The sequence below is a fragment of the Aureibaculum luteum genome, assembly GCF_003449015.1.
GTDB classification, from domain to species: Bacteria; Bacteroidota; Bacteroidia; order Flavobacteriales; family Flavobacteriaceae; genus Aureibaculum; species Aureibaculum luteum.
The window spans coordinates 230,686-324,049 of record NZ_QRGD01000007.1 but is presented as its reverse complement, the minus strand read 5'-3'; the positions used below and the strand labels follow the sequence as shown (position 1 = coordinate 324,049).

General features: G+C 34.3%; 60 protein-coding genes (1 of these 60 cut by a window edge). 34 read left to right on the top strand and 26 right to left on the bottom strand.

Annotated elements, in window-relative coordinates:
• The 6 genes from D3P13_RS16525 to D3P13_RS16500 all read right to left on the bottom strand — a co-directional run.
• Positions 1–2,359 (bottom strand): beta strand repeat-containing protein (locus tag D3P13_RS16525; protein ID WP_394336472.1); only part of this gene is annotated, 2,359 nt, incomplete at its 3' end.
• On the bottom strand, positions 2,325–7,463 hold the full coding sequence (locus D3P13_RS16520; RefSeq protein WP_157972948.1) for a DUF11 domain-containing protein: 5,139 nt from the start codon (positions 7,461–7,463) through the stop codon (positions 2,325–2,327). The genes D3P13_RS16525 and D3P13_RS16520, both read right to left, overlap by 35 nt.
• Before the next feature lie 10 nt (positions 7,464–7,473).
• On the bottom strand, positions 7,474–14,919 hold the full coding sequence (locus D3P13_RS16515; RefSeq protein ID WP_117883976.1) for an FG-GAP-like repeat-containing protein: 7,446 nt from the start codon (positions 14,917–14,919) through the stop codon (positions 7,474–7,476).
• Between the two features lie 455 nt (positions 14,920–15,374).
• Entirely contained in the window at positions 15,375–22,685 is a 7,311-nt protein-coding gene (locus tag D3P13_RS16510) for an Ig-like domain-containing protein (protein ID WP_232829222.1), read from the bottom strand.
• A 713-nt stretch (positions 22,686–23,398) separates the two neighbouring features.
• The gene (locus D3P13_RS16505; RefSeq protein WP_117883974.1) at positions 23,399–27,385 is read right to left on the bottom strand and encodes a lamin tail domain-containing protein; all 3,987 of its coding nucleotides are present in this window, start codon (positions 27,383–27,385) and stop codon (positions 23,399–23,401) included.
• 484 nt (positions 27,386–27,869) lie between these two features.
• On the bottom strand, positions 27,870–36,035 hold the full coding sequence (locus D3P13_RS16500; protein WP_117883973.1) for an Ig-like domain-containing protein: 8,166 nt from the start codon (positions 36,033–36,035) through the stop codon (positions 27,870–27,872).
• A 442-nt stretch (positions 36,036–36,477) separates the two neighbouring features.
• Between D3P13_RS16500 and D3P13_RS16495 the strand changes: the two genes are divergently transcribed.
• From D3P13_RS16495 to sufD, 5 genes are read left to right on the top strand one after another with little or no spacing between them, the layout of a single operon-like run.
• The gene (locus D3P13_RS16495; protein ID WP_117883972.1) at positions 36,478–36,807 is read left to right on the top strand and encodes a HesB/IscA family protein; all 330 of its coding nucleotides are present in this window, start codon (positions 36,478–36,480) and stop codon (positions 36,805–36,807) included.
• Positions 36,808–36,816: 9 nt separating this feature from the next.
• Positions 36,817–38,265 (top strand): Fe-S cluster assembly protein SufB, encoded by a 1,449-nt coding sequence (gene sufB / locus D3P13_RS16490; protein WP_117883971.1) that lies wholly within the window; start codon positions 36,817–36,819, stop codon positions 38,263–38,265.
• Positions 38,266–38,271: 6 nt separating this feature from the next.
• The gene (locus tag D3P13_RS16485) at positions 38,272–38,703 is read left to right on the top strand and encodes a hypothetical protein (protein WP_117883970.1); all 432 of its coding nucleotides are present in this window, start codon (positions 38,272–38,274) and stop codon (positions 38,701–38,703) included.
• Positions 38,704–38,722: 19 nt separating this feature from the next.
• Positions 38,723–39,460 carry a Fe-S cluster assembly ATPase SufC gene (sufC, locus tag D3P13_RS16480; RefSeq protein ID WP_117883969.1) on the top strand — a complete coding sequence of 246 codons (738 nt, stop codon included), beginning with the start codon at positions 38,723–38,725 and terminating at the stop codon, positions 39,458–39,460.
• A 9-nt stretch (positions 39,461–39,469) separates the two neighbouring features.
• Entirely contained in the window at positions 39,470–40,792 is a 1,323-nt protein-coding gene (sufD, locus tag D3P13_RS16475) for a Fe-S cluster assembly protein SufD (protein WP_117883968.1), read from the top strand.
• A 75-nt stretch (positions 40,793–40,867) separates the two neighbouring features.
• Here the strand turns inward: sufD and D3P13_RS16470 are convergent, their stop codons facing one another.
• Positions 40,868–42,208 carry a serine hydrolase domain-containing protein gene (locus D3P13_RS16470; protein WP_117883967.1) on the bottom strand — a complete coding sequence of 447 codons (1,341 nt, stop codon included), beginning with the start codon at positions 42,206–42,208 and terminating at the stop codon, positions 40,868–40,870.
• Between the two features lie 101 nt (positions 42,209–42,309).
• On the opposite strand from D3P13_RS16470, the gene D3P13_RS16465 reads away from it, so the two are divergent.
• The 10 genes from D3P13_RS16465 (at position 42,310) to D3P13_RS16420 (ending at position 51,188) form a co-directional block, all read left to right on the top strand.
• Entirely contained in the window at positions 42,310–42,927 is a 618-nt protein-coding gene (locus D3P13_RS16465; protein ID WP_117883966.1) for a TetR/AcrR family transcriptional regulator, read from the top strand.
• Complete coding sequence (locus D3P13_RS16460) at positions 42,927–44,183, top strand: TolC family protein (RefSeq protein ID WP_117883965.1); 1,257 nt, start codon at positions 42,927–42,929, stop codon at positions 44,181–44,183. The genes D3P13_RS16465 and D3P13_RS16460 overlap by 1 nt, the downstream gene beginning before the upstream one ends.
• Positions 44,184–44,213: 30 nt before the next feature.
• A complete protein-coding gene (locus D3P13_RS16455; protein WP_117883964.1) occupies positions 44,214–45,104 on the top strand; it encodes an HlyD family secretion protein in 891 nt (296 codons plus the stop codon).
• 53 nt (positions 45,105–45,157) lie between these two features.
• Entirely contained in the window at positions 45,158–45,634 is a 477-nt protein-coding gene (locus D3P13_RS16450; RefSeq protein WP_117883963.1) for a hypothetical protein, read from the top strand.
• Positions 45,635–45,643: 9 nt separating this feature from the next.
• Positions 45,644–46,033, top strand: coding sequence for a hypothetical protein (locus D3P13_RS16445; protein WP_117883962.1), 390 nt, complete (start codon positions 45,644–45,646; stop codon positions 46,031–46,033).
• On the top strand, positions 46,023–46,925 hold the full coding sequence (locus D3P13_RS16440) for an ABC transporter ATP-binding protein (protein WP_117883961.1): 903 nt from the start codon (positions 46,023–46,025) through the stop codon (positions 46,923–46,925). Before D3P13_RS16445 ends, D3P13_RS16440 begins: the two co-directional genes overlap by 11 nt.
• Positions 46,925–47,653 (top strand): ABC transporter ATP-binding protein, encoded by a 729-nt coding sequence (locus tag D3P13_RS16435; protein WP_117883991.1) that lies wholly within the window; start codon positions 46,925–46,927, stop codon positions 47,651–47,653. Before D3P13_RS16440 ends, D3P13_RS16435 begins: the two co-directional genes overlap by 1 nt.
• Positions 47,650–48,756: an ABC transporter permease gene (locus D3P13_RS16430; RefSeq protein ID WP_117883960.1), complete on the top strand. Its 1,107-nt coding sequence runs from the start codon at positions 47,650–47,652 to the stop codon at positions 48,754–48,756. The genes D3P13_RS16435 and D3P13_RS16430 overlap by 4 nt, the downstream gene beginning before the upstream one ends.
• Positions 48,756–49,880 carry an ABC transporter permease gene (locus D3P13_RS16425; RefSeq protein ID WP_117883959.1) on the top strand — a complete coding sequence of 375 codons (1,125 nt, stop codon included), beginning with the start codon at positions 48,756–48,758 and terminating at the stop codon, positions 49,878–49,880. Before D3P13_RS16430 ends, D3P13_RS16425 begins: the two co-directional genes overlap by 1 nt.
• An 87-nt stretch (positions 49,881–49,967) precedes the next feature.
• Positions 49,968–51,188, top strand: coding sequence for an aminotransferase class V-fold PLP-dependent enzyme (locus D3P13_RS16420; RefSeq protein ID WP_117883958.1), 1,221 nt, complete (start codon positions 49,968–49,970; stop codon positions 51,186–51,188).
• On the opposite strand, the gene D3P13_RS16415 is transcribed toward D3P13_RS16420, so the two are convergent.
• Together D3P13_RS16415 and purN are read right to left on the bottom strand one after the other, a co-directional pair.
• Positions 51,189–51,821, bottom strand: a complete 633-nt coding sequence (locus tag D3P13_RS16415; RefSeq protein WP_117883957.1) for a ribonuclease H1 domain-containing protein — start codon at positions 51,819–51,821, stop codon at positions 51,189–51,191. It lies immediately after the preceding gene.
• 128 nt (positions 51,822–51,949) lie between these two features.
• On the bottom strand, positions 51,950–52,540 hold the full coding sequence (gene purN, locus D3P13_RS16410; protein ID WP_117883956.1) for a phosphoribosylglycinamide formyltransferase: 591 nt from the start codon (positions 52,538–52,540) through the stop codon (positions 51,950–51,952).
• A gap of 177 nt (positions 52,541–52,717) precedes the next feature.
• On the opposite strand from purN, the gene D3P13_RS16405 reads away from it, so the two are divergent.
• The 6 genes from D3P13_RS16405 to D3P13_RS16380 all read left to right on the top strand — a co-directional run bounded on the left by D3P13_RS16405 (position 52,718) and on the right by D3P13_RS16380 (position 57,767).
• Positions 52,718–52,954, top strand: a complete 237-nt coding sequence (locus D3P13_RS16405) for an acyl carrier protein (RefSeq protein WP_117883955.1) — start codon at positions 52,718–52,720, stop codon at positions 52,952–52,954.
• A gap of 90 nt (positions 52,955–53,044) precedes the next feature.
• Complete coding sequence (gene fabF / locus D3P13_RS16400) at positions 53,045–54,298, top strand: beta-ketoacyl-ACP synthase II (RefSeq protein WP_117883954.1); 1,254 nt, start codon at positions 53,045–53,047, stop codon at positions 54,296–54,298.
• Between the two features lie 7 nt (positions 54,299–54,305).
• Positions 54,306–55,040 (top strand): ribonuclease III, encoded by a 735-nt coding sequence (rnc, locus tag D3P13_RS16395; protein WP_117883953.1) that lies wholly within the window; start codon positions 54,306–54,308, stop codon positions 55,038–55,040.
• Between the two features lie 91 nt (positions 55,041–55,131).
• Positions 55,132–55,593, top strand: coding sequence for an IPExxxVDY family protein (locus D3P13_RS16390; RefSeq protein ID WP_117883952.1), 462 nt, complete (start codon positions 55,132–55,134; stop codon positions 55,591–55,593).
• Positions 55,594–55,596: 3 nt separating this feature from the next.
• Positions 55,597–57,024, top strand: coding sequence for a pyruvate kinase (pyk, locus tag D3P13_RS16385; protein WP_117883951.1), 1,428 nt, complete (start codon positions 55,597–55,599; stop codon positions 57,022–57,024).
• A 128-nt stretch (positions 57,025–57,152) separates the two neighbouring features.
• Complete coding sequence (locus tag D3P13_RS16380; RefSeq protein ID WP_117883950.1) at positions 57,153–57,767, top strand: DUF4230 domain-containing protein; 615 nt, start codon at positions 57,153–57,155, stop codon at positions 57,765–57,767.
• 60 nt (positions 57,768–57,827) lie between these two features.
• On the opposite strand, the gene D3P13_RS16375 is transcribed toward D3P13_RS16380, so the two are convergent.
• A complete protein-coding gene (locus tag D3P13_RS16375) occupies positions 57,828–59,585 on the bottom strand; it encodes an aromatic amino acid hydroxylase (protein ID WP_117883949.1) in 1,758 nt (585 codons plus the stop codon).
• Positions 59,586–59,687: 102 nt separating this feature from the next.
• Between D3P13_RS16375 and D3P13_RS16370 the strand changes: the two genes are divergently transcribed.
• A complete protein-coding gene (locus tag D3P13_RS16370; protein ID WP_117883948.1) occupies positions 59,688–60,461 on the top strand; it encodes a M48 family metalloprotease in 774 nt (257 codons plus the stop codon).
• A gap of 524 nt (positions 60,462–60,985) precedes the next feature.
• Here D3P13_RS16370 and D3P13_RS16360 read toward each other — a convergent pair.
• Positions 60,986–61,438 (bottom strand): ankyrin repeat domain-containing protein, encoded by a 453-nt coding sequence (locus D3P13_RS16360; RefSeq protein WP_232829220.1) that lies wholly within the window; start codon positions 61,436–61,438, stop codon positions 60,986–60,988.
• A 355-nt stretch (positions 61,439–61,793) separates the two neighbouring features.
• On the opposite strand from D3P13_RS16360, the gene gpmI reads away from it, so the two are divergent.
• The 6 genes from gpmI to D3P13_RS16330 all read left to right on the top strand — a co-directional run bounded on the left by gpmI (position 61,794) and on the right by D3P13_RS16330 (position 66,603).
• Entirely contained in the window at positions 61,794–63,308 is a 1,515-nt protein-coding gene (gene gpmI / locus D3P13_RS16355) for a 2,3-bisphosphoglycerate-independent phosphoglycerate mutase (RefSeq protein ID WP_117883946.1), read from the top strand.
• Positions 63,309–63,335: 27 nt separating this feature from the next.
• The gene (locus D3P13_RS16350; RefSeq protein WP_117883945.1) at positions 63,336–63,863 is read left to right on the top strand and encodes a thioredoxin family protein; all 528 of its coding nucleotides are present in this window, start codon (positions 63,336–63,338) and stop codon (positions 63,861–63,863) included.
• Between the two features lie 95 nt (positions 63,864–63,958).
• Positions 63,959–64,363, top strand: a complete 405-nt coding sequence (locus tag D3P13_RS16345) for a BT0820 family HAD-type phosphatase (RefSeq protein WP_117883944.1) — start codon at positions 63,959–63,961, stop codon at positions 64,361–64,363.
• Between the two features lie 186 nt (positions 64,364–64,549).
• Positions 64,550–65,362, top strand: a complete 813-nt coding sequence (gene map / locus D3P13_RS16340; protein WP_117883943.1) for a type I methionyl aminopeptidase — start codon at positions 64,550–64,552, stop codon at positions 65,360–65,362.
• A 69-nt stretch (positions 65,363–65,431) separates the two neighbouring features.
• Complete coding sequence (locus tag D3P13_RS16335) at positions 65,432–65,806, top strand: GxxExxY protein (protein WP_117883942.1); 375 nt, start codon at positions 65,432–65,434, stop codon at positions 65,804–65,806.
• A gap of 29 nt (positions 65,807–65,835) precedes the next feature.
• Positions 65,836–66,603 carry a class I SAM-dependent methyltransferase gene (locus D3P13_RS16330; RefSeq protein WP_117883941.1) on the top strand — a complete coding sequence of 256 codons (768 nt, stop codon included), beginning with the start codon at positions 65,836–65,838 and terminating at the stop codon, positions 66,601–66,603.
• Between the two features lie 18 nt (positions 66,604–66,621).
• On the opposite strand, the gene D3P13_RS16325 is transcribed toward D3P13_RS16330, so the two are convergent.
• The 9 genes from D3P13_RS16325 to panB all read right to left on the bottom strand — a co-directional run bounded on the left by D3P13_RS16325 (position 66,622) and on the right by panB (position 76,682).
• Positions 66,622–67,374, bottom strand: a complete 753-nt coding sequence (locus D3P13_RS16325) for a tetratricopeptide repeat protein (RefSeq protein ID WP_117883940.1) — start codon at positions 67,372–67,374, stop codon at positions 66,622–66,624.
• Positions 67,375–69,141: a BatD family protein gene (locus D3P13_RS16320; RefSeq protein ID WP_117883939.1), complete on the bottom strand. Its 1,767-nt coding sequence runs from the start codon at positions 69,139–69,141 to the stop codon at positions 67,375–67,377.
• 67 nt (positions 69,142–69,208) lie between these two features.
• On the bottom strand, positions 69,209–70,045 hold the full coding sequence (locus D3P13_RS16315; protein ID WP_117883938.1) for a tetratricopeptide repeat protein: 837 nt from the start codon (positions 70,043–70,045) through the stop codon (positions 69,209–69,211).
• Positions 70,029–71,069 carry a vWA domain-containing protein gene (locus D3P13_RS16310; protein WP_117883937.1) on the bottom strand — a complete coding sequence of 347 codons (1,041 nt, stop codon included), beginning with the start codon at positions 71,067–71,069 and terminating at the stop codon, positions 70,029–70,031. Before D3P13_RS16310 ends, D3P13_RS16315 begins: the two co-directional genes overlap by 17 nt.
• Before the next feature lie 37 nt (positions 71,070–71,106).
• Positions 71,107–72,111, bottom strand: a complete 1,005-nt coding sequence (locus D3P13_RS16305; protein WP_117883936.1) for a vWA domain-containing protein — start codon at positions 72,109–72,111, stop codon at positions 71,107–71,109.
• Positions 72,095–73,684, bottom strand: a complete 1,590-nt coding sequence (locus tag D3P13_RS16300; RefSeq protein WP_157972947.1) for a hypothetical protein — start codon at positions 73,682–73,684, stop codon at positions 72,095–72,097. Before D3P13_RS16300 ends, D3P13_RS16305 begins: the two co-directional genes overlap by 17 nt.
• The gene (locus tag D3P13_RS16295; RefSeq protein ID WP_117883989.1) at positions 73,684–74,553 is read right to left on the bottom strand and encodes a DUF58 domain-containing protein; all 870 of its coding nucleotides are present in this window, start codon (positions 74,551–74,553) and stop codon (positions 73,684–73,686) included. Before D3P13_RS16295 ends, D3P13_RS16300 begins: the two co-directional genes overlap by 1 nt.
• 104 nt (positions 74,554–74,657) lie before the next feature.
• Complete coding sequence (locus D3P13_RS16290) at positions 74,658–75,662, bottom strand: AAA family ATPase (protein ID WP_117883934.1); 1,005 nt, start codon at positions 75,660–75,662, stop codon at positions 74,658–74,660.
• 204 nt (positions 75,663–75,866) lie between these two features.
• Complete coding sequence (panB, locus tag D3P13_RS16285; protein WP_117883933.1) at positions 75,867–76,682, bottom strand: 3-methyl-2-oxobutanoate hydroxymethyltransferase; 816 nt, start codon at positions 76,680–76,682, stop codon at positions 75,867–75,869.
• 434 nt (positions 76,683–77,116) lie between these two features.
• Here panB and D3P13_RS16280 point away from each other — a divergent pair, with 434 nt between their 5' ends.
• The 5 genes from D3P13_RS16280 to D3P13_RS16260 all read left to right on the top strand — a co-directional run bounded on the left by D3P13_RS16280 (position 77,117) and on the right by D3P13_RS16260 (position 85,121).
• A complete protein-coding gene (locus D3P13_RS16280) occupies positions 77,117–79,495 on the top strand; it encodes a TonB-dependent receptor (protein WP_117883932.1) in 2,379 nt (792 codons plus the stop codon).
• A 34-nt stretch (positions 79,496–79,529) separates the two neighbouring features.
• A complete protein-coding gene (locus D3P13_RS16275) occupies positions 79,530–80,801 on the top strand; it encodes a hypothetical protein (RefSeq protein ID WP_117883931.1) in 1,272 nt (423 codons plus the stop codon).
• Between the two features lie 57 nt (positions 80,802–80,858).
• The gene (locus D3P13_RS16270; protein ID WP_117883930.1) at positions 80,859–82,343 is read left to right on the top strand and encodes an ankyrin repeat domain-containing protein; all 1,485 of its coding nucleotides are present in this window, start codon (positions 80,859–80,861) and stop codon (positions 82,341–82,343) included.
• Positions 82,344–82,423: 80 nt separating this feature from the next.
• Positions 82,424–82,909, top strand: coding sequence for a DUF2271 domain-containing protein (locus D3P13_RS16265; protein WP_117883988.1), 486 nt, complete (start codon positions 82,424–82,426; stop codon positions 82,907–82,909).
• 7 nt (positions 82,910–82,916) lie between these two features.
• Positions 82,917–85,121, top strand: coding sequence for a PepSY domain-containing protein (locus D3P13_RS16260; protein WP_117883929.1), 2,205 nt, complete (start codon positions 82,917–82,919; stop codon positions 85,119–85,121).
• Here the strand turns inward: D3P13_RS16260 and D3P13_RS16255 are convergent.
• The 6 genes from D3P13_RS16255 to D3P13_RS16235 form a co-directional block, all read right to left on the bottom strand.
• A complete protein-coding gene (locus tag D3P13_RS16255; protein WP_117883928.1) occupies positions 85,118–85,627 on the bottom strand; it encodes a CvpA family protein in 510 nt (169 codons plus the stop codon). The genes D3P13_RS16260 and D3P13_RS16255 overlap by 4 nt on opposite strands.
• Positions 85,628–85,696: 69 nt before the next feature.
• Positions 85,697–88,858 (bottom strand): UvrD-helicase domain-containing protein, encoded by a 3,162-nt coding sequence (locus D3P13_RS16250; protein ID WP_117883987.1) that lies wholly within the window; start codon positions 88,856–88,858, stop codon positions 85,697–85,699.
• 28 nt (positions 88,859–88,886) lie between these two features.
• On the bottom strand, positions 88,887–90,302 hold the full coding sequence (locus D3P13_RS22470; RefSeq protein ID WP_394336471.1) for a nucleoside recognition domain-containing protein: 1,416 nt from the start codon (positions 90,300–90,302) through the stop codon (positions 88,887–88,889).
• 9 nt (positions 90,303–90,311) lie between these two features.
• Positions 90,312–91,076, bottom strand: coding sequence for a FeoB small GTPase domain-containing protein (locus tag D3P13_RS22465; protein ID WP_394336470.1), 765 nt, complete (start codon positions 91,074–91,076; stop codon positions 90,312–90,314).
• The gene (locus tag D3P13_RS16240) at positions 91,066–92,100 is read right to left on the bottom strand and encodes a metal-dependent transcriptional regulator (RefSeq protein ID WP_117883927.1); all 1,035 of its coding nucleotides are present in this window, start codon (positions 92,098–92,100) and stop codon (positions 91,066–91,068) included. Before D3P13_RS16240 ends, D3P13_RS22465 begins: the two co-directional genes overlap by 11 nt.
• Positions 92,097–92,753: a metal-dependent transcriptional regulator gene (locus D3P13_RS16235; RefSeq protein ID WP_117883926.1), complete on the bottom strand. Its 657-nt coding sequence runs from the start codon at positions 92,751–92,753 to the stop codon at positions 92,097–92,099. The genes D3P13_RS16240 and D3P13_RS16235 overlap by 4 nt, the downstream gene beginning before the upstream one ends.
• A gap of 111 nt (positions 92,754–92,864) precedes the next feature.
• Here D3P13_RS16235 and D3P13_RS16230 point away from each other — a divergent pair, with 111 nt between their 5' ends.
• Positions 92,865–93,364 carry the 5' portion of a TonB-dependent receptor gene (locus D3P13_RS16230; protein ID WP_117883925.1) on the top strand. The gene runs 1,753 nt beyond the window's last position, so the window shows 500 of its 2,253 coding nt (coding positions 1–500); its start codon is at positions 92,865–92,867; its stop codon lies beyond the right edge, outside the window.

The window sequence follows — 93,364 nt, the reverse complement described above, 5'->3', positions numbered from 1 at the left end:
ATACATAACTTACCGTATAACTTGTACTAATCGCTAAGCCTGATAATACAATACTACCGTCTGTTCCTGAACATACGGTTGGATCATTTGAACTGTCTAAGACAATGACTGCCGTAGCTGGATCGCTTAAACTTGTACTTAAACTATTACTGGTACAACCTGCACTTTCTACATTGATTGCCGTATATGCTCCTTGTCCTAAACTTCCGATGGTCAACTCACCTGAAGCATCACTACTAAGTGTTGCTGTTGTGGCTGCTGCTCCATTCAATACATAACTTACCGTATAACTTGTACTAATCGCTAAGCCTGATAATACAATACTACCGTCTGTTCCTGAACATACGGTTGGATCATTTGAACTGTCTACCGCAATCGTCGCTGTTGGTAATATAACATCATTGGTAAAACTTGCCGTTGTAGATGTACAATCTGTATTTCCTGCTGATACCGTATAAGCTGTACCTGCTGTGGCTCCTGTTACTTCTCCACTTGCATTTACACTTGGTCCTGCTGGACTAAAGGTATACGTTAAACTTGCATTGTAATTTGTTATCGTAGTCAACTCTGCTGCTGAACAACTTGCTGCTGTACTACTTAATGTTGGTACCGCTGGGGTAATCAACATTACATCATTGGTAAAGCTTGCCGTTGAAGATGTACAATCCGTATTTCCTGCTGATACCGTATAAGCTGTACCTGCTGTAGCTCCTGTTACTTCTCCACTTGCATTTACACTTGGTCCTGCTGGACTAAAGGTATACGTTAAACTTGCATTGTAATTTGTTATCGTAGTCAACTCTGCTGCTGAACAACTTGCTGCTGTACTACTTAATGTTGGTACCGCTGGGGTAATCAACATTACATCATTGGTAAAGCTTGCCGTTGAAGATGTACAATCCGTATTTCCTGCTGATACCGTATAAGCTGTACCTGCTGTAGCTCCTGTTACTTCTCCACTTGCATTTACACTTGGTCCTGCTGGACTAAAGGTATACGTTAAACTTGCATTGTAATTTGTTATCGTAGTCAACTCTGCTGCTGAACAACTTGCTGCTGTACTACTTAATGTTGGTACCGCTGGGGTAGCATTAATCGTTACACTTTGAGCTGAACTATTTGAACAAGTTCCCGGCGTAGTATAAGTAATTGTATATGTATTAGCTGAAGAAGTACTTAAATCGATAGCACCTGTACTTGCATTTAATGACAACCCAGCTGGGCTACTTGTAAAGGTTCCTCCTGAAACACCTGTAATAGTCGGTGTTGGATCTACATCATCTTGACAATATGGTGAACCTGCATAGCTAAAAGTAGCATTTTCTAATGGGTCAATTCTTACACTAGTTGTTGTTGTATCACTACAAGTACCATCACTAAAACCATAAGTTACGGTGTAGGTTCCTTGAGCACTTGTCTCTAAATTAATTTGACCTGTACTACTATCAATAACAAGTCCTGTAGTTGAACTATACGTTCCTCCAGTTTGACCTGTCTGAGTTACATTAGCCGAACCGTTAGCACAATAAGGGCTTCCTCCATAAGAAATAGTTGCTGTTGGCAATGCATTTATTGTTAACGTAACTGGTGTTCTCGTCGCACTAGCACAACTTGAAGTTGGGTCAATTCTTTCTGCATAATAAGTTGAACTACCTGCACCTGTTTGGGTGGGACTAGCAACGCTACTTCCACCTGCTATTGCATCAAACCAAGTAACATTAGTTGTGGACACTAATGCATCATTAGCATCCAATGTTTGACCTGAATTACACTCCGCTATATCTCCGTTACTTACCGGAGCAACTACCGTACTTTTTACCGTTATCGTAACCTCATCATAATCATCTTCTGCAATATTAATTGTTCTAAGGCTTAAATAAGTTGTAGCTCCTGTTTCTGAATATTGTATACGGAATTGATTTTGTAAAAGAGCGGGAGGACTTGAAATATCTCCAGCTGTAATCGTATAACTAGATGTAAAAACCCATGTTTCTCCCACTTCAAGTATACCATTTGTTACTCCGCTTTCCGATGGACCAGTCAAAGCCAAGGTTCCAGCATGAGGAAACATAACACTGCTATACGTGGTAGGGTTCAAATCAGTATCTCCATTATTGAAAACTTCAGCCCTAAAATTTAGGACAGTACCTGCTTCGGAGACTGATGTATTTCCAGACGTTTCCACAACACTAATAGCAGTAGAATAAGTTTGAGCATTAACACTAAACGCAAAAAGCCCCATTAAAAATAATAAGGATATAGATTTTTTGAATCTATTCATTTTGGTTATGGTTACTTGATTAAAATTTTTCATGGTCATTTCTTTAATTACCATTGTTTGGGGTTGAATCGGGGTCATTTAACGAACTATTTGTTATTTCTGCCTGGTTAATAAACTCACCGCAATTGTCTACGATAACACTATAAGTCAAGCTAATTGAATCTCCTATTGGTAATGCAAATCCACCTAAATCCCAAACAAACTCACGTAAAGCACTGAAAGTAGCTGAACCTTGGGTTGTTGTATAATTTGGATGGTTATATGTAAAATCCGTTGGAATAATATCCTTAACCACAATGTTTGTTGGTACCGAAGTACCATTATTGGTAACGGTTAAGGTAAATATAATATTGTCCCCTTGATTTGGGTTTGAATTATTTGTAACTTTTGAGAGATTTAAATCTGAATTACAGACCGTAGCTATTTCGGCAATATCACAAATACAATTGTTGTTGGATGTATTAACTACCAGCAACACATTACAACCTCTTGCAATGGCCACTGAAAAATCAATAGTATCATTAATTGTATTACCAGCGGCAATAGCCATGGCTACCGTTTTGGATCCTAATAGTACGTCAGAAGCATCATATGAGCCATTGTTATTTACATCATCATATGCCGAAACGACAGTACCTGAAGCTAAATCAATCAATGAAGTGTTTTCCAAACTAAAGCCAGCAGTAATGTCTAAATTACCACCATTAACTGTAGAATTTACTGTGGTTGATGAGATCGACAAGGTGCTTTTTTCAACTGTAAGTGGCTCGTCTTCTTGCGAAGTAATACTATTAATTGCTGGACAAGTTGCCCCTCCAGTTGCTGAACAGTCAATAGATTGTTGAACTCTAGTTGATACATTTAAATCATAATTGGTACAAGACACATCACCTGGAGAAACCACCTCAACTTCAAAAGAAAAAGAAATTGAAGAGCCTGAAGCAATTCCATTTGGCATAGTCCAAATTAATTCACGTTTGCCTGTAACAACATTAACTGTTACTGCTGGTGCTCCTGCAGGGCTGTTAATTCCTGCGACAAATGAACCCGAAACATAATTAAAAGCTTCATCAATAGTGGCTACAATAGATTCAATGCTACCATCAGTTGTTACCCCTTGATTTATTATTTCAACATCAATTACTTCTGTTTGACTACATGCTTGTAAGGTATTATCATCAGAAGTTACCGTCATTGCATATTGAATGTTTGAAGGAACTTGTGTTACATTTACTGGATTTGTTTTTATTTCGCTCTGACCTTGAGAAGGGTCAATTGGATCTCCACATGAAGACTCTCCGTTCATTTGAGTTCCTATTTTACTACCTGAAACATAATCACAATCAAAACTAGTGTCAAAAGTCAATTCAAACTCGTTTGATGCAACTGCAGATACTCCTGGTAGTCCATTCGTTCCGCTAATTGGTGATGTTATTCCAGAAATATCAACTGTATACGTATTTGTTGCTACATTATGACTTACTTGAGCAGGGTCTACTGTATATGCAGTTCCATTATAATTTAATATTCCAGTAGTATTATCTAAAGTCATCCCTATAGGGAATCTAATTTCAGCTGATAATGCATAAGCATACCCATTAGCTGCATTATTTACTGACACCTCGTAAGGTACAACGCTACAAAAATCATATGTAGCTGGCGGAATACCCAATGTTGTACTTACATTTATTGATGGTTCTTGCGTTGTTAATGTTAATGGAATTGTTTCTGTATTACAAATATAATTACCTGACCCACCAGTTACCGGATATCCTGTATCAGGATCTGTAGGGTAGTTGGCACAATTTTGACCTACAGTAACATCAAACGTATCCGTATCACACACTGTAAAATTATCAGATCTTATTTCTAAATTAAGACCTACAGCGGAAACAAAACCTATTTGAGCCCAATATTTTCCAGTACCATAACCCGTCAAAGGGATTTGCGTAGCACCGATCCATAATGTTGGTACTATATTATTATTTGGCACATCGATGGCCAACCAAGTATTATTTAAAATACCTCCACCTGAACTTGTATTGTTTATATGAACATCCCAAATTGCAGCATTTGTTTCTGTGGAAACCGTAGGAGTCGCTGAACTTAAAGTATAACTTAATGGAATATATTGAGTTGGTCTAGGTATATCTTTTCGAGTAGGATTTACTATTCTACCTGGATTGGTTACATTTCTAAAATATTCCATTTCAGAAGTTGGTAATATTGATATCCCAAACCTTTCTCCAGAATACGACCAATTGCTTACATTACAATTTGGCACTACCTGAAACTTAACTTCTTTGATTCCCCAACTTACCGTAGCTTTTCCTCTTGTCCAGGTACCTGGATTAATCCATGAATATTTATTAAAACCTGGTTCAAAGTTATACGTGATAATCGGGTCGGTTATGGGTTGATTTGTTTGATTAGGATACGTATTTTGAAGAGAACTACCAGGAACATAATCTACACCAACAGGCACCAAAATATCTACTTGTTTTAAATGAGCAATATTTCTAAACTCATTTGGGAATAAATCGCCAATTTTCGAAAATCTAGCAACAGAAAAGCGTGCTCCAGTATCAATAACATCACAACCGTCAAAAGTAGTACTCTGTTGTCTTAAATCTGTTCTTAAGGTATCATAGTATTCTAACATTCCTAATTCTTCCGTCAAAAAATTACAGGTATGCTCTGTTGTATTTCCTAGAGAAATTACAGGTGAAGATGCTAAAATACCAGTTAATGATTCAAATGATGTATCAGTAAATGACGCATCTTCAGAAACTTTTAAATCTACGTCAATAATATATCTAGCTCCAATACTTGGATTTGTTAAAATAAAGTCACCTCCACGTAAGTCTATCTCGTGATTGGTTTTACCTCCGTTATCTTCCGTATAACTGTACTGACTCAAATTGGTTGAAACGATAGACGCACCGCCACCCGCTGGCTGATATTCTATACTTAACGCCTTAATACCTCCATCTCCTTGGGTACCAAACCAATCATTAGTATCATATTCTAATAATGCCTTTAAAGAAGTTAAGTTATTTTCACTTACATCTACTTCTAAATGCCAACGTACCATATCTCCTTCTAAAATATGATCCGTTCTTATTCCGGCAGTTGCTGCAGTTACAGAAGTAGTCTCTGTATTATCTGTAAATCCAAAAGTAGTTCTATCTAAAGAAAAATTTGACACACAAACTGAAGGCCCAGGAGACCCACAACTTACTGTAAATGTTGGTCCGGCACCACATAAATCTATTGGTTCATAAGTAGCGTCACCTTTTAAATGGTACTCATAATCGATACTACCTATAAAACTTCCAGCACAAGCAGGATCAACTAGTAAGGGTATTATTGGATCATAGGCTAGGTTATTTCGATAATTAGTGGGAGCTGAATTTGAAGCATAAATAGCTAATCCTGTACCCACATTAAAACTTACTAAATTAAATGGTTGTCCACCCCATGTTCCATTTCCATTTGGAATAATTCCCACAGGTATCGTATAATGTACTTCCCAATATAATCCTGCAATATTTAAAGTAGATATACTTGCATTACTCCGTTGCTCTATTTGAAAGTCGAAAGTACTTCCTGCAACTAAATTTGAGCTTCCAGTTGATGAGTTCTCAATTAGCGATGAATGCTGCATATTATAAAAACTCCATGGTCTCCAACTTTCACTATTATTCATTGGCACGTCCAACGTGGTCGTTTCACCACATTGATCTTGATATTCATGAGCCCATCTTACAATAGCGTAACCTCTGTACATTGGATCACAAGCAGTATCGTTAGCTGTGTCAACCAAATAATTATAAGTCAGCTCATTGGTTAAAGTGAATGAATTACCAACAGGTAAATCATCAAAAACCCCATCACCATCTAAATCTTCCAACCCTACTCCTGCTCCATCGGGATCTGTTGCAAACTGAAAACTGGTTTCACTCCCTTGTGCACCACTATTTGCAACCGTATTGCCATTAACACTAAAATTTGACCATGAATAACTTGTAAAATCTGACGGCGTATAAACAGCACCACCGTTAGAGAACCCTAAGTCTAATGATAAATTATAAATATCTCCAGAACCTGTACCATCATTTCTCAATAAGAATTCCGCAGTATCTGAATTACTTGGGCTTGGCCATGCTCTTTTAACAACCTCTGTATACAACTCAGGTGCACCAGATGCTAAGGCAATACCCGAAGTAGATGTGTTTCCTGTTAAACAAGGACTGCTAGCAGCAATACATGCACCATAACCCGCTCGATAGGAAATTGTTTCTCCACCACCAGTTGGACAACCTAATAATTTGGCCGCAATTGTAATATCAATACTCTCATTTTTTTCAAACTTATTATCATTATCTCCAACGGTTGCTATATCAGCAGTAGTTAATGCAATAATATTAGTTACCATTCCCCCCGAAGGACTTCCCGAAATAAAAGTTCCTGTACCCGTATAGGTAATCTCCACATTGGTACTATGTGTTATATATGCATAGATATTACTACTATAAGCATTAGCACTTACAGGATCATTACCAATGGTAAATGTAAAATTTTGTGTATCGTTAACGTTAAGTGAGGCCGAGGATGGAACAATGTTAGAATTTACTTCAAGAACAGAATACTGAACAGTTGGATAATCAACCGTTTTATTTATTGCTGGATTACTAACCAAAGTATGTGTAAGTTCAGGATCTAATACAACCGTACAGCCTGTTAGAACTGAATATTCAATATCTATAAAATTTGAAGGGCTTGCTAAAGCAGATACAATATTAAATATTGGCTTTTTTAAATCAGTATCATCAACACTTACTCCAGATGCTGGAGATACTAGCGATATATATTCAGACTCGGATGGTAACTGAACTGCAATTTTTTCGTCTGCAACAGTGGGGCCATAAACTCTAAACTTAAAGATCTCTTGATCTCCACAAGCAATAACTTCTGTTGGTAAATCAGTTCCAGGGGTTACTTGAATACTTTGTGCAAAACTTTTGCCAAATGCTAACAATAACATTGTCACAAATATTATTCTAAACTTCTTCATTTTGAATACACTTTCGGTTTGGGGTACGGTAGTAACACCCATTAACGCATAGTTTTGACTATAAGTATGAAACAACTGAATAATATTTATTACTACTTCTTTCAATATTATTTTTTTATTTATTATTATTTGGTGTTGAATCTGGATCTAAAACATCACTATTAATAATTTCTGCCTGATTCTTAAATTCACCACAAACATCAACCGTTAGCGTATAAGTTAACGTTATTGAACTGCCTGAATTTAACACGTAAGCTCCTGCATTCCAATTTATTACCCTCGTACCTGGATTATATGTTACCGTTCCTTGAGTTACTGTATAATTAGCAGGAATATGAGTGTATGTAAAATCTACGGGAATTATATCCTGCACTTCAATGGCTGTTGCTGATAATGGACCGTCATTTGTAATAGTAATTGAGAAAGTGATGTCATCTCCTTGATCAGGATTGCTGTTATTGACCGTTTTAGTTAATTCTAAATCTGCTTGATTTAAAGTAGGAGTATCAGTTGTATTTGAATCCTCAGTTTGTGTTGTAGTAACACCTCCATTTACAGTTGGGTATGTTATGGTAGCGGTATTTGAAATAAATGCTGGCAATAAAATATTATTGTCTACAATCACTCTAAAGACCACAGTAGCTGTTCCCCCGTTGCCAAGAACTACTCCACTTGGTTGTGACGCTGAATTAATTGTATTTACAGTCTCAAAGGGCATATCTCCACCAATATCTGTAAGGGCATTTCCGTTTAAGGTTGTAGAGTTTGCCACATAAGTTGTTGCTGTGGGAATTGCATCAACTAATGTAGCATTGTTGGTCGTAAAATTTCCAGAGTTGGTTACTACGATAGTGTATTCTAAAACATCTCCAGCCCTTACTAAGGTGGCCGGATTCTGACTTCGTGTAATATTTTCAACCGATTTAACCGCTGCTAAATCAGGATTAAACATTGGTGAAGCACAAGAACCTAAATCATATACACTCGGACTCACGGTACCTAAATTTGTTCCAGCTAATGAAGGAGAAGAAAAATCAATAGAATATACAACTGTACCATTACTTGCCGTTGTAATTAAGTTTCCAGTCGTATCAAAGGCTACTCCAACTGCTCCATTTGGGCCTAAATTTCCTAAATTTTTAGCTGTTAAGGTAGAGGTGTCGATTACGTATAAATATGAAGCTCCTGATCCTCCAACTGATGAATATAAAAGCAAACGTCCGTTACCGTCAAAGGCCATATCTCCATATTGCAGTGATGGACCAATAGTATCACCGCCGTCAAATACTAGCACACCTAAATCGGCAGCAGGTCCAGGAACTCCGACATTTACACGACGTAAATGACTAGAGCTATCAACATAATATACATTTCCAGCAGGATCGGCAGCAGTTCCAACGATTAATCCAGGTAACGTTGCCCCTGTATTAGTTTGTGTTGCCCCGTTAAAACTATATAATGGTGCTGAACCAAATGTAGCATTATCATAATAAACATTCCCATTAGCACTCACCGCTAAGGCTCCTGCGTTTTGCGGGGTAGTAAATACAGAGGTCATTGTGGTACCAGATAGCGTATAAAGTTGATTTCTACCCGATGAAAATGCTGTAGCATAAACATCTGTACAATCACTATTAAATGAATCTCTAAAATCAACATCACCCCCAGTGGCCGCGTCACCATCTTCATCTGGTAAGATTACAGGTGCAGTTAGCGGGTTATCAATTGTTCCTCCTGGATCAGAATAATCAGCTGTTGCATCTGTTGCATCGTCTAAACCATCTCCATCTGCATCATTATTCGCTAGCGTAATTCCAGCTTCAGTTGTATCATTTGCACCTTCATTATCTGAATCTAAGTCTAAATAATCAGGATTATCTGTACCGTCTGTATTTGTTGGAGTGAGCCCCCCGGGTAAATAGGCAGAATTTAGTCCGTTATTTGTTGAATATGTAGCTGGACTATCTGGATTAGGAGGTATATATCCTAAAGTTGTTTGTGCCTCAACATTATCAGGTATGCCGTCATTGTCGGCATCTAAATCTAGGTGATTAAATATACCATCTAAATCAGTATCGCATCTATAGAAAATACCTAATCCTACTGCTTGGTCACCTGAGAGAGATGATGAAACTTTATATGTAATTTCTGAAGCATTGTTAGATACAAGAACATCAGTTCCGTTGACACTATTAAACCAATTTACTGTTGCAGTGCCTAAACCTGCAATATTAGGAGATCCTAAACGCTCTATAGATTCCCAAACAGTTCCATTAGTTGTAGCTGAAATATTTTCATCTGGATTGAGTGTTGCTTCTGCATCAATACCAATTAAATTCAAAGGAACACTATTCCCTAAGGCATCAACAGCTGTTGCTGTAAGCTTAAATTCTACCGTATCTGGAAGATCTATAAAGTGCAGTGCTTCGTTTGAACCTGGCGTATTATATAATTGATGAAATTTATTACCCGTCCAAGTAACATAATCTTTTGGCCTCATTGTGGAAGCAGAAACTTGATTAACAATATCCGAAACAGTTACTGTAACAATTAAATTTGAATGTACAGTAAATTGCATAGTATCGCCATTGTCTAGACCATCACTAAAATCTGGACCTGAAAAATCAAATAGGTAAATTTGGTCTTGATAAGCACCAGAACCTGATGTAGCATTACCAACAATAGGCATATCACAATTAAATTCTTCCGTATCTAAAATACCGTCATTATCATCGTCAATATCAACAGCGTCAACAACCCCATCACCATCTGTATCTATTCTATTATCATCGGCATCTCTAAAATCAACATCACCCGTAGTGGATGCATCATTATCAAGGTCAGGTAAGGTCAATGGAAAACTTAACGGATTATCTATAGTTCCTCCTGGATCTGCATACCCGTTTGTTGCGTCAGTTGCATTGTCTAAACCATCACCATCTACATCAAGGTTCTCAATTGTAATTCCTGCCTCTAACGTGTCAGTCCCTCCTTCATTATCAGAATCTAGATCTAAATAATCGGGATTGTCAGTTCCATCAGTATTGGTAGGGGTTAAACCATTGGTATAATTTGTAAATACACCATTTGCATCAACTGTGCCACTTGGAGCTGTATAACCTATAGTAGTTTGTGCCTCTACATTATCTGGAATGCCATCTCCATCACTATCTAAATCTAAATAATTTGGTATGGTATCAGAATCATCCGTGCTTTCTGCAATGGTATAATTGATACGTTCATCATAAGGATCATTTTGTACTGAATCAGGTAACCCATCTACTCCTACGGGCCCATTAACCTCACCATTGGTATGTGGTTGATTATGTCCTGCTTCAACAGCATCAAAAATTCCATCATTATCTGAGTCTAGATCAAAAGCATCAATAATACCATCGCCATCTGTATCTTGACAGGCACCATTTTTAACCAATTGAACATTGTCTAAGGATGCACCTGCACTTGTATTTGGTGCTGGTGGAGTTGCCTGAAACGACACTGTGGTAGCAGTAGTTGTAGCCACAAAAGATACTTGATAATAGTACCAATTCTTTGGGCCGATTATGCCATCTATTTCACCTTGTGCAATAGTGGTTAGGGTTTGACTTTCCAAACTATTTGCACCTGAATCGGTGACATCAACATCTAGTGTTACTGTACCGCCCACTGGGTGACCTACATCTTCTCCCCAATAAAAAGAAAGGTTATACGATTGACCAACTTCAGTGGCTACAGTTTGTGAAATAGTGTTGTTAACTCCGCTTGAATGCTGATTATTTCCTAATACATCAATATATTGACTTCCGTCATAAGAATCTGCAAAATCATCTGAAGTCCAAGAAAAACTTCCACCACTAACCCAACCATCTAAATTATGGTCTTGATTCCATCCATATAAACTATATGAATTAATAGTTTGACCGATAAAAGTCCCTCCTGACTCTGTATTTGGTCCAGGAAATTCTGTAGTACTAGAAAAATCTTGGGCATCAAAACTTCCGTTAATTAATAAATTGCCACAACCTTCATCAGTATCTAAAATACCATCATTATCATCGTCAACATCGTCAACATCAGCGATGCCGTCTCCATCATTATCTGGACGATTATCAATTGCATCTCTAAAATCAAGATCCCCTCCTGAATTCGCATCGCCATCAGAATCCGTAAGAATTACGGGAGCATTTAAAGGATTGTCTATCGTTCCTCCTGGATCTGAATACCCATTTGTTGCGTCAGTTCTATCATCTAGTCCATCTCCATCTGCATCAACATATCCTAGGGTAATTCCTGCTTCTGTAGTATCACTCCCACCTTCGTTATCTGAATCTAAATCTAAATAATCCGGATTATCTGTTCCGTCAGTATTTTCTGGCGTAAGCCCTTCTCCAGAACCTGCTGAAATTTCATATGCATCATCTAAACCATTACCATCAGTATCATTTCCACTTGGAGGTGTATAACTCAAAGTGGTTTGTGCTTCTACGTTATCAGGGATACCGTCGTTATCTGAGTCAAGATCAATAGAATTTGAGAGTCCGTCTCCATCACTATCTAAACTCGTGCAACCCGACAAAAAGCTTTTATCATTTATGGCAATAAAACTTGGATCTGCATTTGAAGAAACTTCGTAATGCAACACCGCTGCACTTGTTATTTCGGCAGCTGTCAATCCAAAATCCGACAAATCAACTCCTGAAAATCGAATACCCTTCTTCTCGTTTGTCCCGTTTTGATTGTCCCCAACACTATATTGGTCAACAACATAATTACCCATTGAAGAAACGGTGTTCCAATTAACATTTACCCCATTTCCTAAATAGTTTCCATTAACATCTAATACATAAAGTCGATTATAAGTTGAACCACCGGGTTGAGCTACTTGAGTTACTAGAATATCAATTTCACCATCATTATACGCTGTAGGTTCTACTCCTTGTAAATTAAAAAACCAAGTGTTTCCAATATTCGCCAGGGCATAAGCCATATTTAAACCTCTAGTTCCTGCCGATAAGTAAGGGTTAAAAGGTGCTCCTCCACTTGTCAATAATGGACCAGCCGCGGAACTTGCATTTCCGTCAACCAATGCTGCTTCCAATCGAACCCCATTATCTATAGATGTAAAAGGTGATATCGCAGTAAATGTAGTTTCTTCAATTGCAACGTCTCCAGACCCATTTCCATCAGTATCAAGTTGATCATAGAATCCATTTGAATTTGTATCGAGTAATCTAGCATTAGGAACGCCTGTTGGATAAATCTTACCTCCTATTTCAAATGCTAATAAATGAAAATCATTATCAGGTTCTATTGGGTTAATTGATCCAACTGCAGAAGTCCAATACGAACCATAGTCCGTATATAAGGAAGTTCCATGGGCCGTAACATCAGTCGTTGACGGAAGAGTTCCGGGGCTTAAAGAAATTTCACATTGATCTTCAATAACATCCAAAATCCCATCGTTATCATCGTCTATATCACAGACATCATTGATACCATCCCCATCAGTATCTAAACCAGACGGATCTGCACATGGCTCATAAACCGTAACGGTAGCAGTATCACTTTTACCAGAACCTGGACAAACTGTTACTGTTGCATCTGAAATGGTATATGTAAACGTTGTACCCGGAAACGCTGTTGCAGCACTATAAGTATAGGTAACTAATCCAGTGGCAGCGTTATCTATTACAACAGATCCTATCGTAGGCTGGGTTATACTTTCAATTGCAAAACTATCCCCATCCGGTTCAGAATCATTATCAAACAAACTGATTTGAACAGAAACGGTGTTTCCATACGCTACAGCTTCAACATCATCGTTTGCTATTGGAGCATTTGGATTTTGTAAAGTTTCTGCATCAGTGGTGGTTATTGAGTAATGATTTGTACCTACAATTGTACTCGGTTGTGCTACTGCCGTGGCTATTAATCTTGTAATTGCACCAGCTGCATTATTATAAAGGTTTGGATAATGTACTTCAATTAAATAGGGTTGACCCTCTCCAAGTGGTAACCCAAAATGAACTAATGGAGATTGTTGGGTTCCATGTCCAAAAACACCATTAACTTGGCGTAATCCACTAATAATATTTCCATCACAATCCTTAATTAAAACATTTGTACCGATAGCTGTTCTTCCAGAAAACCCACCCGTTGTACCATCAGGATTTCTATCTTCAGTGACATCAACAATAAGATGATTATTTCTATTTGTTGCAGCAAGGTTATTTATGTATAATTGATTGGCACCTCCATTGATATTTATATAAATATCTAAATCTCCATCATCATCAACATCAACCATTGTAGTGCCCTCACCATCGGCACTGGAATTAAAAGTTGCAGCATCGAGATTAAAGTTCATGGCACTACCACTACCAATTGTTCCGGGTACAGGGGTAGGACTATTTAATTGATTGATATATAAATAACTTCTAGAATTACCAACCAATATGATATCAATATCTCCATCATTGTCAATATCTCCACCTGCTAAGGCATCTATACGAGCAGATGAAGATGATGCATTGGTATTAGCAGGTTGTGGTAATCCTGGAAAAACTGCTGCACCTAAAGGTATAAAGACACCACCATCATTTCTAAAAATTTGAGTTGTACCGTTTTCTGTCCAAACCGCATCTAAATCACCATCGTTATCTAAATCCCATAAGCCATTTCCTCCTTTATTTGCATTTTCAGCTTGAGCTAAATCAGCACCATTATTAAAAGTTCCACCTTGATTTAAAAAGAAGTCATTTTCACCCCGCTTACGCATAAAAATATCTACCCAACCGTCATCATTCACATCCGCAGCCGTTCCATAATCACCGTCTGTTGCAAATTGATTAAGTCCGAATTCAGTTACACCAGCTCCATTACCTGTTGTAATATGAGTGAACAAGGATGCCGGAGCAGGATTTACTGTAGTATGCGTAGTATGATTGATATAATTATTTCTAAGCAATTCAATTCCAAAACTATGATTATCAAAAAAGATATCTAAGTCACCATCGCCTTCAAAATCAAAAACACCAACACCTTCTGAATTTATAGGATCAATTTGTATTGTAGCGTCTGTAGTTCTGCCTACAGTAATAGGGGCTGTTCCTCCAATACCATCTCCAAAGGTTCCGGATGGGTTTTGAATAAATATCTGTAACGCTTTTAAAGTTCCTGTACTAGCATCTGTATTCATTATAAAATCTGGCCGTCCATCATTATTTAAGTCGCCCCATACAGCCTGTCTTTCTGCTTTTTGACTTAACATTCCAGGAGCAAGTGTGTTTTGAACATTTGTAAAATCGGGCGTGCCTGTACCAATACGATTGTTACGCATTAAATAATTACGCTGTGAGGTGCTATTTATTAAAACAAGAACATCTAAATCGCCGTCACCATCATAATCGGCCCAGGCATGACCTCCATCCTTGGCTCCATTAATATTTAAATTGTACGAGTTAGCACTCTCACTAAAAGTAGTTTGTGCTACTAACGGATATGACACTAATAACACAAAGGCTATTAAAAGTGCATTCAATTCTTTTTTTAGCTTGGTCAAAATTGATTTATTTATTATTAACGTAATTTTTATTTACATAAACAACGAACTTTAAATGATTAAAACCATACTCATAGAAAAACCTTACTCCACTTATTAGTTCCGGTAAGTTCACAAGTAATTTTAACATTTAAAGCGTGCTACTTAAATAAATTTGCTAAAAAAAAGATTACTCCAATAAACCCTTTCAATTCTCCACTTATTACTAAAGCAAATATAGATAGCTAGTTTCGTAATGTTAATAAAATGTTAATAACCTTAATTAATTGTTAATAACTTCACTTGTGATTGTTAACAACATAAACGTACCTAACTGATTATTATTGCGTTAACGCCATTATTGAAAATTACTTTTTATCAACAAAACAGTTGATATGAATACATTATTAACTTCTTTAACTATTGAATTGAAAACTATCGAATTAAACGAAACCATTTTATCATAAAAGAATCAATTAACCTCCATTGCTTGGCGTAGAATCTGTATCTGATTGCGAACTACTAACCACTTCCACTTTATTTACAAACTCGCCACACACATTAACTGTAACTGTGTAAACTAATGTTAAACTACCACCACTTGACAAAACATAAGATCCTAAATCCCAAGTTAAAGCACCAGTACCTGAATTGAAAGTTACCGTACCTTGACTAGTTGAAAAATTAGGATGTGTATAATTAAAATCACTTGGTATTATATCTCTAATAATAATAGCATTTGCAGCAGACGGCCCGTCGTTTCTTAACGTTATGCTGAAGGAAATATCATCACCAACTGCGGGAATTGAATTGTCAACTGTCTTTTTTAAACTTAAGTCAGCATCACAATCTTCAATAGTTAAAGCAACTACCGTTCTTGAAGCACTTTCACAATTGGTAGTACTGTCCGTACTACCTGCGTAATATATTATTGTTCCAACTGTATTTAATGTCGGACTAGCTACAACATTACCACCATTTGCTGCGTCATACCAAACAAGATTTGATCCCGTTGGAGTGGTTGCTGTTGCCGTAAGTGTTTGTATTGGAAAAGTAGCACATTCAGTTTGATTTCCTCCACTTACAGGAGCAGCAGGGAGTGGGTTTTCAGTAAGTGTTATTAGTGTCCTTGAAGTACTTGTACATCCATTAACAATTAATCTAGCTTCTGCATAAAATGTCCCTGACCCAGAAGGAATATAGGATGTATTACCAGATAACAATGGTATTCCAACAGTAGATCCAGCATACCAATCTACAGTTTCTCCAAGACCAACATTTGCTGTTAAAGTCGGAATAGATTCTCCAGCACAATAATTGTCATCTCCTCCACTTGATGGAGCTGCAACCACTGGACAACTACAATTTGGTGCAGTAACAACCAAAGAATTTGTGCACGTATCTGTAACTGTTAGCGTTACATTTGTACCAGTATTTATACCAGAAATAGTCCAATTATTTCCTGAGGTGCTTGTGACCGTACCTTCCGTACTTGTAACTAATCCACCACTCACAGTAACCTCAACACTATATGTTAATAAATCTAAGGAACAAATAGGCCCATTTGATATTGCTATTGTTGGTGCAACATAATTAACCGTTACAGTTGATGTATCCTCTGTTGAACATGGTGACGTTGCTGCTACCGTATACGCATATGTTGTTACGTTTGGTGACAACGCTGGACTCCATGTTCCACCTGCATCTTCGCCAGTAATAGCTGCTTGTAATTGTGCTATAGTTGCAGTACCATCTACACATAGATCTAGAGTACCATGGTTTCCTGCATTCGGTTGTGCTTGATATGTTACCAATACTATTGATGCATCATCTGTTGTACATGGTGATGTTGCCGCAACCGTATACGTATATGTTGTTACGTTTGGTGCCAACGCTGGACTCCATATTCCGCCTGCGTCTTCGCTTGTAATCGCTGCTTGTAATTGTGCTAAAGTAGCAATATCATCCTCACACAAATGTAAAGCACCATTATTCCCCGCATTCGGCTGTACTTGTACTGTTAAAACTGCAGTTTCTGATATTACAGAACCACAACTAAAAGCACTATCTGAAATAGTTACACGGTATTGATAATTGTGAAAAGATTGTACTGGAGTAATAACATTTAAAACCGCCGCCGTTGCTCCATTATACACTGAACTATTACTAATATCGGCAAAAGTAAAACCTCCGTCAGTGCTCACTTGCCACTGATATATTAAATTTGAGCCTGTAACCACAACTTCAAATCTAGCATTGTCACCATAACAAATAGAATCATCCGTAGGTTGATCAGTAATTACTGGAATTGCTCCTGCTTCTTGAAAATCATAAGTGTTGTTTGTATTCAAGTCATCTGGAGTAGTATAACCATCTGATCCACTAGTTACAACCCCATTCAAATTCACTGTCAGTCCAGAACCAAAAGTTCCAGAACCTAAAAGACCATTAGAATCACCATCCGTAAATCCAGCTTCATCAACATCATTACAGCTATCGTTGTCAGCATCTAATTCATAAGCATCATATACTGAGTCACTATCTGAATCGCTAATTGAATAGGTTATTGAAGCTCCTGAAGTATCATTATTTTCAATTAACGTAAATAATCCGTTGTCTCCAAAAGAAGATGCTGGTCCATCAATTACACCATCGTTATTACTATCATTTACTCCTGAGACGTTTAAAGCACCACTTTCTTCCAAGTCATATATACCATCATTGTCCGAATCTAAATCTAAGGAATCAGGTATACCATCAAAATCAGAATCGACATCAACACAGTTAGATAAAAAACTTGCATCATTTACCACAAAAAATGCTGGGTCAGCATCAGAAGATATCTCCAATCGCAAAGCGACTGCATTTGCTATTTCTGCAGGTGTTAAATTAAACTCAGAAAGCTCAATTGCTGCAAAACGTATGCCTTTAGATTGATTGCTACCACTTACTGAATCATTCGTATTGTATTGATCTACCAAATGATTACCCATTGAACTCACCGTATTCCAATTTACAGTAACTCCATTACCAATAAAATTACCTGAATTATCAATAAGATGCAATGTATTGAAGGTCGATCCTCCCGGCTGAGCTACTTGGGTTACAAGAATATCTTGAATTCCATCACCATAAGCACTCGACAATATCCCTTGGATATTAAAATACCAAACATCTCCAATATTGGCAATTGAATATGCCAAATTTAAACCTCTAACTCCTTGATTTAAATAGGGGTTAAAAGGTGCACCTCCAGATGTTAAAAGTGGGCCAACAGCAGCCGCGGTATTTCCATCTAAGGCAGATCCTTCTAAGCGAATACCCGTATTAATATCTCTAACTGGTGTAAGTGCCGTCCACGATGTTTCTACTAGAGTTACATCTCCTATTCCATTACCATCAGTATCTAAGGCATCGAACAATCCGTCATTGTCACTATCAATTAACCTACTATTTACTACCCCAGTAGCGTATGTTTGACTCCCTATTTCAAAAGCTAATAAATTTGAAGTATTATCAGGTTTCAATGGATTAATAGCACCAACTGCTGAAGTCCAATAACTATTAAAATCTGTGTACAATCTTGAACCTAAACTAAGAGCAGCATTTGAACTAGGAGGAACTCCAGGAGATATACTAACTTCACATTGACTCTCTTCTAAATCAGGTATACCATCATTGTCATCATCTAAATCAATTCTATTAAAAATACCATCGCCGTCAGTATCTATATCTACTAAAACAGTTATTGTAGCTACTGTTGAGGTAATAGAACCACAAGCATAGGTTACATTATTAATTATAACTCGGTATTTATTATTATCAATAGAAGTGGTAACTCCTGTAATTACAAGATTTGCTGTATGGGCACCAGAATAAATACCCGTATCACTTAAGTTATTAAAAGTAACCCCATCGTCTGTACTCTCTTGCCATTGATACGTTAGATTAGAACCAGAAGTGACAACACTAAAACTAGCAGATTCAGTTTCATAAACACTTATATCTAACGGTTGACTAGTTATGGTTGGTAAAGAACCTGCTTCAGTATAATCATAAATGGTATTACTATTTGCATCTGCAGGTGTTGTATACCCGTCTGAACCACTAGTTACTACCCCATTTGAATTCACCGCTAACCCTGAACCAAAAGTCCCTGAACCTAAAAGTCCATTAGCATCTCCATCTGTAAAACCTGCTTCATTTACATCATTACAACCATCATCATCTGCGTCTAATTCTTGGGCGTCAATGGTAATATCACCGTCAGAATCAGCCACTGTATAATTTATAGTTTCTCTATCTGGATCATCTTGTACAGCATTTGGAACACCATCTACTCCAACAGCACCATTTACCTCCCCATTTGTATGTGGTTGATTGTGACCCGCCTCAACAGCATCATAAATACCATCATTATCACTATCTAAATCAAAAGCATCGATGACTCCATCATTATCAGAATCTTGACAACCTCCTGTATTTACAACACTCACATAATCGATATCTGCTCCTGCTGATGAAGAACCTGCCGGTGGTGTCGCTCTAAATTGTATCCTTGTTTCTGTAGTAGTTGCCGTGAATGTTTGACTATAATAATACCAAATTCTTGGTCCAATTACTCCAGCTATTGGACCTTGAGCTGTGGCTGTAATGGTCTCATTAATTAATGGATTATTAGCTGCGTCTAACACATCTACATCTAAAGTTATAATGGCACCATTGCCATGACCTACATCTTCTCCCCAATGAAATGAAAATGTATATGAATTACCGGGTATTGTATTAATAACTTGTGATAAGATACCGTTAACACCACCTGTTACGTTGTTACTACCTACAACGTCTATGTATTGATTTCCACTATATGCAGTTGCAAAACTACTTGATGACCATGATGGACTTTGACCACCAATCCAACCATCTATATTCTGAGTATAGTTCCATCCATATAAAGTATTCGAATTATATGTTGCACCTATAAATGTGCCTGAAGTATCGGTAAATCCGTCTGGAAATACAATAGGATCTGAAAAATCTTGAGCTTCAAAACTACCGTTAATCACCAAGTTTCCGCAGCCTTCATCAGTATCTAAAATACCATCGTTATCATCATCAAAATCTTCAGCATCTACAATTCCATCATTGTCATTATCGGGCCTATTATCTAGTGTATCTCTAAAATCTACATCTCCACCAGAATTGGCGTCATTATCTGAATCAAGCAATGCTAATGGACCTGTTATTGGATCATCAATGGTTCCACCTGGATCTGTATAACCACTTGTATTTGCATCAGTGCCATCATCTAATCCATCATTATCTGTATCAACACCACTAAGGGCAATTCCAGCCTCGGCCGTATCGTTTAAACTGTCATTATCTGCATTTGTATCTAAATAATCAGGAGTATCTGCTCCGTCCGTATTTTCTGGTGATAAACCACCTATATAGGCAGAATTTAGACCATTATTTGTAATATAATCTGATGCTGTATCTGTATTTGGGGCAGTGTAATTGGTTGTTAATTGTGCCTCGATATTGTCTGGAATTCCATCACCATCACTATCAAGGTCCATGTGATTTGGAATACCGTCGTTATCAATATCCAAGTTGGCACAGATAGAATCCGCATTAAGCGTGCAGAAATTGGCGTCTAAATAATTAGGAACACCATCTGAATCTGAATCTGCATTTGGGTCACTACCATTAGACTCGGTAGTATCTAAAATTCCGTCATTGTCATCATCCAAATCATATTGATCTGCTACCCCATCATCGTCTATATCACGTAAAATTGAAAAGTCAACTGATGGAACCTCGGTAGTGTTATTACTATCTGTCTGATCTTGACTATTTGATGCAGTATTCGTGCGATCCAAACGCTGTTCGAGACCCAATATTTCATTAGCCACTGCCTCTATGGTTATCGTTTCTATTTGACCACTAGTTAGCGTTCCAACAGTCCAGTTCGGTGCTGACCAAGAGCCAGTACTTACATTAATAGTAGAGATACTCAATCCAGCAGGTAATACATCATTCACATTTACATTTGTAACGTCATAAAGCCCTCTACTTTCAACCGTGATTACAAATGTGATCATATCTCCCACAAGTACCTCCGTTTTATCAGCGGTTTTATTTAGAACGATATCAGGAGTACAGTAATATGCTGAAATTGGTTGCGAATCATAGGTACACCCTCCTTTGGTTACACGTACAAAATAATCTCCAGAATCTGTTGGATCATAGGTTGGGTTTGTTGCACCAGGCACCAATACTCCATCATCAAACCACTGGTAAGTTTCGAAATCTTTATCTACAACTTCTACCGTTGCTCCAGGAAGACACCCTCCTCCTACAACTTCCAAATCAATAACAGGAACGGTATCAAATCCTGAAAAATAACCCGCAATTCCACGTGCACCATTAAAGCCTAAAAACCCAACCGCGACTGGACCTGTAGAAACTACAGAAACATTGCCCGTGAGGCCTGATAGATAAAACGTTTTCCAATCTGGTGAGCCAGCCACAGTTTGTTCTGCAGGTAATGTAACCACACCTGTCCCATCCGTAACAGTAATATCGGCGTTAGCTGTAGTGGTTGATGCTATAATGAATAAACCTCCTGCAGCTGTAATACCTGAAATATCTTCAATATCATGAATGAAATCCATGGTATCAGGCATTAAACAATTTACAGGAGCTACAAAATTCAAACTTACCGTATGAATTCCGGTGTCACCAGAAATTACTTGATATGCATATACATCTTTAGTAGAAGACACAAACATATTATGTCCTACAGTAGTGCCTGAATAAAAGCTAGAAGGTATTTCTACATAATCTCCGACCCCAATGTTAGCATACGCCGTAGCACTGCCATTAACATAAATGTTAGTATTTGCTTGCGTTCCTATAATAACAACAAACTCATTTGTTACACCTCCATTACCACGAACAAAAACATATTCCTTTCCCAACTTATCTTCTGGTACGGGTTGATCTGCACCAGCATCTCTACTTCCACTACTAGGATTTACACCAAAATTCAGCATTCCATTACTTATAGCAATATCTTTATCTGAAACTATTGAAGCACCAATCCAGCCATCAATATTGGCTGTAGTTGCATCTTTTGAAGCTTCTAATACATACGACTCCCCTGCTTCTAAAATAAAAGTTAACGAATTTGCTGTTATGCCATCAATTGTGCCTCCCAATCGAAATTCACAATTTGGATTATATCCACTTATAGTTACTTCCGTATTATCTTCAGTAGCCATAATACCCAAAGTGGCACTCATTGAAGGATGATTCGCCTCTATGGGTGCACCTCCCCATTTAAAAATCTGCCCCAACGCAGCCCTTCCTTTAGAAGTAATTGAGGCGGCTTGCGAACCTGATCTCCCTCTATAATTAACATAAAATTTTTGCCCGCCAGGAGCCTCAAACTTTAAACCACTAGAGGTTAATACAGACCCTGTATTACCATTATTCACCAAAGTTATGTTGTTATCTCCATTGCCCAGACCATAAGCAATTGGAGAAGATTTGGACAGTGATAAAGAAGCTATTGCTGTAGGATTGGTTCCTTGGAATACATTTACTGTAAAGGTTGTAACTTCGGGAGTTGACAAATAAATGGTTTGTTGCTGTATGGCTACGTTATTGCTATCCTGTTTTAAAGGAGGTAAATAATGTAAATCACTTAATTGAGTATACCCAATTTGGGTAAAAACGAATGCGATTACTAAAACAAATAGCTTCTGAAATTTTGGGTCCACTTTTTTCAAGAATTCTTATTTTTAAACAGTAATATTCAATTATAACCACCTCATTCTGAAAATTCCCAGCATGATTTGTTATTTTTTTTATAAAACTTCATAAGTTCAAGGTTATAGAACACAACCTTTAAATACCCAAATAAATAGGGCACACTGAAAAATGGTAAAGCTACCAACTCAACATCAAAATTAACGCATACAGACAACCACCATTGGTATAATCAAACCAAACGTGAGATACATCTTTACAATCAGTAAAATTTACTTTAAAGGAACGGCCTCTTTAGAAAGTATACAGTTTCAGCCGATTGGAACTAGAATATGAATAACACCTATATGTATAGCCAGTGCTTTAATTCTATTTTAGATTGGTTAAAACAGACATAATTATATAAAATAAGCCACAGTACGGTTACAGGTTATTTCACAATTCAAATCAAAAAATAATTATTGATTTATATTACAAAATTGATTAACATCAGTAACTCCTTTTTATTTTTCCACTTATTACTAGAACGAATATATACACCTTATTTTAAATTGTTAACAATATGTTGATAACCCTAAATAATTGTTAATAACTCTAAAAAACCCATGCAACAGATAAAGATAAACACCTGTTTTATAGCATTTAAAAAATAAACAGACTGAACCTAAATCTACAGGAATGAAATGAGACACTTTTAGATTAATACTACTTATAAAAAACGGTATTATCGTCCGTTATTTGGTGTAGAATCAGGATCCGTAGCTGCATTATTTATAATTTCAGCTTGATTCTTAAATTCACCACATACATTAACCGTAATAGTATAGGTTAAAGAAATTGAACTGCCTGAAGCTAAAACGTAAGCTCCAACATTCCAATTCATAGTTCTAGTACTTGTGTTATAAGCAACTGTCCCTTGAGTTACTGTATAATTGGCAGGAATATGAGTGTATGTAAAATCTGCTGGAATAATATCTTGTACTTCTATAGCTGTTGCTGATGAAGGGCCATCATTTGCAATTACAATTGTAAATGTAATACTATCTCCTACATCTGGGTTGCTAGCATCAACCGTTTTTCTTAAACTTAAATCTGCTTCGCCAATTACATCTCTAAAATCAACATCTCCCCCTGTGGTTGCATCACCATTAGTATCAGGTAAAATTACGGGGTTTGTTAATGGATTGTCAATTGTTCCGCCTGGGTCTGCATATCCGTTGGTTGCATCTGTAGCATCATCTAAACCATCACCATCTGAATCACTATTTGCTAATGTAATACCCGCTTCAGAAGTGTCATTTGCACCTTCATTATCAGAATCTAAATCTAGAAAATCAGGATTATCAGTACCGTCCGTATTGGTAGGTGTTAAACCACCTAAGTAGGCGGAATTCAAACCATTATTTGCAATGTAAGTAGCAGGACTATCAGCATTCGGAGCAATATATCCAATAGTGGTTTGTGCTTCTACATTATCTGGAATACCATCATTGTCACTATCTAAATCTAACGCATCAACAACACCGTCTCCATCGGAATCTATACAAGTACCTGCAATAAAATCAGAATTCACAACCTCATAAGGTTGAGAACCTTGTCTAATTTCTGCCGTAAAAGTATAAGCACCTCCCTGATCCCAATACACAAAATCAATAGGATAAAATCCGCTTGCAGCAATAGTGAAATTACTATGAGTTCTTGTAGTTGGACCTTGATTTGCGTCATAAATAGCAACAATATTTCCATCAATTATTACTCGATACCCGTCATCTGAACGAACTCGCATATTATAAGTGCCCGCCGCTAAATAAATAGAACCATTCATCAATATGACACCTCGACTGGTATTACCTGGATCATTACTTAATGAAGCAGCATCACCTGCCAAGAAATTTTGCAAGTTAGTACCATTACCTATTCCTCCACTAAATTGAGGATAATCTATATTCGTTGCTATAAAAGTAGCATCTGGCGTTCCAGAAGTAGCTGCTAATGCAGACGCCACATTGTTTACTGTTCCATTTGTTCCATAAAATTCTCCATTTAACCCACCACAACCTTCTACAATATCCAAAATCCCATCATTATCATCATCTAAGTCTACTTCATCAACTATTCCATCATTATCTGTATCCGGTCTATCATCTACAGCATCACGATAATTTACGTCACCACCTGTTAAAGCATCTGAATCAACATCAGGCAATACTTGGACGCCACTTAAAGGATTGTCAATAACCCCTCCAGGATCTGAATAACCCGTTGAAGCATCAGTGGCATCATCTAACCCATCACTATCTGAATCGCTATTTACAAGAGTTATTCCTGCTTCAACAGTATCATCCGCCCCTTCATTATCTGAATCTGTATCTATATAATCAGGATTGTCAGTGCCATCCGTATTTTCTGGTGTTAAACCACCTAAATAAGCAGAGTTAACTCCATTATTCGTGATATAATCTGATGCTGTATCTGTATTTGGAGAATTATAGTTAGCTGTTAACTGTGCCTCTACATTATCTGGGATACCATCACCATCACTATCTAAATCTAATCGGTTTGGGATTAAATCTCCATCTGGATCTGTATCACCTTCAATTGTATCTAGAATTCCATCATTATCATCATCTAAATCTACAGAATCAACAACGCCATCTACATCACTATCTGGATCATTATTGTTATTTCCAGGACTAGCTATTCTAGCTGAAGCATCGCTATCAAATGTTGGTAAATAACCCGTACATCTACCTGAAGCTTGGGCACTTGTTGTAGGCTCCCAACAACCAGACACATTACCATCTATACCATTTGAACTTAAACTAATTGACTGTCCGTTACCGGCATTATCCAATGTGTTTTGAACACTATCATCCCAAAAAACAGCTAATGGTGGTTGGTTTATTCCATTATTTACTCCATAAGCTACATAATCAACCAAAGTAGTATTGGTATCATAAAGCCAAATATCGTCACCATTATTATTAAGTTTTGTACTATTTCCCAACCAAGCCTGAAAGGAAGCATTAGGTGCGTTTTTGGACGCATTCTGTTGACCTATCCAAACTACGGCATAGTCGCCTGGCTGCAAAATAGTAGAACCTAAGCACACTTGCGAACCTGAACAACTAAAAGTAAATGGATTGGCACTATTGGTAATACTTCCACTAAAATCAGTTTCATTATAGATTAATAAATTACCATCAATCAATTGCCACCCCGCTAAATCTACAGCTGTAGACCCCGCATTATAGAGCTCTATAAATTCATCATTATCGGTAGCACCCCCTGCAGTTTCATCAAACAATACCTCATTTATTACAATATTGCCTTGTTTATTTGCAGCATCTAAACACAAAGTAAATGTACCTGCCGAACCGGAATTTGTAACATCAACCGAAATATAATAGGTACTGCCAGCGATTAAGCCAGGCACTCTCAAAGTTACATCAGCTGTTCCACTTGAATATCTTGTACTACTGACTTCCGTAGTGCCATCAGACTCCCAGATAGCAAGTTGTGTATTGCGTTGATTGCCTTTGACCCCTCCTATATCTACCGTTATATTCAATTGATCATTTGAAGGAGCTATAAGTTTAAACCATCGGTTTTGTCTTGGCCCACTATTATTCCAATGAGTTCCTGCATTTTTATCTGGTGTAGCACCACGAGTATCATAAATAGCATCTGCCGAACAACTGTTTATAAGGGTTGTTACATCTATTGCACCTTCGTAAAAATCATAATCAACAGCATCTTGTATACACAATGTAAAAGTTCCATCAGTATTTGTATTATAACTATCTACCGAAATATAGTATGTTTCGCCTACCGTTAGACCGACATAGCCCACATCAATATCACTATCTGACGCTGTAGAAAAATATCGCTCACTATTGAGCTCAGTTATACCATCATCTTCCCAAAGTGCTAATTGTGAATAACGCTGACTACCTTTAACTCCACCAATATCAACAGTAATATTTATCTGATCTGTAGTGGCTACAAAGCTAAACCAACGATTAAAATTTGGGCCACTATTATTCCAATTACTTCCAGCATTTTTATCTGGTGTAGCACCGCGAGTATCATAAATAGCATCTGTTGAACAAGTGTTTATAAGGGTTGTTACATCTATTGCACCTTCGTAAAAATCATAGTCAACAGCATCTTGTAAACATAGTGTAAAAGTTCCATCAGTATTTGTATTATAACTATCTACCGAAATATAGTAGGTCTCACCTATGGTTAATCCGACGTAGCCCACATCAATATCATTATCTGAGGCCGTAGAGAAATAACGTTCACTATTGAGCTCAGTTATACCATCATCTTCCCAAAGTGCTAATTGTGAATAACGCTGACTACCTTTAACTCCACCAATATCAACAGTAATATTTATCTGATCTGTAGTGGCTACAAAGCTAAACCAAACATTAAATAATGGACCACCATTGTTCCAATTTGAACCAGCATTCCCATCAGCAGTTGCATTTATTGTTGTATATGTTGCATCTGCAGAACAACTATTTATTATTGAAGAAACATCAATAGCATTGGCATAGTCATCATTTGCTGGTTGAGCATTAGCCATAATTGTCAGCAAAAAAAACAGACTAGTTAAAATTACATTTTTTATAGCTACTTCACTTTCCATTAAAAGGTTATACATACGAGCGTTTCCGTTCTGTGTTGCATTTTTAAATTCCAAATTGCATTGATTTTAAAACAACATCAAAACAGCACTTGCAAATTTTAGAAATTTACAAATACACTTACTGATTATCAGTTTGTTAAAATTTTGTCAGTAACAACTGTTGGCTGTTAATAACGTTTTCCACTTTATTACAAGGGTTTTAACGCCATCACCAATATGTTATTGTGTTTTAACAATGAAATTTTGATTTCTAGAACCTCTTTTATTTTAAGAAAGTATACTCTTTTGAATAGCTAATTCTATCCAGAAATTTTTCACAAACGTAACGAGTATTTCAAAAGCATTAGATACGTTAAAAAATAAGATTACTAAAAAAATTAATGTAATGGATTTAATATTGGAAAGAATTACATAAATAATGATGACTAATTAGTCATCTCTATAGATTTTAGGTAAGAAAGTGATTCAAGTCATTTTTAATAGTTAAAATTTTAACCCAAAAACACTTCAAAAAATAATTAATTACTAAGAGTGATTCTTAATTACCATTATTGGGTGTGGAATCAGGGTCAACTTGCGAACTCTGGATAATTTCCACCTTATTAACAAACTCTCCACAGACATCAACAGTAACGGTATAGGTTAATGTTAAACTACTTCCGCTAGTCAAAACATAAGCTCCTAAATCCCATGTCAACGCACCGGTTCCTGAATCAAAAGCTACCGTACCTTGGCTCGTTACAAAATTAGGATGTGTATACGTAAAATCACTTGGAATTATGTCTCTTATAATGATAGAATTGGCGTCAGATGGACCATCGTTTTCTAATGTAATTCTAAAGTTAATAGCATCACCTACATCAGGAGTTGAATTATTAACGCCCTTTTTTAAACTTAAGTCCGCTTCACAATCTTGTAGCGTTAAAGAAACCGCTGTTCTTACCGTACTCTCACAGGTTGTTGTATTGTCCGTACTTCCTGCATAATAAGTTATAGTTCCAACAGTATTTAATGTTGGACTTGCTACAACCTTACCACCGGTTGCTTCATCATACCACACTAAACTCGACCCACCAGGAGCTGTTGCTGTTGCCGTAAGTGTTTGTGTTGGGATAGTTGCACACTCTAACTGATCGCCTCCAGTTGCTGGTGCATCAGGATTAATTGGATCTGAGAGTGTTACACTTAACGGAGTTCCTGAGCATCCAAATAATGTTGCAACTATATTTGTGTAAGTGTCGGCACTTAGACCTGTAATTAGAATTTCTCCGCTAGCATCAGCAGTTAAAACAGCTGGTGTTTGTGGCCCTCCACCATCTGAATAGCTTACTCTATAATTGGTTCCAGCTACTAAGCCGGTTAAGGTGATGGATCCATCAGTACCACCACATGTAGTTGGACCAGTCCCTGAGGCTGTATATGAAACATCTGGAACGGTTAAGGTAACGGGTGTAGAAGTTGTAAGACTACAAATAAAAGCACTACTACCAACTACAACTTGATATTGATATCCATTCATACTCTCTAAAGCACCAGTAATATTCAATGTAGCATTATTAGTACCTGTATATACCCCAACATCACTTAAATCAGTAAATATTGAACCTCCATTTGTGCTTATCTGCCATTGATATGTTAAATTTGTACCTGAGGCCACAACACTAAAAGCACCGTTAGTACCTTCACAGATGGGTTGGCTTGTTGTTTGGGCCGAAATAGATGGCAAGGTACCTGCTTCTTGAAAATCAAAAACACTATTAGAATTACCGTCGGCGGGAATGGTATATCCATCCACTACATTTGTTCCTGAAACTAATCCATTAACATCAACTATAGTTGCTAAATCTGCTAAAATCCCATCTCCGCTATCATCAGTAAAGCCTGCTTCAATTACATCATTACAACCGTCATCATCAGAATCTATCTCTTTGAAATCATAGATACCGTCTCCATCGGAATCACTAATTGTATATGTTAATAAACCACTATCAATAGTGATTTCAATAGTATCAAAAACACCGTTTACACCAACATTCGTTGCGTCAGCTCCATCAATTCTACCATTATTATCCGTATCTTCAACACCAACAACATCGATACCCCCAGCTTCTATAATATCAAAAACACCATCATTATCTGAATCTAAATCTAAACTGTTAATTACACCATCACCATCCGTATCTAAAATAGCTACTACCCCATTGGCATTTAAGGCAGACCCATTGGCTAAAGCATAATCTGCATCCAGATAATTTAAAATACCATCACCATCATCATCCTTATTAGGATCAGAGGTTAAACAAGAGAAAATGTTTAAAGTTGGAATAGTTTCTGCAAAAACATGTGTACTTGACGCCCCAAAATTAGGCCTATTAGCAGATGTAAATATAGTAGTACCATTAACATCTATACTATAGCCTGAAGTGCCATTAGAATCTGAACTTCCTGGATTATTAAGACCATTTCCCGTTCCTGAATCAAAAATAGTAAAGGTATAATTACCTGAAGTTAAAACACTGCTGTTTGAAACGATAGTTTCATCCGAATCAACGTAAGATCCTCCACTTGCAATAATATTGGCCGATGCATCAGTTAGAACCCAGGTGGTTTCATTTTCCTCATTATCTAAATCAATAGTAACTTTAATAGTGGACGACGGTGGTGGACCTGTAATGGGATCAGCACTACATAATTCCTGAGTATCAGTAATACCATCATTATCATCATCAAGATCTTCTAAATCTAAAATACCATCAGCATCATGATCAACATCTGTAAATGGAACTGAAGTTGTAGAAGACTGATCGTCTTCACCAATAGTATTATTATTTGGAAAAGAATCAGGATCAAAATTATTACTAGCGGTAATTTCAGCCGTATTTTCATACAAACCAGTTCCATTGACGGTCGCCGTAATTTGCAATGTGGCAGAAGTAGCAGTATTTAGATTTGCAATTGCCCAAACTCCGGTACTAGAATTATATGATCCTGCACCATTATCGCTAACATAAGTGTAACCCGATGGTAATTGGTCTATTACTTCAACCCCAGTCGCATTGCCAGGCCCATTATTGGCTACTGTAATTGAAAAAATAACAGTATTGCCAACTACTGGCGTAGTATTGTCTATTGACTTTAACAAACTTAAGTCTGCTGTGTCATCCGTATCATCTCTAAAATCAACATCACCCCCTGTATTCGCATCTGCATCTGCATCTGGTAGTGTAACCCCACCTGTTAATGGATTATCAATTGTACCACCTGGGTCAGTATAACCTGAGATAGCGTCAGTTGCATCATCAAGCCCATCACCATCCGCATCTGTTCCTGTCAAGATTATGCCAGATTCCAAACTATCATCAAGTAAATCATTATCACTATCGGTATCTAAATAATCAGGATTATCAGTACTATCTGTGTTAACGGGAATCAATCCTTCACCTGAACCTGGAGTATTTTCATACCTGTCGTCCAGTCCATTTCCATCACTATCTAACGCATCAGGTGGTGCATAACCAAGTGTTGTTTGTGCTTCTACATTATCAGGAATACCGTCACCATCTGAATCCAAATCCAAATGGTTTGGAAGACCATCGCTGTCGGAATCAAGATTCTCACAAATCAAAAATGCATTTAAAGTGCAAAAATCAGCATCAAGATAATTTGAGACACCATCACTATCTGCATCCGCAAGAGGGTCCAATCCATTTGATTCGACAGTATCCAAAATACCATCATTATCATCATCTAAATCTGCAACATCAGAAACGCCATCACTATCGTTATCATTGAATGTAATATCTCGATAATCAACATCCCCTCCTATTAAAACATCTAAATCTGCATCAGGAAAGTTATCGCTTTGGGTATCATCCAATGTTCCATTAGGGTCAATAAATGTATCTCCTGCTATACCATCATCGTAGGTATCATCAAGTCCATTGGCTCCTAAAGTTCCATTAGTTTTACCATCAGTATCAGTATCTGCAGTGCCATTTCCAGCTTCAACAATATCAAAAAGTGTATCTCCATCGGCATCTAAATCTAAATAATCAGGATTGCCTGTTCCATCAGTATTTACAGGAACTATTGTAGTACCACCGTTGTTTGTATCATAATTATTATCTAGCCCATCGCCATCAGTATCTATTCCAGCTAAAGCTATATAACCAACAGTTGATTGTCCCTCAACATTGTCAGGAACCGTATCATTATCTGAGTCTAAATCAATATAGTTATTCAGTCCGTCACTATCTGTATCAGGAATAGCAAGTGGGGTACCTCCAAGTAGGGTATCAAGGTTACCATCTCTATTATCATAAAGATCAATTGCATCAATTATTCCATCTGCATCACTGTCATTACCAGTACCTGTACCATATCTTCCATCTCCATTATCATCTACTCCTGCGGCTTCTAAAACATCGGTAATACCATCGTTATCTGAGTCTATATCATGATAGTCTTGAATTCCGTCACCATCTGTATCTACAGGCGTTAAACCAACACCTAATAACACCAAAGGAAGTCCATTCAGATCTACTTCAGTAACATCTAATACACCAGTACCCGGCATACCACTACTGTCTGTATCGGCTGTACCACCAGCCTCCGTATAATCTGAAATTCCATCATTATCACTATCTAAATCATCTTTATTTGACACTCCATCTCCATCAAAATCACCCGTTCCTTCAACAGTATCAAGAATTCCGTCGTTATCATCATCAATATCTGTAGTATCGGCTAAACCGTCACCATCATTATCTGAATTATCTAAATCTCTCCAGTCACGATCTCCCGTACCATTCGTATCTGGCTGACTAAAAGGTGTTTGACCTCCATTTGTAGCATTATTGGCCGCGGTACGTGTAGGTTGTAAATCAAAAATATCAGCAAGACCATCATTATCTGCATCATTAAAAGCAGCTAAATCTAATATACCATCATTATCAAAATCATCTTCACCGGGCCCTGTATAAAAATTTTCCAGAATATCATAAGGATCAGCTCCTAAACCGTTAGGGTCATCAGCATCGGTATCTGCATAATCAGGAGCACTACCACCATCGGTATTGGTATAGCCGATCCCAACACCACCATTGTCCACATCATATGCGTCATCTATACCATCGCCATCGGTATCAGTTCCAAGTGGAGCTTGATAACCAATGGTAGGTTGCCCTTCTGTATTATCAATAATACCATCATTATCAATATCGATATCCAGGGTATTGTTTACACCATCACCATCTCTATCTTGGTAAAAACCAAACCCGCCAATTACATTTCCTGCTTCATCTGGATCGTTGGTATCAGCAAGTCCATCACCATCAGTATCTACAGGAATTCCTGTTCCTACAACACCATTGTTATCCCCATCAGTTACCTGAAAATTACCCTCAAAAGTATCAGGTAATCCATCACCATCTGAATCTAAATCGAGGTAATTTGGAATTGAATCTGAATCTGAATTTAAAAACGTCGGTAAAGCTGTTTGAACATCTATTGTATCATGCCAACCATTACTATCAACATCTACAAATCCATCTATTTGACCATCATTATCTACATCGTTATAAGTAGCATTATTTGAAAATGCTTCGGTAGTATCTGTAATACCATCATTATCGGAATCTACATCTAAGAAATTATACAAGGTGAAACTCGAGTTATTATCATAGGCTGCATCAGTGTTGATGGGCATAACTGCTAAAATACCGCTATCTGGAGATGTTTCAACTTCATCCGCTAAACCATTTGTACCATATGATACTGTATCAACCAAACCATCATTATTTGCATCTGTAAATCCTGCTTCAACTACATCTGGTATTGCATCATTATCGGCATCTAAGTCAAAATGATTTGGAATACCATCTCCATCAAAATCATAGATTTGTTCAATACCGGGAGTATCATCTCCAATAGACGCATTAGTATCGTCTTCATCTAAATAAGCCAAAATACCGTCACCGTCAATATCGGCTGAAGGATCGTTTCCTCCTGCTTCAATGGCATCAGGAATTCCATCATTATCATCATCTAAATCAATAATGTCTGCCACACCATCATTATCTGTATCAACTTCTACTGCCACCACTACTAAGCCCACATCACAAAGTGCAGGTGTGTTGGTATCGCATATTTGGTATTCGAAGGTATCCGTGCCGAAAAACCCTGCATTTGGTATATACGTTATTTCACCCGTTGATGTATTAATAGAAACTGTACCGTTAGATGGAGCCAACAAACTTGTGTTATTAATTGAAGAAATATCAATATCGTTTTCAAGATCCGAATCATTTACCAAGACATCTATTACAACACCTGCAACATTATCCTTTACAACTAATGATGAGTCATCTACCGCACAAGGTATGGCGTTAATAAAAATAATATCTGACGTACAAGCCAGTATAGGATCTATCACAAGCTGATAAGCACCAGGTGTAGTAATTATTATATTATCCAACCCTACACCACTTGCAATCATAACGGGAGTGGTATCGGCATCTTCATACCAAGTGTATTCTGCGGTGGCTGAAACAAACTCGGCCTGCAATACCAACGTTTCTCCTGTTAGACAGCTATTAAAATCACCCGGGTCTGTTACCGCTGGGTTACTTAATGTAAGTGTGGCAGCGTCTGAAGTTTCTGGTGAACACCCATTAACCCCATTAGCAACAATTACACGATACTGATTGTTATTTAACACAGATGAAGCACCAGTAATATTTAAAATTGCTGCATCAGTATCTGAATAAACCACTCCATCACTTAAGTCCGTAAATGTTGAGCCTCCATTGGTACTAATTTGCCATTGATAGGTCAAATTCAATCCGGATGCTATGACACTAAAGTTACCATTTTCGGTTTCACAAATTGTTTGATTTGAAGGTTGTGTATCAATTGAAATACTTGTTAAAGTAATCATTGTTGTTGCAGAAATATTTAAAACAGGGTCACCTACAGTGCCCCCATACTCTACGACATACCCTTGTGCTTGATATGCACCAGAAGTAGATGTTGTATTCGGCAAATCATTCCAAGAACCTGGTGAAGATGTTACTGAAACATCCGTTATATGTGCATAATTTTCTTGACCAGGAACCGCTGCACCACCCGGATAATCATTCGGTTCATTTGCATTCCAAAATGCAAAATTAGTCGGCGGTACTGTTATTCCACCAATATTTCCACTCCAAAAAGGCGTTCCCGTTCCTCCATTGGCTAGACCTTCTGGACCCGTGACCCATCTCCAATCTCCTTCAGTGGCGGCATCAGTTGCTCCTATCCATCCTACACCAGTTGCTTGAGACCCAGAAAAATCGGCCTCAACTTGTGATGTTAATGTAGCTAGATAACCTTGTAATCCAAAATACGTCCGAGCATTTGCGGCTGCATTCGCAGCAGTCCAAGATATATTCGGTTGGGTTACAAATTCATAATAGTGATCCGTTGGAGGTAAATAATTCGCGGTACCAGAAGTAATTGAAAATTGTCGAGTTCCTGTAGCACTAGCATTATTACTAGAATATTCTACCGCTAAAATTGCCACTTCAAACTCGGCAAATGTTGTAGGCCCTTGTAGGGTAAGTTCTCCTTCTGTGACGTCAAAACTCGCGGTAATATTAGGATGGGTTCCTGTAAGCGTTAATAAATCTTCTCCAGTTACATAACCCGAGGAAATTTGAATATAAACAGCATCTGTTGTAGTATCATCAGGATCTGTAAGAGAAATACTTGTAGCAATATTTTGTGAATTACCAGGACCCGGACATAAAAATTCATTTCCGACTGCAGTTATTACGGGAGGAGCATCTACAGATGGTACAATTGATTCCGTTAAATTATCTGTTGTAACATTGCTATCCGTTTGATCGGCATTAACGGCCGTTATTGTATTTGTTATTGTCGATCCAGCAGTACCAAAATTTACTCCAGCTACAATATTCAACGTAGATGTAGCACCAGTATTTAAAGTACCAATGGTCCAAACACCTGTGCCAGAAACATATGCACCATCATCACTCACATAAGTGACCCCACCAGGCAATAGATCTGTTAGCGTTAAGTTGGTTGCTTGTACAGGACCATTATTCGTAATCTCTAATATATAAGTAACATTATCTCCCTCATTTGGTGTTGTATCACTTACGGTTTTAATTACCGCTAAATCTATCGAAGTTATTGGGGCTGAACCAGAATATTCTACTCCAAAATCTGCGTTACCACCGTTATTAGTTCTACAATCCCATCTGTTTAAAACTATTCTAACCTGACCAGTAAAAGTTGACGTAAATGTAACTGTTGAAAGAAGATTACCACCTCCAATATCATCATTATATCCTACAAATGCTCCCCCAGATTCATTGTATAGTGATAACTGAGTGTCAAAAGTTCCATTTGGAGCAGTACTTACCCTATAATTACCTCCATTGACAACATTCATTAAAAAATAATCATTAGCTCCTAGATTAGCAGTAGTTTGTGTTGCTGCAGATGGCGTTACGGTAATGCCTGAATTCGTTCCTCCAAATCCACATTGTGCATAACTATTGGTGGCAAATAACAATATAATTACCAGAAGTAAATTTAAGCAATGTTTAAAAGTATTCAAATAGTTTTCTTGAGCAGAAACAATACCTTTAGAACATTTTACAAAAAAAGTAATTAGCGACAGACTTACCCTATTAATCAAATTTATATTATTTAAAAATTACGTACACAATATTCGTACAGACATACTTAGATGTTAAGACGTAGTTTTAACAATAAGACATACTTAAAATATTTAAATGTTCTATAACGCTCCTAACCGCATAGAACTCCCTTATTACCGTGTAGGTAAAATGTATACTATATTTCTGAAATATAAAAAAATATACTACTTTCTCTATTCTTTTAACTTTTGATTCTTAATTTAAGAAATCAATTGAATTTCAGCTTCTTAGCAAAGATATGTAATTTCATATCTCATTTATAGCTTTATGTTAACAACTACAAATGATTGTTAATAATTTAAGTTTCCTAAAAACCTACTAACTATTAAAATTACAGCAATAATCTTTTAACTTTTTAATTTTCTACTTCTTCCATTTTAGCCTATATTTGCACTTATTTAGAACGAATCTATATTAACTATGATACAGGTATCTGAAATAGCAAAAAAGAAAGTTATTGAAATGATGAAAGATGACGGTTTTGATGCCGCTACTGACTTTGTGCGTGTTGGCGTTAAAAGTGGTGGTTGCTCTGGCTTGTCTTATGAATTAAAATTTGATAAGGAACAATTTGAAAACGATAAGATTTTCGAAGTAAATTCGGTAAAAATAATTGTAGACAAAAAGAGCTTTTTGTACCTTGTGGGTACAACATTAGATTATTCCGGAGGACTAAACGGTACTGGATTTGTATTTAAAAACCCCAATGCGAACAGAACATGCGGTTGCGGGGAGAGCTTTTCACTTTAAAAAACTAGAATGAGTAAATATACAGAAGACGATTTAAAAAAAGAGCTAGAGACAAAAGAGTATGAATACGGTTTTTATACAGATATTCAATCTGATAAATTTCCTGTAGGATTAAGTGAAGATGTTGTTAGAGCTATTTCTAAAAAGAAAAATGAGCCTACCTGGATGACGGATTGGCGTATTGAAGCTTTTAGAATTTGGGAAGCTATGACAGAACCCGATTGGGCTAACGTCAACTATAAAAAACCAGATTTTCAAGCAATCAGTTATTATTCGGCTCCAAAAGCCGCAGACCCTAATAAATCATTAGATGATGTAGATCCTGATTTGTTAGAAATGTATCGAAAACTTGGTATTTCTGTTGATGAGCAAAAGAAACTACAAAATGTTGCAGTTGATATTGTTGTAGATTCTGTTTCTGTTGCCACTACTTTTAAAAAGACATTGTCAGAGAAAGGCATTATTTTTATGCCAATATCTGAGGCCATTCAAGAACATCCTGAATTGGTTAAAAAATATTTAGGCTCTGTTGTGCCACAAACTGATAATTTTTATGCCGCATTAAATAGTGCTGTATTTAGTGATGGTTCTTTTTGTTACATTCCAAAAGGCGTAAAATGCCCTATGGAATTATCAACTTACTTCAGAATTAACGAAGGAGGAACAGGTCAATTTGAACGTACATTAGTAGTTGCAGACAAAGGTAGTTATGTAAGTTACCTAGAAGGCTGTACTGCCCCAGCAAGAGATGAAAATCAATTGCATGCTGCTGTAGTAGAACTCATAGCACTTGATGATGCTGAAATAAAATACTCAACAGTTCAAAACTGGTTTCCTGGTGGTAAAGATGGTAAAGGTGGGGTTTACAACTTTGTGACGAAACGTGGATTGTGCGAAAAAAATGCGAAAATATCATGGACACAGGTAGAAACGGGTTCTGCAATTACTTGGAAATATCCGAGTTGTATTTTAAAAGGGGATAATTCTGTTGGTGAGTTTTACTCTATTGCTGTTACTAATAATTATCAGCAAGCAGATACGGGCACAAAAATGATTCATTTAGGTAAAAACACCAAAAGTACGATTATCTCTAAAGGTATTTCTGCAGGTAAATCTCAAAATTCTTATCGAGGATTAGTTCAAGTAAATTCTAGAGCAGATAATGCTCGTAATTTCTCGCAATGCGATTCCTTATTAATGGGAAATGACTGTGGAGCTCATACTTTTCCATATATAGAAGTGAAAAATAAAACGGCTAAAATAGAACATGAGGCAACCACCTCTAAAATTGGTGAAGATCAATTGTTTTATTGTAATCAAAGAGGTATTGGCACAGATAAAGCCATTGCGTTGATTGTAAATGGTTTTAGCAAGGAAGTTTTGAATAAATTACCAATGGAATTTGCTGTTGAGGCTCAAAAATTATTAGAAATAAGCTTAGAAGGAAGCGTAGGTTAACAAGTTATGGTAGAAGCAACCAATTACATCTATCTGGCACTATTAATATGCCTTCAATACCTTGGCCTTCAGTATGAGTCTTATCAAGTTTCTATTGATTTTACGAAAGAGGAAGGCCTTGAGCAAAGAGCACCAGCTGCATTTGGCTTTAAAAAGATTGAAGACAAAACAAATCAGTGGATGGTAATTTCACCAGATCAAAAACATAAAATCCCACTAACAATTATTAAAGATAGTGTGACTGATTTTGAAGGTGGAAAAGCGAAAACGGCCAACTTTTCTGAGATTAATTTTAACAAATTAGATAAACAGAAAGACACTATATTTAATAAGCAAAACGTGGCAGTTGCCACAATAATAAAAAATAATAAAAGCATCGAATTTAAAATCTTAGACAATAGTTTCTATGAGCAAATTACGATAACCATTATAGAATAAGACAATAAAGAATAGCTACATGTTAGAAATTAAAAATTTACACGCCAACATAAACGATAAAGAAATACTTAAAGGAATTAACTTAAGCGTTAAGGCTGGTGAAGTTCATGCCATTATGGGCCCAAATGGTTCAGGTAAAAGTACATTATCAACTGTAATTGCTGGTAAAGAAGATTACGAAGTAACGGAAGGAAGTATCTTTCTAAACGGTGAAGATTTAGACGATATGGCACCAGAAGATAGAGCACATAGAGGTATCTTTTTATCTTTTCAATACCCTATTGAAATTCCAGGAGTATCGGTTACCAACTTTATTAAAACAGCCATTAATGAAACCCGTAAGGCTAATGGTCTTAATGAACTTCCTGCAAAGGATATGCTTCAAAAAATTAGAAAAACCGCCGAATTATTGGAAATTGATAGAAAGTTTTTATCTCGCTCCTTAAATGAAGGGTTTTCTGGTGGAGAAAAAAAGAGAAATGAAATCTTTCAAATGGCCATGTTAGAACCAAAATTAGCCATTTTAGATGAAACTGATTCTGGTTTAGATATTGACGCCCTTAAGGTTGTTGCCAATGGTGTTAATAAATTAAAAAGTAAAGACAACGCCGTTATTTTAATTACGCATTACCAACGTTTATTAGAATATATTGTTCCTGATTTTGTACATGTTTTACACGATGGTAAAATAGTAAAATCTGGAGGAAAAGAATTAGCTCTTGAGTTAGAAGAAAAAGGATACGACTGGTTGAAATAAAATGATCTTATGGATTTAAAAGAAAAATTAATTACTTCATTCTTAGTTTATGAAGATAAAATAAGTGCTGATGCAGATGGAAAATTACAAGATATCCGTGCAGAGGCATTTAGCCGTTTTGAAAAGCAAGGATTTCCTACAAAAAAAGACGAGGAATGGAAATATACCTCTTTAAAGTCAGTTTTAAAACACGATTATAAGATTTTTCCAAAAATAGAATCTGCAATAGAATTTAAGAATGTAAAGAATTACTTTTTACATGAAATTGATTCTTATAAAATTGTTTTTGTAGACGGTGTTTATAGCTCATTTTTATCAGAGACTACTCATGATGGATTTGATATTTGTTTGCTTTCTGCTGCTCTTTCAAAACCAAAATATAAAATGGTTATTGACCATTATTTTAATACTATTGCAAGAAAAGAAGACAGCATTACCTCTTTAAACACAGCCTTTTCTAAAGAAGGAGCTTATATCAATGTACCGAAGAACACTGTTGTACCAAAACCGGTTCAAATTATTCATTTTTCTACAGGAATTGAAACTGATGTTTTACTACAACCCCGTAATTTAATAGTTGTTGGTGAAAATTCGCATGTACAAATTGTAGAGCGTCATCAAAGTTTGAATGAGAACGTTGTATTGACTAACTCTGTTACCGAAATATTTGCAGGAAAAAGAGCTATCGTTGATTATTATAAAATACAAAATGATAGAAAAACAGCCTCTTTAATTGACAGTACTTATGTAAAGCAATTGCAACAAAGTGTTGCTTCTGTGAATACATTTTCTTTTGGCGGTAGCCTCACTCGTAATAATCTAGAGTTCTATCAAGAAGGAGAACATATCACTTCTAACCTCAACGGAATTACCATTATTGAAGACAAACAATTAGTGGACAATCATACACTTGTAAATCACAAATTTCCAAATTGCGAAAGTCACGAATTGTATAAAGGTATTTACTTTGATAGCTCTACTGGCGTTTTTAATGGTAAAGTTATCGTTGATAAAGAAGCACAAAAAACCAATGCATTTCAGCAAAATGATAATATTCTTATTGACGACAAAGCATCAATAAATGCTAAACCGCAGTTAGAAATTTTTGCTGATGATGTAAAATGTTCACACGGATGTACCATCGGACAATTGGATGAAGATTCTTTATTTTACTTGCGTTCTCGTGGTATTCCTAAAAAAGAAGCGAATGCTTTATTACTATACGCTTTCGCGAATGATGCCTTACAAAAAATTAAAATACCCGAATTAAAAACTAGAATTACCAAGATTATAGCTCAAAAACTTGACGTTAGTTTAGGTTTTGATGTTTAAAAAATCGGAATAAAAAAACTAAAAAACAGTCAACATTACTTGTTGACTGTTTTTTTTATTTAGCCTACTTTTTTTCTACTGAATACTTTTAATGATATCTCTTAAAAAAGCATTAAAATCAACAATATCTTCTCCATTTGTCAATCCCATTCGAACAATTACTAAGTCCTTAGAAGGAATTATAAAAACACGTTGTTTTTGAAAACCATTAGCAGAATACACCTCTTTTGAAACATCAGGATATTTACCTCCAGCATTTAACCAAAAATGACCACCATATTCACCATCTGATCCATTGGTAGGTGTTTTTACGTAATCTACCCATGAAAGATCAAATACTTGTTCACCATTCCAATTGCCTTTATGCAAGTAAAGCAGTCCGAATTTAGCCCAATCGCGTGTATTTGCCCATCCGTAAGAAGAACCAACGTAATTTCCGTCCATATCAGCCTCTACAAGCATGGAGTGCATACCTATTTTATCAATTAGGGCAGCATACCAAAAATCTAAATACTCTTGATGTGAATTAAATTGTTTTCTTAAAATTCCAGAAAGTAGATTGGTAGTTCCAGAAGAATAATTCCAAGTTTCATTAGGCTTTCCAATTAACTGTTTATCCTCTTGAATTTTAGGCATATTGTCAGTTAAAAATAGCATTTTTGTAACGTCAGAGATTTCTTTATAATTTTCTTCCCATTCCAATCCACTATTCATGTGTAATAGATCATTGATTGTTATTTCCGCTCTTTCGTCATCTTTCCAACTTTCTACAGGTGCTTTATCTTCAACGTTTAGCTTTCCTTGTTTTTGTAAAATGCCAAATAAGGTAGCCGTTATACTTTTGGTCATAGACCAGCCCGACAACTTAGAATTTTTATCAAACCCATTTGCATATTTTTCTGCAATTATCTGATCTTTGTACACTACTAAAACACTCCTCGTTTGTTTTAAATCATTATTGCTGAACATACTATCAACAGCCGTTTGTAGCATATTATAATCAACATTCTCCATTATTGAATCTTTCTGCTCTTGATCTCCATAAGGAAAAGCTAATCCTGAATCTAATCTATTTCTCCTTGGTTTTAAGTAGGCTTCATTTTCATCTGCTCCTTTTGGAACCAACACAGCTCCTAACCCATCTCTATAAATTGCTTTTCGGGTTAGTAATCCGTAAACGGAAGCCGTAGCTGATTTCTCTTTTTCATTAATCTCATCAGCGGCACCATTTATTGGTGTAAAACTATTATCAATACTATCTGTAAATTCAAAACTTCTATCAGCCAAAAACACGGATGACGCCATGTTTTTTGCAGAATATCCAGCAATCATATTTAATCTTGGATAATTTGTATACACAACGTAAACAAGGGCTAAAACAGCTAATAATAGGATGTACTTTATTAATTTCTTCATTAAGTGGTTTTTTCAATTCTCTACAAAAATAGAATTTAATTTGTTAGGTAAAAAAAATCATTTATCTTTGTTAACCATTTGGTTAAACCTTATAGTTAAATATGAAATTAAAAACAAAAGATAGTAACACGGAAACAGACATTTTAAATGCCGCAGAAGTTATTTTTCAACGCAAAGGTTTGGATGGAGCACGAATGCAAGAAATTGCCGATGAGGCTGGCATTAACAAAGCCTTATTACATTATTATTTTAGAAGTAAACAACTACTTTTTGAAACTGTTTTTCATAAGGCATTTTCATTAATTGCCCCTCAAATTAAATCTATTTTAGACGACAATTCTTCCATTGAAGACAAGATTAAAAATTTTACACACAACTACATCACTTTTATTTCTGAGCATCCATATTTACCCAATTTTATTTTTCAAGAACTCAACAGAAATACAGACTTCATTTCAAAGGTCCAGAAAACGATTGGATTTCCAACTATCGATAAGTTTAAAAAACAACTTGAAAGAGAGGTGAAAAAAGGAACTGTTATACCCATAAAAGCAGAGCAGTTATTCATCAATATTTTAGCCTTGAACATCTTTCCCTTTTTAGCCAAACCATTAATCAAAAGTATTACAAATACCGACGAAAACACTTTTAATCACTTAATGGAAGAACGTAAAACGGAAGTCTCAAATTTTATTATCAATGCAATAAAACGGAAGTAATGAAAAACATAGCACTCATTTTACTTATACTATTCACTATTCCAATGTTAGCACAGGAAGAAATTTCTCTTGAAAAGTGTTATAATTTGGTGACTACGAATTATCCATTAGCAAAACAACATGAGTTATTGGCCAAACAAAACTCATTAGACATTGAAACCATTAAAACAGAAAAACTTCCTTCAATTGATTTAGCCGGACAAGCTACCTACCAATCTGACGTCATTGAATTCCCATTTTCAATTCCAAACATCACCGTTGAACCCTTAAACAAAGATCAATATAAGGCCACGTTAAACGTAAATCAATTAATTTATGCAGGTGGGGTTGTAAATGCGACTATCGAATTAAAAAAAGCAAATCTTAAAACCCAGCAAAAAGAAGTTGATGTTAGTTTATATTCTTTAAAAAATAAAATAAACCAAGTCTACTTTTCCATAATCCTCTTACAGGAAAAAACAGCATTACTCACCTCCAAAATAAAACAATTAGAAGCCAAATTAAGCGAAATAAAAGCAGGAATTCAATACGGCATTATATTGCCTGCCTCTGATCAAGTTCTAGAAGCTGAAATTTTAATAATTGAACAACAAATGCTAGAAACGAACCTCAACCGAACCTCGCTAATTTCTACCCTATCGTCATTAATTGGCAAGAAATTAGATAACGCAATCAAATTAGAAAAACCTTCGTATAACTTGAACTTTGCTTCAACTATTCAAAGACCAGAGTTAAATCTTTTTGAACTTAGAAAAGAACAAATCAATAAAACAGAAGTACTTACCAAGAAGTCAAAAGCTCCAAAACTGGTAGGTTTTGCCCAAGGTGGATATGGAAACCCGGGATTAAACATGCTTGACAATTCTTTTCAAACTTATTATATCGTTGGACTAAAACTGAACTGGAATGTATTTGATTGGAATGCCAATAAAAAACAAAGACAATCCTTAAAAATCAATAAAGACATAATTGACAATACTTCTGAAGTTTTTCAACTAAACACAAATATTGAATTGGAACAACAAAAATCAGAAATTGAAAAAATAACATCTTTTATTGCTACTGATAAAACTATTATTGAATTACGAAAAAAGGTTTTAGCAACAGCAGCATCTCAATTAAAACATGGAGTAATAACATCGTCTGCCTATATAACTGAACTGACCAATTTATACGAGGCAGAAAATAACTTAAGTACACATCAAACATTACTGTTAATGTCAAAAGCGAATTATCAGGTTACAAAAGGTTTATAGACATAACAAATAAACATAAACAACTATAAAATGAAAATCATAAAGAAAATAACAGCCTTAAGTGTCATTATAGGTTTTTTAATTTCCTGTAATAAAAGTGATAAAGCAGATGGCTACGGAAATTTTGAGGCAACTGAAATAACCATATCAGCCGAAAATAACGGGAAATTAATGCAATTTGACATTGAAGAAGGAGCTATACTAGAAATAGATCAATTTATAGGTTATGTTGACACGTTAGCTTTGTATTTAAAAAAAGAACAACTTCGCGTTTCTAAAATGGTAATTGGTTCAAAATCTAAAGGCGTATTATCACAAATAAATGTATTAAACGCACAACTGAAAACGGCAACTACTAATAAGAATCGTGTAGAGAATTTAATCAACGAGAATGCCGGAACACAAAAACAATTGGACGATGTACTTGGTGAAATTGATGTTATTAAAAATAGAATTAGGAGTGTAGAAATCCAAAATGCTCCTGTGGTAAACGAGTTAAAAAGCACTGATATTCAAATACAACAAATTCAGGATCAAATTGCCAAAAGCAAAATTTTCAATCCCATAAATGGAACGGTTTTAACGAAATACGCAGAACCAAATGAAATTACAACTTTTGGAAAACCACTTTACAAAATAGCAAATTTACAAACCATGCAATTACGTGTTTATGTAAGTGAAACCCAATTGCCAAAAATAAAAATAGGTCAAAAAGTAACTGTAAAAATTGACGACGAAGACACTATGAAATCTTATGATGGCGTAATTAGCTGGATTGCCTCTGAAGCCGAATTTACACCAAAAATTATCCAAACTAAAGAAGAACGCGTGGCACTAGTGTATGCGGTAAAAGTTGATGTAACAAATGATGGTAGTTTAAAAATTGGTATGCCAGCAGAAATGTGGATTGAAAAAAAGTAAACAGTCTTCAGTTGACACTAAGCAGTAAAAAAGATTTAAATAATCAAAATAACATGAAAAAAATAACATTTTTAATGATTGCATTTGCACTTGTTATTGCCGGATGCAAAGAAACCAAAAAAACAGAAACACCATTACCCGAACAACATGAACAACATGAAGATTCCCAAAAAAGTAGTGATTTAACCAATAGTTGGACAGAAAAAATAGCATTGGATGGAGATAAAAAATGGATAGCTAACAAAGAAACAAATAGGGGTGTAATCGCCATGTTATCGCTTATTAAATCTGACAAAAGCAATACTATTAATGAATACAAAAAACTGGGTGCTGCTCTAAATAAAGAAAAAAATACAATCATTAAAGAATGTACTATGAAAGGTCTTTCTCATGATAATTTACATGTGTTTTTAATGCCATTGATTGATAAAATTGAATTACTTCAAAGCACGGAAGATTTAGAAATTGACAATACACTTAAAGTAAGTTTAAAAAAGCATTTAGAATTATATCACACCTATTTTGAATAAGAAATAATAATGAAAAAAGTTGCCGCAATACTCGCTCTATTTATTGGCTTAATGTCCATTTTCGCAGGATCTAAAGTTCTATTAGGTATTGACACCAAACCCTATACTATTCTCAACTGGTTGGTGATTTACAATATACTATTAGGCGTGATCTCAGTTTTAACTTCCTTATTGATTTGGCGACAAAAGCCATCCGCTAAAACGATGATCCTCTATATCTTATTAATACATACGCTTATGCTACTATTTCTCTACTTTATTATTGATACTGTATCTTCAGAAAGTATTAAAGCAATGCTTTTTAGAGTAAGTGTTTGGACTTTAATTTTTGTACTCACCACTTACCCTAGTAAGCGTAAAAAGTTGAACGCCAATAAACCTGCCGCTCATGAGCATTAACCTCGAACATATCAGTAAAAGTTATGGAAAAATTGAAGCCCTAAAAGACATCTCTTTTAAAGTGCATCCAGGCGAATTATTTGGGTTAATTGGACCCGATGGTGCTGGTAAAACAACCTTATTTAGAATTTTGACAACACTTTTAATTGCTGATGAAGGCAAGGCGAACGTCACAGGTTTCGATGTTGTAAAAGATTATAAAAATATTAGAAAAAGCGTGGGTTACATGCCTGGAAAATTTTCTTTATACCAAGATTTAACTGTGGAAGAAAACCTTACGTTTTTTGCAACTATTTTTGGAACAACCATTGAAGAGAACTACGAATTAATCAAAGAAATTTACGTTCAAATTGAACCCTTTAAAAAACGAAGGGCTGGCAAACTTTCTGGGGGTATGAAGCAAAAACTGGCGTTATGCTGTGCTCTAATTCACAAACCGAAAGTATTGTTTTTAGATGAGCCTACCACTGGTGTTGACCCCGTTTCTCGAAAAGAATTCTGGGAAATGCTCAAACGATTACAACAAAAGGGAATCACCATTCTGGTTTCTACACCTTATATGGATGAAGCAGCTCTGTGCGATAGAATTGCATTGATTCAAGGTGGTGAAATTTTAGAAATTGACACACCCATTAATATCGTTAAACATTATCCTAAAGCAATCTATAACATAGGATCAAAAGACATGTATGAACTGCTTCAAAAACTAAAAGGATTTGAAAACACCTATACCATGTATCCGTTTGGAGAATTTGTTCATTATACAGATAAAAGAGATGATTTTAACCCAAATGAATTACAACAATACCTTGAAGAAAACGGATTAAAAGAGATAACTATAGAAAAAACGAAAGCCACCATAGAAGATACTTTTATGGAACTAGCAAAATGATGCAAGAAAACAACGTCATACAAGTAAAAGAATTGACAAAAAAATTTGGAGATTTCACCGCCGTTGATGCCATCACATTTGACGTAAAAAAAGGTGAAATATTTGGGTTTCTAGGAGCAAATGGTGCTGGTAAAACCACCGCCATGAAAATGTTAATTGGCATTTCAAACCCAACTTCTGGAGAGGCAAACGTAGCCGGTTTCAACGTTTTTACCAATGCCGAAGATGTTAAAAAAAACATTGGCTATATGAGTCAAAAATTTGCCTTATACGACGATTTATCAGTTAAAGAAAACATCACTTTTTTTGGTGGTATTTATGGTTTATCTAGAAAAAAAATTAAAGAAAAATCAAATGCCTTAATTAAAGAATTAGGTTTAGAAAAAATTGCAAATCACTTAGTAGGTTCCTTACCCTTAGGTTGGAAACAAAAAATAGCTTTTTCAGTTGCCTTATTACACGAACCAAAAATTGTGTTTTTAGACGAACCAACAGGAGGTGTAGATCCTATTACCAGAAGGCAATTTTGGGAAATGATTTATAAAGCATCCCATGAAGGCACCACCATTTTTGTGACTACACATTATATGGATGAGGCTGAATATTGCGATAGAGTATCTATTATGGTTAATGGTAAAATAGAAGCTTTAGACACTCCGAAAAAACTAAAAGAACAATTTAATGCAAAAAGCATGAATGATGTGTTTTTAAAATTAGCCAGAGGATGAAAAGATTTATAGGCTTTGTAAAAAAAGAATTCTACCATATCTTTAGAGATAAGCGTTCGTTATTTATCCTTTTCGGAATGCCTATTGCTCAAATATTACTATTTGGGTTTGCTATTACAAACGAAATTAACAATGTTGATATCGCTATTTTAGACCACTCAAAAGATGTAACAACACAGGAAATAATCCATAAAATTTCTGCATCAAATTATTTTAGTATCCATCAATTTCTCGAAAAAGAATCAGACATTGAATCAGTTTTTAAAAAGGGCAAGGTTAAAGCAGTATTAAATTTTGAAAAAGATTTCAGTAAGAATTTAATCAAAGAAAACCATTCAACCATACAAGTAATTACTGATGCTACAGACCCCAACACCGCCAATACAATTAGTAATTATGTAAATGCCATTCTTCAAAGTTATCTAAAAGAACAGAACAAAAATAGTAAAACACCCTATCAAATTATACCTCAGACACACATGGTCTATAATCCAGAATTAAAAAGTGTGTACATGTTTGTACCTGGTGTAATGACTATTATTTTGATGTTAGTTTCGGCCATGATGACTTCCATTTCGATTACACGCGAAAAAGAATTAGGAACTATGGAAATTCTATTAGTTTCTCCATTAAAACCATTTCAAGTAATTATTGGCAAAGTGTTCCCTTATATTTTTCTCTCCATTATAAATGCTGTCATCATTATCGTATTAAGCATTTTCATTTTTAAAATGCCAGTTCAAGGTAGTTTGTTTTTATTAGGAGTAGAAAGTGTCATCTTTATTATAACATCACTGGCTTTAGGTATTTTAATTTCAACCATTTCTGCAACACAACAAACCGCAATGATGATTTCTTTAATGGGATTGATGCTACCCGTTATTTTATTATCTGGTTTTATTTTTCCGGTATCAAGTATGCCGGTACCGTTACAGGTTATCAGTAATATTATTCCCGCAAAATGGTTTATTATTATTGTTAAAGGAATTATGCTAAAAGGCGTAGGATTGCAATTTATTTGGAAGGAAACGTTGATTTTATTAGGAATGACAGTGTTTTTTATTGGCTTGAGTATCAAAAAATATAAAATTAGACTGGAATAATGAAGCGATTAGGATATATCATACAAAAAGAATTCAAACAGATTTTTAGAAACAAGTCTATGTTGCCTATTATTTTTGTTATGCCATTAATTCAACTGCTAATATTAGCAAACGCAGCTACCTTTGATGTAAAAAACATCAAATTTGGATATATTGATTACGATCACAGCTCAACATCACGAGCCCTAATTGAAAAATTTCATGCTTCCACCTATTTTAATGTGGTTGCAAATTATCCATCGCAAAAATTAGCAAATGAGTCCATGCAAAAAGGCAGTGTTGATGTACTATTAGAAATTCCATCTTATTTTGAACGTAATTTGCAAAACGAAAAATTCAATAATTTAGGTGTCACTATAAATGCCATTGATGGAGCGGCCGCTGGTGTAGAAAATGTATATGTAACTCAGATCATTCAAAGTTTCAATAAGAAGCTTATGATCGATTTATTGCAAGTATCTGATCAGTCTCAAGTACAACCCATTAATATTACGACCATACCCTCCTTTTGGTATAACAAAACCTTGAATTACAAAACCTTTATGGTTCCCGGTATTTTAGTGTTGTTGGTTACTATGATCACACTTTTTCTTTCGGGTATGAATATTGTTCGAGAAAAAGAAATTGGCACATTAGAGCAAATTAATGTTACACCCATAAAAAAAAGCCAGTTTATTATTGGTAAACTTTTCCCTTTTTGGATTATCGGTTTGGCTTTGTTAACGGTTGGACTAATTATTTCAAAACTTGTGTTTAATGTTCCTATGGTTGGTAGTTTGGTATTAATGTATTTTTATACTTCCATTTATATTTTAGTCGTTTTAGGGATCGGTTTATTCATTTCAAACTTTACAGATACACAACAACAGGCCATGTTTATTGCATGGTTTTTTATGGTCATTTTTATTTTAATGAGTGGCTTGTTTACGCCTATTGAAAGTATGCCAAAATGGGCACAATACCTTACGGAATTTAACCCTATAAAATACTTTGTAGAAGTAATGCGAATGGTAATGTTAAAAGGTTCTGGGTTTGTAGATATTATTCCACAACTCTCCAAAACACTTCTATATGCCATTGTTATGAATGGATTGGCGGTTTGGAGTTATAAAAAAACCAACTAATTTTTTCTTGAAAATTAACAGACCAAAGCAAATAAAAGCATTTTCTATTTTGTAGTTTTGTATTTAGAATCATTCTAAAAAAGACATATGTTTGATATTGAAAAAATAAGAGCCGATTTTCCTATTCTAAAACGAAAAGTGAACGGTTACCCGTTAGTATATTTAGACAATGCAGCTACGTCTCAAACACCTCAGCTTGTAATTGATTCTATTGTAGATTATTACAGTAATTACAATGCTAATATTCACCGAGGGGTGCATACATTGAGCCAAGAAGCAACTGATGCTTACGAACAGGCTCGTCAGAAAATACAGCATCATTTTAATGCCGAACATGCCCATGAAATTATTTTCACTTCAGGTACAACACATGGCATTAATTTAGTAGCAAATGGATTTTCTTCAGTTTTAAAAAAAGGAGATGAAATTATTGTATCCGCTCTGGAACATCATTCCAATATTGTGCCTTGGCAAATGCTTTGCGAACGCACCGGAGCTATTTTAAAGGTAATTCCGATGAATATGGAAGGGGAATTAATAATGGATGCCTACGACAATTTACTTTCTGACAACACCAAATTAGTCTTTGTAAATCATATTTCTAATGCATTGGGTACCATAAACCCGATAAAAGAAATCATACAAAAAGCCCACAACGTTGGTGCTGCAGTTCTTATTGATGGAGCACAAGCAACCCCGCATATTAAAGCTGATTTACAAGATTTAGATGCCGATTTTTATGTAGCCTCTGCTCATAAAATGTGTGGACCAACGGGTGCTGGCTTTTTATACGGAAAAGAAGAATGGCTGAATAAATTACCTCCTTACCAAGGTGGTGGTGAAATGATTGCCGAAGTTTCTTTTGAAAAAACTACCTATGCGGGCTTACCTCATAAATTTGAAGCAGGCACACCTAACATTTGTGGTGGTATTGCTTTTGGTGTTGCGATTGATTATATGAACAGTATTGGTTTCGATAATATTGCCAATTATGAAAATGAATTATTAAAATACGCCACCGATAAACTTTTAGAGATCGATGGACTAAAAATTTACGGCCCCGACGTTGCGGGAGCCAAAACTTCAGTTATTTCCTTTAATATTGAAGGAATTCATCCTTATGATATTGGCTCAATAGTCGATAAACTAGGTGTTGCTGTGCGTACGGGTCACCATTGTGCTCAACCTATAATGGATTTTTTCAAGATTCCCGGAACTGTACGTGCTTCTTTTGCTTTTTACAATACCAAAGAAGAAGTTGATACATTGGTAGCCGCTGTGAAACGAGCTAAAGGCATGTTGAGTTAACTATTTTCTCCCAAAATCGGCAGGAATTTCGCCCCACGCTTTGGTTTCCCATTTTAAAACAGGTGTGGTATAGGTATTTTCTTTTAACCACTTTTCGGCACGTTTAATCATGTCGAATAAAGGTTTGTTTTCGTCGGTAATTTGCAAATTGGTGCGGCATTGTCCTTTTTTAGCCCAACTCATAGCAATTCTGGAGTCAGAGTAAATAGGTAAATCAATCTTCTTTTGTTTTAAATACCCCAATCCATGAACCAAAGCTAAAAACTCACCAATATTGTTAGTGCCTTTTTCAAACGGGCCTTGAATAAATAATTGAGACTTTGAATGTGTTTCTACACCTCTGTACTCCATTTTTCCAGGATTTCCACTACAAGCTGCATCAACCGATATAGAGGGCACAATTGGCTTCCCTATTTGTTTTAATTCCGCTGCTGAGAGTATTATTTTTTTTGTATCCTTCCCTTTGTAGTCATCATAATTTCCTTTAATGGCTTTTTCTGCTGCCTCTTTAGAAGCAAAAGATTTATATTGAGCTCCTGCAAAACCATCAATTTGTTTTTTACACGTATTCCATGAGGTAAAAACGCCTGTTTTTTTTCCTCTCCACACTACGTAAAACTTCTTTTTAGCCATTTTTAATTAGAATTCTATTTCTTATTTTTTTGCTTAATCAATTGTCAGGTCGAGCGTCCCGATTAATTCAGGAGAGACCTAGTTATAAACAGTGTATTGATAACCTCTCGACTCCGATCGAGGTGACACTAGGTGACATTGTCCTGATTGCTTTTATGTTTAAGAATTGTTTCTTCAATTACCCTAGGAAAATGTTCATATTCTAATTGATGTACCTTTTTAGCAACATCAGTAAAGTTATCATTTGAAGTAACCGCTACTTTCGCTTGAAAAATAATTGCACCTTCATCATAATTTTCATTTACAAAATGAATTGTTATTCCAGTTTCATCTTCTTTGTTAACAACAACTGATTTATGCACATTATCTCCGTACATTCCTTTCCCTCCATATTTTGGTAATAATGCGGGATGAATATTTATGATTTTATTACCGAAAGCTTCAATAATATTTTCAGGAATCTTCCATAAAAAACCTGCCAAAACAATATAGTCTGCTTCCGTTTTTAAAATATTTAAAACCTTATCCGATTTATAAAACGTATCTCTATCAAAACTATAACTACTGACATTCAGTCTTTTAGCTCTTTCTAAAACTTTGGCATCCTTCTTGTTTGACAGCACTTGTGTTATAGCAATAACATTACTTTTTTGAAAATACTTGATAATATTCTCGGCATTGGTTCCGGAGCCTGAGGCCAAAATAACAATTCTTTTCATTATTAATGTGTAAATTTGTATCACAAAAAAAAGAATTATTATTAACAAATACCGAGGAATAATCTAAAAGTTAAACTATTTTTTTTAAATTAGTCCTCATATTTTATTGGCAAATGAGTTATTTAACTTAAAGTTTTATATTTTTGCCAATAATTAAATTAAAAAATTATAAAAATTATGTCAGACATTGCATCAAGAGTAAAGGCTATTATCGTTGACAAACTAGGCGTTGACGAAAATGAAGTAACTAATGAAGCTAACTTTACTAACGATTTAGGAGCAGATTCTTTAGATACTGTAGAGTTAATTATGGAATTTGAAAAAGAATTTGATATTCAAATCCCAGACGATCAAGCAGAAAACATCGGAACTGTAGGTCAAGCAATCAGCTATATAGAAGAAGCTAAAAAGTAATCTAAAGATACTTAAACAGGAGTTACAAGCAAATCATTATCGTGGTTTGCTTGTATCTTTATCATCAATCAAAGAACCTTTCTTATTCATATGGAATTAAAACGAGTAGTTGTAACCGGACTAGGGGCTTTAACACCAATTGGTAATACCGTTGACGCTTACTGGAATAGTTTAGTAAACGGCGTTAGTGGTGCTGCACCTATTACCCATTTTGACGCAACCAAGTTTAAAACTCAGTTTGCATGTGAAATCAAAAATTTTAATCCTACTGACTTTTTTGACAGAAAGGAGGCACGTAAAATGGATAAGTTTACCCAGTATGCTATGGTAGCCTCTGACGAAGCTATTTTAGATTCAGGATTGGACTTAGAAACCTTAAACAAAGAACGCGTAGGCGTAATTTGGGGAGCAGGTATTGGAGGTCTCGAAACTTTTCAAAATGAAGTTTTAAATTTTGGAAGTGGAGATGGTACACCAAGATTCAACCCTTTCTTTATCCCTAAAATGATTGCCGATATTGCCCCAGGTAATATCTCAATCAAATATGGCTTTATGGGACCCAATTATACTACAGTTTCAGCATGTGCATCTTCCGCAAATGCGATGTTCGATGCTTTGAATTACATCCGTTTAGGACATTGTGATGTTATTGTTACTGGTGGTAGTGAAGCTGCCGTAACTATGGCAGGTATGGGTGGTTTTAACGCCATGCATGCATTATCAACTAGAAATGATAGTCCAGAAACAGCTTCAAGACCTTTTGACGCCACTAGAGATGGCTTTGTATTAGGAGAAGGTGCTGGGGCAATTGTTTTGGAAGAATATGAATATGCAAAAGCAAGAGGAGCAAAAATTTACGCTGAACTTATTGGTGGTGGTTTATCTTCTGATGCTTATCATATGACGGCACCTCATCCGGAAGGAAGAGGCGTAATTGTTGTGATGAAAAATTGCTTGGAAAACTCAGGTTTAAAACCTGAAGACGTTGACGCTATTAACACACATGGTACTTCTACTCCATTGGGCGATGTAGCAGAACTTAAGGCTATAAAAGAAGTTTTTGGAGAACATGCTAAAACCATTAACATCAACTCAACCAAATCCATGACTGGGCATTTATTGGGTGCTGCTGGTGCTATTGAAGCTATTTCCTCAATATTATCTATAAAGCATGGTATTGTTCCTCCAACAATCAATCATACTACTGTAGATGAAAATATTGACCCAAGCCTTAACTTAACACTTAACAAAGCTCAAAAAAGAGATGTTAAAGTGGTTATGAGTAATACCTTTGGATTTGGAGGACATAATGCATGTGTAGTTTTCAAGAAGCTAGACGCTTAAATAGAAAATGAGTTTTATTAGCAACATCTTAAAATCTCGCTCTGAACAGGACGAGAAATTTTTGGCTACAATAAGAAAAATTCTAGGTTTTAGACCGAATGATCTGAAATACTATAGAAAAGCATTCACACACAGTTCTGTAAAAAAAAAGACGGAAAAAGGAATCCCTTTAAATTACGAAAGATTAGAATTTTTAGGAGATGCCATTTTAAGCTCAACAATAGCATTATACTTATTTAAAGAAATTCCTGCAGGTTCTGAAGGAGACCTTACTCAATTACGTTCTAAAATTGTAAGCCGTGAACACTTAAATGAAATTGGCAGAGATTTGGCCTTAATTAATTTAATAGACAGTAATGTACCAAAGAAGAATTTTGGTGACAATGTACATGGTAACATGTTTGAGTCATTAGTAGGTGCTGTTTATATTGATAAAGGACATGAAGCTTGTCAAAAATTTATTAATAGAACAGTAATTGAACCATATGTTGATATTGAACGTTTAGAAGGCAAAATTACCAGTTACAAAAGTGTACTTATAGAATGGTGTCAGAAAGTTAAAAAACATATTAATTATGAAGTTTATGAAGACACCGGAAATGATACTATTAAACACTTTAGTGTAAAGTTATTTGTAGATAATAAGATTTTAGCGAAAGGAAGAGCAACATCTAAGAAAAAAGCGGAAGAAATAGCATCAAAACGTGCATATTTTAGATTACAAGACGTAATTTCATTATAATTTACAATTCGTGCAATTTACTACAAGGATTTCGTAAATATTTTCTCTTTTCTATAAAACAATCATTATTTTCGCATAAATTGTTTTGATTATGACTAAAGTACTATCATTAGGATTTGAATTTGAACATGATTACACCTTAATAGCAATTAATAGTACTTTAGAAGATTACAGACTTGCCTATTTACTGAATAGAGAATTTAATATCAGATTGAAATGTCAACCAGAGGGACTTTCATTTAAAGACAAAAACTGTACATTTACTTTTTTCGATTATGAATGTAGTTCTAGTTTCAGTTCATGGTCATTATTAGCCAATAAACTCATTTATACATCGGTGAGTATTAATGCAAATGATTTGTTTAAAGAAGAATCTAAAATAAATTATTTAATTAATGAAAAAAAAGAAATTGATTATTTTCTAAAAATTAATGGAGAAACTGAATTCGATGAATTTCAATTGATCAAAAAAATAAAAAGTATAAAAGGAGTAATAACTTCATTTAATGTTATTCCACAAACCTTAAAATCTAAAGATTATTTAATATTTTAATATATGCGAAATAGAAAAAAAACAAAAATAGTAGCCACCTTAGGACCAGCTTGTGATACATATGAGATCATAGAAGAAATGATGACTGTAGGGGTTAATGTTTTTAGAGTGAATTTTTCTCATGCAGATTATGAAAATGTAGCTGAGAAAATAAAAATGATAAGAGAGATAAATCAGAAATTAGGTTATAATGTAGCCGTTTTAGCTGATTTACAAGGCCCTAAATTACGCGTAGGTGTAATGGAGGAAAAAGTCAAATTAAATAAAGGAGACCAATTTATATTTACTACTGACAAGTGTGAAGGAACTAAAGAAAGAGCCTACATGACTTATCAAAAATTTCCTCAAGATGTAAAACCTGGGGAAAACATTTTGGTTGATGATGGTAAACTTTTATTTAAAGTTATTAGCACTAATGGTAAAAATGAAGTACTTACTGAAGTTTTACGTGGTGGTAAATTAAAATCTAAAAAGGGTGTTAACTTACCTAATACTGCTATTTCTCAACCTGCACTTACAGATAAAGATAAAAAAGATGCTCTTTTTGCTATAGAAATGGAAGTGGATTGGATTGCACTTTCTTTTGTAAGACATGCAGAAGATTTAATAGAGTTAAGAGCATTAATAACTGAACATTCTGATTTTAGAATTCCTATAATGGCAAAAATAGAAAAGCCAGAAGCCGTTGCCAGAATTGGAAGCATTACACCTCATTGTGATGGTTTAATGGTTGCCAGAGGTGATTTAGGTGTTGAAGTTGAAATGGAAAAAGTTCCATTAATTCAGAAAAAATTAGTTCTTCAAGCTAAAAAAGCTAGAATTCCTGTAATTATTGCAACTCAAATGATGGAAAGCATGATTACAAGTCAAGTTCCTACAAGAGCTGAGGTAAATGACGTTGCCAATTCAATTATGGATGGTGCAGATGCTGTTATGCTTTCTGGCGAAACATCTGTAGGAGAATTTCCTATAGAAGTAATTCAAAAAATAAGATCTATTATAGAAAATGTAGAAGACTCTCCATTAATTACACGGTCTGACTCTTTTATTAGAAGTGTAAATGACCGTTTTATTTCTAAAACAATATGTTACCAAGCAGCTAAAATGGCTGATGATATAGGAGCTACAGTGATAACAACTTTAACCAATAGTGGTTATACGGCGTTTCAAATTTCTGCATGGAGACCAAAAACTCATATCATGGCTTTTTCTAACAACAGAAGAATATTAGCCATGCTTAATTTATTATGGGGCGTAAAAGCTCACTTCTATGACGAGATGAAAAGCACCGATGACACCGTAGATGACATTAACGAAATAGCAGTAACAAAAGGGTATGCCAATAAAGGAGATTATGTTATAAACATTACCTCTATGCCTGTAAAAGCACACGGTATGGCAAATACTATGAGAGTTAGTCAAATAGAATAAAAATACTACAATAAATACCCTTCTATCAGGAGGGTATTTATTTTTTACACATAAATTTTGAATCTTATTAATCGTTACAAGATTACCCTAAGGTCAAAATTCCATCTTATTTAATAAACATCATTTTAATGAAGAAAGTCCTATTAGGCATAATTATTACCCTGCTTTTTGTTTTCGTTTTTCGATATTGCGAAAATAAAAAAGATGACAAGTCTATTTTGTACGAAAACTCAATGTTAATACAAGAGCAGATTAAAAATGTGGGTAAACTTATTGTGACGGAAGGACATTTTAGTGAGGTTTTTAATTACAAAAATTCAAAAGCTTTATTTACCGACTATATAACATCAGATAAAAAGGCAATTGTAGTAGTGAACGCTGATGTCACAATTTCCTATGACCTTAGTAAGATTGAGTATAAAATTGATGAAGCTACCAAGACACTCCAAATAATTAGCATACCTAAGGAACAAATTTCTATTAGTCCCGATTTAGAATATTACGATATTCAAGCAGACTATTTTAATCCTTTTGAAGCCAAGGATTATAATGATATTAAAGAAACGATTAAATCGTCTCTAATTAAAAAGTTACAGAACTCTGATTTGCAAAAAAATGCAAAAACGAGACTGTTAGAAGAACTTACCAATTTTTATGTATTGACCAAAGAATTAGGATGGACTTTGAAATATGAGGAAACTCCAATTACGGATGAAAAGAATCTCTTTGAGTTAGAGCTTTGAAAATAAGTAGGAAATCCGAAAAAGAGAAGTTCAAACAAAAAAATATGTTTAGCTAACTAATCATATTACCCTCTTCAACTCCTTTTCCAACAATTCGATTCCGCCATTAATTAAATGAGCTATCTCAGTATTTTCCGCCAAGGATTCTAGATAATTAATCATGTTTCTTTTAAATTGAGAATTTTCATTATAAACCAATTCTGCCATTTCTAAAGGTAATAACCAATCATTAGGAAATTCTAACTTCAACAAAATAAATATTTCTTCTAACCGAATATAATTAAGTCTTCCTTTCTCTCTAATTTTACGCACTTCGTCATATAGTCCATGTAGCTTTTTATCTTTATTTGAATATTTAATTTTATGTGTCTTTTCTTTGGGAACGTCATAAATTAAACCAAAATTTTCAGGATCTGCAACACCGGAATAAGCGGAAACAACTTCTTTACCCACGGCCATATCAAAAATACCCCAGTTAGGATGAAATAACACTTTTTCTTTATGTTTAACAGTACAGTTTTTGAATGAAATAAGAATTATTTTACCTTTCAGGTTTCTTTTACCAGTTATAATTTCACCTGTTACATTAATATTACCTTCAAACTTAAGATTCACTATTTTACCTTCGTAAATACCATACGCCTCTAAATCTGTAGGCGACATATCTTCAATGGCTATATTTATACCTTTTAATTTACCAATAGCAGAACCAAAACCATCGGCATGATACGACTTACTGTGCCCAATCAATTCTTTATTTTTATAGGCTAAAGCCGTACCTCCATTTGTTTTAAAATAAACAGGATTATTATTTTCATCACTTATTACATCCTCAAAATTCCCAGAAATTTGTATCCCTGTACTTAATTCAATTGTTCCTAAAATTTTAGAATCTATCAACTTATTCAGTCCTTTTAACCCTCCTTTTCGTAATGCCATTTTATTAGCATACTCTTCTAACACCATACTTAAATGAGCAAAATCTGGAGTTACAAATAACTGAGGCTGTGGTTTTGTGATATCAAAATCAGTATCCGCTGCTTCTATTGAATACGGTACTTTTTTTACTTTTTCACTCATACACCATTGACTTTCTCCTATGGAAGACAACAACCCTGCACCATAAATTTTAGAATTTTCTAATGAGCCTATCAATCCATATTCAACAGTCCACCAATGTAGGTTTCTGATTTTTGCCATTTCACTCAACTCTGTCATGCTTTCAACTACTTCAGCAACTTGTTTATCCGCTTTAATAATCTCCTTTTCGCTAGTATTCGGATCTTCCTTTATGATTGATAAATGCCTGATGGCTTCATATAATTCAAAATCTTTAGCCGATGAAATAGCCTTACTTCCAATTTCTCCAAAACGTCTTAAATATTCAGCATATTCTGGATTCGCAATGATAGGAGCGTGACCTGCCGCTTCATGAATAATATCTGGAGCTGGTGTATATTCTATGTGATCAACAGTTCTGATATCGGCAGCAATAACTAACGTATTGTAAGCTTGGAACTCCATAAAAGCATTTGGAGGTATAAACCCATCTACCGATACTGCTGCCCAACCCAAGTCTTTTAAAATCCGATTCATGCCTTGCATTCTTGGGATTGTATCTACAGAAATACCCGCTTTTTTAAGACCTGGGATATAAGATTTATGTGCCACTTTTGACAAATAATCAACATTTTTTCGCATTACATACCGCCAAACTGCCTGATTTTGACTTGTATATTCATTATATGGCTGTCGTATTACAAAGGATTGTAAGTGCTTGGGTAACCTAGCAATAATTTTGTTTGACTTAAAATTCATTAGTGTAATTAGTGAGTTTGATTTGTAAAGTTAATAATAATTAAACTTGCACTTTTAAATAAATTGTATCTTTATTGCAAACAAAACGAAATTAAAATTATTATGAGAGGAAGAGGTGGACTCAAAATCAGGTTACTTATTGGTGCGGGTATAATTCTATTTACATTATTTAATTATTACTCAAAAAGAGAAACTAATCCATATACAGGTAAAAAACAAAGTATTGCACTAACCACTGAACAAGAAATTGCTCTCGGATTAGAAAGTGCTCCACAAATGGCACAACAACATGGTGGCTTATACCCAAGTCAAAAAGATCAGGACATTGTTGATAGAGTTGGGAATTCATTAGTTAACAATAGTATAGCAAAAGAAACACCATATCAATATGATTTTCATTTATTAAGAGATCCTAATACTATCAATGCTTTTGCTTTGCCCGGCGGACAAATATTTATCACTTATGCCTTGTATTCACAACTGCAGAATGAAGACCAATTGGCAGGTGTTTTAGGACATGAAATAGGACATGTAGTAGGTAGGCATTCGGCGGAACGAATTGCCAAACAGGGCTTAACACAAGGAATTATTTCTGGTGTTTTAGTTGGTGGTGGTGATGGTACAGGCCAAATGGCAGCAATGATTGGAAACGTTATCAATATGAAATATGGACGTGGTGATGAATTAGAAAGTGATGAATTAGGCGTCAAATTTATGTTAGATGCCGGATACCAACCTGAAGAAATGATGGGTGTAATGGAAATATTAAAAGCGGCAGCAGGCCCAAATAGGACTCCCGAAATGCAAAGTACCCACCCAGATCCAGAAAATAGAATTGAGAAAATTAAAGAGGCGATAGAAAAATATAGGAAATAGAAATTAGAATCCTTCCAAAAGCAGGGAGATAAAAGTATAAACTAATAATTATTTAAAGGAGTTTCGGTGGAGCTGTATCGGCAATGGTTACTTCGTTAAAAAACAACAAACGAAGTAGAGTCAGTACGTTTGAAAAACTAAAAGATTATAAAAGTATTGATTACAGAGAAGGTAAAATTGACAAAAAAGCAACTCCGGAACAACTCAGAGCTATTAGAGAAAAACTTCAAAAAGAGAATAGAAAAAAACGAATAATCACAATAGTTTACTTTGTTGTTTCATTTACTATAATCATCCTTCTTTTAAATATAATTAAATTTAAACAGTAATGTTTTTGATACACATTCTAAAGAATTAAAGTTCCCCACTCAAGAGGGGAACCTAAAGTGCTAAAAACTAAAATTCATTTACTAGAATTAACCTTAAGCCGTAAAAAATAACCACTCCATAAAACAAAAAAAAAGCGAAATGTTACCATTTCGCCTAAAGGAAATCTCCGTAAATCTGTAGGAGTAAATAAAAAACTACTTTCTTTTTCTTTTTTCTTTTTTCTTAGCTTTTAAAGCACCCTCTATTATTTTATAAGTATCATGTGCTTTTGATATTTTAGCATATTTTAAGGCTGTATACCCCTTGTCTGATTTTACTTTCAAATTAGCTCCATTAGCAATTAACAGCTTCACAATATTCACATTATTATATCTGGCCGCGTACATTAAGGGTGTCATTCCAACTGATTTTTTATTAATATCTACACCTGCAGCAATCATACTTTTAACAGCATCATAGTTTCCTGTAGTTATTAATTTACAAAAAGCATTGACATTGGTGCTATACACGATATTGAGATTCATACTACTTCTTTCCATATTAGAAATGTTATTATCCATTTTAACATTTTTAATGGTGTCATTTACTGGGTTTGCATGAACTGCTAATCCGAAAACGAGTGCTGATAATAAAATTAGATTTTTCATAAGTTTAAATTTTAGTAATTGTTAGATAATAAAATAATTATAAAATTAAGATCGTATGTAACCGTTACGCTCTCACATTAAAAATTTCAACATCACTTTTCGGGAAGTTATTTTTAAAATTTCTTAATGCTCGTTTCATAATATATTTAGATTTAAGTTACAGTATAAAGACGAGGGCATTGCGTATTTCGTTACTCGCTCCCTTCACAATTAACCAAAGTTTAACCATATCTTAATAAAATGTTATTGCATTAAAACAATTGTTAAAACCAACTACAACGTTATTGTTATTAATCGTTTTCAATTACTGAATTCCCTTTTAAATTTCTTAAATTTGTGATTCAAGTTAATCATTATGAATAAGAAAGTTATTTTAATAATCCTAGATGGATGGGGTATTACACAAAACCCAAAAGTATCAGCAATTGCACAAGCTAAAACTCCTTTTATAGATTCTCTATTTAAGAAATATCCTAATGCCAGTTTAAGAACTGACGGCCTACATGTTGGCTTGCCAGAAGGTCAAATGGGAAACAGTGAAGTCGGTCATATGAATTTAGGTGCCGGACGAATTGTTTATCAAGATTTAGTGAAAATAAACAAAGCGGTAGAAGATGGAAGTATTGCCCAACAAGCAGAACTTCAAAAAGCGTTTTCTTATGCTAAAGAAAAAAAGAAAAATGTCCATTTTGTAGGCTTAGTTTCTGATGGAGGAGTACACTCACATATCAATCATGTTAAAGGGTTAGTAACTGGGGCTCATAATTTCGGTTTACGCTCATATGTTCATGCATTTACAGATGGTAGAGATGTTGATCCGCATTCTGGTAAAGAATTTATTGCCGAATTAAACAATCATCTAGCACAAAACAATGGTCAACTGGCTTCAGTTATTGGTAGATATTATGCAATGGATAGAGATAAACGTTGGGAGCGTGTTAAATTAACTTATGACGCCATGGTTAAGGGCATTGGTACAAAATCACACAATGCTATTGAATCTATTCAAGAAAACTATGACAACGGTGTTACTGATGAATTTATCAAGCCAATTGTTATGGTTAATGATAAAGATCAGCCAATATCGACTATTAAAGATGATGATGTCGTTATCTTTTTTAATTTTAGAACGGACAGAGGTAGACAAATTACGGAAGCTTTATCTCAAAAAGATTTTCCTGAATATGACATGAAGAAACTTAATCTGTATTATGTTACCATGACTAATTATGATGATAAGTTCAAAAATGTTCATGTAATTTATAACAAAGACAACTTAGTCAATACCTTAGGAGAGGTTTTAGAAAAAAATAACAAAAAACAAATAAGAATAGCAGAGACGGAAAAATATCCTCACGTAACATTTTTCTTTTCTGGTGGTAGAGAAGATGAGTTTGTTGGTGAAACAAGGTTAATGTGTCCATCTCCAAAAGTGGCTACATACGATTTACAACCAGAAATGAGTGCAAAAGATATTACTGCCGCTATTATTCCTGAATTAGATAAGAAAGAAGCAGATTTTATCTGTTTAAACTTTGCCAATACAGATATGGTTGGTCATACTGGTGTTTTATCTGCTGCTATAAAAGCTGCAGAAACAGTTGATAAATGCACTGAAGAAATTATTGAAAGTGTATTAAAAAACGACTATACTGCAATTATAATTGCAGATCATGGTAATAGTGAAACCATGATTAACGAAGACGGTTCTCCAAATACGGCACACACTACCAACCCAGTTCCAATCATTATTGTTGATAAGGAAATCAAAACAGTTAAGAGTGGTATTTTAGCAGACATTGCCCCAACTGTTTTAAAATTAATAGGTGTTGATAAACCTGAGGTAATGGATAGAGAATCATTAATTTAAACACAAAATAGAGCCCAAAATAAAAATATGAAGAAAATAATTTTTGTGATTACCTGTCTGTTTTTTTTTAGTGGATACACTTTTGCACAACAAAAAACGACCATTAATAAGCCAACCTATTTAGAGGGTATTACCACACAAAATGCATTTAAAGAAGCTCCATTTGCCTCATGGTTCAATCGTAATTATGATAATTACAAACTTGATGAAGCCACTGTAAAAGAAGTTAAAAAACATATTAAAGGTATTACTATAAAAGCCTTTATGGGCACTTGGTGTGGTGATAGTAGACGTGAAGTTCCTCATTTTTATAAATTATTAGAAGAGGTAGGTTTCGATGAAAGCAATCTAGAAATGATTGCTGTGAACAGAGGAAAAAAAACGGCTGATAACTTACAGGAAGGCTTAAATATAATCAGAGTACCAACTTTTATTTTTTATAAAAAGGGCAAAGAAATTGGCAGATTTGTAGAATATCCTAAAGAATCTTTAGAAAAAGATATATTAAAAATCCTTAAAGAAGAGCCATATAAGCATTCATATGATAAAAGTTAATTTGTAATTTTAGATACTAAAAGTAATTGTTATCAGTTTAGTATTTTGTAAAACAGAATATTGGCTTAAATTTGCAAAAACTTTAATAACTCTAAATGATTCCAAAGGACCCTTTAATAATTGCTATTGATTTTGATGGTACCATAGTAGAAGACGCGTATCCTAAAGTTGGCTCACCTAAAATATTTGCCTTTGAAACTTTAAAAGAATTACAAAAAGATGGACATAGATTAATACTATGGACCTACAGACATGGTGAACGTTTGCAAGACGCCGTTGATTTTTGTGAAGAAAATGGTATCCATTTTTATTCTGTAAATAAAAACTACCCCGAAGAAAAATTTCAAGGAAAAGTAAGTAGAAAAATCAATGCTGACTTATTTATTGATGATAGAAATATTGGTGGTATGCTAGGCTGGGGTGAAATCTACAAGATCATAAAAAACAATCCTAACGCGGAAGTACCAAAAAAGAAGAAAAAGAGTTTTTGGAAATTTTAAATACGCGTTCTTGATTTTAAAGTTTAGGTGTCTACACATTAAAACACCATAAAATGCAATTTTTCGTAAATATAACTTAGAATACTCCTTGTTTTTGAACGCAACTAACGCTTTTAAAAAAAACGAGTACGTTCGATTTTTTTTCATTCTAATATTTAATTTACCTTTGCACTTTACACGTATATAATGATTAAAATAAAAACTAGAGAAGAAATTGAATTGATGCGAGAAAGTGCATTAATCGTTTCTAAAACACTAGGTATGTTAGCCAAAGAAGTTAAGCCAGGTGTTTCAACATTACAATTAGATAAACTAGCTGAAGAATTTATTAGAGACCATGGTGCTATACCCGGGTTTTTAGGCCTATATGATTTTCCAAACACCTTATGTATGAGTCCTAACGCACAGGTTGTTCATGGATTTCCAACAAAAGAACCTTTGAAAGAAGGTGATATTATCTCTATAGATTGCGGTGCCCTAAAAAATGAATTTTATGGTGACCATGCCTATACTTTTGAAGTTGGTGAAGTTGATGAGGCTACCAAAAAACTTTTAAAGGTTACAAAAGAAAGTTTATACATTGGTATTCGTGAATTTAAAGCGGGTAATCGTGTTGGTGATGTTGGTTTTGCAATACAAGAATATTGTGAAAACCATGGCTACGGTATCGTACGTGAACTTGTTGGTCATGGACTTGGTAAAAAAATGCATGAAGGCCCTGAAATGCCAAACTATGGCAAACGTGGTAGAGGAAAGAAATTTAAAGAAGGTATGACCGTTGCCATTGAACCAATGGTCAATATGGGTACACATAAAATTAAACAGCTAAAAGATGGTTGGACAATTCTAACACAAGATGGTCAACCTTCTGCACATTTTGAACATGATGTTGCTATCGTTGATGGCAAACCTGAGCTTCTTTCTACTTTTAAATATGTTTACGAGGCTTTAGGAATCAAAAGTAATGAAGAGGATGAATTTAGACACGAATTCCACTAATTATCTCGAAAAAACAAAAATTTGAAATCATTTTCACAAAATTTAGTAAACTAGTTTCCAAACAAAATTATGACCAAACTATTATTTAAAGAAGAATCTTATAAAATAATAGGTCTATGTATGGAAGTTCATAAGGAGTTAGGTAAAGGGTTTAGTGAAATTATTTATGGTGATTCGTTGGAAATTGAATTCAAGAAAAATAACATTAACTATTCTAGAGAAAAAAGATTTAAAATTGTTTATAAAGGTGTCACATTGCCTCATTACTACATTGCTGATTTTATAATTGATGATAAGATTATTGTTGAAATAAAAGCAATTGAAAGTTTAACAGGTAGTCATCTAAAACAAACATTGAACTATTTAGCAGCTACAAAAATTAATCTTGGATTATTAGTTAATTTTGGAGAAGATAGTTTAAACTATAAAAGAGTTATACTTTAATATTTAATTAGTGAAAATTAGTGAAATTCGTGTCTTTTTTTAAATACATATTAAATACCATTCCTCGTCCTTTTTTAATAAAAGCAAGTTATTGGGTTAGTCCCGTTTTTGCCCTATACTTAAAAGGATCAAAATACACCGACCCTATTGACGGTAAGCGTTTTAGAAAATTTCTACCTTATGGTTATGGTACACAACGTCCGAATGTATTATCACCAAGCACATTGTCTTTAGAGCGTCACAGATTACTTTGGTTATACTTACAAAATGAGACGAACTTTTTTGAGGATTCAAAACCTAAGAAAGTTTTACATATGGCACCAGAACAGTGCTTTTTAAAAAGATTTAGAAAATTAAAACATATTGAACTCATTACGGCTGACCTCTATTCGCCAATAGTAGACGTTAAAGCTGATATTTGCGACCTTCCCTTTGAAGATGATAGTTTTGACATGATTTTCTGTAACCATGTCTTAGAACATATTATAGACGATAAAAAGGCGATGCAAGAACTCTACAGAGTTTTAAAACCAGGAGGCACGGGAATCTTTCAAATTCCACAAGATTATTCAAGAACAACAACTTATGAAGATTTTACCATAACTTCACCCGAAGAACGTGCCAAACATTTTGGACAATATGACCATGTGCGTGTTTATGGAAGTGATTATTTTGATCGTTTAAAAGCTGTTGGTTTTAAAGTTAACGAAGTTAATTATTCGCAAAAATTATCTGAATCTGAAATGGATAAATACAGATTGATGAAAGGTGAAATTTTACCCGTATGCACTAAATAGATATGAAATATTAGACTTTTACAACTCCTTTATATCATCTGATAAGATCCAACCAATTTTACCGTCAGCAATTTTAATTTTTTTCCAGTTATCTAAACTTTCCAACACCTTTACTTTAGTACCTTCGTGTAGTTCAAAACTAACTTCACTAGATGCTGTGGGTGCAGTTTTGACTTCTGTTTGTTGAGCAAAAACTATAGCTTCCGTGTTGGCTTTTTCATGCTTGTAATTTTGGAAAGCAAAGGCAACCATTAACAAGGCTAAAAATGCACTTGCAAAGCTTGTTATAAAGTACAATCGTTTACTACCTGTACTATATGAAAAGTGATACAATAGAAATAACAGGGCAAATAGAAACGATAAGCCTATGGCTAACCAAGCCCATGTGTTATAAGTAAATCTCATAACAACCGATTGATTTAACTTTTGCAATAAAGTCTTTGGTAAAGGCTCTATATTATCTATAGCCATGCGTTTAGCAAAAGATAAATTAAAAGCAGCATCTGTATAATTTGGACTCTGTTGCAACACTTTTTCATAATAATAAATAGCAGGAGCTATTTTATTCATTTTATAATAGGTATTCGCCATATTATAAAATAAATCATCAGAATTTATATTATGTTTTTCTATCTGCTTATACACCTCTAAAGCCTCATTGTATTTTTCACTTTGATACAATTTATTTGCTTTTACGAAAAGGCTATCTGCTTGGGTCGCAAAGACTCCAATTGATGATAATAACAATATGAATAAAATAATTTTCTTCATCTATAGTTGCTTATCTATTTTTACAATTACTTTTCTTGCTGCTTCATACTCTTGCTTCATCATTACGTTTGTAGTTGGCGTATAACGTGCATAATCACAACTATCAAACACGCTAATAAACTCACTTATAGTGTCATTATCAACTTTACGTTCACTTAGTATTTCCTTAATTTTATCTTTACTAATATCAGCTGTTTCTACTTGTAACTTCGCTTTTAGATAATTATGTAAGGCCTTTTCTAATGCCTCATAAAACTGTTCTTTATGACCTAATTGTTTTTTGGCTTGAGATAAGAATTTTTTGGCCAACTTATCTGCCTTACGTCGTTTATTACCTATAATATCACTATCTCTTTTTTGTTTTTTCATCCCAATAAATATTCCAAAAGGAATTGATAATAAGGGTAAAATCAATAATAAATAAAACAGATCTGATTTAAAAAAGTCTTCAGAATTTTCATGAGATACCATGGTTGCATTTGTACTAATAAACCGGATATCCTTGGCATTAGAAATTACGTTTTTCTTTGTAGTTGAAACAGCATTTTCATCTGCTCGTGTTTTTCCTTGGGGTGCATTAATAATTATTGCATCAGAAGTGATTGTCTTATACGTTTTATCTTTTAAACTAAAATAGGAAAACGTGGTTGAAGGTATTTTATATTTACCTCTGAACTGTGGTACCACTGTATATTGATCATAAACACTTCCGGAAAATCCACTTATGGCAGTTCTTATATTTTCCTTATGTTCTGGCTCGTATTTCTCTAATCCAGTTGGTGTTTCAATTTTAGGCAATTCCACCATTTTTAAATTCCCTTTACCCGAGACTTGAACTTTTATTTGTGCTGCTTCATTTGCTTTAAGTTCACTTTTATTAGTCGTTACTGTAAAGTCATAATCACCTACGGCACCTGTAAAATCTATAGGCTTATTAGCCAATGGTAATGGTTTCACCTCTATGGTACGCTCACCTGTAGTGGCTGTAAAATTAACATTTCTGGTAATCATATTTCCCAGTAAACTTCGTCTCCCAATTGGTACGCCAGCTCCTACTTCCATTTCTAAAGGGCTAATCGTTAATTTTCCCGATTTTTGAGGTATCAAGACAACCTTTCTTAAAACAGCATATCTATGTGTTTTTCCTTGAAATGTTCCTTCCTGTCCATTGGATTGTTTCACTTCAATGCTCTGATTCCAAAAACCATTAAAAGACGGGGAACCTGTTTCTCTATAATTTCTAACATTTACTTTACTTACATCGACATAGATTTTATAAACTACTGAAATACTCTCACCAACATAGGGGTTTGAATTAGAAACCTCGGCAATTAAATGTATATTTTGTGAGGCGATATATTTGGGATCATTAGGATCTTTTGGTATCTCAACAGCATTAGTAACCGTAATTTTTACAGTATTACTTTTTATGGTTTTTCCATTTAATTCAATGCTAGCAGAAGGAATAGTAATAACACCTTTCCTTTTAGGCTGCAACGTATATGAATATGCCATTTCAAATGCTTTTTGCCCATTAAATTCAAAAAAATTTGTGGCCTGCATTGGACCAGCTAGCTCGGTAAAATCTTTAAAATTAGGTGCTGTAAAATTATCTCCACCTTGCTTATTGAAAGTAAACGTAATACGCAAACGTTCATTTACACCTAATCTGTCCTTACTGACAGAGGCTTTAAATGACGTTTCTTGAGCCCAAACAGATGGGCTCAAAAAAAGTAGTATGGCTATTATGTGAATGTTTTTAAACATTAACTCTTTTCAATTATGGTATTAATTATATCTAACATGGATTGCAACAGTGATTTTGACTCACTTACTACCAATCTTTTTCTTGTTTCACTTTTTTCCCTTTAGCCTTTTTCGCATTTACCTTTTTCTGGGTTTTATTCTCTTCATTGTTCATGGCTTCTAACAACTGTTTTACTTGCTGAGGAGATAATTGGCTAGGATTTGGTTTCGGTTGTTTTTGATCCTTATCCTTGTCGCCCTTATCATCTTTTTTATCTTTATTCTGGTCTTTATTTTCGTCCTTGTTATCTCCCTTTTTATCCTTGTCTTTATCTTTATCCTTATCGTTCTTGTCTTTATTATCCTTATTTTCTTTATCCTTATCTTCGTTCTTGTCGTTCTCTTTTTTGTCCTTATCCTTATTGTCTTTATTATCTTCCTTTTGGTTTTGCTCTTTTTTCAATAATTTTTGTGCCAACGCTAAATTGTAACGTGTTTCATCATCTTTAGAACTATTTCTCAATGCATTTTTATAAGCTTCAATAGCTTGAGCATATTTTTTTTCTTTTAACATAACATTACCCATATTGTGGAATGCCTCTGCTTTTGATAATTTATCTTCAGATGTTTTTGAAACCAATTCGTACATTGGCAATGCTTCTTTGAACTTTTTTTGTTGATAGATAGCGTTACCTAAATTATAATTTGCCTTTTCATAATTAGGATTTTTCTTCAACGCCTTTCTATAATTAGCTTCCGCTTCAACATAGTTCTCTTGGTCATAAAAGTCATTCCCTGTTCTTACAATTTCCTTTTCATCTATCTCAACTTTCGGTTTTTGATCTTTTTTTTGAGCAAAAATTAAAGTAGTATTGATAAGTAGAAATACGATTAAAACCTTTTCCATACTATTCTTTTTTTTCATTAAATAAATTCAATTTCTGAATCCATTTCGTTTTTTTATTGAACATTAAAGCATCAAATATCAAGAATAAAATTCCCAATCCAATAAACCATTGAAATTGATCTTTAAAATCAGAAAATTGTTTTGTTTCAAATTCTTTTTTATCTGCTTTTAACAATAAATCATTAATATAATCTACAGTTTTAGTAGTGTTCTCTCCGTACAAATATTCACCGTCACCATCGGTAGCAATTTTTTTCAAGGTCTGGTCGTTCATTCGTGTTATAACCACTTCACCTGCTCTATCTTTTTTATACCCAACCAATGTACCATTTCTCTTTATAGGTATAGGTCCACCATCAGCATTTCCAATACCTATGGTAAAAATTTTAATGCCTTCTTTGGTTGCCTCATCGGCTATATAACTAACGTTTTCATCATGGTCTTCTCCATCAGAAATTAAAAACAAATACCTGTTGGTCTGTTCATCGTCATCAAAATAACTTTTGCCTAATTTTAAGGCTTCGTTAATTGCAGTACCTTGTGATGATACCATATCAGGATCTGCGTTTTGCAAAAACATTTTTGCCGCAGCTTGGTCGGTAGTAATTGGTAGTAATGGATACGCATTACCAGCATAAATTATTATTCCTACTCTATCACTCCCTAACTTGTCAATAATTCTTGAAATGATTTGCTTGGCCTTTTCTAATCTATTCGGTGCAACATCTTCAGCCAACATACTTTTAGAAACATCTAAAGCAAAAACGACATCAACACCTTCTCTCTTAATTGTTTTAAGCTTTGTTCCCATTTTAGGATTTACCAATGCTATAATTAAAAAAGATAATGCCAATGCTACCATTAACATTTTAAAAAAAGACTTAAACGGAGATATTTCGGGACTCAATTTTTCTAATAAGCCACTATCAGCAAACGCTTTCTGTTTTTGTTTTTTCCATAAAGAAACTAACAAATACAGCACGAAAAGCACGGCTACTGCAGCGAAATAATAAAAATATGTCTTTTCTTCTAATTGATACATTTGTGCTATCCTAACCTTCCCAATGGGAAGAAATTTTTTAAATAAAACTTTTAAATACTGTGTTTCTTAATAACATTTCAAATAAAATCAGAAAGCCAGCTAATAATACTAGTGGACGATATCTTTCTTGATAATTATAATATTTGAACTCTTCTATTTCTGTTTTTTCTAATTTGTTGATTTCATCATAAATTGATGCCAATTTTTCATTATCAGTGGCTCTAAAATATTTACCCTCTGTTTCATTGGCAATAAACTTTAATAATGGTTCATCAATCTCAACGGGTTGCATCTTAAAAATTAAACGCCCATTAATATCTCTAGCTACAGGAAATTCTGCTCTTCCGTTAGTTCCAATACCAATAGTATATACTTTTATGTCTAACTCTTTAGCCAACTCTGTTGCCGTTTTAGGATCAATAAATCCTGAATTATTTACACCATCCGTTAATAGAATTATCACCTTGCTTTTCGCTTTACTATCTTTTAATCGATTAACAGCAGAGCCCAATCCCATACCAATGGCAGTACCACCATCTAAATCGCCCCATTTTAATCTACTTATGGTATTCATAACAATACGTTTGTCACTGGTAATTGGCGTTTGTGTAAAACTTTCACCTGCATAAACCACAATACCAATACGATCATTCGGACGTTGACTAACAAAATCTTTCGCTACAACTTTCAATGCTTCCAATCGATTTGGGCGTAAATCTCTCGCCAACATACTTGCTGAAATATCTATAGCCATTACAATGTCAATACCACTAGTTGTTTTAGTTTTTTTACTCACCTCAACATTTCTAGGTCTGGTCATTGCTAATATTAAGGCCGATAATGCCAACAAACGTAGCACATTTAATAGCGGCTTTAATTTTGCCAAGACTGACGACCCTTCAAATCCTTTTGTACTTGAAATGGTTAATGTTGCTTTGTCTTTCTTACGCACAACATAGTACCAAATGGCAATCAATGGTATTAATAAAAATAGCCACAGAAATTCTGGATTTGTCAGTTCTAAGTTATTCCACAGCTTCATCTTCTTCTATCGATTTTTTAACTTTATCAATTATATTTTCTATACGCTTTTCATTTTCACTCCTAAAATAAGTGTTCTTAATATAGATACTACCAAAGTATATAAATGGGAATAAAAATGACAAAATAATTAAGAACCTCGTAAATCTTTTTCTTAGTCTATTATCCTTCTTAAAATTCTCATCGTTTTTAATAAAATCTATTTTATCTTTTATTTTTTGGCTATTTGTTGATTTAGTAACTACACCTTTCTTCTTTAAGAAAACCATACCACGATCTAAAAATCTACCTGTGAAGATTGTTTCAATGATAACAACCAATAACAATATTGGCAATGTCCAAATAATCCAAACCAGAATTAATAAGCCATTTAGAAAAGGGATTTTACTAAATATTCTACCATACTCATTTATTATTTTCCAAAAATAACTCTGACGTCTTAAATGCAATTCTTTACCAACAGGAGATAATTTAACATCAACTCTCTGTAAACCATAATAAAAAATGTGATAAACCCATCTGTATAACGTAACTGTTTCCGCTGCATCTTCGTTCGTAATTGAGCATTTTGGTTTATTAACAACTATTTCAGGTTTAGTAGTTTTTATGTCATCAATTATTTTACTTGTTGAGTTTCGATGCAATTCAATCTCATTTGACAAGGGTACATATTTGGCAAACTTCACTAAATCTGCATCTTTCAATAAGCTTTGTAATTTATTGATGGTATCTACTGGAATATTCAATGAGCTTGAACTATTAAAATCCATAATGGTTTCCATCAATTCATTAGTTGTTGATTCTAATGCTGGTATTTTCAATTCACGCTCTATATATAACCTAACAATTTCAGTCAACTCAACGTAATATTGTTTTATTTTATTTTTCTGCCACAATTGCTTATCATCTAACTCTTTTAATCGCTTTAAAGCAAGTTGATAAGGTGGTATTTTAGCTTCAAGCTCTTCTTCCGTTTGTTTCTTTCTAAATACAAAATATAGAATTAGTGCTAGTAGAGCTAAACCTCCTAAAATCCACCATAAATAACTTTTAAAATCGTCAAAAGTGTAGGGTTCATTTTGAACCGATTTAATCGGAAACATACTTTGTTTCAGTGTATCAACAGCAACCGTTGATACATCTACAACAACAGAGTCCGTTAAATACTCTTGACTCCACACCGTAATTTTTTGTTGTGGAATCGTATAGCTACCACTATCAAAACTAGTTAGTAAATATTTTCTTACCAATCGGTTTTTTAAAGTATCGATATTTAAATCTTCTACTATTTCAATTTTACCAGCAGGATCTAATTTCAATTCAGGAAAAGTTACTCCAGTATCTATATTGTCTACCGTAATTTGATAGTTTATTTGCTCACCAATTCTTATAATCGTAGTATCTACTTTTACAGAGACCTCAGGTTCTGATTGAGAATATGACGATAGGCTAAACAATACAACAAGCAACAACATGGTTTTTTTCACAGACAATTGTTGTTGTGACAAAAACACACCACTTGTCCCTATCAATTGAGGGGATTTTGTGTTGAATATTTTATTAATCTTTTTCACTAAGCTCCTTTACGTTTAAAATATCCTAATAATTTTTTTACATAACTTTCATCAATACGTGTATTAATAACCCCAGCACCACTTCTTTTAAAAGTGTTTTCAAACTGATCTACCATTTTTAGGTAATTTGCCTTATAACTATTTCTTACTTTCTTGGAAGAGGTATTTACTAAGACTGTTTTACCGCTTTCTGCATCAATCATTGGCACCATACCTAACGATGGTAACTCTTTTTCATATCTATCGTAAAGTCTTATACCTGTTACGTCATGTTTTCTTGCTACGATTTTCAAAGCATTATCATAGTCATCATCAATAAAATCAGATAAAATAAAAACAATGGCTTTTTTCTTCATCACATTCGATAAATACCGTAAGGCCTGAGCGATGTTTGTTTTTTTACTTTTTGGCTGAAACTCTATCAGTTCTCTAATAATTCTTAAAACGTGTGTTTTTCCCTTTTTGGGTGGAATAAACAACTCTATATCATCAGAAAACAATAACAACCCTACTTTATCATTATTTTGAATTGCCGAGAAGGCTAATGTTGCACTAATTTCGGTAATGGTTTCTCGCTTAAATTGTTCTGTTGTTCCAAAATATTCAGATCCACTTACATCAACCATTAATACCATAGTCAACTCACGTTCTTCTTCAAAAACTTTAATAAAAGGTTCGTGATAACGTGCTGTTACATTCCAATCTATGGAACGAATATCGTCTCCAAATTGATATTGACGCACCTCAGAAAAAGTCATACCTCTCCCTTTAAAGGAGCTATGGTATTCTCCTGAAAATATATGATCAGACAACCTTTTTGTCTTAATCTCAATTTTTCGAACTTTTTTTAGTATTTCTTTTGTATCCACTTTTTCAGTCAACAGATGGCAGTCACAGTTGGCAGTTAATATAGAACGTAAATTAAAAAATTTAGGTTACTAAATACTGAACACTGAATAATGCCAACTAATTTTTAAGGTACTTCTACTTCGTTTACAATTTTGTTGATAATATCAACAGAGGTAATGTTTTCGGCTTCTGCTTCATAGGTAATCCCTACTCTGTGGCGTAATACATCATGTACAACAGCTCTTACATCTTCAGGAATCACATAACCTCTTCGTTTAATAAACGCATAACATTTTGATGCCATAGCCAAATTAATACTACCCCTTGGAGAGGCTCCGAAACTAATTAATTGCTTTAAATCTGGTAATCTATAGTCTTCAGGAGAACGGGTTGCAAAGACAATATCTAAAATATATTTTTCAATTTTCTCATCCATGTAAACCTCTTTAACCGCTTCACGAGCAGATAAAATTTCTTCAAGACTTACTACAGCATTTACTTTCTCATAACTACCTTTTAGACTATTACGCATAATCAATTGTTCTTCGGCTAGTTTAGGATAATCAATAACCGTTTTTAGCATAAAACGGTCAACTTGAGCTTCTGGCAACGGATAGGTTCCTTCTTGTTCTATAGGGTTTTGAGTAGCCATTACTAAAAATGGCTCTGGCAACTTAAACGTAGTTTCTCCAATGGTAACTTGATGCTCTTGCATCGCTTCTAATAAAGCTGACTGAACTTTGGCGGGAGCTCTATTAATCTCATCTGCTAGTACAAAGTTTGCGAAAATAGGACCTTTCTTGATAGCGAAGTCATTATCTTTCATGTTATAAATCATTGTACCAACAACATCTGCAGGTAACAAATCGGGTGTAAACTGAACTCTACTAAAAGAACCTTTTACGGCCTTCGCTAAAGTATTAATGGCTAATGTTTTTGCCAAACCCGGCACACCTTCTAACAATATATGTCCATTTCCTAACAAACCTATAAGTAATCTTTCAACCATATGCTTTTGGCCAACAATTACTTTCTTCATTTCTAGCGTTAGCAAATCAACAAAAGCACTTTCTTTTTCAATTTTTTCGTTGATAGCTCTAATATCAACTGTTGGGTATTGTTCTTCCATACTTTAATTAAAATTAATACTTATTTTCTACACTAATTTTACCGATAGCAAACTTAGCGTTTAAGAGAAGGTTATGTTGTTAAAATTTGGTTAAAATAAGGGGGTTCAAAAGAAATTGGGAATTTTTTAAGGGGATTTTACCTTAAATGTTAAAATTTTCTTCAAAACTATTGTAAATATTACCCCTATATAAAAAATAAAGCATTAATACTGCTCATCATCATTTGGAAAATCACCGCTTTTTACATCGGTTATATATTTTTTAAAAGCACCATCCATTTCATTATATAAATCTAAATATCTACGTAAAAACCGCGGACTAAATTCATGAGTCATACCAAGCATATCATGCGTAACAAGCACCTGACCATCAACGTTTCCAGCACCGATTCCAATTACAGGTATGGTTAGACTTTTAGCAACTTCTTCAGCTAATTTAGCAGGAACTTTTTCTAATACAACTGCAAAGCAACCTAAATCTTCTAATAGTAATGCATCTTTTTTTAACTTTTCAGCCTCTGTATCTTTTTTGGCTCTCACAGTATAAGATCCAAATTTATAAATGGATTGTGGTGTTAATCCTAAATGGCCCATAACAGGGATACCAGCAGATAAAATTCTTTTTATGGATTCAGCAATTTCTTCCCCACCTTCCATTTTTATAGAATGTGCTCCAGATTCTTTCATTATTCTAATCGCACTATCTAAGGCATTTCTCGAATTACCTTGATAACTTCCAAAAGGTAAATCTACTACTACTAAACATCTTTCAATGGCTCTTATTACAGAAGAAGCATGATAAATCATTTGGTCTAAAGTAATAGGCAATGTGGTTTCGTGACCTGCCATTACATTAGAGGCAGAATCTCCTACCAAAATGATATCTATACCTGCGTTATCGATAATTTTTGCCATGGTATAATCATAGGCCGTTAGCATAGCAATTTTACGATTGTTACGCTTCATTTCTACTAAAGATTTAGTAGTAACTCTTTTATATTCTTTTTTTGCTGTTGACATATTATGTAGCTAAAAGTCTTTTGACTACAGACCAAAGTCTATACCTCAAAAGACCGATTATATTTTTTCTGATTTCAAAAATAGTTAAAAACTATATAATGACTGGTCTTTTAATCAAAGATTAAATTTCAGTGACTATTAGGCTTTCTGTTTTTCATAATTCTTACGCGTACATTTTGTTTTTATCAATTGATTTACTTTTTAATGTCATACTTATTTAATTTTAATAGTACTCCATAAAACAGCACCACCACTGTTTAACCTTTATGAAATATAGGTTTTTTAAAAAAAGTGAAGCATTAAAATAAATTAAAAAATATATTATCTTTAATGAGTCTAAATAAGAATTATTTATATATTTGCACCTTATTTGTAATTAATCTAAATAAGAATTGAAGACACTACCTCTATTATGTTTATCTTTTTTCTTCAGTATGAACAGCTTTTGTTATTCATCTGAGAGTGATAACCTAATGAGTTTATCTGGTAAAGTCAGTTACAAAAATGGTTCGCCAGTAGAAATGGCATTGGTTTACATTAAAAAGCTAAATAAAAGTACTTACACTGACGGAAATGGAAACTTTATTTTTTCTAATGTTCCTCCTGGCATTTACTCCGTATTTATAAAAACTTATGAGACTGAAGGCATCACAATCACAGTAGACCTTAGTAAAAAATCTGACCACTTATCGGTTGTTCTAAAAAATGATCAAGGAATTGCCCTAGACGATGTTATGGTAGTTAGTAAATCGAAGGGAAAACTTATCAAAGAGAAAGGTTATGCTATAGATGTTGTAAACACGCAAGAAATGGCAATTCAGAACTTACAATCTACCGAGCTTTTAAATCGCACATCAGGAGTTAAAATTCGACAGTCAGGTGGATTAGGTTCGCATACCCATTTTAACCTTAACGGACTTACAGGCAATTCTGTCAGAATTTTTATTGATGGAATTCCAATCAGAAATTATGGCGAATCTTTTTCATTATCAAGTATTCCACCGGCTATGATTGAAAGGATTGAGACCTACAAAGGTGTTTTACCCGCAGCGTTATCTGAAGATGCCTTGGGAGGAGGTATCAATATCGTTCTTAAAAAAAATATTGGCACTCATTTAAGTGCTTCCTATTCTTTTGGTTCTTTTAACACGCATCAAGTCAATATCGATGCGGGGTACAGAAACCCTGAAACCAATTTCAATGTTGACGTTTCGACATTTTACAACAGTACAGATAATAATTACGAAGTTTGGGGAGATAATGTATATGTTATTGACCCCAACACTGGAAAAGTTGAATATGTAAGAGCAGAACGTTTCCATGATGATTATAAATCTAAAGGTCTAAAAGCCAATATTGGTTATACTTCAAAAAGTTGGGCCGATGAAATTACACTTGGTTTAATGATTTCTGATATGGATAACGACATACAGACTGGGCCAACTATGGATATTGTTTATGGAAATAGAAGAAGCAAACTCGACAGTAAAATGGCTTCTCTAAAATATAGTAAAAACGACATCCTATTTAAAGGCTTGTCTGCAAACACATTCACTTCATTTTCACGCACAAATAGAATGGTTATAGATACCATGTCTGTAATGTACAATTGGCTAGGTGACATAATTAGCGATGATGAAGGTAATCCTATCAATTGGCAAAGTAATGGTGGAGAAGCTGGAGATGCAACTTTAGAGAATAATAAAGAAGTAAATGTTGCTAATAGAACAAATATTTCTTACCAAATACTTCCACATCATAAAATTGGAGTGCATTACTTTTTCAACCGATTTACGAGAGATGTTAATGATCCTTTACGACCACAGTCAATCCAAGACTTCTCAGATACCCGCTATCTTACGAAACAAATAGCTAGTGTTACTTATGAAAGTGATTTTCTAGATGAAAAACTAAAAGGAAATCTATTTTATAAATATTACAAACAACATGTTAAACTTTTAGACCGTATTAGAGAAGACAACGAGATTAAATCGTTGATAAATGAAAATAATATTGACTTTAATGGTTATGGACTTGCTCTATCTTATGCTGTTTCACCAAAAATAACATTATTAACCTCTGCAGAAAAAGCAGTGCGTATGCCTGGTGACTCAGAACTTTTAGGTAATACAAGTGGAGGAATAGAACCAACTTATGACTTACTACCAGAAAACAGTAATAACTTTAATTTGGGCTTTCTTTTAGGCACTTACACCCTAAACAAACATAGTTTTAACTTAGAAGCTAACTATTTTATTAGAGACATTAGCGATCTAATTATTAGAGGAATAAGCAATAGTATATCGGATACCTACGGTTATGAAAATCTAGGAAAAGTTAAGAGTTCAGGTTTTGATGCAGAACTAAAATACAATTACGATAATCGTTTTTTTGTAGCGACTAATTTTTCCAACTTTAATGCCCGTTACAATTTAAGATATGATGAAAATGGTTCCGAATACGGCCATTATGGCGATCGATTACGAAATACACCTTACCTCACTTCTAATACTTATATAGAATACAAGTTCAGTAAATTATTTAAAGAGAACTCTAAATTTTCGGTCAATTATAATTTCGGATATACGCATGAATTTTTCAGAAACTGGGAGAGTTATGCCAGTACAGGAAAAGCCTATATACCAACACAAGCGATACATGACTTTGGAGCTTCATATACAGCACCAAATAATAAAATTACCCTAAGTTTTAATGCTAAAAATATTACAGACGAACAAGTTTTTGACAACTGGGCAATGCAAAAACCTGGTCGGTCTTTTTACATTAAACTAACCTATAGACCCATATTTTAAATCATATAAATCAATATAAATTATTTCTATTATTATGAAAACAAATCTAATATCAATAAGCAAATCATTGCTATTATCAGCAACCTTAATAGGGGCACTATTTACAAGCTGCGACTCAAGTGACGATCCAGAAGAACCGATTCCCGTAGGGAATCAGGAATATTACAATGTAGCTTTTGGAGTAAGTTCAGAAGGAAATTCTGGTACTTATGCACAAGCCTTCACGGATATATCAAATGGAAGCATTTCATTTGACGGAGAAGGTTTTGAGGTTCCTTCTGTTCGTACAGCAAGAATTTACGGATCACCATCTGGAAAATATTTATATAACCTAAGTTATGGAGGTGGATTTTTATACAAATATGAAATAAAAGGAGGTTCTAATTATGTGCAACTAGAAGAAACCAATGTACAAATTGCAATGGGTACGGCGTACCCAAGATGGAAAGTACTTAATGCTGATGATGCTCTTGTACATACCATAAACACTGAGCACATTTATGTAGATGATGTCTATACGCATACTGATGCAACTGCAGTTTTACAACGTATTGAATTAGCTGATTTATCATTGGCAGAAAAGTCAGAAGTTATTATTCCTCAAACGGAAGATGGCTTACATATTTGGAGAATAGACAATCCTACTATCCAAGGTGGTAAGGCATACTACGGTGTTGCCAAGAGAGGTTATGACCCAAATACTGATGAAAATATTAACACAACTGATTATAAAGCCACAACATTAGTAGTTGATTATCCATCTTTAGAAAATCCAACTTTATTAGAATCTGAAGTAGCTCAAGGCTCTACATACGGCTACCGTGCCCCTGTTTACCATACTGATGAATTGGGAGATATTTATCATTTAACAGCCGAGCCTGCTAAAATAATTAAAATTAAAAATGGAGCTTATGATAACTCTTATGAATTAGATTTATCAACTGCTTTGGGTATGACTAACGTTGGTGCTAATGGTTGGTACTATGTAGGTAACGGAATAGGGTATGCTCCATATTACGATGCTACAATAGGAAGTGGAAGTGACGATACTACGCCTTGGGGTGTTGCTAGAGTCGACCTATACAATAAAACTGCAGTGAAGTTAAACCTACCTAATAATTTATGGATGTGGTATTATCAATCTGGTGTTTTAGGAAAAGATGGTAATTTCTATATGGCTATTGCTCCTCTTGGAGAATCAGGTAACATCTATATGTTCGATCCACAAAGCACATCACCAGATGGCTTTACAATAGGAGCCGAACTTGATAATGGTGCAGACTCATTCTACCTTGGAGTGTATTAAATTCTCATTTCTTTACTGCCCGATTTGATTATCGGGCGGTATATTTAATCTTAACTTATGAAAAAATATTTTACATTAATATTATTAGTTATTGCCAGTACAATTACAGCACAACAAACTAATATTTTTTGGAATCGCGACTTCTGGAAACCAACGACCACAATTGCTGATGTAGTACAAAAAGTAAAAGAAGGTAATGATGCCACAGCATTAAGCTCAAGCAACTTTGACGCTACTGTAAATGCCATTTTAGCCAATGCATCTGATGATGTTATTAAACATCTATTAAGCTATGATGGTAACGATGTTAACAAGATTACTCATGACGGTCGAACCTATTTGTTTTGGGCAGGTTTAAAAGGGAATTTACCTGTAATGAAACACCTTATCAGCAATGGAGCAAAAACGGACATCCTTGATGATAAAGGAAGTACTGTTTTACTTTTTGCAGCTGGAGGTGGACAAACGAATCCTGAACTTTACAACTTGCTTTTAGCCAACGGTGCCACCATAAATGAAACCAATCCAAAAGGTGCCAACGCATTACATCAGCTGATTGGTAGAGCCAAAAACTTAAAAGAGTTAGACTATTTTACAAATAAAGGGTTAGACTTAAATAGTAAAGACAAACTAGGACATAATGCTATTGATTATGCCGCAAAAACAGGAAACAAAGAAATTATTGAACAATTGATTAAAAAAGGTGTTTCGTATAAGGACACTAATTCAGATGGTAGTAATGCTATTTTAATAGCTTCCATTGGAGGTCGTGGCAGTGGCAATAGTTTAGAATTTTTCAAGTATTTAAAAGGGCTAGAAATTGAAGCAAATATTTCTGATAAGCAAGGTGTAAACCCAATGCATTATCTAGCTTACAAAAATAAAGATGTAGCTATTTTTGACTATTTTTCTGAAAACGGTATACCAATAACAAAGGCAGATAATGAAGGTAATACACCGTTAATGAATGCTGCTTATAGCAATGACTTGGCAATAGTAAAATATTTTGTTGATAAATATGAACATATAAATGCAAAAAATGAATTTGGCAAAACAGCACTGACTAATGCGGTAAGACAAAATTCATTTGAAGTGGTTGAATTTTTAATCAACAACGGAGCAGCTATAAATATTATTGACGAAAATGGAAATAATCTAGCATTCTACTTAGTAGATTCTTATTCAAAACGTAATGAAAAATCTTTTAACCAAAAGTGGGATTTACTTACAAAAAAACAGCTGAATTTTACCCATATTCAAAAACAAGGCAACAACCTGTATCATTTAGCCGCAATTAAAAACAGCACGTCCATTTTAGATAAAATCGCTAAGCATAAACTGAATATTAATGCTAAGAACAATGATGGACTTACCCCTTTGCACAGAGCGATAATGACCGCCAAAAATGTAGAAATAATCAAACATTTAATAGCGTTAGGAGCCAAAACAAGCATTTTAACAGACTTTGAAGAATCTTCATATGATTTGGCACTAGAAAACGAGCTTTTAGATAAAAACAGTATTGAATTTTTAAAGTTATAAATTGTGAATAATCTCGGAGCTACTTTGAGATCCATTGAAAAACCACGCTTGCCATCGTGGCAGGCAATAAATATAAATACATGAAATTAAAATTATTTATTTTAAGCATCGTAACGTTACTAACGCTTGCTGCTTTCAGTCCAGTAGCCAAAAGCACCTCTTACAAATGCATGATTCAGCTTATTAATTACAATGGTGAAGGAGCTTATATTGCCGTTTCATTATTGGATGCTAAGGGCAATTACGTAGAAACTTTAAATGTAATTGGAGATGATAATGAGTGGTATCACGATTTAACAAATTGGTGGAAATATTTTGAAAACACAACCAATACTATCGATGCAATTACTGGAGCCACAATTAGTGGTGGAGAACGTACCATTAAAGTCATTAAAATTGATGATGACAAATTAAATAAAGGATATAAAATTCGTTTTGAAACTGCTGTTGAAGATCAAAAATATGTTGCAGATGATGTAACTTTTGAATTGACTTCAGAAAGTGTAAAAAGTAAAGTAGACGGTACAGGCTATATAAGATATATCCGTATGTTACCACAGAAATAAGCTCATTATGACATTATCAGTTTGGAGGTACAGTCATCTTGTTTTGGCTGTATCTTCTTCTATTTTTATCTTACTCGCTTCCATAACTGGAATTATATTAGCATTTGAGCCCATTTCAAATCGTGTACAACCTAACACAACTAATAATTTAAACGAGATTACTGTTGCTGAAATAGCAACTACACTTCGTGAAAATTATACTGAAATTATCTCTGTAGAAATTGATAAAAATGATTGGGTTACCGCATCAATTATAGATGAAGAAGGCAATAATGAAATCTTCTACATTAACCCTAAAACTGGAGATAATTTAGGAAAACCTACTGAAACAAATTCAATATTTCAATTTGCAACCAACCTACATCGTTCGTTATTTTTAAAAAGTATTGGGCGTTTCTTTATTGGATTAACCTCTTTATTACTTTTTTTAATTAGCATAACAGGAATTTTCCTAATCTTTAAAAAGCAAGGAGGCTTTCCTGGCTTTTTTAGGCCAATTGTAAAAGAAAAATTCAATCCGTATTATCATACCCTATTTGGAAGATGGTTGTTAATTCCAATACTCATTATCACCATAAGCGGTGTTTATCTTTCATTAGAGCAGTTTGCTATTATTCCAAAATCAAAAATAGTTCATCAAGAAGATACCCTTTTTGCAGAAGAGCCGCTATTAGCATTGTCGCAATTTGAAATATTTAACAACACCAAATTATCTGATGTTCGCAAAATAGAATTCCCTTTTGCAGAATTTCCAGACAGTTATTTTTTACTGCAATTAAAGAACAAAGAAGTATTAGTTAATCAATTTAACGGTACTATTGTTAGCGAGTTTAACTATCCCTTTACCGCATTAATTTCTTATTACAGCCTGATTTTACATACTGGACAAGCCAGCATTCTCTGGAGTATTATTTTACTACTTGCCTGTATAGGGATTCTTTTTTTCATGTATTCTGGTTTTAGCATTGCCTTGCAACGCAGAAAGTCGCGAATTAAAAATCGCTTTAAAAAAGATGCTTGTGAATATGTAATCCTTATCGGTTCCGAAAATGGAAATACATTTCATTTTGCAAATGCCCTTCATTCAGAATTAATAAGACTTGGCAAAAAGTCGTTCTTAGCAGAATTAAACAGCTACAAAAGTTACAAAAACATGCAACATTTAATTGTGATGACGGCGACTTATGGTAAAGGAGAAGCTCCTACAAATGCAAAAAAATTCAATGCATTATTACAAACACATCAACAAGGTAAATCCTTTGATTACTCAGTTGTAGGTTTTGGTTCGTTGGCTTATCCTGATTTTTGTCAATTTGCATATCATGTTGATGATATGTTACAACAACATGCTAACAGTAACCGATTGGATAATGTTTTTACAATTAACAATCAGTCCTTAGAATCTTTTAACCAATGGTTACTGCAATGGAAAGACAAGGAAAATTTAGATATAAGATTACCTGAAGCTATACTCTCAAAAAAGAAGCGGAAAACCTACACATTTGAAGTCACAAAAAACACGAAAGCAGATGAACAATATGATAACACTTTTTTGATTCAGCTAAAGGTTACCTTGGGTAAAGTAAGGTTCAAATCTGGTGATTTACTATCAATTGTAAGTGATAAAGACCATAGAGAACGTCTTTATTCAATTGGGAAATCAGATGGAAACACCATCTTAATTAGCGTTAAATTGCATGACAAAGGATATATTTCTAATCATTTAAATAACCTTAACATAGGCGATAAAATAGAATGTAGTATTGTAAAAAATAAAGGCTTCCGTCTTCCTAAAAAAGCAAAAAATGTAATGTTAATTGCTACAGGAACTGGTATTGGCCCATATTTAGGCATGTTGCATGAAAACAATGAAAAATCAGGTTTACATCTTTATTGGGGTGGAAGGAAAAAGGAATCTTTTAATCTGTATAAAAAGGAAATAGATGCACAACTAGAAAAAGGAAACTTAGCGTCACTACGATTGGCTTTATCTCAAGAACAAGAGGAGAAGTTATATGTGCAAGATGTATTAAAAGAAGATGGTGAAAAGATTTCCGAAATTCTCAAAAATAAAGGTGTTGTTATGATTTGCGGATCTGTTGTTATGCAGAAAGACGTTACCAATACGTTAGATGAAATTTGTAAAAAATACCTAAAAAAATCACTTAGCTATTATCAAAATAAAGGTGCTGTACTGATGGATTGTTATTAAACTTCATCTTCATTAGCCTCTTCATCCTCCTGAACTATATTCGGAAAAATTAAGGGTACAAAACCTCTAACAGGTTCGTACAATTCTGATTCCTCTATTTGCTCCTCTGTGAGAAAAGGTATTGTTCTATTTAATTTACTAAATACAACTAAAACTACGCTTAAAATCAGTCCAATCTTAGCTGCACCGAATACACCTCCCATAATTTTATTAAAGGTTCCTAGAGCAGCCACGTCTGCAATTTTAGTCAATAGTTTACCAGCCAAAGAAATTGCAATAATGATTACTAAAAAAGTTACAGCAAAAGCAGCTATTTGAATCTGTTTGTCATTCCATTCTACACTTCTCTCTATATAACTAGATGCAAAATGTGAAAAATGAATAGCTCCGTAAAGTCCTAATGCCAAAGCTGCTAATCCGGCAACTTCTACAAAAAAACCTTTCATAAATCCACGGACCAATCCGAAAAGTAACAAGGCGGCTAATATTATATCTAAGGTATTCATAGGTTAGGTTTAAAGCTCAAAAGTAGCGGTTTGAGATTTAATAGGACAATTTAATTTAAAATCACGTAATTATAATACCTCTTCTACAGCGATATCTTCATCTATATAAACCAACATCTTCTTAGCAACTGTATAGCCCAATTGAGATACAACATTGGCATAACTATTCAGTTGATGATGGTATTTTTTTTCTGGTTTTCCTGTTTTATAATCGATTATTGTGGCATTATTATCTTCGTCAATCACCAAACGATCTGGTATAATAATCTCACCTAATTCTGTAAAGATCTCACGTTCGTTATAGACGGTATTGTTCTGCTGATAATAACTTTCTAAACTTGGATGTGATACTATTTGATGGATTAAACCACTAATAGTTTCCTTGTCACTCGCAATAATATTCCCTAAACTCACATATTTTTCAATAACCTCTTCAATATCATCTGCAGTTTTAATCTGAGACATCAATTCGTGAATTAAATTACCATATTTAATAGATTCACCTCGCTCACTATCCCATAACAATGAAGAATTTGCCACAATGGCAATGTTATGCGATTGCCAAGAAGTACTCATTAATTGATTAAATTGTACCGTGTTTTTCTTGTCCTCAGGTTTAACAGAAACTCTTTCTTTATTTCCAAAAACATATTCGGTTTTTGTCTCACTCCATTCGCCTTTTTTATCCAAGAAATCCATTAAAAATTGAGAAGAAGAAGAAGGTTTATCCTTTAACGTTTTTTGCTCTCCAATAATATATAATTGCTCAATTGCTCTTGTAAAAGTGACATATAACAAATTAATATTATCTAATTCCTTTTCATTTCGATAGGATTGATACAATTGCTGGCCTAATTCGCCAATATTCTCTAACGATTTACTCTGATTGACCAATAAAGTCTCAAAATTATTAAAGTCCTCAGGGTTTTCAATCGAATACCAACCTTTAGACCCCATATCTCTATAAATATCTAAATCGAAAGGAAAAATAACTACTGGAAATTCCAGTCCTTTAGACTTATGAATGGTCATAATCTGAACGGCATTTTTTTCTTCAGGCACTACGATACTGAGCTTATCTTTTTTATCTTTCCAAAATTCTAAAAACGCTCGGGTATCCGTCGATTTTTTTAGTGAATATTTTAATACCTCATCTAAAAAGAATTGTAAATAGGCATCAGAAGTTTCATTAAAATTAATGCTTCTTAAAATATATTCAACACTTTCATAAAGTGGTAATTGTCCAATCTCTTTAGGATCAAAGTCAATTTGAAAATCGTTTAAAAACTGAAATAACTCAACGACAGATAAGTCAATTAATTCTTTAAAAAACAAGTGCTTATCACTAGTCACACCTAAATGATTATATAAAAAATAGAGCAGGTTAAACTTCGCCTCCTTATCGTTGTTATTTTGAAGATATGTTAATACATCAATCACATAATTAACCTTTTCAGAATTCTGTAATAACAATGTTTCCGAACTGATAATATCGACATTATTTTCTGTTAAAAAATTGGCAATAGCAACGCCATGTTTCTTTGTTCTTGTGAGTACACAAATTTCATTTAATTGAAAATCTTCCGCTGCATTTTTTATAATCTGAAGTACTTTTTCTCCATAAGCCAACCCCTTTTCGTCAGCAACTAAGCCTTTTTCAACAAAAGATAGTGAAACATATCCGCCCACTTTATTGGTTTGTTGCTGCTTATTCTCATTAAAGTAAATATCCTTGTAATCAACTTCATTAAAATAATTAGAAATGTATTGAAAAAAGTTGTTGTTAAAATTAATAACCTCCGTATAACTTCGATAATTAGTTTCTAAAGACCGTAACTCCTTTTTTATATGAAAAGGGTTATGAGCATGAGTATCTCCTTCTTGAGCCAATTTAAGGAACTGTTCTGGCTCACTTCCTCGCCAACGATAAATGGACTGTTTGGTATCGCCCACCAAAAGCAATCCGGTATGTTCTTGAGACAAGGCATTTTTTATTAATGGAATGATATTATGCCATTGCAGCAAGGAAGTATCTTGCATTTCATCAATAAAATAATGCTTGAATTTTTCACCAATACGCTCGTAAATATAAGGTGCCGGTTGGTCTTGTAAATTTTTACTTATAAGTTGATTAAACTCGGCATTTAAGCGAATATTCTTTTCTTCTTTTATCTCGTTTAACGTCTTGTTAATACGACTTAATACTGCAAGTGGTATTAAGTTCTTAAGAAAAAGTTGCTTTAAAATATATTCTTGATATATTTTTTCAGACTCAAAATACAAGGAGCTTAATTCAGAGGCTACACCATCAATGGCTGCTTTTATATCGGGCGATTTTGATTTTGCATAAAACTCTTGATTCGTTACTTTTTCTCTTAAGCTATTTACACTAAAAAATTTGGCCTTTTCTAAATTGTAAGCTATATTTTTAAAATGATTGGGTAACATTGACCTAAAAAAATCATTGAAATTCAATCCCAAATTTTCAATAATCTTTATACCTTCTTCACCAATTGACTTGAATTGATTTTCTAGTAATTTTTGATTTTTAAGTAACTCATTTTTTAAGTCAATAAAATCTTTTATTGGTTTTTCTTGAATTTTTTCGAGCTGTGTTTTATCATTTTCATTCAATAATATTTTTGCAATTTCTTTTAGCTCTCGCGTTATATCCCACGACTTATCATCATCAGTTTTCTGTAGAGCAAAATCGATTAAAATAGTTGTTAATTCAGCATCTTCACCAATTTGAGAAATAAGTTGATCTACAGCCTCGTCTAATAACGAATTGGCATCCATTTCAACATCAAAATTAAGCGACAGTCCCAAATCATGAGCAAAACTTCGAATTAACCGATGCGTAAAACTATCAATGGTGGTTATATTAAATGCAGAGTAATTTTGAAGAATAGCATTTACTACTTTTTTGGAGCGTTGATGTAATGCAATATCATTTACAATTATTCCTTCCTTTAAAAAATCAGCTTCTATGGTCTTGAAAAGATCCGTTTTATTTTTTAAAATATCAGGATTAGAAAACGCTCTTAGATTTTCTATCACCCTTGTTTTCATTTCTGCCGCGGCTTTATTGGTAAAGGTTACGGCTAAAATATGTTGAAAACGATACGTCTCTTCCGTTTCTAATAAAATCTTTACATAAGACTTTACAAGCGTAAATGTTTTACCACTTCCTGCGGATGCATTATAAACTTGAAATGTTGATGGTTGCAAATCGATTTTTTTATAAAAGTATATTATATCAAAACAATCGCCAAATTTGTGCAACTAAAAAAGTAACTACAAAACCCATAATCACAGGTAAAACTGTGGCTACGGTTGTCCATTTTAAACTGTTTGTTTCTTTGTATATGGTATAAATAGTTGTACTACACGGGTTGTGCAACAAGCTAAATAACATCAAATTAACCGCTGTTAGCAAGGTCCAACCTCCTGATCGTAATAAATCACCAGTGGCATTTACTGAATCTAATTCAAACATAATTCCCGCACCTTCACCTCCTGTAACACCGGTAACCAAAACAGTTAACATTAAAATAGTTGGTATAACAATTTCATTTGCTGGAATAGCTACAATATAAGCCAATAAAATAACTCCATTTAAACCAAGTAGAAAACCAAAACTATCTAAAGAATCTATAGTCCATGCGGCGATACTTTCATTACCTATATAAATATTTGAGATTAACCATATTACCGCACCTGCTGGAGCCGCAAAAACAATAGCTCTCCATAAAACAATTAAAGTTCTGTCTATTAATGAAGTATAAATTGTTTTTAATACTCTTGGAGGACGATAAGGTGGTAATTCCAAATTAAAAGTAGAAACCTCTCCTTTTAACACCGTTTTCGTTAGAGCCCAAGATGTTAAAAACATAAAAAATATTCCTAAAATTGCAATTCCAATAACCGCTGACATAGAAGCAACGGTAGAAAGAGAAGAAGGAACTACAGCACCTATAAAAATAGTAGCTATTAATATCTGAGTAGGCCAACGACCATTACACAATGAAAAATTATTAGTAATTATTGCAATCAAACGTTCTCTGGGACTATCAATAATTCGTGTTGCTACTACCCCTGCAGCGTTACAGCCAAAACCCATACTCATCGTTAATGCTTGTTTACCATGAGCTCCAGATTTTTTAAACAAATAGTCCATATTAAATGCTACTCTGGGTAAATATCCAAAATCTTCAAGCAATGTAAATAACGGAAAAAAGATAGCCATAGGCGGCAACATTACAGCAATAACCCAAGCAACAGCTAAATAAATACCATCAATTAAAAATCCGTCTAACCACCAAGGCATTCCTATACTCGCTGCCAATCCTTTTAAAAAGGGATGAACAACATCTAACAATACATCAGCTAACATAGCTGATGGGTAATTAGCACCTATAATTGTAATCCATAATATCAAAGCCAACACTAAAAACATGATTGGAAATCCCCACGTTTTACTCGTTACAATTCTATCAATCTTCGCATCTAAACGAAATTTTTTCTTCTTATTATCTTTGCTCACAGATGCACTTGAAATTTCAGAAGCATCTGCATAAATACCCTCTGCTAAGCTATCATGAAAATCGTCACCAATTTTCCAGCGTAAATCTGAGGATAATGTTATTAAATTTTCTATCTCGTCTTTATTCATTTGTTATTTTTAAGCAAATTCACCTGTCCTTAACGCTTTTAAAATACGATCATCACCTTCCAATAATCGAAATGCAATCCATCTACTATTGGGTATCGTTGGAAATTGTTTTTTTATCTCTGTACTCAACTTTTCCACAGCATCTTCAATTTTTTTTGGTACATTTTTTATTCTGTGTGGTTTACAAATTATTTTTCCTGAAGCCACCTCGCTTATCGTTTGTATTAAATCAGGAATCCCTTCGTTAAATCGAGCACTCGTTGGCACTACTGGTATTCCCAAATCTCTAGAGAGCGTTCTTTCATCTATTTTAATGTTATTTCTTTTGGCCTCATCCATAAGATTTAAGCATAACACTGCTTTATCTGTAATCTCTAATATTTGCAATACTAAATTTAGATTTCGTTCTAACCTACTGGCATCTACAACAATTACCGTTACATTAGGCTTTCCGAAAAGAATAAAATCTCGTGCCACCTCCTCATCTTGCGATGTAGATAGCAGCGAATAGGTTCCTGGTAAATCAACCAATTTAAATTTACTGTCATTATACTCAAAAGCACCTTCAGCCCTAACCACCGTTTTACCAGGCCAATTTCCCGTATGTTGACGCAAACCGGTTAATGCATTAAAAACGGTACTTTTTCCTGTATTTGGATTACCCGCTAAAGCGACTACATAGTCAATATTATCGGTATGAACACCTAACTTTTTTAATCCTTTCGCATTAAATTGCGGGCAAGTTTCACAAGCACTATTTACTTTATTTTCCATTTTCTATACCCTTTTTGATGAGAATTTTAGAAGCTTGATCATGCCTTAAAGCAATGCTGGTACCTTTAATTAAATAAGCAATAGGATTGCCAAAAGGGCTCTCTAAATCGATGCTTATTTTAGCTCCCCTTACAAATCCTAAATCCAATAATCTTCTTCTACTATCTCCTCTACTTTCTTTTGAAATTCCTATAATAGAAGCCTCTTCATTATCTTTTAAACTAGATAATCTGGCCATATTCTCTTCCAATGATTCTTCTTTTTCAAGAAGCGTAATGGTAATATTTGCCGCTACTATTGGAGCCAGAACAAACTCTTGACCTTCCGCATAAAAAACCACGCGTTCTTTATTATTCTCTATAACTCTTATTTGAGAACCAATATGAATTTTCTCTGCAAGTATTTGTTTGTAAATTACATCAGGCTCATCTTCTATATGCACTATTCTACCAACAGAACCAACTTTTAAAGATGACAAAAACTCACCTTCTAAATCAGCCACTTTTCCTAATTTGGTGGGAATAGGATCTCCATGTGGATCATATTGAGGATTTCCTAAACGTGTGGCTAACAAATCTGTTTCTTCATGACTCAATTTATGCTCCATGTCTTCTGCTCGAATGTGCCACTCCACTTTATCAAAACCTGTTTTTTCAGCCAAATATTTTTCCCAAAGCCTATGCACTCTAACAATTCGCAATGCATAATCTCTACCCGAATCGGTTAATTTTAAATTATCACCATCAAAGGTTATCAATTCAATTATTGTCATTTTTTTAACCACATCAACAATAGTTCTATCATTAAATTTCAATGAATTATTCAAATCGTGCAAATTCATTTCCTTTCCTGAATTTTCGATGTGATATAATTGTTTTAAAACATCTTCAATAACTATTTTTTCGTTTGATTTTAAATTATTCTTAATGACCCAAAACCATCCTGACTTTGGTCTAAATAATAAATAAGATATCAAAACCAGTCCGAAAAATATTAACAATGCATGTGTTGGATTATAATTCATTTTTTTATTAAATATAAGTTATGAGCCGCTTTTTGTGAAATTAACATCTCCTTTTTTCCAACTTTAATAGTTAAAGAATTATCAAAAGGCTCTTTAGCAAGTACCGTAATTTTTTGACCTATTGCAATCTCGTTTTTATCTAAATATCTTAAAAATTCGTCTGACGAATCTTTAACCCCTAACAAAGTACTTTCTTGGTTTACCTCTAAATAAGACAATTGAATTTTTTCCCTTTTGGTAATGTTACCATCCTTATCTGGAATAGGATCTCCATGTGGGTCTATCGTTGGAAAATCTAAAAATTCATCTAGCTTATCCACCAAATCGTCTGACTTTATATGCTCTAGCTGTTCTGCAATTTCATGCACTTCATCCCAAGCAAAATCTAATTTATCTACTAAAAAACATTCCCACAAGCGATGTTTTCTTACCAAATAAACTGCAATTCCTTTTCCCTCTTTAGAAAGTTGAACACCTTGATATTTTTTATAAACTACTAGTTTTTTATCAGATAACTTCTGCACCATATCCGTTACAGATGATGCTTTTGTGTTCATTTTTTTTGCAATAGCGTTCGTGCTAACCCCTTTGGGCTCAAGAAGCTCAAGATGATAAATCGATTTTAAATAATTTTCTTCAGAAGAACTAAGCATATAATAATTTTGACTATGCAAATATACGTTTTTAATTTTATTAAATATATTTTTAGACAAACCTAAAAATATATTTATATTTGTCAAAATATTTAAATACAATTTTTAACTATGTTCAGAGTATTTACCCTTATTTTTATAATGCATACTGCCGCTCTATTCAGTCAAACCAGTACTATTTCGGGATTAATTACTAGTAAGGATGGGCCTTTACCTTTTGCAAATGTTTATTTATCTGGCTCAAAACAAGGAGCGGTTACAGACGAAAATGGACTTTACACAATACTAAATGTTAAGGAGGGTTCATATACCATTTATATTTCCTTTTCAGGATACAGTACCGCAAAAAAGAAAATAAATGTTACCAATACTCCATTAAAAATAAACTTCAATTTAAAAGAAGATATTTCTTTAGAAGAAGTGGTTATTTCAGGTACTTTAAAAGCCGTGAGCCGATTGGAAAGTCCCGTACCTGTAGAAGTCTATACTCCCACTTTTTTCAAAAGAAACCCTACACCAAGTATCTTTGAAGCTTTACAAAATGTAAATGGCGTGCGTCCACAATTAAACTGTAATGTCTGTAACACAGGAGACATTCATATTAACGGATT

What these genes read in the sequence shown, in the direction of transcription:
- D3P13_RS16495 (WP_117883972.1), top strand. Translation starts at nt 36,478, where the DNA reads ATGATACAGGTATCTGAAATAGCAAAAAAGAAAGTTATTGAAATGATG.
- sufB (WP_117883971.1), top strand. Translation starts at nt 36,817, where the DNA reads ATGAGTAAATATACAGAAGACGATTTAAAAAAAGAGCTAGAGACAAAA.
- D3P13_RS16485 (WP_117883970.1), top strand. Translation starts at nt 38,272, where the DNA reads ATGGTAGAAGCAACCAATTACATCTATCTGGCACTATTAATATGCCTT.
- sufC (WP_117883969.1), top strand. Translation starts at nt 38,723, where the DNA reads ATGTTAGAAATTAAAAATTTACACGCCAACATAAACGATAAAGAAATA.
- sufD (WP_117883968.1), top strand. Translation starts at nt 39,470, where the DNA reads ATGGATTTAAAAGAAAAATTAATTACTTCATTCTTAGTTTATGAAGAT.
- D3P13_RS16470 (WP_117883967.1), bottom strand. Translation starts at nt 42,208, where the DNA reads ATGAAGAAATTAATAAAGTACATCCTATTATTAGCTGTTTTAGCCCTT.
- D3P13_RS16465 (WP_117883966.1), top strand. Translation starts at nt 42,310, where the DNA reads ATGAAATTAAAAACAAAAGATAGTAACACGGAAACAGACATTTTAAAT.
- D3P13_RS16460 (WP_117883965.1), top strand. Translation starts at nt 42,927, where the DNA reads ATGAAAAACATAGCACTCATTTTACTTATACTATTCACTATTCCAATG.
- D3P13_RS16455 (WP_117883964.1), top strand. Translation starts at nt 44,214, where the DNA reads ATGAAAATCATAAAGAAAATAACAGCCTTAAGTGTCATTATAGGTTTT.
- D3P13_RS16450 (WP_117883963.1), top strand. Translation starts at nt 45,158, where the DNA reads ATGAAAAAAATAACATTTTTAATGATTGCATTTGCACTTGTTATTGCC.
- D3P13_RS16445 (WP_117883962.1), top strand. Translation starts at nt 45,644, where the DNA reads ATGAAAAAAGTTGCCGCAATACTCGCTCTATTTATTGGCTTAATGTCC.
- D3P13_RS16440 (WP_117883961.1), top strand. Translation starts at nt 46,023, where the DNA reads ATGAGCATTAACCTCGAACATATCAGTAAAAGTTATGGAAAAATTGAA.
- D3P13_RS16435 (WP_117883991.1), top strand. Translation starts at nt 46,925, where the DNA reads ATGCAAGAAAACAACGTCATACAAGTAAAAGAATTGACAAAAAAATTT.
- D3P13_RS16430 (WP_117883960.1), top strand. Translation starts at nt 47,650, where the DNA reads ATGAAAAGATTTATAGGCTTTGTAAAAAAAGAATTCTACCATATCTTT.
- D3P13_RS16425 (WP_117883959.1), top strand. Translation starts at nt 48,756, where the DNA reads ATGAAGCGATTAGGATATATCATACAAAAAGAATTCAAACAGATTTTT.
- D3P13_RS16420 (WP_117883958.1), top strand. Translation starts at nt 49,968, where the DNA reads ATGTTTGATATTGAAAAAATAAGAGCCGATTTTCCTATTCTAAAACGA.
- D3P13_RS16415 (WP_117883957.1), bottom strand. Translation starts at nt 51,821, where the DNA reads ATGGCTAAAAAGAAGTTTTACGTAGTGTGGAGAGGAAAAAAAACAGGC.
- purN (WP_117883956.1), bottom strand. Translation starts at nt 52,540, where the DNA reads ATGAAAAGAATTGTTATTTTGGCCTCAGGCTCCGGAACCAATGCCGAG.
- D3P13_RS16405 (WP_117883955.1), top strand. Translation starts at nt 52,718, where the DNA reads ATGTCAGACATTGCATCAAGAGTAAAGGCTATTATCGTTGACAAACTA.
- fabF (WP_117883954.1), top strand. Translation starts at nt 53,045, where the DNA reads ATGGAATTAAAACGAGTAGTTGTAACCGGACTAGGGGCTTTAACACCA.
- rnc (WP_117883953.1), top strand. Translation starts at nt 54,306, where the DNA reads ATGAGTTTTATTAGCAACATCTTAAAATCTCGCTCTGAACAGGACGAG.
- D3P13_RS16390 (WP_117883952.1), top strand. Translation starts at nt 55,132, where the DNA reads ATGACTAAAGTACTATCATTAGGATTTGAATTTGAACATGATTACACC.
- pyk (WP_117883951.1), top strand. Translation starts at nt 55,597, where the DNA reads ATGCGAAATAGAAAAAAAACAAAAATAGTAGCCACCTTAGGACCAGCT.
- D3P13_RS16380 (WP_117883950.1), top strand. Translation starts at nt 57,153, where the DNA reads ATGAAGAAAGTCCTATTAGGCATAATTATTACCCTGCTTTTTGTTTTC.
- D3P13_RS16375 (WP_117883949.1), bottom strand. Translation starts at nt 59,585, where the DNA reads ATGAATTTTAAGTCAAACAAAATTATTGCTAGGTTACCCAAGCACTTA.
- D3P13_RS16370 (WP_117883948.1), top strand. Translation starts at nt 59,688, where the DNA reads ATGAGAGGAAGAGGTGGACTCAAAATCAGGTTACTTATTGGTGCGGGT.
- D3P13_RS16360 (WP_232829220.1), bottom strand. Translation starts at nt 61,438, where the DNA reads ATGAAAAATCTAATTTTATTATCAGCACTCGTTTTCGGATTAGCAGTT.
- gpmI (WP_117883946.1), top strand. Translation starts at nt 61,794, where the DNA reads ATGAATAAGAAAGTTATTTTAATAATCCTAGATGGATGGGGTATTACA.
- D3P13_RS16350 (WP_117883945.1), top strand. Translation starts at nt 63,336, where the DNA reads ATGAAGAAAATAATTTTTGTGATTACCTGTCTGTTTTTTTTTAGTGGA.
- D3P13_RS16345 (WP_117883944.1), top strand. Translation starts at nt 63,959, where the DNA reads ATGATTCCAAAGGACCCTTTAATAATTGCTATTGATTTTGATGGTACC.
- map (WP_117883943.1), top strand. Translation starts at nt 64,550, where the DNA reads ATGATTAAAATAAAAACTAGAGAAGAAATTGAATTGATGCGAGAAAGT.
- D3P13_RS16335 (WP_117883942.1), top strand. Translation starts at nt 65,432, where the DNA reads ATGACCAAACTATTATTTAAAGAAGAATCTTATAAAATAATAGGTCTA.
- D3P13_RS16325 (WP_117883940.1), bottom strand. Translation starts at nt 67,374, where the DNA reads ATGAAGAAAATTATTTTATTCATATTGTTATTATCATCAATTGGAGTC.
- D3P13_RS16320 (WP_117883939.1), bottom strand. Translation starts at nt 69,141, where the DNA reads ATGTTTAAAAACATTCACATAATAGCCATACTACTTTTTTTGAGCCCA.
- D3P13_RS16315 (WP_117883938.1), bottom strand. Translation starts at nt 70,045, where the DNA reads ATGAAAAAAAAGAATAGTATGGAAAAGGTTTTAATCGTATTTCTACTT.
- D3P13_RS16310 (WP_117883937.1), bottom strand. Translation starts at nt 71,069, where the DNA reads ATGTATCAATTAGAAGAAAAGACATATTTTTATTATTTCGCTGCAGTA.
- D3P13_RS16305 (WP_117883936.1), bottom strand. Translation starts at nt 72,111, where the DNA reads ATGAAGCTGTGGAATAACTTAGAACTGACAAATCCAGAATTTCTGTGG.
- D3P13_RS16290 (WP_117883934.1), bottom strand. Translation starts at nt 75,662, where the DNA reads ATGGAAGAACAATACCCAACAGTTGATATTAGAGCTATCAACGAAAAA.
- panB (WP_117883933.1), bottom strand. Translation starts at nt 76,682, where the DNA reads ATGTCAACAGCAAAAAAAGAATATAAAAGAGTTACTACTAAATCTTTA.
- D3P13_RS16280 (WP_117883932.1), top strand. Translation starts at nt 77,117, where the DNA reads ATGAACAGCTTTTGTTATTCATCTGAGAGTGATAACCTAATGAGTTTA.
- D3P13_RS16275 (WP_117883931.1), top strand. Translation starts at nt 79,530, where the DNA reads ATGAAAACAAATCTAATATCAATAAGCAAATCATTGCTATTATCAGCA.
- D3P13_RS16270 (WP_117883930.1), top strand. Translation starts at nt 80,859, where the DNA reads ATGAAAAAATATTTTACATTAATATTATTAGTTATTGCCAGTACAATT.
- D3P13_RS16265 (WP_117883988.1), top strand. Translation starts at nt 82,424, where the DNA reads ATGAAATTAAAATTATTTATTTTAAGCATCGTAACGTTACTAACGCTT.
- D3P13_RS16260 (WP_117883929.1), top strand. Translation starts at nt 82,917, where the DNA reads ATGACATTATCAGTTTGGAGGTACAGTCATCTTGTTTTGGCTGTATCT.
- D3P13_RS16255 (WP_117883928.1), bottom strand. Translation starts at nt 85,627, where the DNA reads ATGAATACCTTAGATATAATATTAGCCGCCTTGTTACTTTTCGGATTG.
- D3P13_RS22470 (WP_394336471.1), bottom strand. Translation starts at nt 90,302, where the DNA reads ATGAATAAAGACGAGATAGAAAATTTAATAACATTATCCTCAGATTTA.
- D3P13_RS22465 (WP_394336470.1), bottom strand. Translation starts at nt 91,076, where the DNA reads ATGGAAAATAAAGTAAATAGTGCTTGTGAAACTTGCCCGCAATTTAAT.
- D3P13_RS16240 (WP_117883927.1), bottom strand. Translation starts at nt 92,100, where the DNA reads ATGAATTATAATCCAACACATGCATTGTTAATATTTTTCGGACTGGTT.
- D3P13_RS16235 (WP_117883926.1), bottom strand. Translation starts at nt 92,753, where the DNA reads ATGCTTAGTTCTTCTGAAGAAAATTATTTAAAATCGATTTATCATCTT.